Source organism: Roseofilum sp. KMC-1, assembly GCF_057802075.1.
The window spans coordinates 3,451,578-3,566,920 of the sequence record NZ_CM173605.1 but is presented as its reverse complement, the minus strand read 5'-3'; the positions used below and the strand labels follow the sequence as shown (position 1 = coordinate 3,566,920).

The window sequence follows — 115,343 nt, the reverse complement described above, 5'->3', positions numbered from 1 at the left end:
AGCTCTTCCAAGATCCCGTCTTATAGCGCCGGGGATCTGCATGTTCCGTCCCAATCTTATAGCCTTGGGCTAACAGGGCACGGACTTGTTCGATCGCCTCAGCACTCAGCTTTCCAGACACTGACCCCCCATTGCTACTCCTGCGAGCCACTGGAGCTGCCGGACTCGCCACACTCGATGCCCCATTACTGCTCGCCGCCACTCTACCATCAGGTCGTTGAATAATTTCCTCTAAAACCCGCCGTTTAGCATTGGGATCGACCGCAATCAAGCGCACATATTCGCCCTCATAATCTCTCAACACCGTTTCAATACTACTTAAAACGGCTGTCGGGCTAGTTCCACTAATCGGCGTTCCTGTCAGCCAAGAGCTAGTCCGGAAGCGGCGCTGATCCGCATGTTCCGTCGTAATCCGGTATCCTTGATTCACCAATTGTCTAACTTTCGAGGACAAATCAGCCCCTACCCCTGAACCATTGGCAGCGTAACCATTGCCACTTTCCGATCCTCTGGAGGGAGCAGAAGCGCTGGCTCTGGGGGCAGCCGGTTGGTCTCCAGGTTTCTGAATAATGGTTTCTAGGACTCGTCGTTTCGCTTGAGTATCGATGCCAATCAGGCGCACATACTCACCCCCATGGGCAGACATACAAGACTCAACAGCAGCTAAAACCTCTCTAGCATTACTCGAATCAATCACAGAGCAGCTCTTCCAAGAGCCAGTACGGAAACGACGCTGATCGGCATACTCTGCACCGATTTTATAGCCTTGAGCGAGGAGTTGTTGAATTTGGGTTACGGTTTCTGAATTAAGAGTTGTCATATTGCTTTGGATTTGAACATTACTAGAGTTGCCCAATTCACTGCGAATGGGCGTAATACACTCGATATTGTCGGCACACCGATACCCAGCTCTGAGGGCATCATTAATCCCGACCACGTGGCTGGCAAAAGCCGCGTCACTTTTTTGCACATCCGGCAGGCGATCGGCCTGCTGTTGATTGGTAATAATTGATCCAGAAGGAACATATTTTCCTGGGGGAATTTCCACATCTTGAATCAGCGCGTGCATCATCACGATACATCCATTACCCACTCTGGCATTGAACACTGTAGAGCGGAAACCAATAAAACAATTATCTCCCACGTAGGCGGGCCCATGGACTAGCGCCATATGGGTAATCGAAGCATGATTGCCAATCCAAACGGAATATTTCTTGCCATCATCCCCGACCACGCGGCCTTCTTCTAGACCATGGATAACCACACCATCTTGGACATTGGTATGATCTCCAATATGGAAAGGAGCGCCTTCATCAGCTCGGATAGATGTCCCAGGGGCAACTAATACATTGGCTCCTATATGGACATCACCAATTAGATTCGAGAAGGAGTGGACATAGGCACTACTATCAATTCTCGGTTCCGCCAAGTCTTTTGACCAAGGGGTGGGGGGAGCGGCATAACTTGCTGTATGGCTACGCACAACCATAAATAATCTTCCTCCTATAGCGATTTTGTCTCTCGTGTCATGGGTTAACGGGTCGAGTTTCGGATGCGATCTGACCTCAAAAGGGTTTGGATTTCAAGTTGATAAACGTTGATTGGATTGAGATTCAGAAGCTCACTCATACCGTCCTCGACCAACCCTGACCCTTGAGGACTGAATATTAATAGCTATCTTTTTTGCTATAGACGCGAGTATTATTAACCGTTACCGTATCAATAATACCGACAACCATAGCGTCTACAGGGCGGTTTTGGGTTCCCTCAACTTGGCGAGCCGCACTGCCACGACTCACCAGTACCCATTCATCTAATCCAGCTCCCACGCTTGGATCGGCGGCTACCTCATATTCAGTCAGAAGACGGCCTTGCTCGTCTATCAACTGCAACAGCAGAAACTTAGACCCTCTTAGACTCGGATCTTTTTGGGTGCTAACGACTGTGCCACAAACTTTAGCAATTTGCATGGATCTAATCTGTTGATTATTAGACCCTAACGGCTAGAGGGCCGAATGGCGTTCGTACTTTCGGCAAATTGCTGTACATCTTCGGTATAACGGATGGGGAGAACATACTCCAAGTTTTCGTGGGGACGAGCAATAATGTGGGTTGACAGGACTTTTCCACCATTGACTCGCTTAATGTTATCAACCCCAGCAGCTACAGAAGCTTGCACTTCCGATACATCGCCTCTGACTATGACAGTAACCCGACCACTGCCAATTTTTTCGTAGCCTACTAGGGTGACGCGAGCGGCTTTCACCATTGCGTCGGCGGCTTCTACAACGGCAGGAAAACCCAGGGTTTCTACCATTCCAACTGCAATTGACATTGATTTAAGACTCCTAAACGGTTTAACGGAGATGGATGAAGCTTAAGGAGGAAGTTGAGGGATGATTGCTCACTCAACCTACCCCAATCCTAAGCTGTTAATGATGCTAGTAGTTCCGGAACTGATCCACCGCTTCGGTGTAACGGATGGGAAGAACATACTCTAGGTTTTCATGGGGTCTGGCAATGATGTGAGTTGATAGCACTTGACCTCCATCAACCCGTTTGGCGCATTCAACCCCTGCAGCTACTGAGGCTTGGACTTCGGATACATCTCCCCGAATAATGACGGTTACCCGACCACTACCAATTTTTTCATATCCCACCAAAGTCACGCGGGCAGCTTTTACCATTGCGTCAGCAGCCTCGACGACGGCTGGAAAGCCTAGGGTCTCTACCATTCCAACGGCTATGGGCATTGTTAATCTCCTGATCTGAAAAAGCGAAAGATAGCACTAGGACACCCAAATTTCCTAGGAAAGCAAAATAGATTTTTGCTTCTCTATTAAGGATATGGGAAGCATGACTCTCCTGGCAATAGAATTAATCATAATAACCCTTGATTTGATTAATTAACTTTTGTGATGTCTTAACAGAAATTAATTTTTTATTAACAAAGTTAATATATAATAATCGATCAACTCAATAAATGAGATAAGATATGTAAATATACTTAATAAAAGTGGGGGCGATCGCCCTAGGGATAGGTAAGCTTATCACCCGGCAAGATCGTCACTCGATCGAGTCTCTTTTAGGGTAGGCTAAGGGATAGGATCGTCCCGTAGCCAAGAGAGTAGTGGAGATCAAAACCCTAAAAATGTCAAGAAACTAAGATTAAAACTTTAAATCAATTCTTAAAATCCAGTAGATTAGCTCATTATCTTAATTTATGTCTGAATATTTTCTAGAAACGAGTTGGTGCATTCCATTCTATGGTTTAGTCGGAGCCATTCTCACCTTACCTTGGTCAACTCGGATGATCCGGCGTACCGGCCCGAGACCAGCAGCCTACTTTAACCTGCTGATGACAGTTTTAGCCTTAGTGCATGGATTGATCGTCTTTAATCTCGTTTGGGACAGAGAACCCTATCTGATTGTTTTTCACTGGCTCAAGGTAATTGATATTGACTTTGCCTTCACCTTAAGCATTTCTGCGGTTAGCCTAGGGGCAATGTCACTGATTACGGGATTAAGCTTGTTAGCCCAACTCTATGCTCTGGGATATTTAGAAAAAGATTGGGCCCTGGCGCGATTTTTTGCCTTAATGGGCTTTTTTGAGGCAGCGATGAGTGGTATTGCCCTCAGTGAGTCCCTGTTGCTGACCTATGGCTTGCTGGAAATGCTGACCCTATCGACCTATCTGTTAGTCGGTTTTTGGTATGCCCAGCCTTTGGTGGTGACGGCGGCTAGAGATGCCTTTTTGACCAAACGGGTGGGCGATATTCTCTTGCTGATGGGGTTGGTGACTTTGGGAACTACCGCCGGAACCCTGGATTTTGATCGCCTCTATGTGTGGGCAGAAACGGCCCAATTATCCCCCTGGTTTGCTACGGTGCTAGGGTTAGCCTTGATTGCCGGGCCAACGGGAAAATGTGCCCAGTTTCCCCTCCATTTGTGGTTAGATGAGGCCATGGAAGGGCCAAATCCAGCCTCCATTTTGAGAAATTCGGTAGTGGTGGCTTGTGGGGCTTATGTGTTGATTAAGCTGCAACCGATTTTAGCCCTCTCTCCGGTGGCTTCAGCAACATTAGTGGTCATTGGCATTATGACGGCCATCGGAGCGTCTTTAGTAGCTTTAGCCCAAGTGGATATTAAACGGGCCCTCTCCCACAGCACCAGTGCCTATTTAGGCTTAGTGTTTATTGCGGTGGGGACACAGTGGACGGGATTTGCTTTGATGTTATTGTTTGCCCATGCGATCGCCAAAGCTCTATTGTTTATGAGTGTCGGTTCGATTATCCTCACCACCAGTAGCCAAGACTTAACCGAGTTAGGGGGACTACAGGCCAAAATGCCCGTTACCACCACCTCATTTCTGGTTGGTAGTGCCGGTTTAGTGGGACTTTTACCCCTAGGCGGTTTTTGGGCTTTGCGCTTAGGTGCGGATGACTTTTGGTATTACGAACCTTGGTTACTGGTCGTCCTCTTATTGGTGAATGCCCTTAGTGCTGTAAATTTAACACGGGTCTATCGTCTCGTCTTTGCTGGAGAAGTCCAACCCAAAACCCGCCGGGCCCCTGAAGTTCCTTGGCCCATGGCTGTACCGATGGTGAGCTTAATCATTATCACCTTAGTTTGTCCCTGGCTATTACATCAATTATCCCTCATTCCCAGCTTCACTTATGTTCATAAAGCTACGGTGATTCTAGTGATTCTATCGGGTGTGGCTGGATGTGTGATTGGGGTCAAGATTCCCCTACAGCGTAGTTTAGCTCGGTCAATTATCAAGCCGGTTAAGCTGATCCAAGATCTGTTAGCCTATGATTTTTATATCGATCGCCTCTATCGGATGACCGTTGTGTTTGCCGTAGAACAATCTGCTCGACTGACCTCTTGGTTTGACCGCTATATTGTCGATGGTTTGGTTAACCTGGTGGGTATGGTCACCCTGTTTAGTGGCGAAGGCTTAAAGTATAGCTCGGCTGGCCAGTCCCAACTTTATGTCCTCACGATTTTGCTTGGGGTTAGCTTCTTTGTCACCCTAGTAGGTTGGTTGGTTTATGTGCATCCCTAAACTGGGGAAATCGGGAAATGGGAACTCTCAGATACAGGGAGATTAACCCATTACCCACCCAAATGGCGATATTGCCATAGCAGCGAACCGTTTAGTAAAAAACTCCTCAACACCACACTCAGCCTGCAAACCTTTGTCCTTTCTAGTACATCTCCAACTGGCGCTCACCCGGTTAATTTTTCCTAATTTACAATGGATCGGCTCCAGTCAAAAGACCGGTTTCATAAACCAGTAAGTAAGCAGAGCGGGTTAACCGATCATTTTGCCTATGGCTGTCTCTTGAGCCACTTTTTTGCCTTCATCCAAGAGATACTCTAAAAAAGCAGTTGCGACTACAGATAACTGCTTACCATTGGGATAGACGACAAACCAGTTGCGTTCAATGGGGAAATGTTCCACATCTAGGATCGCCAGTTTTCCCGTTGCTCCTTCTAGGGCTAAGGTATGTAAAGATAAAACGGAGAGACCTAACCCGCCGACGATCGCCTGTTTAATGGCTTCATTAGAGCCTAACTCCAGTTTGACTTTAACGGTAATATTCTGCTCATTAAAGAGTTTCTCAACAGCACGACGAGTTCCTGATCCCTCTTCTCGCATAATAAAAGGTTCCCCAGATAGGCGCTCTAGGGGAATCTTTTCTTGTCCGACGAGGGGATGTTCTCGCTGGGCTAAAACCACTAAGGGATTTTCTAGGAACTGATGAGCCGCAACATCTAAATTTTCGGGCACTTGGGAGAGAATATAGAGATCGTCGAGATTTTCAGCCATGCGAGCGAGTAATCCTTCATGGTTGAGTACCTGAAGGGCAAAATCGACACCTGGATAGCGTTGACAAAAGGGCCCCAGTAAACGAGGAACAAAATACTTGGCTGTAGTGATTACGCTCAGTTTAAGCTGTCCTTGTTTCAATCCCTTTAAGTCGGAAATGGTCATTTCTAACTGGGATATGCGCTCAAAAATATCACGACAAGCTGCGAAAAGCGCCTGACCTGCCTCTGTTAGATATAAGCGTTTACCGATTTGTTCAAATAAGGGCATTCCCACCGCTTTCGTTAATTGCTTAACTTGCATAGAGATGGTAGGCTGAGTTAGATATAACTCTTCTGCCGCCCGTGTAAAGCTGCCGTGACGGGCTGCGGCTTCAAAAACTTTTAATTGATGCAGAGTCGCTTGCCTCAAAACCTTTTCCTCAATTAAGACCTGAAATTCATAGATATAAATCTATCATAATTATCATCAATATTGCATTAGCCTTATTGATATTCTTGCGTTATCATCTTGATTAGAAAGAGCGAAAGAAACCCTTCCGAGAGGATGCTACTCGGCGATCGCCAGTTGAAGAGGTTGGCACAGGACACCCAAATTCCTAGCTTTGCAGTTCGCCTCATTGTGGCAACAGTAAAGTATTTTCCTCTTTAGCTGAGACGCTCAATGGTGTAGCATCCTTTTTTTTATTCCCTAGACGAGCCGTCTTTTCGTCTAAAAGCACTCTTGCACTGTAATTGTGCAATCTGGAAAAGCCAGAGGACTTACAGACTGTTGACCGAGCAAAATGAGCTGGCGCTGGTAACCATTGGGTTGAGGGTCTTGAAAAATATGAAGTTGTTGTGAGGTAATGTTGAAAACTCAGTAGTCAGTGATACCTGCTACTGCATAGAGATTGGCTTTAGTGCTGAGATCGCGGTCAATCGTAGTATCAGCAATTTTAACGATCAAATACACTTCATCAGCGCGATCGCCCAAATGATGTTCTAGCCGTTTTTCCATCCGTTTGCACAACGGACTATGGGCAGGGACTTTGGGCATTTTCTGGATAATTTGTCCCGCAATAAGTTCCACCTGTTCATCGGCTCCCAGAATGCCAATTTCTGCCATTCGATGATAATCAGCAGTGGTAATTAGCCGAAGATGAACCGAAGAAAGGGGAGTGGCAATCATACATTGGGTTAGCCAAGAGATGATGGTTTAATTGTAGCAAAGGGAGAGAGGCGATCGCCGTCTCTATCCGTAGGGTGTGTTTCCGCAAGTGGACATGAAAAGCGAAGTGTAACGCACCAAGCTATATATGAAGTCGTTGTGTAAGTCCTAAATTATGATGGGAGAATACCCCTTTCCACAAAGTCTCTAGTGATGAACTCTCTATCTGGCCCCATCAATCGACATATTGATTGGCCCCAAGAGCAAATTAACCGCTTTTGCCAGCACTGGTTGGTAACTGAACTCTCCCTTTTTGGATCTATCCTGCGAGATGACTTTCATAGAGATAGCGATATCGATCTGCTCATTGCCTTTGCTGAGGATGCAGATTGGAGTTTATTTGACCATATCCAAATGCAACAGGAATTAGAAGGAATTTTGCATCGTAAAGTTGATTTAATTAGTAAACGAGCCATTTTACGCAGCCCAAATCCCATCCGTCGCCAAGAAATCCTTTCCACTGCCCAAGTGGTTTATACCGACCAGAGCTATGCCAGATAGAGATCAAGAAACGCTCTTCGACATTCAACGAGCGGCTGAAAAAATTAATCAATTTAAGCAAGGTCTGACTCGACAGGACTTTTTAGGGGATGAAAAGACCCAATCGGCGATCGTTTTTCAACTCCTGATTATCGGCGAGGCAACTAAACGCTTATCCATGTAGGGGCGGGTTATACCCAAATCTAGAACACCCACAAATCAATGTTCTAAACCCGCCCCATCCCCTGGGAGCGAGAAACCGGGTTTCTCACGACCTTGATGCCATGCCCTCATCTCTGCCAGAAACCCGGTTTCTAAACCCCGCCATCCCCGTGCCCTGAGCGAAGTCGAAGGGCTACCTCTCCAAGCGCTCCTCATACTGCTCATACACCGCCTCATCCAAGCGCCGGGCCTGTTCCCATAGCTTCTTCGCACCGTCTGTATCGCCAGCTTCCGCTACGGCTAAACCCTGCTGTATCCGCAACTCGGCGATTGACCTATCGCTCCAGACTAAGCGCTCGCAGGTGCGAACTGCTTCTAAGGTAATCTCCCGTTCCTCTGAGGGTGGCTCCAGGGGGGCGCGAACCCATGAAGAATGGAACCGCATTCTATTGCATCCCACCTCTAACCACCCTTGCCACATTGCCGGCCAAACCCGCAGGGTCTTGTCTGAACTGGCAGAAATGACTTTCGAGCCATTGGGGGTGATGGCGATAGAGTTGACCCTATCCTGATGACCCTTGAGGACGGCTAAAGACTCTCCCGTAGACAGATCCCACACTCGCAGGGTATTATCCTCACTACCAGAAATGACCTTGGAGCCATCGGGGGTGATGGTGATAGATGTGACCCCAACCTGATGACCCTCCAGGACGGCTAAGGACTCTCCCGTAGCTATGTCCCACACTCGCACTGTATTGTCCCAACTGCCAGAAATGACTTTGGAGCCATCGGGGGTGATGGCTATGGAACTGACCATACTCTGATGACCCTCCAGGACGGCTAAGGACTCTCCCGTAGCGATGTCCCACACCCGCAGGGTATTGTCCCGACTGCCAGAAATGACCTTAGAACCATCGGGGGTGATGGCAATGGAGTTGACCGCACCCTGATGACCCTCCAGGACGGCTAAGGACTTTCCTGTAACCACATCCCAAACCCGCAGGGTATTGTCCCCACTACCAGAAATGACCTTAGAGCTATCTGGCGTGAGGGCTATAGAGATTACCCGACTCTGATGACCTTTCAGGACAGCTAGGGACTCGCCTGTAGACAGATCCCACAGTCGCAGGGTATTGGTATTGTCCCAACTCTCAGAAATGACCTCGGAGCCATCAGTGTTAACTCCATTGTTCCCACTGCCAGAAATGACCTTGGAGCCATCGGGGGTGATGGCGATGGACTTGACATAATCCTGATGACCCTCCAGGACGGCTAAGGACTCTCCCGTAGCGATGTCCCACACCCGCACTGTATTGTCCCAACTGCCAGAAATGACTTTGGAGCCATCGGGGGTGATGGCGATGGACTTGACATAATCCTGATGACCCTCCAGGACGGCTAAGGACTCTCCCGTAGCGATGTCCCACACCCGCACTGTATTGTCCCAACTGCCAGAAATGACTTTGGAGCCATCGGGGGTGATGGCGATGGAGCTGACCGAATCCTGATGACCCTCCAGGACGGCTAAGGACTCTCCCGTAGCGATGTCCCACACCCGCAGGGTATTGTCCCAACTGCCAGAAATAAGCTTGGAACCATCGGCACTGAGGACAGCAGAGATAGCTCCGACTTGCAGGACATCTAAGGACTCTCCTGTAGCCAGATCCCATACCCGCACACTATCCCCACTAGTAGAAATTATCTTAGAGCCATCAGGGGTGAGGGCGATAGAGGTGACCCAATTCTGATGACCCTCCAGGACGGCCAAGGACTCTCCCGTAGACAGATCCCACACTCGCAGGGTATTGTCCCGACTGCCAGAAATGACCTTGGAGCCATCAGGGGTGATGGCGATAGAGCTGACCCAACTCTGATGACCCTCCAGGACGGCCAAGGACTCTCCCGTAGCGATGTCCCACACCCGCAGGGTATTGTCTTCACTGCCAGAAATGACCTTAGAGCCATCGGGGGTGATGGCGATGGAGCTGACCCAACTCTGATGACCCTCCAGGACGGCTAAGGACTCTCCCGTAGCGATGTCCCACACCCGCAGGGTATTGTCTTCACTGCCAGAAATGACCTTCGAGCCATCGGGGGTGATGGCGATAGAGCTGACCCAACTCTGATGACCCTCCAGGACGGCTAAGGACTCTCCTGTAGCCATATCCCACACCCGCAGGGTATTGTCTGAACTGCCAGAAATAATCTTAGAGCCATCGGGGGTGATGGCAACAGAGGTGACCGAATCCTGATGACCCTCCAGGACAGCTAAGGACTCTCCCGTAGCGATGTCCCACACCCGCAGGGTATTGTCCCGACTGCCAGAAATCACCTTAGAGCCATCGGGGGAAATAGCAATAGAATATACTCTGTCCTGATGACCTTCTAGGAGAGCTAAAGAATTTCCTGTAGCTATATCCCACACCCGTAGGGTACTGTCCCGACTGCCAGAAATGATCTTCGAGCCATCGGGAGAGAGGGCGATAGAGGTGACATAATCCTGATGACCCTGAAAATGTTGACGTTCGCGGCTGACTTGCACAGTTTCCGCTAAACTCGATTGCACCAACGGCAAGACCTGGCCGAGCTTCTGCTCGCTGCTCCCTGTTGCTGCAATGGCACGAGTCAGAGCAGGCATAGGTCTGACTTCCACCAGCGTCTGTGCAGATAAGGCATCGGCTCGCAGCTCTGCCTCGACTCTCTGTCGCTCTGCCTGCCATCCAAACAACCCTGCGGCTGCTGCCAAAACCGTCATCACTCCTCCCACAGCCACTGCCCCTTGTACCACCCGTCGCCGTTGCTTGTCTCGCTCCTCGATACTCTGCCGAATAAACCCTTGCTGCGCCCCACTCAGTTCTCCTGCCCGTGACTGCAACCAATACTCCCCCTGAGTCAACCGCTTCCCTTGCAGCCAGTCCCCCAATTTCCGCTCCACTTCTAACTGCTCTTGCCAACGGCGAAACTCTCCGTCATCTTTAATCCACCCTTGCAACCGTCCCCATTCCCGAATTAACGCCTCATGGATTAACTCAACCGTTTCTGTCTCCTCATTGCGTTTCGTCACCACCAGCCGATACTCTGCCCGCGCCAACTCCTGAGCCATAGACCACTGCTGCTCCCCCAACTCCGATCGCGTTACAATTTTCCGAGTATGGCGATTTTCCACTCCCGGATACACCAGTTGAATCAACAGTTGCCGCACCGTCTCCTGTTCCCCTGGCTCCAGATGCTGAAACACGGACTCCGCATGTTGGGCAATCGCTCCCTTCACCCCGCCAATCTTCTCATAGGCTTCATGGGTGAGCCATCCCCGCTCGTGTTCTTGCCACAGTTTCTCTAGGGCAAACTCCACCAACGGCAAACATCCCGCCGGTTCCCCTGTCTGCTCCGAGGATGACTCCTTTTCCGTCAACAAATCCCCTAATATCCGCGCCGTTAACCCCTCCTCTATCTGCACCAACCCCTGAGCCGGTTGTTCAATCACTGCCCGCAATTGCTCCGCATTCATGGGCTTCACCTTCACATCGCGATCCAAAACCTCTGCTAATCTAGGTTCAGATAAAGCCTCTTCCATAAAGTCTGCCCGCATCGTAAACAGCAGCGTCACCCGCAGACTCCTCTGGTTCAGCGCTTTCACCCCTGCCAGCACCCGTTGCACAAATAAACCTCGCTCCCCAGTCGGAAACACTTCCTCAAACTGGTCAATCACCAGCAATATCCGCTTCTCCCGTTCCCTCTCCAACAGGGAACCAAGCCACTTTTCTAGAGTCGAGGGGTCATTTCGCAACCGTTGAGCCACGATAGGCGCGTTGATGTTCTCTTCTTGCAGTTCCGTCTCTGGAGCAGTTAACCGCAACAGTGCCCGTGCCAGTTCATACAAGGGATCTTTTTTCGGCCGCAAGGACTCTATCAACCAACCGGACTTTTTCTCTAACTCAGGCATCAACCCGGCAAACACGACGGAAGATTTTCCACTCCCCGACGGCCCAATCACCGGTACAATGGCCTGAGCCTGTACAACTTTTACCAATTCCTCAATCAAGTCATCTCGACCAAAGAATAAATGTTTGTCCTCTTGCCGAAACGCCGATAAACCCAGATAGGGACAAAGTAAGGACAGGGGCGGCTGCATGGGCAAAACATCGAAAGACCGCAAATTGGGCGGTTGCTCCCCTTCCTGCTCGTTCCCCCGTTGATGCAGCAACTCCAGCACTACCACCAACATGGCCTTAATCTCTTGCAATTCCTGATGAATGCCGGACTCCACCCGCTCTAAAGCCTGACAGATATCCTCACGAGTCCCCAGTTTCTGAAACTCTTGCTTAATTTCCTGCTCAAGATTGTCCAGTTTGGCTAATGTCGCGCCATGCAAATCGAGCAACATGCCCGCAAACGCTTCTCCCCCATTCTTGGCATCGTCTTTGAGAACTTCCCGCAGATTCTTATTAAAGTTTTTCTGCAACTCCTGAGCTAAAGAATCAATAATATCTTTATAGTCCGCCAACTCCCCCAACAGCGCCCCCTGCTGGCAACCTTGCTGGAAGAGCCAAGTGGCCAACTCGTGCCATTCAGGAAGCTGCAACACTTCATACTGGCTAAACTCCTCCGGACTCTGGGCAAAAATGTTCACCAGTTGCTCTTCTCGCACGGACTCAAACAGGGTGAGCTTTTGGGCTTGTTCTGTTTGCGCTTGTTCTTCCCACTGGAGCCAATAGGCTTCGGTCTGACTGGCTAAGTGTTGTAATTGACCTTGAATTTCTGGAAACTGATAACTGATTTTCCCCAAAGCTAAGGCGATTGCCCGTGCTGCCGCCTTCGCCAAATCTTGATTGCGTAAAATATCCCGATTGTCGCGTAACTTATCAACCAATGCCCCCAAGTTATTCGCCACCATCCCCGCCGCAAAGTTGGCCACAGCTCCAAAAAACGGCCCCGCCAAAGCACCCGCCGCAATGGAGCCTAACCCCAACAGCGCCGTCCCCCCCAAGAGTGACTTATTTAACTGGAGAATGCCTTTAATCTGCATCCTGTCTGATGCCCTCTAGAAGCTAGAAACCGTGTAAGGGAATAGGAACAACCAGCTTATTCAGATTCCTCAAAGAATTGAGGAAGATTCCGACGACCACTCAAAACTCGCAAGATCTCCACCCCATCCTCCAGAACGCGATAAAAGATAATATAACCCTTAAATGATAAACCTCGGAGTCCAGGACGCAAATCAGCATGGCTTTTACCGGAATAGAGAAAATCAACCAGTTGTTTACATCGCTGATTAAACTCAAGGAAAAACTGCTCTCCTACGTCTACATTGGATTGGGCAAAATACTCAGCAATCTGATTGAGATCTTGGGTGGCTAGAATATTGAGGGTATAGCGGTTCATCGTTGTATCCTAACGCGCTCTACGCAGCCGCTCTAAAATCTCATTGATGAAGGGTTCACCATCAATGGGTGGTGTGTGTTTGGACACAGATACTGCCGCATCAATCTTATCCCCCACATCTTCCACCCATTGGGCTTGGGCTTTTTCCCATTCATCTAACAGACGCAAGGCCGTGGAAATTACTTCTTCAGAGGTTTGATATTTCCCAGAAGCGAGCTTAGTTTGAATCAATTCTTCTTGGTCAGGAGTTAGAGAGATACTCATAGTGCAATACTAAAAATTAATGTCCATCCTGTCTGATGCCATCTCACCGTGATTCCCCTATGATAGTATTCCTCAAAATTACAGTCTCTATGCCACTCGACCGCAGGGAAGCATTCGCGCTTTACGTTTCACGCAAGCTTCGCTAACGCCAAGATTACCCAGATTGTAGAGATTGCTTCGTTCTGCTGGCACTCCACTCGCAATGACATATTGTAACTGTAACTGACGATCTTTACTAGCCTTGATTCACTTCTAGCAAACGAGAAGTCAGAAAGCGATCCATCCAAGATTCAAAATAGGCGCGATTGGCTTGTTTTTGCTCCGAATCGGTTGTGTCCAAGGGATAGGGAGTCAAGCCCTTAATGGCTGCGGTGGTGACGCAGTACATGGACTTTTGGAAACTAATGCAGATTTTCACTAAAAGGTCATCTTCGGCGCGACGACTGCGTTGATAAAATTGGTGTAAATAGTCGGGGAGAAAATGGCGCATATCTTGCATGAGCAAGGTGGGGGGAATGCCTGCGCCTCCGGTGGGGAGGGGATCGGCATAGAGTGCCCCATAGGTGAATTCGGCTTGTTCTGGGGGAATTTGCCGGGCTTGGGCGTTGTAAGATACGGTTCCGAGGAAGGGAGCGCCGCGAAAGAAGATGGTATCGACGTAGGGTACGGCGGTTTCCATTAAGAATTTGAAGTTTTGAGCGGGGGGGATGAGGTCATAGGTTTGCCCTTTGATGTTGACGCTATAGGTGATGGGGGTATTGGCAGCAGCGACTAATCCGGCGAGAATATGTTCGACGACTTGGGGGATGGATTGGATTTCTTGGCAATCGTAGCGGTCGGAGAGGTCGATAAACATATCGCTCATGATGCGCCAAAATTGTCCGAGGGCGCTGGTATAGACCATTTGCCGGACTTGTTCGGGGAGAAAGTCGGGAAAGAGTTTGTGGAGCAGTTGTATTGCGGGGTTGGATTTGATTTTAGCGGCGATCGCCCGTTCGGCATATTCACCAAATTCTGGACTATCGAGATAGGTATCGAGTTCTCCCCCGCCATGCCAGAGCATAATCCGCATGACATATTCGGCATATTCATAGTTAATGCGATCGTGCCACCAATGTTTGAGCAGTTTGTTGAGGGTGACTTCCCCATTGAAGTATTTAAAGAAGGGAAAGAGGACTAAAAACTGTTCCTGAGCCATATAGATCAAGTTGTTGGAGTAGGCATCAAGAACGACTCCGTAGCTTTTGAGGATACCGACGACTTCTAGGAGGTTTTCCGGGGAGTGGGGCAGTAAGTCACCGCCCGCTTCTAGACGTTCGATGTAGGAGGCTAGGGGATGTTTGGAGGGGGTAATGGTTTGGGAGGTCATAGGGTTGGGATGGAGATGGGGGAATGGGGGAATGAGGGAATGGGGGTTAATCGTAGGATTGGGAGACTAGGGTTTTATCCGCCGGGAATAGGGCGATGCTGGTGGCTTCGCTCCATTGAGTGAGGGTGCTGGGGAAGAGGCCGAAGAAGACGATCAGGAGGGTAAGGGCGATCGCCGGAAGGCGGTCTCCCCATTGCACGGGGGGCAGGTTTTGCACGACTTCGGAGAGGCGACCAAAGAAGGTACGGTTGACTAGGAGTAGGTAATAGACGGCGGTCAAGCCCGTGCCTACCATGCAGATCAGGGTGGGGATGGGGAAGGTGGGGAAGCTACTCCAAAAGACGAGAAATTCGGAGACAAAGCCGATCATACCGGGAATTCCGGCGCTGGCCATGACTCCGACGATCATTAGGCTGCCGATGAGGGGTAGGCCGCGCTCTGGGTTGAGGAGGCCTTTTAAGATGTCGAGATCGCGGGTTCCGGTTTTTTTGTAGACGACTCCCACCAGTAGGAAGAGAACGGCGGAGATGAGGCCATGGCTGATCATTTGCAGGATCGCGGCTAGGAAACTGAGGGAGGTGGCGGTTGCACCAGCCAGCAGTATATAGCCCATGTGGGCGATGGAGCTGAAGGCGACCATTTTTTTCATATCGGTCTGGGCGATCGCACTCAAGGCTCCGTAAATGGCGCTAATGGCAGCCCACACTGCCAGGCTGGGGGCGAGGATTTTCCAGGCATCGGGGAGGAGTAAGAGGCCAAATTTAAGCAGTCCATAGGTTCCCAGTTTCAGCAATACCCCTGCGAGGAGGACGGAGATAGGGGTGGAGGCTTCGACATGGGCATCGGGAAGCCAGGTATGGAAGGGGACGAGGGGAATTTTGATGCCGAAAGCGAGGAGAATGCCACCCAGGAGGATCAGTTGGGTTCCAAGGGGTAGGGTTTGGGCGATCGCCGGGTTATAGCTAAAGGTACTCGCTCCGCTTAACCAAGTGATGCCCAGGAATGAGGCCAGCAGGGCAATACCGGAAACGGCGGTATACATTAAAAATTTGGTGGCTGCATATCCCCGGCGCTTTCCTCCCCAGATGGCGATCAGGAGATAGAGGGGGATCAGTTCGAGTTCGTAGAAGAGGAAAAAGAGGAGATAATCTTGGGCTGCAAAGGCTCCAGAGACGCAGGAGTTAAGCAGGAAGAGCAGGGCATAATAAAATCGGGGCCGTTGGAGCTGGCGATCGCTGCTCGTGATGGCGATTAAGGTCAGTAAGCTATTGAGTACAATCAGGGGAAAGGATAGGCCATCGATGCCCAGATTATAGGTCAGTCCTAGGGCTTCTAACCAGGGGAGAATTTCTGTTAGTTGCAATTCTGACAGATGAGGATTAAATTGGAGGGCGATCGCACCTGTCCAACCTAAAAGGAGAAGGCCAAGGGTGATGGCGAGGTTGCGTACTGTTTCCGGTTTGAGTTCAGCCGGCCAGAAGGCGATCGCTGCTGCACCTAAAACCGGGCCCCAGATCAAAACACTGAGCATTGATAATCCTAAGTTGATGTTATTAAGGTTTGAAAGCATTAATTCTCTATATGATTTAGCCTATCAAATGATGGGCGATCGCAACAGACTCCAGTAAGATTGTTTTATTCTCAGGGTTTCTATAGCAGTGGGTGGGGACGTATGGGTGTAATGACCAATTCCCATCACGAGCGCACAGCCACCATAGCGCCCTAGGAAGAATTGCTACGATCGCCATCCATACCCATTTCCAGAGGTCTTCTTTATGCATCCAGTCACCCGCATTGAAATTATTGCCGATCAAGTAGAAATGCACAAAATTACCCAAGTTTTAGATCAAACAGGGGTTTCTAACTACACGGTAATCGAGAATGTGCTGCACAAAAATCTTCAAGGCATGGTGACCAATGATAGTGCCATTACTGGTTTAGGGAATACCTATGTATTTGCCTATTGTTTACCTGATAACGTTAAACCCGTCTTAGAACAAATTCGACCGATCTTAAATAAATTTGGCGGCACTTGTTATATTTCTGAAGTCATGGAAGTGCGTTCCACTCGTTGCGTTAGTTCCTTATAGTTTTGCCTTTTTTATCTCCTTCGGGTCTGTTAACCCATGAACACCAGCTTAGTTTTATCCAATTTACTCAATCCTCCCGTTTTATTTTTCTTTATGGGAATGATTGCCGTTTTTCTCAAATCAGATTTAGAAATTCCCGCTCCCATTCCCAAATTATTATCTCTCTATCTCCTGTTTGCCATTGGCTTTAAAGGAGGTCATGAAATTCACGAAAGTGGGATTAATGGGGAGATTGCCATTACCCTAATGATGGCGATTCTGATGGCAGCGATCGTACCGATTTATTCCTTCTTTATTTTAAAGCTGAAATTAGATATCTACAACTCCGCCGCGATCGCGGCTGCCTATGGCTCCATCAGTGCCGTTACCTTTGTTACTGCCAGCTCTTTTTTAGAACAACAAACTCCCCCCATTGCCTACGGGGGACATATGGTTGCTGCCTTAGCTCTGATGGAATCTCCAGCCATTATTATTGGTTTGCTATTGGTACGTTTTTTCACGAATAAACAACAAGAAGAGCAAGAAGTCTTTCCATGGGGAGAAGTTTTGCGAGAAGCTTTTCTTAATGGCTCAGTATTTCTGTTGCTCAGTAGTTTATTAGTCGGTATGGTTACCAGTACACAGGGATGGGATAGACTTGAACCCTTTACCGGGGAAATTTTCTATGGTTTGCTAACCTTTTTCTTACTGGATATGGGGTTAGTAGCAGCGCGGAAGATCCAAGAATTTCGTAAAGGTGGCTCGTTTTTGGTCGGTTTTTCCGTATTGATGCCTGTGTCTAATGCGATCGTGGGGATTTTCCTCGCTCGATTAATTGGTATGTCCCCAGGAAATGCCCTATTATTTACAGTCCTCTGTGCTTCTGCCTCCTATATTGCAGTTCCGGCAGCGATGCGGATGAGTGTTCCGGAAGCGAATCCGGGGTTATATATTCCTATGGCATTAGCTCTGACGTTTCCGTTTAATATTATTATCGGTATTCCCCTTTATTTAGGGATGATTAATCACTTGTGGCCTTAACTTTTTAAGGTTTAGAGTTGTTTTTGGGCAAAATTCGGGGTAAACCCCATTTCGCCATTGCCCAAAAGCCGATCGCAAAGCTAAAACTGAGCAAGACAGCAATGACAAAGGGATGGGGATAGGCTCCGGGATGTTTGCTTAAGAAGGGAAACGTCAGGGCTTGTTGTTTAAAGATTAACCCAGAACTAGAAGCGGCGATCGCCCCTGCACCAATGCCCACCCCAATCGCCTGAATATGGTCTTGTAAGGCTTGGTTTTGCTGCTGTAGGATGCGATCGCCTTCTGCTTGTTCGATCGCCACTAAAGCGCTAATAGTGGCGATCGCCGTATCCAAGAGTCGCCCACCTTCTCCCAGGTAGGTTAGGTGAGCAGCGATCTGCTTTTGGAACTGGCGAAACTGGCGATCGACTAACTTCAGGGTGGAAGTTAAATTACTGTCGGTAATGTTTTCAATATAAGTAATTTTCTGTTCATAATTCTCCCGATGGAGATCGATGGTATTGTGGAAATTTGACAAACTCCGCAGATTTTGAGAATAGGACAGGGAAATATCCAGCAGCGTCTTTAAGTTTTCTTTAAGTGCGTCAAGTTTATCTGGGAAAAATTGAGAAGGATTACCATCAGAAATATGACGGGGAAATTCGCGAATAATCTGTTCAACCTTGTTGATATTTTCTAATCCTTTCTGATATTCCACCTGACTATCTTCATAGCTTCTATAGATCTTATGATCGTAGAAAAATAATTCTACTAATTCCAGTTGTGCCCGGTCTAATCTCCTAATACTATCTTGGCGAAACGTCAGAAACAACCAGATTTTACCATAATAGCTATCTGCTTCTGAGCTGCAAAACTCATACACATAGCCATTAAAACATCGCCAACGATTTTTTAACGGCGGTGCAGCTTGTAGAGAAGGTAACTCCAAAAAATTCAGTAAACAGACTTGGGCAAACTCCGTTAAATCTTCTAGCTCTTCCATCAGTTGGGCACTGAGAATCAGAGTTTTACCCAAAAATGCGGTTCTTAATGTTTGACACAACTTTTGCTGCTCTAGATTATCCTTTGTACTCACTGTCGTACCACCGAAAAAATGAATCGAAGGTTTTAGAGCCTGTAATTCTGCAACCGTTAATCCATCTTTACCGCTCAACTCCGGTAAATAGAACGTAAACGAACCCATATAAGTATCATCAAACAATTGGGGATAGAAAAAGCCTTTAAAAGGAGGTTGCCATGCCAGAATAAAAGGTTGAATGCGTTGTCCATTATTTTCGGGTAAATCTAACAAACCAGATTGGGATTTAAGCTCATCCATGCGCCACTGAACCTGGAGCGGCGCACCTTGGGAGTCACTGGCGTGATAATCTCTTAACAGCACTTCATAATAGGCTTGAATGTCGGAACGGCTGAGATGAATAGGATTGTAGTTGCTTGAACTTGCAGTTTGCAAGTGATAGGTAAACAAGCGCAGCGTCACTTTATAGAGCTTTGGGCATCCTTTAATCACGGTTTTTAGGCTTCTCTTCTCTGGACTTTGCCTGATTTTCTTCGGAAATCTCATTCTGATGATATCGCAATCTTAAGGCCCAGATACCCTATTTGTTCAAGAAGCCTCGTATCTCACCTACCCTACCACCGGATTGATTCGCCGATCAAGCATTCTTCATCAGATCTTTAACAAAAATTTTCATTGACTCCGGTCTTATGTTCAAGTACCATCTGAGATAGACTGTAATTTGGACAAAAAACATGGAAATTAATGTGGATAGAGTGATCGCTATTTTAAAAGCGAGTTCACGAGATCTTCTAGATTATTTCGACGAAAATAAAGATGGCACTTTGGATCCTTGGGAATTATCTCAACTAATCCAGAGATTCACTAGGATGCCTTTTCATGAATGTGCTTGTGCTGCCTATGAAGTTATCATCAAGCTAGACAAAAATCATGATACCGAACTATCCGTTGAAGAAATCAAAACGTATTTTGAATCTGAATAATCTAAAACCAATAGATTATCCAATAATTCTGGACAACTAATAATCTCTCTTTTACGGTTGATTATATTTCCTTCGTTGTTGCGCTCTAGCGAAGGGAGCGCAACAACGAAGATTGTTCGTTCGCGAGGTTAAGCGTTCTTCATCAGGTGCTTAACAATATTATCCTTGACCATCATTTGCCGCAACACTTCCAGCAAGTAAGTTTGAGCTTCTTCGTGGCTTAAAGACTGAACTTGATCTTCATAGACTTTCATCTTGAATTGTTGCTCAAGCGTTAGTTTTCCAGGCATTTCCATATTCACTCCTCCTGCACGATTTCAGAAGATGGAAGCTCTTTAGGGCTTCCCTTGGGTTGATTTGTGCCTTAATCTAGCACATGGATATTATTTTGTCCATTTTGTCAAGATAAACAGTATTGAAGACAACATAAATTTACATTGATCGGGTTAGCCGCAATCGAGACCAGCAGGTACACCTTAATGGCTGGCTGAACGGGAATCAGGATTTACAGAGATTTATTCGGTAGTAGGCAGAGGAGCGAGTTGCGGTTGCAGGTCTAAGGCCCGACGGTAACATTGGCTGGCTTCAGTGATTTTGCCCATTTCGGCTAGAGCGTCTCCTAAATAGTGGTGCGATCGCCCATCATGGGGATTTACAGCCCTTTGCGCTGTGATGGGGGGATGGGGAGAACAAATAACAGATTGGGTAGCGCTTTGAGCCATTTTAGCTATCGTTAAAAACAGTCATTAATGTACCTCATAGCAGAGGAAACTGCTGTAATGCGATCGCACGGCGGAAGGAGAGGATCGCTTATCCCAAGAAACCGGGTTTTGAGGATGTCCGTGACCAAAACCCAGTTTCTCAAGCCTTAAACCAATTTCAAATTGGGATAAGCGGCTAAAATATCATCACGGGTGAGGGTATCCCCACTCGCTTGCGGAGTCCAGAGAACCTCGATCGCCAAGAGGTTATCTTCTCCCAACGATCCAATTTGACTTAAGGCACGGCGTAAGTCTTGGGAACCGTTAATGCTGGGTAGCTCTAATTTACCTAATGTGGCTGCCACTAACGTCACCACAATATATTCCCCAGAAACTTGGGCTAACTCATCCGTAGCATCACCGGGTAATGCTCCCTTACTTTCCCCTTGCTTAAGTTGGTTATTGTAGTTCGATAGGGTTTCTTCGGTGAACTTACTGCGCTCGGCAATGGAGAACTGGTTAAACTTCGCTTCTGCCGTATCTAACCGTCCTGGAGAACTTTCTGCACTACCATACACCCAATATTCCGGATGACGCAACAGAGAAAGGGTTGCTTCTTGCAGAATTTGGGCCCGTCCAGCACCGGTGCTGGGGTCGCTAGTTTGGGCAATTCGGTCTAGGTCGGTTTGTAAGCTGCGAGCATCGGCTAAGAGTCCCACTTGCACTTGGGCAACGGAGGCTGTGGGATTAGAGCTACCGGTGAGCATTTCTGTGTCCCCATCATTGAGACGGCGTACGGTTTGCATCAGGAAGTTGGCGATCGCTACAAAAATCAGGATCGTAAACAGCCCACCAAACCCCCCTCCAAAGCCGAAGAAGGGCAGCAAAAAGGGAAAACCGAATCCCCCCCCAAACCCATATCCACCGCCCGTATAGGTGCGGCTAGGGGCGCTATAGGTGCGGCTGGGAGCGCGGAATGAGCCGCCCCCAATGCGTCCTCCACTTCTGGCAGCTAGAGCGCTGCTGGCACTGCCCAAGGTGAGGGCAAGTATTAAAACCATGAGTACCAAGGATTTCCATGGGGTTTTTCGATTGAGCCAAGATTGGTTTTTCATCAGTTATGCTCTTGAACATCTCAATTACTACAATTAGAGGAGAAGTGGAATCATACTCTCCTCTCTTTAAAGTATCTTTAGATTAAACCTTTGGGATTGTCGGTTATCCGCCTTGGCACAGGTTGGGTCACTTCTGCTTCAGCCATCCATTGAGGATTATTTGCATCTTTTGACGTTCTACCATTAAAGTTGATTAAACCAAGACTCATTAATTTCAACAACTTCAATCATTTTCGTATTCACTCCTAACTTTAAATCCTTGATGATCGTACACAACTGCTGACCATCAATCAAATCCAGTGCTGGCGCACCATCGCGTGTTGCTTCTGTCTTCGCTGCACTGGTAAAGGTTCCAGTTGTCATAAAAAGTCCCTTATCGGTTCTGCCCACCATTGCCCCTCGAAAATCTCGAATCTCGGAAGCACCCACAGAACCAGAATAACGTTTACATTGAAAGAAGACCTGAAAGCTCAAAAGGGCAATTTTTAAGACTCCAATGCCATCAATTCCTCCATCTCCTTTTTTTCCAGTCACCTCTACCTTAATAAATCCTGACTCTCTCAAAATTCGTTGACATAATCGTTCAAAAGCATCTGGAGGGATATTTTGCAGAATTGAGAGCAGTTTATCAATCCACACTTCAGAATCAACAGGAATGGGAGACAGATCAAAATTTGTTTCAGGATCGTTTTCATCCTCAATTAGGTTGTCTTCTGAATTGACCGATGGAGTGTTGGAGGAACTCTGTTGATTCTGGACAAAACGTTTAATTGTTATGCGATCGATTGTGTCTAGAGATTGACCTTGATGGGTTAAAGTCCAAACTCCTCGACCAATATTTTCAATCGCTCCGTATTTTTTGAGATAGGTTCTTGCCCAACCTAAACGGTAACCTATTTCTGTTTGTGGCCCTTCTTTATGTAAGATAGCTTGCTGCTCTTCCGAAAAAGACTCTAATTGACAAACTTGATCATAAATTTCTTGTACTGTTGCCGATGATCCCAAAGCTTGAAGTACCCTGATAATTGGCTCAAAGAAATAGTCAAAAGTAGGAATAGTGACCTCTGAGTTCATGGTAATTTTAATCTATTCTTAATCTTTGTATTGTAGGGGCAGGTTTCGGCTGTCGTCGCCATGAACACCCAGATTTAGGCATCACACAATTTGATTAGTATGGGTGGGGGCGGGTTTAGGATATCGATCCTTTTTCTCCTAGATCTTGGTAAAACCCGCCCCTACAAAACAATGATCTTTCTGAACAGATAAGGAGGAAAATCCATCTTCCCCCTTACCCAGAACATCAATTAAACCACGGCGGTTTCGTGCTGCGCGTGCAGGCGGTCTTTCTTCAACGCTTCCGACAAACGGTTCAGCGCGTTCACATAAGCGTGAGGCGAAAAGAATTTCCAGCCCTTTTTGTAGAATTTGTGTGTCACTCTTCATTGTAATCATTAGATGATCTCTTAAAAAACACCGATGGAGACACATTAAAGAAATCAGCTAATTTTTCAATATGTTCCACCGTCAACTTCCGTTTACCCTTGAGAACGTCAGAAACAATAGACTCTGTTTTGAAAATTGGGACTAAATCTTTTTGCTTCAAACCCAACTCATCAATCAGTGCCTTCAGTAACTCAGCCCCATTTAAATCAGGAATCAATACATACTTTTCTTCATACTCATGAACCAGGAGACCCAAGAGGTTCAGGTAATCGCGTTTGTCGGGTGTGAGTTCAGCAGAGTCTAGTAAAGTGTCAATCACTTGTTGCACAGCCAGTAGATCCTCCTCTGATTTAATCGGGCGAGGGGGGAATTCTTGCAGAAGGTCAATATAATTGCTAGATTGAGTTTTCAACATATTCTTTGCGCTCATTTTTGACGGCGATCTAACAAAATTTTACTCATACCACTCATCATTTTTCCAATCATCTTTATCATACTCTGCATGAGTGAGAATATAGCGGATAAAGACTTTTCGGTAAGTGTAATCAATCAAAGTTATTAAACGATACTTGTTACCACCTATATTAAACACCGTAAAGCTTCCTACTTGATCGGCAGATGAAAAAACTTCACGTAACTCGACAAAGTTTTTCCATTTTGCAGTAGTAGCAAGCTTGTACCAAAGAAGTAAGCTAGTTTTGGAGTCCGGGTGTTTCTCCCAAAACTCTACAAGCCGAGAGCGGGTGATGATGTGCATAAATATCTAACCCAGAAGAGTCCATGATTAATCTCCATGTAATAAACGATATTTGATCAACTGAACTTTACCAGTTAATATATCTTAGCAAATTGCGAAGATAGTATCAAGGGGGTCAAAGCGATCGAGTTAGTGATTATCCCTTGCTATCTAAGTTTTATTATGTAAAATATAAAATGAACATACTGATTATAACACTCCAGCTCATGACTAAGGGATCTGAAGACGATGCAATCAACTGGTTATCAAAGCAAAAGGGAATTTGGCTTCCCCATATCGGCACAGTTCGTAACATTGAGCCAATTGGGAAAATGTATGATAGTAAGAAAAAAGCGGATGTCAGAATTAACGATAAAAACGTTTCCTTTAAAGATGTTGAAGGTTCTTTTTTGTTCAATAGAATATACAGATCTTCATTGATTGACTTTTTTAAAATTGATCCAAAACCATATGACACCAAAACACTTCAGTGTCATGATGGATTGATTACTCAACGTTTTCCCTGGCAAGATGTTATAGAGACAAAATGCTTTGAATCGATGTTACACACTTTGATGATGTCTATGAATCCTAAAGAAGGTCAATCTTCGCATCCAGCAAAATTAATTTTAACCCATCCGAAAAAAATTGAACATCCACTAGATATTAACGTTTATACATTCGATGAATTTTTCGAGTTATTTGCACCAAAATGGATTTTTATGAGGCTCAAACGCTGCTGGTATGGTCAAGCATCAAAAGATGAACATAGACGAGCCAAAACAATAATGAAAGAAGCTAAAAACCAACGGTGGGTATTTGACACTATTCAAGGGGAACCTAGAAGTGGATGGAATCCTGATATCCCAGAAAATGAACGGAGAACTTGTTATCATTTGAGTGTCGAAATAAAAGCTCCATTTCCTTGGTATAAACTTCGCCAATTTAAGCAGAGTTTAATAAATAGTGGACTCTGTGGCATTGACAGCAAAATGTTTGACAAGGCAGCATTGGAAGTTGATAAGCAGTTAGGTTATTTTTCGTGTTCTACTGATGATCCTAAATGGATTGACGCGGTTGATATTGCTGCTCACACTATGGGGTTATCTTGAGGTGCTAATTTATGCAAAATGGGTTTTCGGATGCACGGATTGAACAATTCATCAAAGATCTGATAAGATCAGATGGAGGGTTTGCCCAAATACATCCTTATATACTTGAACACTTTGCACGCAGACAATTTCGTAAAAGAGGTTTTCCCCTAACTCCAGAACATCCGGATTGGGAGGAAGTATTAAATGACGCATCAGATGAACTTATTGATGGCGAGTAAGAAAATTCTTCGGTCTCCACTACGATATCCTGGCGGCAAACAAAAGGATATTCCTTTTTTGTCGCGAGTGATTCATAGAGTTAAAGAAGTCGAGAACATAAAGGATTTTCGAGAACCTTTTCTGGGTGGTGGCTGTGTCTTACTTTATGCGTTAAGTCATAATTTGGCTGATTCTTACTGGGGTAATGATGCTAATCCTCTGTTGATGGATTTTTGGCATCAAGTTCAAGATGATGTTGAACTTTTGTGTACAAAGGTTGAGGAAATTCGAGAACCTTATGATGGCCCCCGTCGTAAAAGCACAGAATGGGTGAAGTTTCGTCGCAACTTTTTAAAAAAGTTGGATAATCTGCCAAATGATCTAATTCATCGTGCAGCTCGTTTCTTCATTTTAAATCGTAGTAGTGCGAGTGGAGCTACCGAATCTGGAGGTTTAACCCCTTTAGCTTATTGTGAAAGATTTACAGATTCTAGTATTGAACGCTTAAGAAGTTTATCTAATCAACTTAGTAATGTTAAATTGACCTGCGATGATTATTCTAAATCTCTTCGTGAAACCGGTGAAAACGTATTTATTTTTCTAGATCCACCTTATTTATCAGCTAAACAATCTAAACTATATGGTAAACGCGGTAATTTACACAGTGGATTTAATCATGGTCATCTGGCCGCAGAACTCAAAAGCTGTCCTCATTTATGGCTAATGACAATTGATAATTCTGAAGAGATCAGAGATTTATACTCATGGGCTGAAATCTATCCATGGGAAAAAATATATGGAATGACTAACTTTGAAGGACGTAGATCTAGAGAAGGACAAGAGTTATTAGTTGCTAACTTTAAACTATATACAAGTATTGAGGGTGATAAGAATCACCTTCCAGTTTTTCGACAAAGTGAGAGTATTGATCCTAAAAGACTTGTGCCACATCTCCTAAACAAAGAAATATATGGTGACAATGATAATATTTATGATTTACTTGAATCAATACAGAGAAATGGTTTTTTTGAAACCGAGCCAATTTTAGTATGGTCAAATAAGCGCCGTCTTCATATTATATCAGGAACCCGTCGTTGCCGTGCTGCTATTGAAGCTGGATTACAAAAGGTTCCCATTATTTATTTGCCCAAAGATCTTGATCCTTTAGATGTTGAATATCGTATTGTTGATGAAAATCGACATCGAGTTAAAGATGGTTTACAAATTAGTCGCGAGTTTGAACATCGCAAGCGTATTGAACTCGAAAGAAAACAAAAATTAAAATTACAAAAAAATACATTACAAGAAACAGCACTGATTGAAGAAGCAAGTAATTTGGCTGCCAACACACTAGGATATTCAGCAGAAATTCTAGAGGGGTCGATAAAATCCCGTAAACATGCTGAATCTCTCAAAAATCAAGGTTTAGATGATCAAGCGTTGGAGATTTTCAAACTTATTGAAGATAAGAAGTTTGAGAAAGCTTACCAGTTATCTTGTGAATGTATAAATTCTCTTAAAAATATTCCTCAACGACTCAAACAAAAAAGCTTATTCAATTCACAACAAGAAGCTAAATGTTACTTGAGTGGTCAAGTAGATGATGATTTCCAAAGACTCAAAGAAATCTACGGTGATAATCATGCTTATCTTGAAAGTCTAAGGCAACACTTAGACAACTATTTGAAATAGCGTATGGGTGGGGGGCGGGTTTAGGATATCGATCCTTTTTCTCCTAGATCTTGGTAAAACCCGCCCCTACAAAACAATGATCTTTCTGAACAGATAAGGAGGAAAATCCATCTTCCCCCTTACCCAGAACATCAATTAAACCACGGCGGTTTCGTGCTGCGCGTGCAGGCGGTCTTTCTTCAACGCTTCCGACAAACGGTTCAGCGCGTTCACATAAGCGTGAGCAGAGGCAACCACAATATCCGTATTCGCTGCATGACCCGAATATACCCGGTCTTCATGTTGCACGCGGATGGTGACTTCGCCGATCGCATCTATTCCAGCCGTCACCGACTGCACAGAGAACTCGATCAACTTATTGGGCACATTAATCACCCGATTAATCGCCCGATAAATTGCATCCACCGGCCCCGTACCGATCGCCGCATCCGTCAGCTCTTCCCCTTCCGGAGTCCGCAACGTTACCGTTGCCGTTGGTCGCGAATTGTCGCCACAGGACACTTGCACCAGCTCCAAACGGTAAAAGTCCGGCGCTTGTTGAATCTCATCATTCACGATCGCCTCAATATCCCAGTCGCTGATCTCCTTCTTCTTATCCGCCAACTCCTTAAAGCGCACAAACGCCTTATTCAAATCCGTATCTGACAGCTCAAAACCCAACTCTTGCAGCCGGTTACTAAACGCATGACGGCCCGAATGTTTACCCAAAACAATCTGATTCTCACTCCAGCCAATCGACTGGGCATCCATAATTTCATAGGTGAGCTTATTCTTCAGCACCCCATCCTGATGAATACCCGACTCATGGGCAAACGCATTCGCCCCCACGATCGCCTTATTCGGCTGCACCAACATTCCCGTCAAATTCGACACCAACCGCGAAGTCTTATAAATTTGCTTCGTATCGATATTCGTCAGAGGTTCCGGTGACTCCGGAGGGCGGCCAAAGAACGGATTATAATACTGACGGCGCACATGCAGAGCCATCACCAACTCCTCCAGAGCCGCATTCCCCGCCCGCTCACCAATACCATTAATCGTACATTCGAGTTGACGAGCGCCATTTTCCACCGCCGACAAGAAATTGGCCACCGCCAAACCCAAATCATTATGGCCGTGAACCGAAATAATCGCCTGGTGAATATTGGGCACATTCTCCTTAATCCCGCGAATTAACGCCCCAAATTCAGCCGGAGTCGTATACCCCACCGTATCGGGAATATTAACCGTCGTTGCGCCAGCCGCGATCGCCGCCTCCAAAACCTGATACAAAAATTCTGGATCGGAACGTCCCGCATCCTCCGGCGAAAACTCCACATCATTCACAAACGACTTCGCATAAGCCACCATTTCCGGCGCAATTTTCAGCACCTCTTCCCGGCTCTTCTTCAGCTTATACTGCAAATGGATATCCGAAGTCGCAATAAACGTATGAATCCGGGGTTTAGCCGCCGGTTTCACCGCATCCGCCGCCGCCTTAATATCCTGGCGCGTCGCTCTCGCCAACCCACAAATGGTTGGCCCCGTTTCAGTTCCCACCGTTGCGGCAATCTTCTGCACCGCATCAAAATCCCCCGGACTTGCAAACGGAAAACCGGCCTCAATCACATCCACTCCCAGACGAGCCAGTTGTTTAGCAATCACCAGTTTTTCATCACCATTCAGAGTTGCCCCTGGACATTGTTCGCCGTCGCGGAGAGTGGTATCAAAGATAATGATACGGTCGTGTTGAGGTTGCATAGTCATACAAGCTATTCGACAAAAACAGGTTCATATTATTTTAGCCCAGATTCTATGCCTGAGTATCGCCCCAATTATTGAGTTACTTAAAGTCCCCATTCAACGTCAGGAAAAAACCATCATGAACCCCCATAGTTCTCAAATTCAAGAACTGCTTAATCTGCTCAATGCCCAAGATTCAGGCAGTAGCTGTCCTGAAGCCTGGTTTTTAGGCTCAAAAGCCGAAAATGCCCATCAACTCGAACAACTGATTGTAGAAGCCATTCGCGACCAAGCCTTTTGGCGGCGCAACTTTCACCCTGGGGATGCCAGTCACATTACGGAGCAAATTAAACAACAACCTGAGTATATTGAGGCGATCGCCTCCTTAAAAGAAAACTTCCAATTTTTGTTAGCTTTTCTGAAAAAATCCGTACCCTTTTTCAGCAGTCGCTATCAGGGTCATATGAACTGGGACACCACCCTACCAGCCATCCTAGGTTATGTGGGAGCCATGCTTTACAATCCCAACAATGTGGCCTTTGAAGGCTCAACCGCCACCACCCTCCTAGAAATGTGGGTTGGCGATGACCTTTGTCGGATGTTAGGCTACACCATTCCTAGCCCAGAGGAGATCGAAAAGGGAGCCATTCGCCCCTGGGGACACCTCACCTGTGGGGGAACCATCGCCAATATTGAAGCCATTTGGTCAGCCAGAAACCTCAAATTTTATCCCCTTGCCCTGCAAGCAGCCCTGCAACATCAATCCTCCCTTACGGCTGCCCAGGATATCGCTGTTAAGTTACCCACTGGCGAGACTCAACCCTTAATTCATCTGGATACTTGGTCGCTGCTCAACCTCAAAGGAGATGAAATTCTCGCCCTTCCCCATCGTCTCACCCAAGACTACCAAATTTCTCCAGAAGCGATCGCCCAAGCCCTCTCTCCCTACTCCTTACAAAATCTCGGTTTCCAAGAATTTTCCCGTCAATTTCTCCAGCATATCCCCGCCCCCGCTTTCCTCGTGCCCGGAACCAAACACTACTCCTTTCCCAAAGCAGCTGCTCTTTTAGGCATCGGTTCAGCCCAGATGCTCGATGTTCCCATTGACAAAGATGCCCGCATGTCCATTCCTGCACTCGAAAACATCCTTGAAGAATGCCTCGCCCAAAAACGGGCTGTTTATACCGTCGTCTCCGTGATTGGTAGCACCGAAGAAAGCGCCGTTGACCCCATTCACCAGGTTTTAGAGCTGCGAGAGCGCCTGCGTCAAAAGGGACTAGAATTTACCGTCCATGGGGATGCTGCATGGGGAGGCTATTTTGCTGCCCTCCTGCGCGAGGATGAAGGAGAGTATGCCCCCAGTTCCATCCCCAGTGCCGAAGTGAACCTAAGCGCCTATGTTACTCAACAATTTGAAGCCCTCGCTCAGGCTGACTCCATTACCATCGATCCTCATAAATCCGGTTATATTCCCTATCCAGCCGGAGCCATCTGCTATCGTAACTCAGCCCTGCGCGATCTAGTCACCTTTAAAGCACCCTATGTTTCCCATGGGGATGCTGAACCTACTATTGGCATTTATGGGGTAGAAGGCTCTAAACCGGGTGCAGCAGCAGCCGCCGTTTATCTCAGTCATCGGGTGATTCGCCCCACCAAAAGCGGCTATGGCAAAATTCATGGTCAGGCGCTCTTTAGTTGTAAGAAACTCTATGCCCGACTCTTATCTATGGCTACTGCTCAAGACCGGTTTATCATCGTTCCTGTACCTCGGTTACCCGCAGAAGTTTCGGGAGCCGATCTAGAAGCCCAACTTCAGTTTATTCGCGATCGCATCGATCGCCGCAGCAACGAGGACATTTTAGCCGATCCAGAAGCCATGGCCCTCTTATCTGAAATTGGCCCCGATCAAAATATCCTCACCTATGCCTTCAATTTCAAACATCCTGACGGCACGCTCAACACCGACTTAAACCTGACCAATCGTTTAAACCAAGCCATGTACGATTATCTGAGAATTAAACCCGGCCAGGATATCTATAGCTATAACTTGATTGTCAGTACCACCGATTTTGATGCCGAGCATTATGGAGAGGTCTTTCTAGAGGACTATAAACGCCGTTTGGGGGTAGCTGGATCTGCCGGTTCCTCCATTACCGTTTTGCGATCGACGATTATGGACCCTTGGTTAGCCGATACCCACAAAGGCTCATTTATTGATGTCATTGAACAAGCCTTGCGACATGCCGTTTCTCAAGCCCTTTTAAAAGATTCCATGCTCCAAGCCTTTGAATCAATCGATGGCAACAACGATGGGGTATTAGAATTGGCAGAAATTGAAGCCAAACTCAAAGGCTTAGGGTTTAGTTCGGCTCAAATTCAAGACTTCTGGAAGATGAGTGATGAAAATAGCGATGGTCGTTTATCTGAGAGCGAATTCTTTCAGAATTTCACCCAATTTTTGCTCTCCTCATTTTTGTCATCTTCCCAGAAATGATTTCCAGTCGATAATCTAAGATCTATAAATCCGTTTTCTCAATTAACGGTCGAATATCATTAAGGTCAATATAGCGGTCTGTTGCGTTCCGGAGTTCCCTAGCAATCATCCCCTCGGTGGATACCACGGTAATATGGGTACTTTTCGAGCGCAACAGCTCGATCGCCCGTTCAAAGTCCCCATCCCCACTAAATAAGATCACCCGATCATACTGCTCTACCGTATTAAACATATCAATAACAATTTCTATATCTAAATTTGCTTTCTGGGAGTAGCGCCCTGAATGATCATCATAATATTCCTTCAGGATTTTTGTCCGTACTGTATAGCCCAAACTAATCAGAGCATCTCGAAACCCTCTTTGATCTTGGGGGTCTTTAATCCCCGTATACCAAAAGGCATTGGCCAGATCCATCTCTTCCTTGCCCGCAAAGTATTCTAAAACCCGTTTGGGATCAAAAAACCAGCCATTTTTTTGTTGGGCATAGAACATATTGTTTCCATCGACAAAGATTGATACGCGATTTTTATATCCCATAAAATGTTGTCCTAGACGATTTGATGTGCATACAAGATCATTAACGGTCGGCAAAGTTGCTAACCGTTCAAACACAAAACCCACCCCGTCCAGTCGGGTCATTTTGACCCATTCTGGGGGGCACTATTGAGCGTTAGAGTACGAGGTTCAGGAGAGAAATTATCCTGAAAATTAAGTCAATAGAATTGAGGGTAAAAGTTGAGTTGTAAGGGTTTTAATAGAAAAAACAAAGCGATAAGATCGCCTAAAACTTATACAAGAATAACGAGACTTAATTCATTAGAGAAGGATCTCTAATCCGATTTAGGTCTCTAAATTCTGGTTCTATTATGACAGAAAGTCTTAGCTTTTGCTCAAGAGTTTGGTCAAGAGTTGGGAAATTCTGTGACGATGGGGTGTTCGGGATAGGAACACCAATCACTCCAACTGCCCACATAAAGTTTTTCTTGGGGTCTTCCTGCTAGAGCTAGGGAAAATAAGTTCACACAAGCCGTGACCCCAGAACCACAGTATACCCAGAATTCGGAATCCGCAGGATAGTCTTGCCATAGAGTTTGATGATAACTGATCGGTTTGGTCGTTCCCGATTCTGTGGTGATCTCTTGCCACGGATGGTTTATGGCTCCAGGGATATGACCGGCTACGGGATCGATGGGTTCAGTTTTACCGATGTATCGGTCATAGGCTCTAGAATCCACAAGAATCACATCCGATCGCTCTCCTAATCGCTTAATTGCTTCACAATCAACGACCCAATCGGATTGAATCTGAGGCGTAAAGGCTCCGGGTTGTTTGGCCACCCCTGGTTCCTGACGGGTAGGATATCCAGCTTCTTGCCAGCTTTTCCAACCCCCATCTAAAATGGCCACTTGCTCATGGCCGAGATAGCGCAGCAACCACCAACAGCGGGAGGCAAAGGCCATCCGGGAGTCATCATAGGCAATCACTAAAGTTTCCCCAGATTTAACGCCCAGTTCAGAGAGTTTAGCCGCCAATATCTCGATATCGGGTAAGGGATGACGACCGCCATGGAGCTGTACGGGGCTGGATAGATCTTCATTGAGATGAAGATAAAAGGCTCCGGGAATATGTCCGGCTTGGTATTCTTCTCTGCCCTGTTCCGGGTTGGCGAGGGAGAAGCGACAATCAATGACGACGATTTTAGGGTCTTCTAGGTGTTTGGATAACCATTGTGGAGAAACCAGAGGAGAGGGCCATGTCATAATCAATTAAACATCAAATATTAAAGATTAAAAAAGGAGTCTGGGTTGGGGTCAAGTTACCTCGTTATGAGGCCGATGTTTAATGTACCGCGATCGGGGAGTCTCCAGCAAGGGGTATGGAGGCGGATAGTATTATGTTGGCTTATTGGATTAGCTGGAAATATTTTGATTTTTGTATCGTTACAAAATGTTGTAAAAGTTTACTATTTCGGCGGCTCTTTTTTTGCCTAACGGGTTGACAAGGGTTTGAGACCGATTTATGATTTTGAAAATCGAAAGGTTCTTTTTGCCTAAACGCATTAGATTAACTGCAAAGCTGATTAATTCGTTAAGTTAATCTCGAAAATCTCCAACTTTGCCCGCAAACGAGTCACTTTTTTAAGCGCCTAATGTTAAGCAAAATTTGACAAAATACCTAAAATAGGGTAGTGGATCGAGAATGGATCGAATAACCCCTTTTACCCCTCAACCTACGGGTGATGGATCGTGGACATTTTTTTCTGCTGAATTTGGGGAAATGTTTCACTCCCATCATGGAGCAAAGCAGGAAGCCAAAAAGAAGTTTGTAGAACCGACGCGACTGGCCGAGCGATCGCCCAAAGGTGAAGTCGGTTTGCTCGATATTTGTTATGGTCTGGGATATAACAGCGCCAGCGCTCTAGAAACCCTGTGGTCAGAGAATCCCCAGTGTCAGGTGCATTGGGTGGGATTAGAAGTAGATGAGCGAGTGCCCAAAATGGCGATCGCCCACCAATTCCACCAAAATTGGCCCCCTCCCCTTCAAACCATTTTGCCCCAACTGGCCAGCACCGGAAGAGCCACCACACCCCAATTCACCGGCAAACTGCACATCGGGGACGCTCGGCAAACCCTAAAGGCTATCATTGCCCAAGGTTTCCAAGCCGATGCCATCTTCCTCGATCCCTTTTCTCCTCCCACCTGTCCCCAACTTTGGACAGTGGAGTTCTTAAGATTAGTCGCCCAAGTCCTCAAACCAGAGGGTTATCTGGCCACTTACTCCTGTGCAGCTTCAGTTCGCGCTGCTCTGAAATTAGCCGAATTTGAGATCGGAACAACCCTACCAGTAGGCCGAAAATCACCAGGAACCTTAGCCCGATTTTGCTCAGAAGATCTGATCCCCTTATCCAAGCAAGAGCAAGAACACCTGCAAACCCGCGCCGCTATTCCCTATCGAGACCCCAGCTTAACGGATACGGCTGAAGTCATTCACGAGCGCCGAAAACGGGAACAGCAAAACAGCACCCTAGAGCCGAGTTCCCATTGGAAAAAGCGCTGGGCAGAGACAAGGTAGGAAAAAGAACTTTTGCCTAAAAATTTGAAGGAAGTTTTGAGCCACAACCAAGCTATGATCGACAGGATAAGGGAGGGAGAAAACCATAACCTCATTCCCTTCCCCTTGGCCGTAAACTAGATCATTGTTCCCATAAGAGGAAACCCAACCCGTGAGTCAAACGAATCTATCTAACCTAGACTTGTTAAACCAAACTGACCCCACCGTAACCGAATTGCTACAAAAAGAACTGGGACGGCAGAGGGAACACTTGGAACTCATTGCCAGTGAGAACTTCGCTTCACCTGCGGTTATGGCAGCCCAAGGTTCAGTTTTGACCAATAAATATGCAGAAGGACTGCCCCAAAAGCGCTATTACGGAGGCTGTGAATTTATTGACCAAATCGAACAACTAGCCATTGACCGGGCCAAACAACTCTTTGGTGCGGCCCATGTGAACGTTCAACCCCATTCTGGGGCCCAAGCCAATTTTGCCGTCTTTCTGGCTCTGCTAGAGCCGGGAGATACCATTTTAGGTATGGATTTGTCCCATGGCGGCCATTTAACCCATGGCTCCCCCGTGAATGTCTCTGGAAAATGGTTTAAGGTTGTCCAATATGGGGTCAATAAAGAGACGGAACGCCTAGATTTTGACCAAATTCGGGAAATTGCCCTAGAGCATAAACCCAAACTCATCATCTGTGGTTATTCTGCTTATCCGAGAAGGATAGAATTTGAAAAATTCCGGGCGATCGCCGATGAAATTGGAGCTTACCTGCTGGCCGATATTGCCCATATTGCCGGTTTAGTGGCCACCGGCCATCATCCCAACCCCCTCCCCCATTGCCATGTGGTTACCACTACCACCCACAAAACCCTGCGCGGCCCCAGGGGTGGGTTAATCATGACCAATGATGATAAGCTAGGCAAAGCTTTTAATAAAGCCGTGTTTCCTGGAACCCAAGGAGGCCCCCTAGAGCATGTGATCGCAGCTAAAGCCGTAGCCTTTGGGGAAGCCCTACAACCGGCATTTAAAGACTATTCTGAGCAAGTCATCAAAAATGCGGCTGCCCTAGCCAAGCAACTGCAAAACCGAGGTCTGAGAATCGTTTCTGGAGGTACAGATAACCACTTAATGCTGGTAGATCTGCGCTCTGTAAACATGACCGGTAAACAAGCGGATCAATTGGTGAGTACGGTCAATATTACGGCTAATAAAAATACCGTCCCCTTCGATCCTGAATCGCCTTTTGTTACCAGTGGTCTACGCTTAGGCTCTCCTGCCATGACGACACGGGGGATGAGAGAATGGGAATTTACGGAAATTGGTAATATCATTAGCGACTTGCTGCTTAATCCAGAGGATGAAGCCGTCCGCCAAGAGTGTAAAAACCGAGTCGCCACCCTGTGCGATCGCTTCCCCCTCTATCCCCACCTGCAAATTCGCACCCCTGCCCTGGTGTGATGCGGGAGATGGGGACGAGGTGACGCGGTGACGCGGAGATGGGGAAGGGTTAATTCCCCCATGCCCCCACTCCTCCCTTGACATCTGTAATCAATGATGTCTGAAATGTAGTAGAACCCTAGTAGACCCCCTAATTAAAGCCTTGACTCTGCTCTCGGTCTTATCCACAGAATTTCAGATGCCCTTACAGATGTACCATCTGATTGCCTTCGCCGTATCCACTTTAGTTGTCCTTGGGAGTACCCCCATCGTCAAACATATTGGCCTGAAAAGTGGGAAAGTTGACCAACCCAGTGGACGCAAAGTTCACTCCCGACCCATGGTACGCTTGGGGGGAGTTTCCATTTTTCTCGGTACGCTCACCGCTCTCTTAATTGTCTGGTGGGCAGGTGGATTTGGAATTTTACCCCCCCATAAAGAATATGAAGTATGGGGCGTAACCATTGGCGGTTTAGCCTTTTTTGCCATCGGTTTAGCCGACGATCTCTTTAGTCTCTCCCCCTTTTCTCGCTTGTTCATGCAAGTGGTCGTTGCCCTCGGTGCATGGCAGATGGGGGTACAAATTAGCTTTTTAAGTATTCCCTTCATGGGATTGGTAACCCTACCGGATTGGATTAGCATTCCCATTACTATCTTGTGGTTAGTGGGCATGGTGAACGCGATTAACTGGATTGATGGTTTAGATGGTTTGGCAGCCGGAGTTTGTGGCATTGCGGCTGTAGTAATGCTGATTGTGAGCTTGTTTATGGATCAATCAGCAGCCGCTCTGATTGCAGCAGCTTTGGCCGGTGGGGCGCTGGGTTTTCTACGCTACAATTTCAATCCTGCCCAGATTTTTATGGGGGATGGAGGAGCTTATTTTATGGGCTTTACCCTGGCAGGTGTAGGGGTAATCGGATTAGTGAAAACTACGGCAGTGACGGCAGTATTGTTACCCTATCTGATCTTAGCTGTGCCCTTGTTGGATATGTCAGCCGTAATCCTCGATCGCCTCCTCAATGGACGATCTCCCTTTATCGCCGATAAACGCCACCTCCATCACCGTCTCTTACAAGCAGGCTTATCCCATCGCTTAACCGTTCTGTTTATCTATGCCCTCACCCTCTGGGTGGGTAGTCTTGCCCTCGCCTTTTCCGGTATTCCTAGTGGCTATGGTTACGCTGCTGGTGCGACAGTTCTCTTGATTTACACTATTTGGAAAGCCAAACAACAGACGGCAAAATCCTAGGAGTTAACTCAAACGGACGTTAATTAAACGATTCTTTCCCCAATGAATTGACGTAAAGCTTCTTCGGCTGAAATTTCATCGTCTTGGGCTTGCTCTAAAAAGTGATACAAATCGGCTTTTGCGACGAGGGGAAAGGTTGGCGAGTTTGGGCACTCCTGATAATGGGTAGCAATTTCAGAAATCATCTGCACTGGCCTCTGTAATGATGGAAATACCTCCACAACAGCCCATAATAATCATTGAGGCCCCCGATCGCCCCTAAAATAAGGACTGATTGTTAAGTTACCCCTTTTATGTCCCGTTCTAAGGCTCTCCAGTATTATATTCTGACCCGTGTGCTGTTGGCTCCCCTGATGTTGTGGCTGATTGTTACCCTGGTCTTCCTGTTATTAAGGGCGACTCCGGGAGATCCGGTGGATGCTATTTATGGGGCGAGAGCGTCCGCAGAGGCGAAGGAACAGCTACGGCAACAGTTGGGGTTAGATTTGCCTTTGGGGTTACAGTATCTGAATTATTTGGGCCGTTTGTTGCAGTTGGATTTGGGTACATCCTTAACCAGTCGCGGACAAACGGTTTGGGAGATCATTGGCTTGCATTTTCCGGCAACAGTGGAGTTGGCGATCTGTAGTATGGCGGTGGCCCTGGCGATCGGGATTACGATTGGTACATTGGCAGCTTCCCGGCCAAATACGCCTTTGGATGGGGTGGCTCGGTTGTTTAGCATTATTACTTATTCAGTGCCGCCGTTTTGGGCGGGGATGCTCTTGCAGTTGATTTTTGCGGTCGAGCTGCAATGGTTTCCTCTCGGCACTCGCTTTGCCCTGGGAGCAACCCCTCCCCAGGGGTTAACAGGGCTTTATGCGATCGATAGTCTGTTAAGTGGGAATTTGGGACAGTTTTGGATTTCAATTCATCATTTGGCGCTGCCCTCTTTGACGTTGGGGTTGTTGCTCAGTGGGATTTTTGAGCGCATTGTGCGGGTGAATCTGCAACAAACCCTGAAGGCGGATTATGTCGAAGCGGCAAAAGCCAGGGGAATTCCAGAGGTGAGGATTTTGTTAGCCCATGCGCTGAAAAATGCGCTGATTCCGGTGATTACGATTTTGGGGTTGACGTTAGCCTCTCTGTTAGGAGGGGCGGTGTTGACGGAGGTGACCTTTTCTTGGCCGGGTTTGGGGAATCGGTTATATGAGGCGATTAGCGATCGCGACTATACCACCGTTCAAGGGGTCGTCGTCTTCTTCGCCTCCATTGTCGTCATCGCCAGTATTGCGATCGATATTCTCAATGCTTATGTCGATCCGAGAATTCGCTATTAAACCGATAAGCTCAGTTAATGTCAATCATCAGGATCGCTAAATTAAAAAGGCTTTACAAAACTACACAAAATTGTTTATATTAGAAATGTGGACGGAAAAAAACCGCCACAGAACCTAGAAAAATAAATAGCAATCATAAAAACATGACCACAACTCTTCAACAAAGCTCCAACGCGAGCGCTTGGGAGCGGTTCTGCCAGTGGGTAACCTCAACCGAAAACCGCCTCTATGTAGGCTGGTTCGGCGTACTGATGATCCCCACCCTCTTAACCGCAACCATCTGCTACATCATCGCTTTCGTAGCAGCTCCTCCCGTAGACATCGATGGCATCCGCGAACCCGTAGCCGGTTCCTTGCTGTACGGAAACAACATCATCTCTGGTGCAGTTGTTCCTTCTTCAAATGCGATCGGTCTGCACTTCTACCCCATCTGGGAAGCTGCTTCCTTAGATGAGTGGTTGTACAACGGAGGCCCCTACCAGCTCGTTATTTTCCACTTCCTGATCGGTGTATTCGCTTACATGGGTCGTGAGTGGGAACTGAGCTACCGCTTAGGAATGCGTCCTTGGATTTGCGTAGCTTACAGCGCCCCTGTAGCTGCTGCAACTGCTGTATTCTTAATCTACCCCATCGGACAAGGAAGCTTCTCTGATGGAATGCCTTTAGGAATTAGCGGAACCTTCAACTTCATGATTGTATTCCAAGCAGAACACAACATCCTCATGCACCCCTTCCACATGCTGGGAGTAGCTGGTGTATTCGGAGGTTCTCTGTTCTCCGCTATGCATGGTAGTTTGGTAACCTCTTCCTTAGTTCGTGAAACCACCGAAGTTGAATCTCAAAACTACGGTTACAAATTCGGACAAGAAGAAGAAACCTACAACATCGTAGCCGCTCACGGATACTTCGGACGTTTAATCTTCCAATACGCTTCTTTCAACAACAGCCGTAGCCTTCACTTCTTCTTAGGAGCTTGGCCGGTAGTCGGAATCTGGTTTACCGCACTGGGCGTAAGCACCATGGCGTTCAACCTGAATGGATTCAACTTCAACCAATCCATCATGGATTCCCAAGGTCATGTCATCAACACTTGGGCAGATGTAATCAACCGCGCTAACCTGGGTATGGAAGTAATGCACGAGCGCAACGCTCACAACTTCCCCTTAGACTTGGCTGCTGGTGAAGCCGCTCCTGTAGCTTTAACTGCTCCTTCTATCAACGGTTAATTCCAGTTTTAATCAACTGATTTAATCAAAAAACGCTCTCCTTAAGGGGAGCGTTTTTTTTTGGCTTCACTCAATCTTGATTTTTCTCTGCTCTATCCCTAGCGCGAGGCTGGCCAGTAGCGGTATGGTAATAAGGAGTGATCTTCATTGTGATTGTATATTGCCCTCATGACTTCTACTGCTCCTAAGCACCATAAAGCCAAAGCCCTAAAACCCGGTAGTGTGCGTCCGGCGAAAGAACTCTGTAGTGAATGTGGGCTGTGCGATACTTACTATATTCACTACGTTAAGGAAGCCTGCGCCTTTATTAATCAACAGATTCCGGAACTGGAAACGGAAAGTCACGGCAGAGCGCGGGATTTGGAGAATGAAAATGAACTCTATTTTGGCGTTCACCAGGAAATGATGGCCGCTCGGAAAATCGAACCCATCGAGGGGGCGCAATGGACAGGAATTGTCAGTACAATCGCCATCGAAATGTTGACTCAGGGCAAGGTAGAAGGGGTTGTGTGCGTGCAAAACACCCCCGAAGATCGATTTCAACCCATGCCCGTGATTGCCCGCACTCCAGAGGAAATTCTGGCGGCACGAGTCAATAAGCCCACCCTTTCGCCCAATTTGTCGATTTTGGAACAGGTGGAACAGTCGGGGATGAAGCGCTTGCTGGCGATCGGGGTAGGCTGTCAAATTCAAGCCCTGCGAGCGGTTGAGAAGCAATTGGGATTAGAAAAACTCTATGTGTTAGGAACGCCTTGTGTAGATAATGTCACCCGCGCTGGGTTGCAAAAGTTTTTGGAAACCACCAGTCGATCGCCGGAAACCGTGGTTCATTATGAGTTTATGCAGGATTTCCGGGTACATTTCAAACATGAGGATGGCTCTACGGAAACCGTGCCCTTTTTCGGACTGAAGACCAATCAACTCAAGGATGTGTTTGCGCCCTCCTGTATGACTTGCTTTGACTATGTGAACTCCCTCGCTGATTTAGTGGTGGGCTATATGGGCGCACCCTTCGGCTGGCAATGGATTGTCGTTCGTAATGATACGGGTAAAGAAATGCTAGAGATGGCGATGGAGCAACTGGAAACCCAGCCAGTCATGTCCAAAGGCGATCGCCATCGAGCCGTACAACAAAGTATTCCCGCCTACGATCGAGGCGTTACCTTACCCATGTGGGCAGCCCAATTAATGGGGGTAGTCATCGAAAAATTTGGCCCCAAAGGCTTAGAATACGCCCGATTTTCCATCGATTCCCACTTTACCCGCAACTATCTGTATACCAAGCGCAACTATCCGCAAAAATTGCAGCAGCATGTGCCAGAATTTGCCAAAAAAATTGTGAATCAGTATAAGCTACCGGAAGATTAACCGTTTTGTTCCCCTTACAGCGCCCTCTGTGGGGGAATGGGGGAATGGGGGAATGGGGGAATGGGGGAATGGGGAGATATCGTTTCCGCAAGCGGACATGAAAATTTGTTAAGAAGCGGGCAAGATGCCCGCACTCCTCGAATTCGTTGATATGACTGGAGTGGGAGCATCTTGCTCCCTAGATTTTTAATTAGGGTATTTAAGCGAACTTGATATTACTTATTACTTATTACTTAACAGCGCGAAGCGCTGTATCAGCCTAGGGTAACCAAGGATACTGACGAAAATTGGGCGGCCTTTTCTCTAAAAATGCCTGTTTACCTTCCGCTCCTTCCTCCGTCATATAATAAAGTAGAGTCGCATTCCCCGCCAGCTCCTGTAATCCCGCTTGACCATCACAGTCCGCATTAAAGGCAGCTTTTAAGCAGCGAATGGCGATCGGGCTTTTTTGTAAAATTTCTTGCGCCCATTGAATCCCTTCCGCTTCTAATTCTTCTACGGGAACCACATGATTAACCAAGCCCATCTCTAGGGCTTGTTGGGCAGTATACTGGCGACAGAGAAACCAGATTTCCCGCGCTTTTTTTTGACCCACAACACGAGCTAAATAACTCGCTCCAAATCCGCCATCAAAACTGCCCACTTTTGGCCCCGTTTGCCCAAAAATAGCATTATCAGCCGCTAGAGTGAGATCGCAAATCAGGTGTAAGACATGACCTCCCCCGATCGCATATCCAGCCACTAAAGCAATCACCACCTTGGGCATCGACCGAATCAATCGCTGTAAATCGAGAACATTCAGCCGAGGCACTCCCGCATCATCCACATATCCGGCTGTCCCCCGTACACTCTGGTCTCCACCAGAACAAAAGGCATATTTTCCATCCGTATGGGGGCCAGCACCCGTAAATAGAACTACGCCGATAGTAGCATCTTCCCTAGCATCACAAAAAGCATCATAGAGTTCAAATACCGTTTTGGGACGAAAGGCGTTGCGTTTATGGGGGCGATTAATGGTAATTTTCGCTATACCATCAGTTTTGTGATAAAGAATATCTTCGTAAGTTTTAACGCTTTCCCAGTTAACAGTCATAAATGCGATCGCCGGTTGAATTAGACCCCAGAATTTTACCTCAGAACACTCAATAGGGAACAGGCCATCCCCCTATCTCCCCATCTTACCCTTCTGGAGGATTGAGCAACTGCTCATCGCGACGGATACGAATTTGGTCTAAGCGTGGCCCTTCTGCTTTAACAACAGTAAACTCTAGATTGTTATAAATGAGGACTTCCCCTACGTTGGGAATTTTTTGGAGTTGAGCAATCACAAATCCCCCCAAAGTTTGATAATCATCATCTAGGGGTAAATCCAGATTGAGCATATCATTGGCTTCCTCAATATCGAGTTGAGCTTGAACCAGATAGGTTTGTTCATCAAGTTGTTGGATCAGGGGTTCTTGGCCATTATCCGGTTCTTCCGTATCGCCGATAATTTCGGCTACAATATCCTGAATCGTAATTAATCCGGCTGTCCCGCCAAACTCATCAACCACAATCACCATCGCTTGGTGCGATCGCTGCATCAACCGCAATAATTCCAATACAGGAGTATTTTCTTGTACAAATCTCGCTGGACGTACCCAGGCTTGAATCGCCGTTTCTGGCAATAAATCGCCCTTAGCTAAGGGGCCAGCGAGTTGTTTAAAGTTGACAATTCCTCGAATATCATCTAAGGAATCCGCCATAACTGGATAGCGAGAATGGCCTGTTTGTGCCACTTCATCGAGTAAATCTTGAAAAGTCGCATCATAGGCAATACTTTCAATACTGGTGCGAGGAATCATCACATCTTCAGCCACCACTTCCCCAAATTCAAACACATTATTGAGCAGCTCCCGTTCAGAAGCTTGTAGACCCATAGATTCGGTAGAGGTACTAATAATCAGTTGCAATTCTTCTGGAGTCACGCGGGTATGCCAGGTTTGGGCAGAGTAGCGAACCCCCACCGAACCGAGCAAGAACCGAGTCGAGTGATTGAGTATCCAAATAAAAGGATTAAAAAAGCGGGCGATCGCCCAACTCGGAGGGCCTAAAACCCTGGCCAACTCTTCCGAATAGAGGAGCGCCACCGATTTCGGGCATAATTCCCCTAAAACGATCTGTAAATAGGCAATCAGGATAAAAGCCAGGGGAATAGAGAGAGAATGAGTTAAGGTTTGGCGAATCGAAGGGGATAGGGGGGCATTTGAGATCGCCTCTTGTAAAATCGAAGCCATCGTATTTTCCCCAATCCATCCTAGGGCTAAACTCGATAGGGTAATGCCCAATTGGGTAGTCGAGAGCAGGCGCTCTAGATTAGCATGTAGCTTTTGTACCGTTTGTGCCGGAACATCTCCCGTAGAAACCAATTGTTGAATCCGCGATCGCCGAACGGAGACAATGGAAAACTCAGCCGTAACGAAAAAGGCATTAATGGCAATTAACAAGAAAACGGACAAAAGGCGAATAGAACCATCGGCCAGGGTTAATGCAGCCAAATAAGCAGGTATTCCCATAAACGGAGTCAACAGAATCTCTGTGTCCATTTAGCGAACGACTGGAATACCCGAAACTTGAAGATTCAGCTCTTCATTAGGATAATCCGTGAGCTTCATGGACAGGTGTTGGGAATCAGCCAACAGAGCCACCGGTACACTCACCTTACCAGAAAACTCTTCCTGATTAGGGGGAAGTTGGGAGGGCAAACCGGAAGTCATAGCCGTTAGAGAGCGGCCGCGATCGTCCGTAATATTCAACAGACTATAAAGAAAGCGCACCATCTGGGGACTATCGTTGCGAATTTTCACATCCAGTTCTAGATTATCCTGTGCTTGATGGGCCGCCGAGACTTCCAGGGTAATACCCCGATCTTGAGCGGCGATCGGAAAACCCGGTAAGGCGATCGCCGTTTCCTTTGGCTCCCCTTTCGCCTGCTTAGGAGCTTCTGGAGTCGGTTGAAAACTCTGCTGTTGTGGCTCCTTAGCCTCTTCAGCCTCTTCAGCCTCTTCACCCTCAATATAAGTTTCTACCCGTTGTAAGATATCCTCTTCCTTCAAAATCGGGACTGAAGTTTTACCCTTCGTACCCGGTTGACGATTCACCATCGTGCTAGTGGGGCTAGAGTCCGGCTGAGTAATCCCCTTCAGCGCTTCTCGACCAATATTAAACCCTAGCGCAGCACTAATAATCCCTGCACCAAACATCATCGACAGCAAAATCAATGTCAGCGCAACTGTAGAATTTAATCTCATCTTCGTCTACCTAGGTTATTCTCCGTGTTTATGCTCTTCAGTCAAGATCTCAATTATCCGATTAGTGTACGCTAACTTGAGTACAATTGAACCTCCTCATCAGCCCTATAGTGTTCACTGCCACCTTGTGCTAGGATAATCCATAGGATTGAGATCGACCCAAAGAAAATCGTTCACTCCCTAACTTTACTCTGAGTCTATCAATCTCTTGCGCCCTTGGCCGATTGGGGAGGCAGCGAACTCATAATTCGCCTTCAGACTGGTTCGATTCCAGTAGGGCGCAGTGAAACCGGATTTTAACTTAACCCCTAAGTTAAAATCCGGTTTCTGTTTCGATCCCCCTAGGGGCAAGCAACTGCACCTTGAGAATTTAGAAGAGCTGAGATGGCCGTTGTCGAATCGGTTCCGGAGGCGGGGGTAAGGGAGCCACAGGAGGAGGATTGAAAAAGGGCACAAAGGGTGCAGGCGCAGGGGGAATAGGATCGGGTTCTACGGATGCACTCGGAGAAACCACTAGGTTTTGATCGAAGGGGTTATATAAGTCTTGGGTGCGAACAATAGGTGCGCTGGTATTTTGCACTTGGCCAATATTTTTGTAGAGGATATGAACCAGTTGGGTACTCCTGCGAGTATTATGCTCAGAGAATCGGGGCAGACCTAAAAAAGTTTGGATTTGACCGATAAACGATCGCTGATAAAAGTAGTCGCCACCATTACTATAGTAAGCGGCATCAAAGAGTTCAGGAATCGATTTGTAAACCACAGCTTGATCGGGTAATACCGGATAGGGATCGGCACTATACTGGGCATTGGCTCTAGAGCTGAGGCTACATACCCCAACGGAAACGAACAGACAGAGGGAACTGATGGCTCTGAGTCGAGTTAGCATGTTTACTACTCCTCACGATTTCTAGACAATCATAGCTGATTTGGTCAGAGTTCAATGGGTGTGTCTCCAATTCTCCTGTCTGTCTTGGCCTCTGATAAAGTGTTGATCGCACTCACTTTTAGAGGAAACCTGGGAGCAGATGATGGATAATGTGACCCTACGTCAAGAGTTGCTGGATTTATTTTGTCATTTGGCTTATCAAGAGGGAGATTTTTTGCTCTCTTCGGGCCAAAAAAGTTCTTACTATATCAATAGTAAACCGGTTACGCTCCATCCCCAGGGAGCTGTTGCGGTGGGGAAGTTATTACTTAAGCAGTTACCGCCAGAAGTGCAAGCTGTTGCCGGTTTAACCTTGGGAGCCGATCCTATTGTGACAGCCGTTAGTGTCGTTTCTGCTTATGAAGAGTGTCCCATCCCAGCCTTAATTGTGCGTAAGGAAGCCAAAGGTCATGGAACCCAAGCCTATATTGAGGGGCCCAGTTTACCCCAGGGCGCTAAGGTTGTGGTTTTAGAGGATGTGGTGACTACGGGACAGTCTGCCATGAAAGCGGTAGAACGTTTGCGGGCTGTGGGGTATGAGGTTAACCAGGTGATGGCATTGGTCGATCGCCTCCAGGGAGGTGCAAAGTTTTACCAGTCCATGGGGTTAAAATTCGAGAGTTTATTTACGATTAAGGATGTGCAAGAGCGCTATCAAGAGTTACAGCGCGAAGCGCGGTAATAGGGAATGGGAAAACTATTTTTCAATCGATCTACTCCGCGAAGGCGAACATAAGTCCCTCTCCCGTGGGAGAGGGATGTAGGGCGAGGGCATAAATCAGTTAAGATCGAGCAAAATTCTGATTTGATGAGGAGTTTTATTATGCTAGTGACAACCACAGATAGTTTAGAGGGATATCAGATCACCACTTACCATGGTGTGGTCAGTGGTGAGGCTATTTTAGGGGCGAATATCTTCAAAGACTTTTTTGCCGGTATTCGTGATATTGTGGGTGGGCGATCGGGAGCTTATGAGCGATCGCTCCGGGAAGCGAAAGAAACCGCTATGAGAGAAATGATGGCGGACGCTCAGAAAATGGGCGCAAATGCGGTTATCGGTGTCGATCTCGATTATGAAACCATTTCTGTTTCCGGCGGTAGTAGTATGCTGATGGTTGCGGCAAGTGGAACGGCAGTAAGCTATCAATAACCGATGTCTAAATTTCCCAGTGCTACTGTCGCCAGTGTAATTTTAGCCGGGGGGCAAAGTTCCCGTATGGGAGAGGATAAGGCTTCGATCCCCTGGAATGGGGTTCCTTTGCTGCAACGGGTAGCGGAAGCGGCTGCACAATGTACAGAGAAAGTGTATATTGTCACTCCTTGGCCAGAGCGCTATCAGGCGATCGCCCCCCCAGAGTGCCAATGGCTCGGCGAATCTCACCCCGGAAAAGGGCCATTAAGTGCCCTCTCTCAAGTTTGGGAAAGCATTCAAAATCCCTGGATTTTACTCCTAGGCTGCGATTTACCCAACTTAGACCCCAAACTCCTACAGCACTGGATCGCGCAACTGTCCCAGATTCCTCAATCTACCTTAGCGGTTGTGCCTCTTCAGGGAAAGCACTGGGAACCCTTGTGTGGATTTTACAGTTCCGAACTTCAATCTGATTTAAAGTCCTTTCTCCAGAATGGCGGTAACTCCTTTCAACAGTGGTTATCCTCCATTCGAGTCCAACCCTTACCCGTAGATGTCACAGTCGCTCAGATGCTCCACAACTGCAATACACCAGAGGATTTATAGCCCCTGTTGTTTAGGAATTACCAAAAATCTGGGTGGCAGTCAAATTGAGGTTAGGAAAGGCTGGAGATTCAAGGGGAGTATTATCCCGAAATTGACTAACGCTTATTTCTATTGTGGCACAAGTTTTCGATGAAGAAGAGTATACTAAAACTCAATAGTCCATGATTCCAGAGGTGAGCCATGTCTGTTGAACTGACCCCAACTTTAGAAACTGAAACCGAGCAAGAATGGACTCCTCCCTTACCCCCTACTGACTTAATTTTTGATGATGGAGAGACATTGGAAAGTAATCGCCACCGCATCGCCATGAATGTCCTGATTGAAGCCATCCACCAAGTTTATGAAGGACGCGATGACTATTTTACCGGTGGAAATATGTTTATCTATTACAGTAGTCGGCAAGCCCGCGATCGCGATTTTAGAGGGCCAGATTTTTTTGTAGCCTTAAATGTCGATGGCACAAAAGAGCGTCAAGGTTGGGTGGTTTGGGAAGAGGAAGGACGTTATCCAGATGTCATTGTTGAACTGATGTCTCCCTCAACAGCGAGGGAGGATCGAGGTCGAAAAAAAGATATCTATGAGCAAACATTTAAAACAAGAGATTATTTTATTTATAATCCCTTCGATCGCCGGTCTTTGCAAGGATGGCATTTAGACAGTAATGGCCGCTATCAGGAAATTGTTCCTGACGAACGAGGATGGTTATGGTGTGAGAGTTTGGAGTTATGGTTAGGCGTTTGGGACGGAACGCTGACAAAAGAAAAGGCTCCTTGGTTACGGTTCTTTGATGCCGAGGGTAACTTAATTCTGCTCTCTCAAGAGTTAGCTCCACAAGAGCGAGAACGGGCTGAACAAGAACGGGAACGGGCTGAACAAGAACGGGAACGGGCTAATACTGCTGAGGCCAGATTACAAGAACTACAGGAGCGCTTGCAAGCCATGGGCATCGATCCCAATACACTGAACCCTAGTGATTGAGGATTTCCCCATTCCCCCATTCCCCCATTCCCCCATCCCCATTTTCCAGAGAAGGGCGGAAAACCGGACTAAATTCTGTTACTGACCGCACAATAGCCTAACGATTTTCCTATGCTAGAATCAGCTTACCAGAAAGCAGCAGGTGATGGGAAAACGCCATGTTTGAACGCTTCACAGAAAAAGCCATTAAGGTGATCATGTTAGCTCAGGAGGAGGCCCGCCGCCTGGGTCACAATTTCGTGGGTACAGAACAGATCCTTCTCGGTTTAATAGGAGAAGGAACGGGAGTAGCCGCGAAAGTCCTCAAATCCATGGGGGTTAATCTTAAGGATGCCCGCATTGAGGTAGAAAAGATCATCGGTCGGGGTTCGGGGTTTGTCGCCGTCGAGATTCCATTTACCCCCAGAGCCAAGCGGGTTCTAGAGTTATCCTTAGAAGAAGCTCGTCAATTGGGCCATAACTATATTGGCACAGAGCATCTACTTTTGGGGTTGATCCGCGAAGGTGAAGGGGTAGCCGCTCGTGTCCTAGAAAATTTGGGCGTGGATCTGTCTAAGGTTCGTACTCAGGTGATCCGGATGCTCGGTGAAACCGCCGAGGTTTCGGCTGTGGGTGGCAGATCCTCCAATAAGACCCCGACATTAGATGAATTTGGGTCAAATTTAACCCAATTGGCCGCTGAAGGAAAACTCGATCCGGTAGTTGGTCGGCAAACGGAAATTGAACGGGTGATCCAAATCTTGGGTCGGCGGACTAAAAATAACCCGGTACTGATCGGTGAACCAGGGGTGGGTAAAACGGCGATCGCCGAAGGATTGGCCCAACGCATTTCTCATGGTGATATCCCCGATATCCTGGAAGATAAGCGCGTGGTGACCCTCGATATCGGTCTGCTGGTAGCTGGAACCAAGTACCGAGGGGAGTTTGAAGAGCGGCTGAAGAAAATTATGGATGAAATCCGCTCGGCAGCCAATGTAATCCTGGTCATTGATGAAGTCCATACCTTGATCGGTGCAGGAGCAGCAGAAGGAGCCATCGATGCCGCCAATATCCTCAAACCCGCCCTCGCTCGCGGTGAGCTTCAATGCATTGGAGCTACCACCTTAGATGAGTATCGCAAACATATCGAGCGGGATGCGGCCCTAGAGCGGCGTTTTCAACCCGTAATGGTGGGTGAGCCATCCGTAGACGAAACTATCGAGATCTTGCACGGACTGCGCGAGCGCTACGAACAACATCACAAGCTGAAAATTTCCGATCAAGCTTTGGAAGCAGCCGCTAAATTAAGCGATCGCTATATTTCTGACCGCTACCTTCCCGACAAAGCCATCGACTTGATTGATGAAGCGGGTTCGCGGGTACGCTTAATCAACTCCCAACTGCCCCCCGCAGCCAAAGAACTCGATCGCGAATTGCGCGGAGTTCTCAAGCAAAAAGATGACGCAGTACGCTCCCAAGACTTTGACCGAGCTGGGGAATTACGCGATCGCGAAATGGAACTCAAATCCCAAATTCGCACCATTGCCAACAAAGGCAAAGACGCAGGTTCTGTCAACGATGACCCCGTGGTTACCGAGGAAGATATCGCCCATATCGTCGCCTCCTGGACGGGCGTTCCCGTCAACAAACTGACGGAAACCGAATCCGAAAAACTCCTCCATATGGAAGACACCCTCCATACCCGGATCATCGGTCAAGAAGATGCCGTCAAAGCCGTCTCCCGTGCCATCCGACGGGCCCGTGTTGGTCTGAAAAACCCCAACCGACCCATTGCCAGCTTCATCTTCTCCGGGCCCACCGGGGTTGGAAAAACCGAGTTAACCAAAGCTCTGGCTTCCTACTTCTTCGGTTCCGAAGAAGCCATGATTCGCTTGGATATGTCCGAATACATGGAACGGCACACCGTCAGCAAACTGATCGGGTCTCCTCCCGGATATGTAGGATACAACGAAGGGGGGCAACTCACGGAAGCCGTTCGCCGTCGTCCCTATACTGTCGTTCTCTTCGATGAAATCGAAAAAGCACACCCTGACATCTTCAACATGCTACTGCAAATCCTAGAAGATGGTCGCCTCACTGATGCGAAAGGACGCACCGTAGACTTCAAAAATACCCTATTGATCATGACCAGTAACATCGGGTCTAAGGTGATCGAAAAAGGTGGCGGTGGACTTGGGTTCGAGTTCGAGGACAACGCCGAAGATGCCCAATATAACCGCATCCGTTCCTTAGTCAACGAAGAACTTAAAGCCTACTTCCGTCCTGAGTTCCTCAACCGGTTAGATGAAATTATCGTCTTCCGCCAGTTGAACAAACAAGAAGTCAAAGAAATTGCCGAAATCTTGCTCAAGGATGTCTTCAAGCGCTTAACCGAAAAAGACATTACCTTGCAAGTGACCGATAAGTTCAAAGACCGGTTAATTGAAGAAGGATATAATCCCGCCTATGGTGCGCGTCCCCTGCGCCGGGCAATTATGCGCCTGTTGGAGGATACCCTGGCTGAGGAACTGCTCTCTGGCCGCTTGGGTGAAGGGTCTACGGCTACCGTGGATATTGATGAGTCGGGACAAGTCAAGATCATTGCCCAAGATAAACAGACTCCAGTATTAACCAAGGCTACGGATTAAGGAAAGCTAAAATTAATCCTTGCGTTTAACTTAAATTTAGACGGTTGATTGAACTTCAACCGTCTTTCTTTTTTTCGATCTATGACAATTAACAATTTGGGTAATGGGTTATTTCTCCCCATCCCCCCATCTCCCCATCCCCCCATCTCCCTATTCCCCCATTCCCCTATTCCCCCATCCTCCCCCTCCTGGGGTTTCAATAGTAATTTTTTCCCCTGCATCTAACTCTACGGTAGCGGTGCTGTCGAGTTCTTCCCTGTAACCATTTTTGCGCTCAATCCAGTTACGCCCAACGGCTCCTGGTTCTCCACCCGCGAGACCAAACGGCGGAATTTGGCGATGGTTAGAAAGAATACCTGCTGTCATCGGCTCTAAGAATTGGATGCGGCGAATGATGCCATTACCGCCGCAAAATTGCCCTTTGCCGCCACTTTGGGGACGGATGGCAAATTCTTCCAAACGGACGGGAAAGCGGTGTTCTAGGACTTCTGGATCGGTAAGCCTTGAATTGGTCATGTGGGTATGCACCGCATCTGTGCCGTGGAAGGTGGGGCCAGCGCCTGAACCGCCGCCAATGGTTTCGTAGTATTGATAATCGGGGTTGCCGAAGGTAAAGTTATTCATGGTTCCCTGGGAAGCGGCGAGGATGCCTAATGCGCCATAGAGGGTATCAACGATCGCCTGGGAAGTCTCTACATTACCTGCAACGACGGCAGCCGGATATTGGGGGTTGAGCATGGAGCCTTCTGGAATGATGATATTCAGGGGTTTCAAGCAACCAGCATTGAGGGGAATGGGGTCGTTAACGAAGGTGCGGAAGACGTATAATACGGCAGCCTGACAGACAGCAGTGGGGGCATTAAAGTTATTTTGGAGTTGGGCAGATGTGCCGGTAAAATCTAGGGTTGCCGTTCTCCCTTGCTGGTTGACGGTTATAGTAACATGGATAACTGCACCATGATCGAATTCATAAGTGAATTCACCGTTGGATAATTGGGCGATCGCCTCTCGCACGGCCTGTTCTGCATTATCTTGCACATATCCCATATAGGCTTGTACGGTGTCGAGACCATACTGATTGACCATTTTGATCAATTCCTGAACACCCTGATTATTAGCAGCAATTTGTGCTTGCAGATCGGCTAAATTTTGCTGATACTTGCGAGCGGGATAGGGGGGTGCTAATAACCGATCAATGAGCAAATCTCCTTGAAACTTACCCTCGGTAACCAACAGGAAATTATCGAATAAAATCCCCTCTTCCATAATCGTTTGACTATGGGGAGGCATGGAGCCGGGGGTAATGCCTCCGAGGTCGGCATGATGTCCCCTTGAAGCGACATAAAAGGAGGCTTTTCTGGGATTTTGAGGTAAAAAGACGGGCGTAATTACGGTTATATCAGGTAAATGAGTTCCGCCATTATAGGGATTATTAGACAGATAAACATCTCCGGGTTTAATCTCATTTCCTTTATCCTGAATTAAGGCTTTTACGCTTTCGCTCATGGAGCCTAAATGAACGGGGATATGGGGTGCGTTGGCGACTAAGTTTCCTTCGGGATCGAATAGGGCGCAGGAGAAGTCTAAACGCTCCTTAATATTGACAGAAACTGCCGTATTTTGGAGGGTTACGCCCATTTGTTCAGCGATCGCCCCAAATAGGTTATTGAAAATCTCCAACAGCACCGGATCTTGTTTCACAATTCCCGTAGGGGCGGGTTTATGAGGATCTGGGTGGGGAAGCGAAGATATAGGTAAACCCGCCCTTACATCTCCTGCATCGATCGCGTTTAAAACTAAATGTTGACGGGGATGAACTTGGGCTTGCCAACCGCTTTCAATCACATTGGTTCCGGTGGGTTCAATAATCAATGCTGGGCCGATAATGTTATGTCCCGGTTGCAATTTTTGGCGGTCATAAACCGGCACATATTGCCAACCTATTGCTGTAGGGGCGGGTTCAGGGATATCTTGGTGGGGAAGTGAAGATATTGGTGAACCCGCCCCTACGGGATTTTGTCGGGAACAATAAACGGGAACTCGCGCCATTTCTGGAGGAAAACTTTCGGTAGCTGGCTCTTGGATCTCCGGTTCAGGATGGGTCATGGTTTGTACAATTTCCACTGAAACCATATCCACGACTAAGGATTTTTGGGTTAAGGTAAATCCATAGCGCTGCTGATGTTGATGCTCAAAGTCTTGTTTGAGACTTTCTAGGGAAGGAGCGGAAAAATCGACTAATAAGGGGCTATCGCTGCCTTGATATTTTAGATGTAGTTTAGCGATAATTTTTTCCCGATCGCAGAGTTGTTTAGATTGGTCTGCTTGCGCTTCTTTGACTAACTGGGGAATTACCCGGTCTTGCAATTGTACGATTAAATCCTCGGTTAATTCTTCCTCTAGGGTTTTTTCGCGCATGATGCGAATATCGGCCAATCCCATGCCATAGGCTGAGAGTACCCCAGCGTAGGGATGAATGACAATTTGCCGGATGCCTAATGTATCGGCGAGTTGACAGGCATGTTGACCTCCTGCACCGCCAAAGCAGCAGAGGGTATAATGAGAGACATTATAACCCCGTTGTAGGGAGATTTTTTTGATGGCATTGGCCATATTTTCAATGGCGATCGCAATAAAACCGTTGGCTACCTGTTCTGGGCTGCGTATATCTCCGGTCTTTTTCTGTATCTTCTGAGCCAATTTTTGGAACTGGACGCGCACCTGTTCCCCATCTAGGGGCAGGTCTCCCTGGGGGCCAAACACGGCGGGGAAAAAGCGCGGATTGAGTTTACCTAGCAGTACATTACAGTCAGTAATGGTTAAAGGGCCGCCCCGGCGATAGCAGGCGGGGCCGGGGTTTGCACCGGCTGAGTCGGGGCCGACTCGGGTGCGGGAGCCATCGAAGAATACGATGGAACTGCCCCCAGCCGCGACTGTATGAATGGCCATCATGGGCGATCGCACTCTTACTCCGGCAATTTCGGTATCAAATTGTCGCTCATATTCTCCGTTATAATGAGCTACATCGGTAGATGTGCCGCCCATATCAAAGGTAATAATTTTCTCAAACCCGGCTTGAGCGCTGGTTTTCACGGCTCCGACAATGCCTCCGGCTGGCCCCGATAGGATGCTATCCTTACCTTGGAAGCGATCGGCATCCACCAACCCGCCATTGGACTGCATGAACATCAGATTCACGGAATTTTCCGAACTGTAGGGGTGGGTTTGAAACCCACCCCTACATTGATTGACATAGCGTCGGAGGATGGGGGAAAGATAAGCATCTACGACGGTGGTATCCCCGCGACTGACGAGTTTGATCAGGGGGCTGACTTGGTGGGAAACGGAGATCTGAGTAAAGCCAATCTTTTCAGCCAGTTGCGCCACTTGCTGCTCATGGTGGGGATAGCGATAGCCATGCAAAAGGGCGATCGCACAACTGCGAATGCCGAGATCGTAAACAGCTTGCAGTTGGGGCGCAAGAGCATTTAGGTTAACCGGTTGCAATTCTTGCCCCTTAGCACTGACACGCTCTTGGACTTCAATGACTACTTCATAGAGCAATTCTGGCAGTTGAATGTGTTGAGCAAATAGATCGGGGCGGTTTTGATAGCCAATACGCAAAGCATCCCGAAAGCCTTGGGTGATTAACAAAACGGTGCGATCGCCTTTTCGCTCTAGTAAAGCATTTGTCGCTACCGTTGTTCCCATTTTCACCACTGCAATTTCTTGACTGGGAATAGGTTCATCTGCTCCCACCCCTAACAGATCCCGGATGCCTTGAATGGCAGCATCTGTATAGCGTTCTGGATTTTCCGAGAGCAATTTATGTACCACCGTTTGGCCGTCGGGACGCAGGGCAACCAGATCGGTAAAGGTTCCGCCGCGATCGATCCAAATGTGCCAACGGCGATCGGTAGAAGAAGGGGACATAGGCCAATTAACCATTAACCACTAATAGGGGTTAAAACGATTTTATATTGATTTTATATTAACTTTGTGATGATGCCAGGAGGCGGACTTGAACCGCCGACACGAGGATTTTCAGTCCTCTGCTCTACCAACTGAGCTATCCCGGCTTATTTTCAATGCTTAACTAATGTAACACTCAAACTTTTGGGTTGTCAATCCCCTCAAGAGGGAATTTTCAGGGAAAGGCGATCGCCTTTCCCCTCTTAGTTAAATTGGGCGTAAGCGAGTTAACTTCAAATTAAACTCTCCCCCTGCCGTTTCCCCAAAGGCACGCACCCGCACAACATAGTTACCGGGCTTGGTAATCCGGGCAAAAAGCAAGGAGTTGGTACTGCCATCGGGGCCATCATCATTTTCAGCCACTGTAGTCCCATCATTGGCCAGCAGAGTAACAATGGTATCAAACTGATCGGAATAGAGGTCAATGACGACATTATCGCCCTCATTCAACTGAACGATATAATCCCGCGCAAACCCTCCTTGACCCGTAGGAATATCCTTTTGAGAGAGGGTATCAGTAATTTCGTTGCTCGTAGGTAATGGCTTGGGATTATAAATATCTGATTGGGCCTGAGCTGCGGTCTGAAGACCGATCGCCATTAACAAGCTAAATACAAAACGAATACCGCTACCTGAAGTAGCTAAAGAGTTAAGCATGAAACATCAAGTCAACTGATGGAATTTCTCTCCATATCTTAAACCAAGCTTTCCGCTAATCGCCAGTATTCTCTAGGTTTCAATATTAGCACGACGAGCAACTGCACACCGGGGAGCAATCCACCAAGGGCCGCCCCCATTCCCTCGCAGATCGCACTGTTCGATGGGCCCTGCACCATTAGAAGCCACATGAATGCCTTGTTTTTGGTTGCCATATAACCGGCATTGTTTCAAACTTAAATTACTCTCTTTTTTAATTTGCACCCCTCGGCCGCCATTTTGGAAAATCTCACAGAAGGAGGCACTACCGTGACCTTGTTCAGAAACCAGAATTCCCTCCTGACTCATGCCAGAAATCTGACAATGTTCTAAATTCGCTTCCCCGTGGCAATCGATTTTAATACCGATAGTCTGGCCGGAAATCTGACAAAATTCTAGGCTAGAGCGGCTATGTTGGCTGATCCAAACCCCATATTGGGGGTCTCCAGTGATTTCACATCGGCGCAGGGTGACATGGGTGTTTTTGCCTTGAATGTAAATATTGGCTAATCCGGTGGACTGAATGATACATTCTTCCAGGGTAAGGTTACCGTTGGTGATCGAGATAGCGTAGGGACTATGGAGACGTTGACCAATGAAGCGACCGAGGGAGTCGGCCCGGTGAATTTGCGTCCAGTTGCGGTACTGAAAGGTTATACCCCGAATCAGGGTGCGATCGCCTGCCATTCGTAGACAAGGGGCCAGTTGACTCTCAATAATAATATCTTCCTTATTCCCTTCACCGATAATTTGCAACGGTTTATCGATCCGTAGACTTTCCGCATAAAAACCCGCACGGACTTTAATGATGGTATAGGGAAGAGCATTTTTAATCGCCTCATTCAGGGTGCGATAATTCGCCGCCCCCAGTTTAGCCACCACTAGGGGCGGTGCGTCTAGGAATTCGGCATCCTCTTCTGGGGGTTGGGAAAGGGTGGGACGGTTATAGGGACTGCTGTTGAGGTCTTTAAGGGCGGATTGGGCAGATGGATAGCGATCGCCGATCGCCACCTGAGTCAATTTATCCAACACTCCCCCCAAGTTTTCACTGATAGGCTTGCCCTGTAATTGGGCTTCCCGCCATAACCAGCGCCCCTGACTGGGATCGTAGAGGCGATCGGGTTCCATTCCCGTCAATAAACATAAACAGGTGACCCCTAAACTATACAAGTCGCTGGCTGGATAGGTTTTACCAGTCAGCATTTGTTCCAAGGGCGCATAGCCTTGTGTGCCAATGCCTACCGTTCCCGTTTGCGCGATTAGGGTTTGTGCCAGTTGCTTAGAAATGCCAAAATCAATCAAGACAAAGCCTTCTGGAGCTGATTCTAGTCCCTGTCTGAGCATCAAGTTAGCCGGTTTAATATCCCGATGGATAATTTGCTGATTATGAATAAATTGCAGTACGGGTAGGAGTCCTTGGAGTAAGTTGCGAATTTGGGACTCTGTAAATGGCCCCTTTTCCTGCAAACATTGGGCTAAATTTTGTCCAGGGATAAACTCTTGCACTAAGTAGCGTTGGTTCTGTTCTTGGAAAAAGTCCCATAAACTGGGGATTTGCGGATGGGTATCCAGATGGGTGAGTCGTTCGGCTTCCTGTTCAAATAGGGCGATCGCCTTTTGATAAAGCTCAGGATTTCCTTTCACCTCCGGCAGAGGAACCAAGTGTTTAATCGCACATTTGGCATCCCCCCGTTCCCGGTCTAGAGCTAAGTAGGTGCGAGCGCATCCACTGGTATTGGAGATGAGCTGAATTACCTGATAGCGCCCGTTCAGCAACCCCAGAGCTGACCCACAATTGAGACAAAATTGGGTTTGGGGCGGATTTTGGGGTTGGGAACACTCCGGGTTGAGACAGTAGCTCATGGATTCAATTCAAAATTCAAAGGATGTTTTTGTATTGTACCTGTAGGGGCAGGTTCACCCATATCGAGGAATCCTAGAGGTAACTTTTGTAAACCTGCCCCTTTGGTAAGATGGGGGCGATCGGTTAAACTAGGAACAGACGCGAGTTTAAGACAGAGTAAGCTAGGAACGAGTGGGAATTATGGTTGCGCTCTCTAAATCCTATTTTATCAGTCCAGAAGACTATCTGGAGATCGAAGAGAAGAATGCCATCAGACATGAATATATTGATGGTCAAATGTATGCCATGACAGGCGGCACAGATAGCCATAATGTGATTGGCTTAAATTTAGTGTTTTTGATTCGGAATCATTTACGCGGAAAGGATTGTCAGGTCTATTGTGTCGATGTAAAATTGCGTTTAGAGAAACGAAATCGGTTTTATTATCCCGATTTGATGGTGACTTGCGATCCGAGAGATCGAGAAACTCCGGTCTATAAGCGATTTCCTAAGTTAATTGTAGAAGTATTATCTCCCGGTACGGAAGCCTTCGATCGCGGGGATAAATTTAATGATTATCAAACCTTGGAGACGTTGGAAGAATATGTGCTAGTGAACGCGAAACAGCAGCGAGTAGATATTTTCCGGCGTAGTGGCGAACAGCATTGGTCTTTTCAATCCTATACTCCAGATTCGGGAACGTTTGCGCTACAGAGTTTGGGGTTAGAGGTGTCTTTTGAGCAATTGTACGAAGATGCAGGAATTAATTAACAATTAACAATTAACAATGAACATCGCTATTTCTTCCGTTCCGATCTGACAAACCAAGCGACTCCAATGGCGACTAAAGCGCCTATAGATATACTCAATCCGAGAGCGTGCCAAGAAGATAAACCGGGTGGCTCTGGATCTCTGACTTGAGTAGAGGCGATCGCCGCAGTGACGCTGGCGAAAGCGATACCCGTACCGAAGACTTGAATGGTTTCGTTCAGTTGGCGATCGCTCTGGGTTTGCTCTAAGTTAATCATCCCTTCTAGCGATCGCATCAAATTATCCGTCATCGGCAGAACCGGCGCTAAACTCTCATAATCCGCTTTAATTTGTTCCAGATAAGTATCCTCAATCCATTCCCGAATTTGTGGCGATGAATTCAGTTCAAACTGTCGCCAGATTTTCCCATGGTTATGGGCATTCACCGTTATCGTATGTTTTTGGTCTTGAATATCCTTCAACCCTATAGCATAAGTCGAGGAAAATTGCAAGCTCTTTTTCAAATTTTCCCGCATAGCGTTCAGATGTTTAGGATCTTCCCCTTGCACATTTTCCATCAAACTTTTCAGCTTGCCATATTGATCATGCAACCGCTTAATTTGTCGCTGATGTCGCCAATACGAACACATCATTTTATTATGGAAACACAACAACTTTAGAAAAGTTTTATAATTCTGTTGCATCACTTCCTGATGGGCTTCAATTGAGCCAGAATCATCAAATAAAACCAGCACCAGATGATGATAATCTTGCTGGAATTCCCGCCAATTTTGTTGCCAATTTTGCGGAAATCTCAGCACCTCATAAATATCTGCACCCTGCCAATGTCCCAGATAGCGGGGTTTAGCCGTCCAATTAGAATCCGGGCTTAACTTTTCCCAGCAAGCTTCAGCCACCGATTTTGTATCTGTATCTGTCGGCACTTGCGCCCATAATAGCCAAGACTCGCCTATCGTGCCATAGCAGTTTTCCGATTGACGGATATCCTCTCCATGGGCAAGTTGTTTGAGAATTTTATCTCTCAGTTTAGGCAGTTCATCGTAATCTTGGGGCGAATAATCCGGAATCTCCCCTTTTTTATCGACTGAACAATTCACCAACAAGCCATAAGTATCTCGCAATTGCACAGGCTGAGAAAAGCCATCAAGCGGTAACTCAAATGGCAGGGGATTGAACCAAGCAAAATCTTGATTCACCTTCTCCTGGCTTGCCTGTATTTCTACCTCTTTTTCTATCTCTAACTTCGGGTAAACTTTGCGCCAAAAACCCAAGCGATTCTCACGAAGTTGGGCTTCATCGCTTCCTAATCCATGAAGTAAATCATAGAGAAATAAATTTAGCGTCGGGTAAATAAGTTGCGTTTTATCCATGACCATAGATTACCGGGGAAGCCAGTCATCGTCAAGGTTGCTGTGGCAGCAGCAATCATATCCTCAGCTTCAGATATTGTTTTTAAATCCTTCTCTAAATCTGTATTCTCTTTATTCTCGAACTGAGTAATATAATTAACCAGCAGCGAATTACAAGAATCATCCGCCTTTCCTTGAATCGGCAACGCACCTTTTGCCCGTTGGCTGGCTTGACTTTGCAACCATTTACGCGCTTGGGAATAGATATTGTTGAGCGGCTCTTGAGTGCCAAACTTATGCAGAGTGCCAAAATTTAAGGGCTGAACGTCAGTAATCTCTTTCAGTTCAGTTTGCAGCTTTGGGGACAGGGGCGCTTTTTGCTGTGCCAATGCCACAATTACAGCAATAGCCGTGATACGTTCACTATCATTCATAGCGGTTCGGGCGAAACATTGTACTATTGTAGCGCTCTGTGCTAGTCATCGTCTTGATTGGTATTGAGACAGGGTTAGGTACACGCACAACCTGTCTAGAACACCTGTATCTGTAGGGGTGGGTTTCAAACTCGCCCAGAAATGGTAAACGCTGCCCAATAATAGGGATGGGAATAGGGACAATCTTCTGGGGATTTTGCCTCTCGCTGCTGCAACTCTGTCTGTAACATCGGTCTAATCGTGCCCTCATCAGAAGGTAGATCAGCAAGAATACGATCGTACCATTGCCACAACTTATCATAGGTAACCTGTTTAAACCACCGTTGAACCTGATTCAACAGCACAACATCCGATAAATGGGAAAGGCTTTGGCGCTGTTCGTAAAAGCGCATCATGAACAGAGCGCTGGCTTGTGATTCTACCGTCCAGAGGGTAGAGACAACATGGGAAACTCCTTGAGCGAGAAAGGCACTACTGATACCCACATAATCATTTTTAAAGGCTTCTCTACTGGTAATTCCGGTTTCGCAGGCGCAAAGACAGGCGAGTTCATAGGTGCTGAGGTTCAGTTGGCTGAGGGTTTGCACCGTCAGGCGTTCCTTTTGGCTCAGGTAGAGGGCGGAGCGTTGGGGGTTTTGGTCGTTGTAGGAAGCATGACCGGTAAAGTGGAAGAGAGCAGCCTTGCTGGTTTTCAGGCAGTTGGTGACAGCTTCTAACGTAGCGGTATTACCGGCCAACGTCTGAGCCGAGGAGACACAGCGAGTAATGTATGCTGATTCGACATCGGCATGGGCAAGGGGAGGTAAGCGCGTGCCGTCTTCACTGGTGCTGTCGGGATTTTGGATATTGAGGAGGGTGGGGCCCTCTCCCCCAACCCCCTCTCCCACGGGAGAGGGGACTTTTTTGTCCTCTTCCACGGGAGAGGGGGCTTTTTTGTCCTCTCCCACGGGAGAGGGGGCTTGTTGGATGCCGACTTGGGCGCTGGGGAGGGTGGTGAGGGTGAAGGTTTCGGGGAAGAGAGCGTGCAGGGGAAGGCGGTGTAAGTCCAGGTGAGGGATGAGGATGAGGTGGTTTAGGTTGTTGGGCAGATGGGAACAGAGGGTGGAAATATCCAGCCGTTCTTTGAGTTGTTCGAGTTGTTGGGGGAGGGTATTGCGCCAGTCGCTCTCGGTGCTGGTTTTGGCTTTCCGGTGTTCCTCGTAGGTGGTGTCCCAGGTGTGGAGCCAGCGTTTTAGGGATTCGACTTTGCGGGTGAAGGGGATGGGTTCAGGTGCGCCGGGGAGGACGAGGAACGTGGTGAGGTTGAGGTCGCTGAGATGCCAAGAAATGAGGGCAGTGGTGGGGTTGAGGAGGTTTTGTTGGATCTCGTCATAACTGGGACTGAGGATATGTTGCTTTTGCCGGTCTAAGATCCAGGTGAGATAGAGGTTTTTTTGTTCTTCGGCAGCGCGGAAGGCTTCTAGGGGTAGGTTGTCTTCGAGGAGGACATCGACCTGTATCTGGGCGAAGTAGATGAATTTGACAGCGAGTTGGCGTTTTTGTTGGGAAGATTTATGGGGGTCGTTGAGGAGTTGACTCCAAAAGTCTAAGCCTTTACTGCGCCATTGTTTCACTTCGTATTCATTGTGGAGAGCGTTGTAGACTCGGATTAGGTCTTGGATGAGTTCGAGGTAGTAGCCCTCTCCCCCAACCCCCTCTCCCACGGGAGAGGGGGCTTTTTTGTCCTCTCCCACGGGAGAGGGGGCTTTTTTGTCCTCTCCCGTGGGAGAGGGGACTTTTTTGTCCTCTCCCACGGGAGAGGGGACTTTTTTGTTCTCTCCCACGGGAGAGGGGGCTTTTTTGTCCTCTGTCAGGGGAGAGGGGGCTTTTTGTGGGGGACTGAGGGTTTGCAGGGCTTGGTGGTAGTGCTTGAGGGCTTCCTGGAAGTCGGAGCCTCCTGCGTCGTAACTGTAGAGGCTTTTGCGTCCTCGGTAATAGTAGGCGCGACCGATGCAATGGTGCAAGAGTCCCCAACCTTGGGGGTTTTTTTCTTGGGTACAGAAGATTAAGCCTACCTCGTAGCTGGCGAGTGCGCCCTCAAAACCCCGTTGGTTGAGTTGGGGATATTGGAGGGTGAGGGTAGAAAGTTGTAGAGGAGCAGAATAGGAAGCGCTTCCTGCGGCTATTCCTCGGTTTAGCCAAGCTTTATGGTAGTCCGGTTTTATCCCCACTGCCCGGTCGAAGGAGGCGATCGCCTCTTCTGTTCTGCCTAACTCACGCAGCGCATTCCCCCGGTTGATCCAAGCTTCATGCAAGTCCTGTTTAATCTCCAGTGCCCGGTCGTAGGAGGCGATCGCCTCTTCAGTTCTGCCTAAGTCACCCAGCGCCACCCCCCGGTTGCTCCAAGCTTCATGCAAGTCCGGTTTTATCTCCAGTGCCCGGTCGAAGGAGGCGATCGCCTCTTCTGTTCTGCCTAACTCACGCAGCGCCAGCCCTCGGTTGTTCCAAGCTTGATGGAAGTCCGGTTTAATCTCCACTGCCCGGTCGTAGGAGGCGATCGCCTCTTCTGTTCTGCCTAACTTAGACAGTGCCACCCCCCGGTTGTACCAAGCGTAATGGTAGTCCGGTTTAATCTCCACTGCCCGGTCGTAGGAGGCGATCGCCTCTTCTGTTCTGCCTAAGTCACGCAGCGCCAGCCCCCGGTTGAACCAAGCTTCATGCTTGTCCTGTTTAATCTCCACTGCCCGGTCGTAGGAGGCGATCGCCTCTTCTGTTCTGCCTAACTCACCCAGCGCCAGCCCCCGGTTGTTCCAAGCTTGATGGAAGTCCGGTTTAATCTCCACTGCCCGGTCGTAGGAGGCGATCGCACCTAAAAAATCACCTTGCATGTACTGAGCATTACCCCGCTCAAACCATACCTCTGCCTCGCCTTTCTCTTCTTCCTCCACCACCAGCAACTCCCGCGCCAAACGTGCCGCGACTGGCGAGAGATCCCCCCATGCCAAATTCCCCAGTTTCTGCAACCGTCTCCCCAGTTCCCGGTGCTGTTCTGGGTTCTGCCCCACGCGCTGGGCAAACCCCCGCAACCAGGCGATCAGGGTCGCTTCTTTGATATTTTTCCCCATCAAGAAGCTTTTACCGTTGCCCCTTGTCCACCCTTGATCGACTCCCTCCAACAGTTCCATGAATACGGCTTCGCATTGGGCATTATCCGGCGGAGGAGGGGGCGGTGGCGCGGCGGTTGGTGGGGGTTGGCGTTTTTTGCCGAACCACCGGTTAAAGAGTCGTTTTAGCCAGTTCCAGAGACGAAGCATTAGGGGAATGGGGGAGTGGGGGAGTGGGGGAATGGGGTTTATTTTACAGCGTTATTACAAGTTAAGTCATCACCCATCACCGATCGCTCATTGTTACAGCAGTTTTCGCTGCTATGCGGTACATTTCGATCCCCCTAAATCCCCCTTAAAAAGGGGGACTTTTACTGCCCCCCTTTTTAAGGGGGGGTTGGGGGGATCTTTTCCGACTGTACCTCATTACCGCGCGAAGCGCTGTAATTGTTAATTGTTAATTGTTAATTGTTCATTGTTAATTGTTAATTGTTCATTGTTCATTGTTCATTGTTAATTGTTCATTAAAAAAAGGGGGAAAAGTAAGTCGTAAGCCGGATTCTGTTCTCCAAGATCTGCCATGAGATCTTGGGGGGAGTTATCTATCTGGGATAGGGGTTACCCCATACCTCTAGCGGTTTACACTGCTGGAACGGGTAAAAGACCAACCTTAGTTCCATCTGCCTTGCTCCCAACCGGGGTTTACCGAGCCAGTACCTCTCGATACTGCTGGTGCGCTCTTACCACACCTTTGCACCCTTACCTGTGTGCTGAATGCACCATCGGCGGTATGTTTCTGTGGCACTCTCCTCACGATCGCTCGCACTGGGCGTTACCCAGCAGGTTTGGTCTTTCGGGAGTCCGGACTTTCCTCAGATCGAGTTCTCCCGATCTGCAACTCCCTCCCTTACTTTTCCCTACTTATTAGTGTATCTAAATTAGGGGATCTAATCTGATGTCCCTAGTCCTAAATGCCAGGCATGGGCCATCACATGACTTAACCAATTCCGACCACAGGCATCTAATAATCCATCATCGGCTAATATTTCTTGGGTCAGATCTTCTAAGGATTGCCCCTGGGAGCGAGAAATCTTAATCACTCCGGCGATCGCTGCTGCCACTAACTCCTCATCTACAGGCTTGTGGCGCAAGGCTATGATATCTTGAGAATGCTCTGGAATCGGGTAGTTCATTGTTATCTGAATCCGCCTTACGTCTATTGAAGGGATTATGAGAATAATGTAAACTTTTGTAACATTGTTTTAATCATGTAACCGCGATAATAACATACTTTTTGATTTTGTCAAGTCTATTTTTGTATATTTAAGTTATCCTTCAGAATTCATGGAAGAACTCCTCTATTTAGAAATCCCCCAACCCGATACATCTGCTGTGCGGACTTGGTTACAGCAGCATTACGACCCCCCCATCGGCCAGAAGTTCCTCACCCCAGAAGGTCTCAGGCTCCACTTTGAGCAACGAGATCCCCTGTCGCTCTTCGTTTGGTCAGTCCAGCGCACCACCTACCTAAAACTTTTTCGCTGGTCAAACACTCCCATCCCCCAAGAGAAGAGAGTGATTAATCACCTAAAAAGCCAACTTCAGCAACAGTTCCCCCATGAGTACCCAGAACCCCCAGAAATCGACCTTTCCCAAGCGTCTATTTTTGAAGCCTTAGCCCCCTATTATCCGCAAACCGTGCATTATTTCCAAAAAATGCCTCAAGGAGAATATGACCTAAAACGGGTGTATTGGTGGGAAAAACGATGGCGAGAAAATGTGCGAAATCCCCAAATTCCTACCCCAGTTATTCGGCCATTAGAAACCCCTTTATCAGAGCCGAATAGTTATGATTTAATTTATGTAGGCGGTGCATTAGGTGCTATCCATGCCGCAGTGATGGCAGCGCGGGGCTATCGGGTATTATTGATCGAGCGTTTGTCCTATGGTCGGATGAATCGGGAATGGAATATTTCTAGGGATGAATTCGCTCGGTTAATTGAGTTAAACTTGTTTACAGAAGAAGAGTTTGCAGGATTGATTGCTAGAGAATATAGAGATGGATTTAATAAGTTTTTTGATAGCAATAATCCAGAGCATCTCAGAGCCAAAGTTTTGCATACGCCCAAGGTTTTGAATATTGCGATCGCCTCCGATAAGCTCTTGCAAAGTTGCGGAGAAAAACTGCTCAGGGCTGGCGGTGAAATTCGCGATGAAACAGAATTTCAATATGTAGAAGTAGCCGACAATGGCGTGAGGCTAACTTTAAAGCATTTGGGAACCGGGGAAACGTCGCAAGTGCAAGGCCGTCTGCTGATTGATGCCATGGGAACAGCTTCTCCCATTGCCTGGCAATTGAATGGAAATCGGGCATTTGATAGTGTCTGTCCCACCGTAGGTGCGGTGATTGATGGCGGGTTTGAGCCGGGGGTTTGGGATGCAGATTATGGGGATGTTTTGAATAGCCACGGGGATGTTTCGAGGGGAAGACAACTTATTTGGGAATTGTTCCCTGGGGCGGGTCAAGAGTTAACCTTTTATCTGTTCCACTATCATCAAGTGCATCCCGATAATCCCGGATCTTTACTAGAAATGTATGAGGACTTTTTTACGATTTTGCCAGAGTATCGACGGTGCGATCTGGATCAATTGGTCTGGAAAAAGCCGACGTTTGGCTATATTCCAGGACATTTTAGTTTAGGAAATAGCGATCGCATTATAGCCAGCGATCGGATATTGGCCATTGGCGATGCCGCCTCCCTCCAGTCTCCCCTCGTCTTCACCGGGTTTGGCTCTTTGGTGCGAAATCTACCCCGGTTAACGGCTCTGCTCGATGCAGCTCTAAAATACGATCTCCTCACCAGCAAGCATCTAGCCGCCATTCGCGCCTATCAAGATAATACTGCCGTTACCTGGCTCTTTTCTAAGGGAATGATGGTTCCCACCCATCGCCATATTCAACCCCAGCTCATTAACGCCATGCTGAATACCTTTTTCGGCTTATTGGCGGATGAATCCCCAGAAGTGGCCGATACCTTTATCAAAGATCGCACCACTTGGCTATTATTTAATCGATTAGCCTTAAAAGCAGCCGTAAAAAATCCTGCCTTAATCCTCTGGATCTGGGAGTTAGCAGGGCCCAAAGATCTGCTGCGCTGGCTATCGACCTATGGTAGTTTTACGACTAAGGCGTTCATTCATGCCCTATTGCGTCCCTGGTTTCCAGGGTTTAGTCAATGGTGTAGAGGATGGATGGGCGATCGCTATCCGGGATTATGGTTAAAGATCTTAAGCTTAAACTATAGTCTCTCCGGCAATTGGGGACAGGCGATCAATCTTGAGTCCCATTAATGGGAATCGGGAATATCCGTAGGGGTGGGTTTGAAACCCACCCCTATAGAAATGTCTCACTCTCCTACGGCGGCTGGTTCTAGGACATGCTGAAAATGCACCACATCTTCCCTAGGATCGACATAGGTCACTTTAAGCTCGATATAATCTCCCGGAGCCACTGGGTTCGTAAAGCGAATGGCCATTTCTAGACCCAGTTCTTCTAACAGAACGAGGGCTAGATTGTCATTTTCCCGTAACCAGCGCAGCACTAAGCCTTGCCAGACTTGCTCGGAATGGCGACGCAGGAATTCTAGTCCCCAATAGCGGTTGGTTTGGCGCTCGACCCAGTTGGCTTCTTGGGTGGTTGGCATTACAGCAACCATGAGTTCTTGCAGTTTGGCTTCTGAAAAGGGTAGGGGATCTCCGCGTAGATGGGCTTTGAGTTGGAAGTGGGTGAGTAAGTCCATGTAGCGGCGAATGGGGGAAGTGACTTGTGTATAAAAGTCGAGTCCCAGACTGGCATGACGGGCGGGGGTGATGCTCATTTCGCTACGGGGCATACACCGACGGAGAGCGCAGGATAGCACCGGGCCGGGGGGCAGTTGCATCAGTTCTTCGGCGGGGGGAAGTTCCGGCTGGGGCTGGGAACGGAAGGGGAAGGGGAGTTGATGGGTACAGCCATAGCGTCCGGTGACTTCTCCGGCAAGGATCATCATTTCCGCCACCAGTTGCCGGGACATGGCATCTTCGAGGAGGGTGATGGTTACTTCATCGTCTTTAACTTTGATGGAGGCTTCTGGCATGGAGATGTTAATCGCACCTTGGGCGGTGCGCCAGGTTTGCCGGAGTTTGGCGAGTTGGGCGAGGGTGGCGATTTCGGGTTCGGCAGGAACGCCGAGATGGAGCATTTCTTCTACATCATCGTAGGTGAGGCGGTAGGTGGGTTTAATCCGGCTGGCGTGGATGGTGTAGTCGGCGATCGCCCCTTCTGTGTCTAAAATTACGCCAAAGCTAAGGGCGCAGCATTCTTTCCCTTGAATCAGGCTCATGGGCCCGGTGGCCAATTCTGAGGGAAACATGGAGATCATGCCAGTGGGGGTATAGATGGTGGTTCCTCTGCGTCTGGCTTCCAGGTCTAGCTCATCTCCAGGGGTGAGCCAGCGTGTGGGGTCGGCGATGTGTATCCAGACGCGAATTTGCTCGTTGTCGAGGTATTCGATGCTCAGTCCGTCATCAATTTCCTTGGTGCTTTCATCATCAATCGTATAGACCTTGAGATGAGTGAGGTCTAGGCGGTTGGAGTCCGGGTCATCCGGGGGATTGTGAAGACAACCTTGGGCCACTTCGAGTACCTTGATTGAGAATTGAGTTGGAATTTGACTCCGGCGCAGAAATAGGTTTTCATGGGGACTCCATAGCCCCAAGGCCACTAAGAGTTCAAAACAAGCTTGGGGGGTATCGGGACGATTGAGAGCGGTTAGGGTTTCCCCCACGATCGCCAAAGGTTTGAATCCTTCGGTACTATTACCATGGATAGCATATTTTTCGATTGCCTCTAGACGAGTGCGATCGCTATTGCTCCACTCTACCCTTACTCCCGATAAAGCACAATTGATACGATCGAGGAAATCAATCGCTTCTTGTTGCCGTTGTTGTTGTACTTCTTTTTGATGCTGAATTTCCGCGACTAAACTACTAGGACGGGGTTCATAGCGATCGCCTTTCTGCTTAAAGTAAATCTTATCTTCGACCAATAAGCAATGGGCAGCATAGCACAGGGGAGGACTTTGATCGCTATAGATCAATTGGGCCAGGTCTTCGGGGGTTACCGCTTCCCCCGCTTCGACCAACAGTTCCCAGGCCACTTCTAAATTGGATGGGTCAAGATAGGGGTTTACTTCTTTGAGGAACTGGGGAATATCCGACGGGGTATAGGTTTCTCCCACTACTTCATAGGTGATTTGCTGGCGCTTAATCGTATGAGGATGAGCGCCTTCATCTATCACCACCCAATTTTTCTTTCCTTCTGGGCGGTCGGCTACTGCCAGTCGCCGTTCCCCGTTGAGTCTAAATTCGATTAGCCTTCCCTTCTCCACAGCACTATCCTAGGCATTGATTCACAACATCACAGCCTTAATTTACCAGTCTTTGGCTTCTTTGACTTCCCTAAAGGGATTTCGAGCTGTCTGACGGATTCCTCTTGGATGTGCTGACTTTTACCCATCCCCATTGAGGGGTTTAACCTTCTTGGTTCACAAAGGGCAATAGAGCAATAAGACGCGCCCGTTTGATGGCTGCGGTTAGGGCCCGTTGTTGCTTACAAGTGAGACCCGTTATACGGCGGGGGAGAATCTTGCCTCTTTCCGTGATGTATTTACGGAGTAAATCCACATCTTTGTAATCAATTTGTTCTTTGGGTTGAATGGGGGAAACCCGTTTTCTGTAGTAATTTGACATAGTGTTGATCTCAGTTGATGTTTAGGGGACAATTGGATTCATTCCAGGTACTCGGCGAGCAACGGGAGATTATTTAATTTCCTTGTGGACAGTATGGGCATTACAGTGGGGGCAGAACTTTTTCAGTTCTAATCGGGCCGTGGTGTTACGGCGATTCTTTCGGGTTGTATACCGAGAGACCCCTGGCGATCGCTTGGCAGGGTTGCTGCGACACTCTGTACATTCTAGGGTGACAACAATGCGGACACCTTTATTCTTAGCCATAGCTTTACGGGCACTAAAAGTTTTTAGAGTTAATTAAACACAATTTACTATTGTCTCATACGTCTTTGAAATTGTGCAACTATCTGTTTAAGTTTCAAATCCAAGGAATAACCGCGACGACTTTGAATCATGACTGTGCCTGCGATTTGGTCATGAAAGGCTTGTCGCCAGTTAGTTTCGGCAAAGGCCAAGCCACAATCGCCCCCTAGGGGTAGAATCAAAAGCAGTGACCAGGCATTGGCCGGATTAAGGGCGTTGAATCCCGCTAGAGCTAACATCGATCCGAGTCCTAACATGGCTTCCCGTTTCAAGAGGTCAGAAAAGAGGGGAGTGCGTCCAGTGGAGTCTACCACCCGCAGATCGAAGGCGTAGCGTCCGAGACTTTGGCCCTTATTTTTCAGCACAATAAAAATCCGAGCGGTAAACCAAGCGAACACAAAGACGGGCAAAAATAGGCTTGTACCGGCGATCGCACAAAGGAGCCAGATCGTACTTAAATCAATCGCAAAGGCGGCTGTCCGTCGTGATAGAGGCGCTCTGGGGAAATAGTGATCGGGGTTAGCACTGAACATGAGGAATCAATCCAATTAAATCAGTACACCCCATTCTAAAACTCCCCCTCCTCAATCTCAAGTTTTCTGCTCATGTGAACTCATGACTTTGGTAATCCAATAAAGCCTGTTCTAGGATGCTAATTTTCTGTTCTAGATACTGATGCTGCGATCGCCGGATCAGATGCACCTTTAACCGTACCATGACTTCCCTGGTATTAAAGGGTTTGGTAATATAGTCAACTGCTCCGAGTTCAAAGGCTTTTATTTTCTCAGCAACCTGAGCGATTGCCGTAATAAAAATGATGGGAATCCCTTGGGTTTGGGGATTCTTCTGAAGTTTTTCACACACTTCATAGCCATTGAGTCCTGGCATCATCACATCTAAAAGTACCAAATCAGGTAGCATGGCTTGTGCCATTTCCAGAGCCTCAAGACCATTGACTGCTGCTTCTACTTGATAACCATCATCGAGCAAAAGTTCAATCAGCAGGCGCATATTAGTGGCATTATCTTCAACCACAAGAATCGTATACTGGGATGGCTCAAATTGAATTGCTTGCATAGAACTTTTAACTGACAATGCGATGACCCTTTCAATGGAAGAATAACTAGAGGCGATCGCATCAACCCCCCTGGATAACCCTATTCCGAACTCTGGCTTGTGCCCACTAAACAGGCTCCTTGCCAATTCACCCCAGTTAAATTTGCACCCTCTAATTCAGCACAAAGTAAATGGGCCTCTTTTAAGTTCGCACCAAGCAAATTCGCACCGCGTAAATCCGCTTCTTCTAAATTCGCTTGATTTAAACTAGCCCCTTGGAGATCGGCATAACTTAAATCAACACCTTTAAGATTAGCATTATTCAAATTGGCTCCTCGCAAATCGCTACCTCGTAAATCTGCACCTTGTAAATTAACCCCCATCAGATTCGCACCACTGAGAAAAGCTCCTGCTAAGGAAGCTTGAGTTAAAGTAGCACTCATCAGATTAGCCCCTCTGAGGTTACTGCCTCGTAAATCTGCTTGGGTTAAATCCGCTTGCATCAAGTTCGATCCGAGTAAGTTACTCCGCAGATCTGCTCCAATCAGTTGAGCTGCCATTAGATTAGCTCCGTCGAGTCTGGCTCCTTTGAGGGTAGCATAGGAAAGAATCGTTCCCACCAGGTTAGCTCCGGCTAAATTAGCTTGGGAAAGTTCGGCCTCTGTTAAGTCTTCATCTTCTAAATTGACTCCTGGAAGCTGTTTCAGACGACCCGCACGAAGGGCTACAAGATCTAAATCCATGGTATTGCTTAGGGTTATGAGTAGGTTGAGTTTAGGGAAGCCAGGGGGGTGTGATGTTCGTCGAGTAACCAGATCCCTGACGCAATTTTAGGGGGCAGGCTGGAGAGTTGCAAGCCTTGTTGCATTCCCCGCACTAATAAGGTTAGGGTTTCTACTAATTTGGGGTCAAATTGAGTTCCGGCTAGGGATTGGCAATATTCTAGGGCACTCATTGCCTCTGGGGACTTCCGATCCTGGAGTTGCTCTTCAAAGGTGGCGATCAGACTCAGAATTCGGGATTCAATAGGGATTTGATCGTAGGCTAGTCCTTCGGGCTTGCCGGAACCATCCCAATGTTCCTTTTGATGAATAATGATATGGGCGATCGCCTGAAGTTGCGGCATCACCCGCAAAATTGAAGGCTTGGGTAACTCTGACGCTTTCTCCTGAAGTTCTTGTTGCCGTTTAGTTTGGTAAGGATCGAGGGCTTCAGGCATCCCTTGTAAGCTAGGCAGTCGATGTAACAAAGCCGCTAATCGTAAGCGTTTCACTTGCCACACGGGTAAGTCGAGCAGTTGCCCCATCACTTCTGCTAGAGCTGCCACTTCTGTTGTTGAATAGGGACTGCACAAATCTGCTTGATCGGTGACTTGCGCCATTCGCAACAAGGCTTGCACTTTATTCGATCGCAGGTTATCCGTCAGGTCTTGAAACTGATATAAGGGGGAATCCTGGGTATAGGGATTGAGTTGGTTTTGACTATTTTGCAGATAGTCTACAACGGAAGAGACAACGGTATTGAGCAAATTGGCATTTGGGGGTTGAGGGGTGAGGCTATGGAGGCGATCGCCCAGCTTTTGGGCTAACTTCGGATCGTAGCCTTGGAGATGATCCGCCACTAACGCCACCGTTTCCTGGACTAAATTGGGTTCAAATGTCCAAAAACCGTAAAATTTACGTTCGCAGTCATTTTCTGGCCATCCTTTTGCCCCATAATCAGCAGCCGATAATTCCTGGCATAAAACCATGGCTGTATAATGGGTGGATAGAATAATCAGATGCCATTCCTGGCAAACCGGATCGTGACTCTCTAAACCCACTAATTCCACATTGGCAAACTGACTCGCTGGATGTTGAGTAAATCCACTCTCTCCACTGGCTAAAATAACCACCTCTGAGGACTTCTGGGCTAATTCCCGGTAGCGATCCGCTTCTTGCTCATACCATTTCCCCTGCTGAAAGGCTGCAATCAGCAAGGGTCGATCCTCACATTGGAGAATAAAATCTTCTAAGGCATGACAGAGGGCAACCAGAGTATTTTTGTAATAGACCCCAAAGTTCAGGGGTTGGGTCTTTTGGTGCGCCGTATGCAGTTTTTGCAGGATTGAACCAGTTAACATTGTTTTATCTTATCAGTTGCTTATGAAATACTCATCTTTAAGGCTTGCATTACATTGTAAAACCTGGCTTTAAGAAAAACCAGGTTAGGGAATGGGGATATAAAGCTTTTTCAAGAGCCAACCTGGGTTAACTGCTTGCTGCTCTCCACTTTAGGAGTAAGGGGAGCGCTGAGAGCTTCATCCAAACTGGCACAACCGAGCCTTTCTTCTAAAATCTTCATCACTTCCCGGCCAAAATCATTGGAATTGCGCTGCCATGCCGCTAAACAAACTTGGCCAAAAAATGATCCTAATGGTTCTGGATTCCAGAGTAATTTGCGAGCAGTCCAGGGCATCATACTCATGGGATCGTAGCCGGGTTTGAGGATGCCTTGGTCAAAAGCGTATTGTTCGAGGTGGGTATGGGGTTGTAACCCGATAAAGAAGATCGCCGGTTCGACTTTCTCGGCTCCAAAGATCTCTTCTAGGGCGCGATGATAGGCAATGGTTTGGCGAATGGTGTCATAGGTTTCGTCAATTACATTAAAGGAATAATTAACGGAGACGATATCCTTAAAACCGGCTGCTTTTAAGTCCCGGCAGTTTTCTAACACCACGCGCAGATTATAGCCCATCCGCATTTTGCGAACTAATTCTTGGGAGCCACTGGTAATGCCGATTTCAAAGTAGTTCATGCCGGTTTTGACCATCAGATCGCACAGTTGGGGGGTGAGGTTATCGGCACGAATATAGGAGGCCCAATGAATGTCGGTTAACCCAGCATCGAGGATTTTTTGTAGCAGTTCGATCGCATCGGGGATAAATTTACGAGCAGGAATAAATTGGGCATCAGTAAACCAGAAGTTCCGCACTCCTCGGTCATAGAGTTGGCGGATTTCGTTGACGACTTCATCGGCTGGGTTAATGCGGACTTTTTTGCCTTCGACGACGGTATAGATGCAGTAGCAGCAATTATGGGGACAGCCGCGTTTCGTTTGTACGCCTAGATAGAAATCCGGATCTTGTAAGTAGTAGTTGAAGGCGGGCCAAATTTGTTCTATATAACTATAGTTGCAGGCGGTTTTTTCTAGGGGGGTAGGTTGTTCATGAATCAGGCGATCGCGTGGTATAGTTTGACCCACGACATAACAGCGCTCGTCACTGATATCTCGATCCTTTAAGAGTTTTTCGAGCAGGGTTTCTCCTTCGCCAACAGAAATAATGGTTCCTGGGGGAAGGGAGCGGCCGAGTTGTTTATAAAAGACACTGACTGCACCTCCGCCCACCACTAAGCGGATATGGGGGTGATAGCGCCTCGCCCGGTTTAATCCCCGTTTAATCAGGCTGAGATTCTGCCATAATTCCCCATAGTAGGCGGTGGCTAATCGCAAGCCGCCCACAGCCCCCCGCAGTTTAATCAGGGGATTGAGGCTGTAGTAAAATTCAAAGGCGTTTTGTAGGGGGTTACCGCTTCTTCCGCCTACGGGGGCATAGATTTGAATGTCCCGCCAGGAGAAGATGAGGAGGTTGGGGCGAAAGCGATCGATCGCCTCGTCTAGGGCGGGTTTATAGTCTAGGGGGGGAATGGTTCCCAGGTCAAAGATCTGTTGTTCTACTGAGGGGAACTGTTTGTGGATGTGATCGGCGAGGTAGACGACACCGATGGGAAAGATGGGATTGCAGGGCAGGCGGACGTATAGAAGGCGATCGCCAGTAACGGAGGTAGCGTGCATAGAGCGTTTCCTGTTCTCAAGCTGGATTTGTGAGAATGTTTCACATAACTTTACGATAACATTGGTTTTGGCATCTGTTAGGGGGAATTTTTGCCCAGGGAGTCGGGACTCACATTAGATTTGCTAATCATCAGGATTAGAGATGATGATAGAGAAATCCAGAGAAAAACCCTATGAAAGTCTCTAGGACTGTGATTGAGGGATCAAAAATAGAGATTAAAAAAGGATTAATGGTAGTCGCGTTTACAACCACTTGGGATTAGAAGTGTTAGAGTGTCTAGGTAAGCTAATATGCGTTATTTTTGATCTTTGCATAGAATATGGCACAAATTCTTGATCCCCTACCCCCAGAGCAGTCTCATCGTATTCTTTGCTGCTATGTAAATGCGACCAGTAAAGTACAAATTGCTCGAATCTGTAATATTCAAAATTGGTACTTTGAACGGGTGGTGTTTCCCGGACAGCGTTTAGTCTTTGAATCCGTTCCTGAAGCCCTATTGGAAATTCACACCGGTATGATGGCCAGTGCAATTTTATCGGATAAAATCCCTTGCGATCGCTTAAAACTGCAAGAATTAGTTGCAGAAGGGGAAGGACAAATCATCAACGAATCCAAGCCTTTACCCAAAGTTATTAACACCTTAACAACCCGGAAAGCTCCAGCTTTAACAGCCATTGATTAGGGATAGCCCCTAAATCTAATCGTGATTAAAATTTCCGCTTTAGACGGTTGCCTTTAATAAACCCTTTTTGTATTTGTGGATCTACCCTCTTTTTTATGGCTTTGGAAAATAGCGGCTTGGTCAATGGGCTTGGCCGTGTTTTCCTATGGCTTATTAGCCATGAGTGGAACAGGTATCTGGTGGAGCCGACAAAATCGCCAACCCTTGCCTCAAGGATGGCGATGGTTCCACTATACTCTCGGTTCCATTTTAGTATTTCTGGTGCTTTTACTGCTGGCGATCGGGATAGTGGGAACCCTAGGCCATTATGGTAGTCTAGGCCACTCCTCCCACCTCTTTGCCGGCCTGCTGGTGGTGGTCTTAGTGCTGATTTCTGCCACCAGTGCCACCCAAATCAGTCCCCAAAGACCTTGGGCTAGACCTCTACATCTGATCGCTAACACTATCCTGTTTATGGGGTTGAGTTGGGTTTCCATTACTGGGTGGAGTGTGGTACAAAAATATCTACCCTGATTGAATCAACCCGAATTATGGCCGATCGCCCCCAACAACCCTCATCCCAGTTCAGAATTTCCCCTCTGATTCGCATCCCCCTATTCACCCTCTATATCGCCCTGACTGTACCCTTACCCATTTTGGCGAGGGTAACCACCTCATCGGGTATTTCTCCATCGCTTCTGTGGGTGGCAATCGCCCTAGGAGCGGTGATTCTCTGGGGATCTCTGAGCGAACGAGTCACCCTAGATGAAGATCAGATCGCCGTCAGCTATGCCTCCTGGGTTTTTTGGGCTAAACATCGTCATTGGTCTCTCCCTTGGTCAGAGATCCAAGCCTTGAAGCCCAGAACTACGGGACAAGGGGGATTGGTTTATTATTTCTTGGCTCAATCTGGGGATGCCTACTTACTCCCCATGCGAATTGCTGGGTTTGCCCAACTGGTGCGGCAAGTGCAAGAAAAAACCCAAATTGATACCCGTAATGTCAAGCCCTTAGCCCAACCTTGGATGTATGGCCTGTTATTCGGATTTAGTCTGATGCTCCTGGGGGTCGATGGTTGGACGATCGCCACTGCCCTAACTCTGGGGAGCTTTTCTCCTTAATCTGATTGTTTCATCGGTAACCGATGCTGGGCAGAGAGGGAAGGGGAACGGGTAGGAAACGGCGATCGCATTTGCTGGGATAGGGCATCCTGATTAAATCGATAGCCAACTTTACGCACTGTTTGGATCACATGGGGTTGCCGGGGATCGATCTCAATTTTCTTGCGTAAAGAGAGAATATGGGTATCCACAGTCCGAGGATTATCGATCTCATCCGGCCAAGCTCTTTGCAGCAGTTGGGAGCGACTGAGCGGTTGACCTCCCACTTGAGCGAGGGCATAAAGCAGGCTAAACTCTTGGGGGGTTAAATCTATCGATGTCCCCTTCAGAGAAACCCGCCGTTGCACCAAATCAACTTTGAGATCTCCATAGTTGAGATAGGCTGGAGGCGTGAGTTTTTTCTGTCGGCGAATTAGGGCTTGCACTCGTGCCATAAACTCCTGCATTCCAAACGGTTTGGTCAGATAATCATCCGCCCCCGCTTGCAGTCCCGCCACCACATCGGTTTCTGCATCACGAGCTGATAGCATTAAAATCAAAGATTTTTGTTGATTGTAAATCCACTGACAAAGTTCTAACCCTTGTCCTCCAGAAATACTGCTATCTAAAACTACTAGGGTAGGTTCCCGCACCATATAGACATGACGGGCACTGGCACTATCTGCGGATTGGTAAATGCTATAGCCAGCCTGCTGTAAGTGCCAACCGAGAAGCGATCGCAGATGAGGGTTGCTTTCAATAATCTGAATACCGATCGAGATCACTTCGGTTTACTTTCCTTATCACACTATGCAGCATGTAACCCGTCTACCTTAACAAAGTTTGACAAAATTTTCTGTAGTTGTCGATACCGAGTATTCGGTTGACTAATTTTCAAGGATCGAAACACAATTTTGTTTTTTTGGGTATCCTAAGTTTAATAAACTCTACTGGATTTTCTATCTAGCTTCTGGGGGGAGATTCGTTAAAATAAAAATATCAACCCTAGGCCATTCTTCGATTGACCCATCCGGATTTTGGCTCTAGGGAAGTGAACAGACCATAGAACCGACCCTTAAAATACCTACAGTTAGGTTCAAGCTATTCTCAGGAGACAACCCTTATGATGCTTCAAGATACTCAAACCATCCGCTTTTACCAAAAAATTACTGATTCCCTCGTGGACTTGTGGAGTCGAGGATACCGCTATGACGATTTGCGTATGTACCTTGAAGGCTATCTAGCGGCATTAAGACATTCTAACTCTATTGAAACCTATTTAGTCCATCGGCTGGAAGAAGAAGCCTATCGGTATTTACGCGACAGATCCAATTTTGAAATGCCCTTACCCGAACCAGAGACCAAATTTTACTAGCCCATTGAGACAATGGGCGATCGCTGGTTTTTAGGTTGTTTCGATACAAAATGATATCCCTCGGTAGTTTTCAGAGCAACTCGTTCCCTGAATAACCACCGGGGGATTATTGATCGATGGCGGGGTTTTGCTAGGAGGCTAACGCCACTTCCAGCATCTGCTGGAGTTCTCCACTTTGGTATAACCCAATCATGATGTCAGAGCCACCAATAAATTCCCCATTAATATAAACCTGGGGAATGGTGGGCCAGTTAGAATACTCTTTGATCCCCTGACGAATAGCATCATTAGCCAATACATCGATGGTTTCATAGGGGACTCCAAAGGTATTGAGCATTTGCACCACATTATTGGAAAATCCACATTGGGGCATCAGCTTATTGCCCTTCATAAACACAACAATCTTGTGTTCTTTAATCACATTATCAATGGTTTCTTTGAGTTCTGGAGTCATAGTTATTACGAGAGGAAAGTAGAACAGCAACCTTAAACGGGGTAAGGAATATCGATCTTAACTAATTTTTAAGAATTTTACTGAGCAGTTGCAAATTGTTCTGGGGTATAAGTCTTTAAACCCAAGGCATGAATGGCATTACTGGCCATGGCCTCCTGAACGGCCGCATAAACCAACTGATGTTGTTGTACAGGTCTTTTGCCTTCAAACTCACGGGAAATGACGATCGCCTCGTAATGATCGCCCCCTCCGGTCATATCCTTAAGTTGAATTTGGGCATCAGGAAGCTTGGCTTTAATCAGGGCTTCCACCTCTGCCGGATGAATCATACAGGACTCCTTGCGATACTCTATCGTCTTTTATTGTAGCGATCGCCCGTCAGAGACTCAAGGGGATAACCCCGTGAATGGCCTTATGGCTTCTATTGAGGAGCCGCAGAAGTCGATTCACTATCATTGAGTTTGAGATAGGGAGAATCGACAAAACCCAATTCAAACAGTTGTTGGTATGCCTTTTTGCCCATTTCTGTAGTCGGGTTTTGAGAGCGAATCACCTGTACGAGCAGGGGCACTGCAACATCAGCTTCATTCTGAGCGCGATGGACGAGGGCCAACTGGTAGGTAGCTTCATCCCGTTTTTGAGCGGTTTCCACGGCTAAATCCCGTTTACTATTGGCAATCTGGCTATCAATGCCTGAAAAACTAGCAGCCAACTCTTGATAAAGATTAGAGAGTTGGTTAAACACCTGACGGGCATCTTGGAGTTTTTGCTGGGCTAGGGCATAATTTTCATTACCCACCGCTTCAGCCGCTTGACTCATCAGACTCTGGGCCCCAACCCTGCTCATTAAGCTGTTTTCTTGATTCAGGGGGCTAAATTCAGAGTTGTTGGGCCCCGCTTCTTCTGTGGCTAACTGTTCGCTATCATCGGGTTTGGGATAGGGAAGATCGACAAAGCCTAATTCAAACAGTTGCTGGTATGCCTTTTTACCCATTTCTGTAGTCGGGTTTTGAGAGCGAATCACCTGTACAAGCAGGGGAACTGCAAGATCGCCTTCATTTTGAGCGCGATGGACGAGGGCAAGCTGGTAGGTGGCTTCATCGCGTTTTTGAGCGGTTTCCACGGCTAAATCCCGTTGGCTATTGGCAATGCGGTTATCAACCCCTGAAAAACTAGCCGCTAACTCTTGATAAAAATTAGAGAGTTGGTTAAACACCTGACGGGCATCTTGGAGTTTTTGCTGGGCTAGGGCATAATTTTCATTACCCACCGCTTCAGCCGCTTGACTCATCAGACTCTGGGCCCCAACCCTGCTCATTAAGCTGTTTTCTTGATTCAGGGGGCGAAATTGATGGCTGCTGGGCCCCGCTTCTTCTGCGGCTAACTGCTGATTGGCCGATTGCCCAAAGGCAGAACTGCTGAAGGCGATCGCAGAAGTACACAGGGCTAGGGTGGTGGCTTGTAGCAGTCTAGAGGGTTTTAAAGATACCATGAGTTGTCAGAGATAGGGTGAAGACGAACAACATAAAACAAATCTAAACATAATTTAGCAGACAGTTCCCCCTTTGATCTGTTCCAATCAAAAGCAAGAGATAAACGATCGCAAAGCAGTGGTGAAGATGGTTAAATTTTTCGAGCAGTTGAGGCGCTTTCTTGGCTCTCAAGGGAGTTCTTCCCCGGATCAGTCATCCGATCCCATTCAGGCTAAAGCTCCCATACCCGAATCCGAAATTGGGTTAGTGTTGCAACGGGGAGGTGAAGAATGGGTTCTAGAAAAGGCTCCAGATCGGCTGACGGTGGCCCTCAAGTCTAACACTGCTTCAGGTTGGGACAAGGATCTGCCCTCTTTAACCAGTCGCCCCATTGCCACCAACTTCTCCGAATTAACCGTCGATCCCCAAAGCTTAGAAACCGCCATTACTTCGGCTCGTAATTCCCAAGATGTAGCCTTTGCCAGCCATGTCTATCAAATCAAAAATGCGCCGGGAACCTACACCTATTTGTCCAATGAGATTACGATTCAATGGTCAGAAACGAGCGATAAAGCGACCCGCAATGCCCTGATTCAACAGTATGGTCTGCGGGAGGTGAAACCCGTAGAGACTCTGGCCCATACCTGGGTTTATCAACTCACGGAAAAGGCTACCGAAAACCCCATTAAAATTGCCAACCGCCTGATGGCTTCTCCCGCCGTAGTTGTGGCTGAACCCAATTTAATTATTCCCAGCCAACCCATGTATCGCCCCACCGATGGGTTCTATAGTCAGCAATGGTATCTGAACCATAATGGGGGAAATGCCCTGGCTAGTGGATCTCATATTGATGCAGAACGAGCTTGGGATATAACTAGGGGCGATCGCTCCATTGTCGTTGCTGTTGCCGATGATGCCATGGATCTCAACCATCCTGACTTCCAAGGACTCGGCAAAATTGTGGCCCCCAAAGACTTTAAAAGCCAAGACTTTATCCCCCAACCTGAAGGACTGGTCGAAAACCATGGAACCTCCTGTGCCGGAGTCGCCGTTGCCGAAGAAAACGGCTCTGGCATCGTTGGCGTAGCCCCCGGATGCTCCCTGATGCCCGTCCGTACTACCGGCTTCCTCGATGATAATTCCATCGAACAACTCTTTGATTGGTGTGCCAGTCGCGGCGCTGCCGTCATTTCCTGTAGTTGGGGGCCAGCCGCCGTTAATTTTCCCCTCTCCCTGCGCCAAAGTGCCGCCCTCACCAAAGCTGCCACCCAAGGTAGGCAGGGGAAAGGCTGTGTGATTGTCTTTGCTTCCGGCAATGCCAACCGCCCCATTAACGATACGGTTTATGAGCAAGGATGGCCCAATAACGTCATTTCTGGCAATACCCGATGGTTAGCCGGTTTTCCCGTTCATCCTAATGTCATTGCCGTGTCTGCCTGTTCCAGTTTGAGCAAAAAAGCCATTTACAGCAATTGGGGTAAAGAAATCGCCGTTTGTGCCCCCTCCAATAATGCCCCTCCCGGTATTTGGTTACAGCAAACTGGATTTATCCCCACCCCTCCGGCCGTCACCAGTCCTACTCCAGGGTTGGGGGTTTTTACGACTGACCGGGTAGGGGGGGCAGGCTATGGAACTGGGGATTTTACGGGCACATTTGGGGGAACTTCTAGTGCTTGTCCCATTGTTGCAGGAGCTGCGGCCCTGGTTTTGTCGGCTAATCCTGACTTAACGGCTGCCCAGGTGAAGCAAATTCTGATCTCCAATACCGATAAAATTACTGACCCCGATCCCGATCCTCAGTTTGGCTTTCGCAAGGGGACTTATGATAGTCGGGGCCACTCTGAATGGTTTGGCTATGGTAAAGTGAATGCCTATAAGGCAGTTTTGGCGGCTGTGCGATCGCGCCCCACTCCTGCAAGTGTCAGTCGCTGGATTCAACGACAAAACTATGCCAGTGTCCCGATTTCGGATTACGATAGTCGCGGCATTAGTAGCTCGATTTATGTTTCTGAAACCAATGCCTTAAGAGATATCCAAGTCACTGTCGATATCGATCACAGTTTCTTGGGCGATATTCAAGTTAATTTAATTGCGCCTAACAACAAAATGATTTTGCTCCAAAATCGCACATTAGGCAGACAAACTCAATTGCAACATACCTATACTTCTTCGGAACGCCCCTTATTAAAAGACTTCGTAAATCTTTCGATTAAAGGGGTTTGGAAATTACAAGTGATTGATTATGCTTTAGGCAATACGGGCACATTAAGAGGTTGGGTGTTGACATTAGGGATTTAAACTATTCTTGCAAGGGCGATAACTCACTATGTCTCGATTGACCATTATCAAGCCAGACCAATCCTATACTTTTGCGGATTACTTTAAACTCAACTTTGCACCGCAAGATATTCTGGCCTATTTTCAGGTTTCCTTGCAACGGCGATCGCTACAATTTCCCCAGTATACTGGCACTCTCGATCGCCTACTCGACCTCAAAACCCGCATTGAGGAAAGTCTCCCCCGTCTTAGTCTCACCAGTGAAATGGCAAGGCGAGAATTTTTGATTGCCCCGGTTTTAACCGACTTGCTCCACTATACCCAAGCAACCCTCAATGTTGAATATCCTATTGTCGTGAGCCATCAACTTAATGGTTCCCTTGATTATTTGCTCCAAAGTGATGGTGTTTTCCTCGTGATCGAAGCTAAAAATGAAGATCTAGAACGGGGTTTTGTGCAACTGGCGATCGAACTCATCGCCCTCGATCAATGGATCGAATCCGATCAAACCCTGCTCCACGGAGCAATTTCCACCGGCAATATCTGGCAATTTGGTCAATTCGATCGCCACTCTCGTCAAGTGACTCAAGACCTTAATCTTTATCGTGTTCCTGCCGATCTAGAAGACCTACTACGCATTTTAGTTCAAACTCTGAATAATTAAATTAGCGGGTAGGGTGCGTTAGCGACAGCGTAACGCACCCTACTCTATAGACTTAGCCGAAGTATTTAATAATCGCGTCGGCAAACTCCGAACACTTCAGAGGAGGCTTAACCGGAGGCTCCATTAGGCGGGCTAAATCATAGGTCACTTCTCGATTAGAAATGGCCTTTTCTATGCCCATTTTAATTAAATCGGCGGCTTCTTGCCAGCCCATGTATTCTAACATCATCACCCCAGAAAGAATCAAAGATCCCGGATTAACCCGATCCAAACCAGCATGTTTGGGGGCTGTACCATGGGTGGCTTCAAAAACGGCACAACTATCGCCAATATTCGCCCCCGGCCCCATGCCCAAACCCCCGACAATAGCAGCAGCAGCATCAGAAAGATAATCCCCATTTAAGTTCATGGTGGCCAGGATAGAATATTCTCCAGGACGGGTTTGTAGCTGCTGGAAAATACTATCAGCAATCCGGTCATTGACCATGATTTTCTCTTTCCATTTGCCATTGCCATGACTTTCCCAAATCGCATCAAGAACGGCTTTCACTTCGGCGCAAGCTTCTTGTTTTTTCTCGACAGTTAAGGCATCATAACCCGGTTCAAGTTTGCGAGCATTGTCTTCTAAACTAATGTCTGGATTTTCTTCTTTGTTGCTCAAAATCCAGGATTCGCGCTCGGTCACACATTGTTGGCGAAACTCGGTAGTCGCCAATTCATAGCCCCAGTCCCGGAAGGCTCCCTCGGTATATTTCATAATATTACCTTTATGAACCAAGGTAACCATTTGTTTTTCTTTAGGAAGGCGCAGGGCATTCTCAATGGCCCGTCTCACCAGGCGTTGACTGCCGGTTTTACTAATGGGTTTAATCCCAATACCAGAGTCGAGACGGATTTGTTTTTTGCCATGCTCAGGGGTAGAGGGAATCAGGTCAGTATTGAGGTATTCGATCAGCTTTTTAACCGTTTCTGTGCCTTCGCGCCATTCAATGCCCAAATAAATATCTTCAGTATTTTCCCGATAGATAATGACATCCATTTTGTCTGGGGTTTTGTGGGGTGAGGGGGTTCCAGCGTAGTAACGACAGGGACGTACACAGGCATAAAGATCGAAAATTTGCCGCAGAGCGACGTTGAGGGAACGAATACCGCCACCGATGGGGGTGGTTAGGGGGCCTTTAATGGCGACTCCATATTCACCAATCGCCTTTAAGCTATCTTCAGGTAGATATTGGTAGGTTCCATATTGCTCGCAAGCTTCATCACCGACATAAATCTTGAACCAGGAGATTTTGCGTTTTCCGCCATACGCTGCTTCAATAGCAGCATCAAAGACTTTCTGAGAAGCGGGCCAAAGGTCTACCCCCGTACCATCTCCACGAATGAAAGGAATGATGGGATGGTCGGGAACAATGGGTTTACCATCAGCAAAGGTGATTTTTTCGCCGGTTTCGGGAGGGGTGATTTTCTCGTACATAGGGTAATCATTCCTGAGATTAAGGATTTATGCTTGCCCGTGTTCGGTTAAGCACGTACCAGACTACCAGATCCTTTTGGCAAAGGGGTCAAGGATTTATCTTTTTTCCAGGTTTATAGCGCTTTTTTCAAAAAGAAACTTTTAATATATAGCTAGTCTAAATGAGTTGTGCCATAGGAAATGCCCTCTCCCTAAATCCCTCTCCCACGGGAGAGGGACTTTCCCCCTTCTCCTGTGGGAGAAGGGGGTAGGGGGATGAGGGGCAATCGTTACACAACTCATTTAGGTTTACTATATAGGATAAAACCTCCCTATCCCCCCATCCCTCCACCTTGCCATTTACCGCGCACTAAGCGGATTTCATCATAGGTATAGGACTCTCCTAGGGCATCTTTGAGCAAGGTTAAGGAGACTGCGCCGCGCTTTTCTAGGACTTTGAGAATCTTCTCTTGTCTTTCGGGTTCGACTAAGCGATCTAAATCGACCGGTTGCTTTAACTCAATTAATTCGGATAAATGGCGAATAATGGTGGTTGTTCTCAATTCTCGGCGATCGGCTATTTCTTTAATGCTTAAGCCTTCCTGATACAATTCTAAGGTGACTTTTTGGGTTTCTGAGGGTTCATTTTCACTAGGGGGAATGGGTAGAGATTTGGGGGGTTCTGTTAATCCTTGTTCCTGACAATATTGGCAAATTTCCTTAAGAAATTTTTCCCCATATTGCTGTAATTTGTAACTGCCGACTCCGGAAACTTTGGATAAGGCAGTTAGACTTTGGGGACGCTGTTGGGCCATTTGCATCAGGGTAGAATCGGGAAAGATCACGTAGGGAGGAACTCCTTGTTCATCGGCGAGTTGTTTGCGGAGTTTTTTCAGGTTTTGGAATAAGAGTTCTGCTTCTCTGGCTAAAGAATTGACGGTTTGTTGTTGCTTGCGCTGGGGAGGAATAGCGATTAAAACTTGCCGTTGACGACGCATGACGGCCCAGCTTTCAGGATTGAGCTTAAGGATACTGTAGCCATCCGTGGTTTGACTGACAAGACCTTGATTGAGGAGCGATCGCCCCAAGAACCGCCATTCATCCTTACTCCGGTCTTTTCCGATACCATGGGTCGAGAGTTTGTCATGACCATTACGCAACACCTTCTCACCCATGGAACCCCTAAGTATATCTATAATATAAGCCATACCAAAGCGCTCCTTACACCGAGCCACACAAGAGAGAAACTTCATCGCCTCAACTGTCCAATCTTGGGTCGGTTTCGGGTTTACACAATTATCGCACCCCTGGCAATTGCCCTCTAAATGTTCGCCAAAATAGCGTAAAATAATAGACCGCCGACAATCCGTCGCATCGGCATAATCAATCACCTGGCGCAACTGTTGACGGGCGATGCGCTGTTCATTTTCATCACTCTTTTGATCGATAATCCACTCCACCCGCTTCACATCGCTATAGCTCAAAAACATTAAACACCGGGCAGTTTCCCCATCTCGTCCGGCTCGTCCTGCTTCTTGGTAGTAACTTTCTAAACTGCGAGGGATGTCATAATGCACCACAAAGCGCACATCGGGTTTGTTAATTCCCATACCAAATGCAATAGTTGCTACCATAATCTGCACATCATCGCGAATGAAGCGGTTTTGGTTATTTTGACGCACGCTATCCTCTAATCCGGCATGGTAGGGAAGGGCTAAAACCCCATCTTTTTGCAACCGTTGGGCCAACTCATTCACCTGACGACGACTGAGACAATAGACAATTCCCGACCCCCCAGACTGAATCAATTGAAACAGCTCGGCGTAACTTTGGCGGGTTTTCGTCCGCACCTCATAGAAAAGATTAGGACGGTTAAAACTGGCGATATGCACATAGGGATGCTGGAGATGGAGTTGTTGGACAATATCTCGACGCACCCGATCTGTTGCGGTAGCGGTGAGGGCAATAATGGGCACTTGGGGATACCAGCGCCGAAACTGGGCCATTTGCCGATATTCGGGGCGAAAATCATGGCCCCATTCGGAGACACAATGGGCTTCATCGACGCTAAATGCAGAGATGCCAATGGTTTCCTGTATGCTGGCTAGAAAGGGCTGGAACCAGTCAGCCATCAGGCGTTCGGGGGCAATGTAGAGCAGTTTGATTTTACCGTTGAGGATGGCATTTTGGCGCGATCGCACTTCTTCGCCGCTCAAGGTACTATTCAGGAACGTAGCCCCAATCCCATTATCCTGCAAGGCATCCACCTGGTCTTGCATCAGAGCAATGAGGGGAGACACTACCAAGGTTATCCCAGAGTGCAACAGCGCGGGAAGCTGAAAACAGAGGGATTTTCCCCCTCCCGTGGGCATAATCACCAGTACATCCTGGTTCTGTAGCGTGGTTTCAATAATTTCCTTTTGGCCCGGACGAAATCGATCGTAACCAAAATAATGCTTGAGGGTATCCTCTAAGGTGGAGACTGGAGCCATAATCTTCGGGAGGAGGCGATCGATCTGATTCTACCGTAATACAGCGCTTCGCGCCCTCCGTGGGGGAATGGGGGAGTGGGGGAATGGGTTAACCCGGAAAATGCCAGGAATTCAATCTGGCTAATGACCGAAATCCCAATCCAGCAGGGAAATTTGTTGGATTTGTTGGGGAGTAAGTCCAGTGAAATCGACGGTTTGAGTCATATACAGAGGGAATGATTTGACGATATTTTTCTACTCTATCCATTTTCTTCTATCTCTCTAAGGATGTTTTCTAAGCGAATAACTAAGGAGATCAGATCGTTAGTTACTGTATCCCAAACCACATCTTCATCTACATTGAGATAGTCATGAACTACTTTACTTCGCATTCCCACAATCGCTTTCCAGGGAATTTCAGGATAAGCTTCTCTAAAATCAGGGGACACTCGTCTGGCTGCTTCTCCAATAACTTGTAGGAGATGAGTTAACGCTAAACGCAATTGCTCGTTACGATCAAACTCTTCTCGACTCACGCCTGACACAAAACTAAGAGCTTTATTGGCAGTGTCTATCATATGTCCGAGATAGACAAAGTTATCCTTGTGCGACATAACAAACCTCTGCTTCAGCCAGAATGCGATCGCGAATTCGATGGTTCAGAAACTTAGGAGTCACTAAATCGATGGGGCGGCGATCGAATAAATTGGACAGTTCTTCTTCAATTTGGTAAAGTTTGAAGAATCCAGGAGTAAAACCCGGCTCAAATTCTACTAAGATATCAATATCGCTCTCTGGGGTAAAGTCTTCGCGCAAGAAAGACCCGAACAGGGATAGCTTATTAATATGCCAGCTCTGGCACAAGTTGGCAATCTCCTCAAGAGGAATTTCACTTTTTCTAATATTCAGAGAGCGTCCCTGGATTTGTTGTGCGGTAAGTCCAGTGAGATCGACCGTTGGATTCATGGAAGAAGACAATGTGAGAAGGTTTGATCCTATTTTAGCGGAATTTGCTGTTGAGCGATCGCCAGAACTGGTTTTCTAATATCAAATCCTTAAATGTTTGCTACAATGAAAAGCTGTAGGAGCGAGCGGCCGCTTGCCCCTACATATGCCGGTGGTAGATTGATCTGTAGCATTCTCTTTTAGATTTGATATAATTTCAATTAAAAATGGGTATGGGTTGGGGACAATTTGCCTCTAGAGAGGCTAATACAGGCTCTACAGGGCTACCTTCACCCATTTCACCCCCGTTCAATCAGTGCAAACATTTACAGCAGTTTTCGCTGCTATGGGGTACATTTTGATCCCCCTAAATCCCCCTTAAAAAGGGGGACTTTCTGATTCCCCCCTTTTTAAGGGGGGTTGGGGGGATCTTTTTCGGCTGTACCTCATTACCGCGTAAAGTGCTGTAAGAATTGGATATTAATTGTTAATTATTAATTGTTAATTGATTCCAGCCAAGATTGCAGCGCCGAGATCAAGTTCTCCTGCTCTGGGGGGAAGCCGCGCAAGGGAGCATTGAGGGGAGTCGGGGTAATCCAGGCAATGGAGACGGTGGAAGCGAGGAACTGGCACAGATCCAACAGGCACGCTTGCGGCTCGCCCTTGTGCAGAATGAGGGCAATGTGGGGATGGCGAGATTTGGCGTTGGTGAGTGCGGCTTCCAAGTCGAAACAGTCGGTAATTGGGGGGAGGGTTTCCCCAGGGAAGAGTTGCCGAAAGATACGGTTACTCAAGGCTTTGGCGAGTTTATCTTCATCGGTAATTTTGGTTAAATGTTCGATATCCACACAGACGGGAGTGGTGTGGGGGGTGGGGTGCAGTTGGTTGGGGAGATCCCGCAGTTGGGCGTTGAGGGTGTCGGTGAGGGCAGTTTTGCCCACCGGGGTTTGATCGGCGACTTCGGGATGGGGGGTAGTGTCGAGATGATGCCAAGCGCGGTAGAAGTCGGGGTAGGGCAGATCTTGGGCAATCTTCCAGAGGAGTTCGTAGCAGTATTTGAACAGGTCAAAGTTGTTTTTGTGGGTTTCATCGCTCAGGTGAGGTTGGAGAGCAGAGACAACACCTTGGCGTTGTCGGTTGCTGGTGATGATCTCCCCTAAACTCTCTACCAACCATTCGCAGCCATTTTCACTTTCAGTCTGTATCAGCAATTGCAATAGAGCAGTGATTGCCTGGAAATTTCCTGGGTTGATTTCCCCTAAAGTCTTAGCCACAGAAGAATATATACCTTTGTTATCAGTATACTTCAAAAGTTTCTCTAGGGCAGTAATTGCCTGGAGATTCCCTGGGTCGATTTGCCCCAAACGATAAGCTACGAACCAACAAACACTTTCGTGTTCAGTATGCTTCATGACTTGCGTCAAGACGGCGATTGCCTGGGGATTTCCTGGATCGATTTTTCCTAAACTTTCAGCCACACGCCAACGGGTAGATTCATTATCAGTCTCTTCCAAGATTTGCATTAAAGTAGCGATCGCGTCAGAATTTCCTGGGTCTACGATTCCTAAACTCTCAGCTATTCCCCAACAAGTAACTTGGTTGTCAGTCTCCTCTAGGAGTTGTGTCAAGGAAACAATTGCCTGATGATTTCGTAAATCAATTTTTACTAAACTCTCAGCTACTTGCTTACGGAAATTTTCATTTTCAGTCTGCACCAGAAGTTTGACTAGAGCTGCAATTGCATCCGGATTTCCTGAGTCTACCATCTCTAAACTCTCGGCAATCCGCTGACGAGAGGATTCAGACTCTGTTTTCTCCAGAAGTTCCATCAAGACAGTAATTGCCCAAGCATTTCTTGGGTCTATTGCTCGTAAACTCTTAGCAGCTAGAAAACGAATAGATTCTTTCTCAATAGATTCTTTCTCTGTTGGCTTCAGAAGTTGTACTAATACAGCAATCACATCAGGATTTCCTGGATCAATTTCTCCTAAAATTTCAGCTATACTCCAACGAATAGATTCATCATCAGTCTGCTCCAAGACTTGCGTCAAGAAGGCAATTGCCCAAGAATTTCTCGGCTCGATTTTTCCTAAAGTCTCAGCCGCCCAGATACAGATAGATTCAGGAAATTGAGGATGTTTGAGGAGATCGCAGAGTTCTTTAATTGCCAGTTGTCGGTCAGTTTGGGGTAGAATGTCCCTAGCTCCGTATTGAATCGGATCGAGAAAGGTTTGCCATTTCTGTTTCTCAATATTGAAATCACCAAACCCCCACTTGACTACCTGTCGGACAATTTCCTCCGCAAGAGAACAAGCCTTAAACTCACTAATGCCAGCCGCAGCTAAAAAATAAGCACGATACCAATAAAACTGGTTACACCCATCATCAAAATTCACCAACGCCTGAATCAACTGCTCCTTCTTCCCATCCTCCACATCCCCACGCCCCAACCACAATAAAATTACCTCGCGCCAACGAGGTTCAAAAATGCGATAGGGTTGGCTCGAAGGCTGTTCTGGTGAATGATCCGACGGCAGAAAAAAGTGCCCATCTGCCACTGCACAAGCGGCAAAATACTCCTGAAACGTCAAATGGAAAAAGGCATAAACCGGCTCATCGGTGCGAATATCCCGATAAACCACATTCAACCAGCCCAGACTTTCCGCTAACTCAAACCCTTCCCCCAACACCTCATGCACCAACGATTCCCGCAACGGCACATTCTCCCTCATCCCCCGCAGCGCCAACTCTGCCAACTTTTGATTTAACTGCTGTTGCTGCCCAAAGGTTGTCGGAAATTTATCCTGTTTCCAGCCATAAACATCCCGGCGAAACTGCTGATATAAATCCGCCTTGGTTACCGGAATCTCCCCCGGATTATTCACCCAACTTTTACATAACAGAGACAAGCGCAAGGGATTTCTCACCAAATCCAAAATCCGGGCACTTTCCGCTTCCTGCAACTTCTGCGCCAACTGTTGCCCTAACTCCGGTTTCTGCTCCCGCGCAAACCAAGCACCAATAAACTGCTCCACCTGCTCCGGCTCAAAACACAATGTCCGATAGGTTTCAAAACCTTCTAACGTCGTCGGGTTACTCTCCCACACATTCAACCGGCAACTCAACACCACCCGCGCTTGCTTCACCCATTCCCGCTGCAACGAGTCGCGAATCTCCACCACGGGAAGAGCAGCCGACATTTCATCGACTCCATCCAACAATAACCAGACTTTCCCCGTCTTAAACCACTCCATGAACTCCTGTTTCTGTTCCCCTGTCGGCTGCAAAACCTGCAATTTTTCCTTTAACCATTCCTCTCGTAAATAATTCTCCAGCGTCATCCCCTGCAACCGCGCCAAGGGTATCCAAATCGGATAAGCTTCGCTCTTTTTTTGATCAATTAAATATTGCCCAATCTGGTCTAACCAGGTCGTTTTTCCGGCTCCCGGCTCCCCAATAATGGCCAAATTTTTTCCCGCATTGCCAATCACTTGGTTTAAAAATTCTTGGTGTTCGTAGCTTTTTTGAATCTCTTCTTCCCTGAGTGCATACTGCTGCATCCCCGCTTCCGCTCCCGGCATCTCTTCCCCCGTCCGTCGTGGTTGCTGCTGGCGCTGCACCAATCCCAAGGGCACATAAACCTCCACCTCATGCCCCATTTCTGTGGCACGCTTGCGCCGTTCTCGCTCCTGCTTGAATGCGTCGGTACAGAGTTTTCGCCATTTGTCAAGAGTTCCGTCCTGACTTTCTTCTTGTTCAACTTTTTCTTGTTGCTTCGATTTCTGCGATCGCTTTTCTTCCCAAACTCGTTCAAACTCGTCTAAATTTTTTTGCTTGTCTTTACTCCACAGTTTGAGCGTAAAATTCCAATCTTCGTTACCTTGAGTTTGCGCTCGATTATCCTCCAGAATTTGCAAGAATTCCTTCAAATGATCGTTAAGTGCTTGGCGAATCTGATCTTTGGTTAATTGTCCCTCATAGCTATCTTTTTCGGTCAGATAAACCAGTTTTCTCAGTTGCGTCTCAACAACTAACTGGGGTGGCTCTCCTATTTTCTCATTCCACCGATAACTCAGATTGAGACCGTCAACATTGTCGAACTCATAATCAACATAAGCCAACAGCGCCTCTAGTAAGCGTTTAGCTCGTTTCTTCGGTTCTCTCCCATAACTAGATTTTGGCATCGCTGTACTCAATCAAAATTCAACAAAAAGTTTGGGGGGTTTCCCAAGTTTAGCAGCTACCCCAAACCAGCTTAACTCCGATTATATCCAGGTTTTAGCCAATGTAACCTACCGTTTGCTTCGCCCTCCTACCCCAAACCGATGATGCGCTCAACACAGCTTAAAGGTAGGTTGATCATGGAAGAACAACTCGCTAAATTTCGACAACGGGAAGCTCTGGAAAACCTGGGAACCAACTTTGTTGACCCCCATATTCAGACAATGACGAGTTTTCCCACTCACACCCCCACTATTCCTGCTCATCCCGTTGTTGGGTTTGGGTGTGCTTCGGGTTGGTTGCTGGTGACGTTTCTCTACTGCTGGATGACGCGGAAAATGCGGGGGGTGTAACCTCTCCCCATTCCCCCACGGAGAGCGCTTTGCGCTGTATGTGGGAGCGCACGACTTTTGAGGGCCGCTGGTGAAGCTCAAATTCTAGTATTGTCTTTTTTCATCAATCGGAGCGGCGGGATTTGAACCCACGACCCCCACTACCCCAAAGTGGTGCGCTACCAAGCTGCGCTACGCCCCGGTCACAGATTTCTATAATAACACAGGATTTTGAAAATTAAAACCCCTCTAAGGTATTTAAAGCTTGAATCACTTCTGAAGTGACGGTTGCCGGCCAAGCTCCTTCAGCTCTACGACCGGTGTTGAGGATGAAACGGAGGCTAAAGCTATGGGGATAACCTTGAACTTCCATCCACAGAAGGCTACCTTCAGTTTCACAGGTGATTTTTTCTTCGTCCATGAGTTCGGGGGCGATTTGCTCTAGACTGTGGATCAGTTGTTGCAAGAGTTTCTGAAATTCTTGTAGTTCTAGGGCAGTCAGTTCGATCGCCCAATCTGCACCACCGAGTAAAGCGGGATATGCTGAGGCTTGGGGTTTCCAGCCAACGCGCCATTGGGGCCCTTGCTTAATCACTGTTGATTTTGAGGCTGATAAATGCTGACCAGGACATCAATTAAAGCGTCTCGTTGCGATCGCGTCAAATTTTCCAGGGCTTGACGGTCTCTATTTAAGGGATTTTCCGTCAGTACATCGACACTGGGATAACTGTTTTCGTACATAATCTCATTAGCTCCCAAATAATCGGCTAGGGTTAACTTCCAATCCAATCGATAGATGGGCGTGCGTTTTTTCACATAGAGATGATAACGAATCAGTCTCCCGACTAGGGTATTATCTGGGTTAACTTCCCCAGTCAACTGGCTGACGTAATCATTTTCTAGGGGCAAGTCTGGCAGTTGTTCATACACCAACCGCCAAAGATCCCTAGATCTGATCCGAGTCTGGGCTAGGGCGGCTGAGGAATTGAACGGCTGTAAGGGCATGAAGGATAACCCCATCAGCCCTAGTACAGCTAAACCAATGACCAAAAATTGTCCTTGTTTCATTCACCAATGATTTCGGGTTGGGTTAACTCATCTGACATTTCGATTACGGCTCGAATGACGGGTTTCATTTTCGGATCATCGAGGCTATCAAATTCTTCGTAGCGGCGACGTTGGGCGCGATGGGCTACTTGTACTGTAATTCGATAGCGGTTGGATGCAGCACTAATGAGTTCCTCGGCACGACGCATTAATTCTTTGTTGTCTATGGAAGGGCGCTTAAGCATAGGGAAGTGTTTAGGAGTTAACTCAATCTTTTTCTAGTTTACCGGTTCTGGCTAAAAGTCGAGCAGCACGGAGGAATTGGCGGCCACAATTTGGTTATGGCCGTTGCGTTTGGCCTGGTCAAGAACATAGCGGGCAAGTTCTAGGAGAAATTGGGGTTGGGCATCAATACGGGGAATGAGGGCAGCTACCCCCATACTGAGGGTAACCTGGGGGGCAACGGGGGAGGTTTTGTGTTCTAGATCGAGGCTGATGATGTTGTTTTGAATCATATGGGCGACATGGGCACTGCCGGAAATGTCGGTATGGGGGAGGAGGACGGCAAATTCTTCTGCCCCATACCGAGCAACTAGGTCAGCAGGGCGTTTGAGGGCTTCGCGCACGGCATCGGCGATCAGTTGTAGGCAAAAGTCACCGCTCAGGTAACCGTAGGCTTCGTTGTAGAGTCGGAAGTAATCAATATCACAGAGGATGAGACCGAGGGGCGATCGCTCTCTGGCTAGTCTTCGCCATTCTTTTTGCAGCACCTGCTCAAAACGGCGGCGGTTAAACAGTTGAGTCAGGCTATCGGAATCTGCCAGTTGTTTGAGTTCTTGATTGGCTTCTTTGAGTTGTTCGTAGAGCTGGGACTGTTGAATGGCAATGCTGAGATGATGGCTGATGTCTTTGAGCAGTTGGGTTGCCCAGGGTTCCCAGGTTCGGGGTTGATGACATTGATGGGCAATTAGCAGTCCCCAGAGATAGGCATCACAGAGATGATAGTGATGGGAGGTGATGGGTAAATTGGACTGACCCAATTTAAAGGTGTTTTGGGGGGGTTGGGTTAAGGGAATTCCCAGTTGAATTGGAAAGACCAATTGCGATCGCACGTCCAGCTTACTCAGAAATTGGCGGTCAGTTTCTGGTAGTTCCGCCGTTTCTAGATTGTTGATTTGGCTCCATTGTCCTTGTTGATAGAGGGTAACTTGGTCTTTGGTGTAAAACTGTTCCATGGGCTGATCGAGAATAGAAGTACAGGTTGAATTGAGCGCTTCAACAACGACTGTACCGCTCCAATCCGGATTAAAATAGTAGATAAAGGCTCGGTCTAAGTCCAAGAGGGTTTGCACTCGATCGACCGTTGATTGCAAGATTTCTTCCAGCCCTAGGGATTGGCGAATCTTTTCAATCATCTCTCGTAAGAGGCGATCGGCTTTGTTCTGTTGGTTCAGTTGCTCTTGCCTGCGATCGGATTGAGTTTGATCTTCAATGATTACCAAGTATTCCGATTCTCCCTTAGTTTCTTGCTGATTGGGAATTGCCATCAAGGCGATCTTGAAGTGAGTCTCACCTAAATATCCTTCTTTCTCTACTGATTGGTTGGGGATCAACTTCTCTAAATTTACAGCGCTCAAAAAGGGCAATTTTTCCCTAAGATCGCAACCATAACTAATCCTAATTTCAGGGAGAACACAGTCAAAATTATTGTCAACATCTGCGATCAGAAATTCTTGATTAACGATCAAATAAGTTACTTTATATTTAAGGCTTAAAGTTTGATTAAATAGACGATTCATCGCTGGTTCTCTCCTTCGATCTTCAACTTCTGAAAGTTCTGTTTTCCCAGAACTGGGTAAACGTCAGAACTTGTTAACCGAATCTGAATAATTAAGTTGTCAGGAACTCATAGTTGAGTAAGTATCATTTCTGATGTTATAATATTACGTTCACAGGAAGAGGGTCTAAGGTGTAGATTTTTTCTCCTCTTATCTTACCACTTCTCTCAGGGATTGACAATCTAAGAGGATCAAGCCCCATCTCTTGGGTTAAGATTCTAGCTCAGTTAACCTTACATGAAAGGATTAACCATCTGAAAAATTACTGAATTTGTGGAGTTAAATTCCACCGGTCTAAGGCGATTCCCACACTCTGTTCCAGGAGAGTTAATGCATTAAGATACTCAATTAAAACCCGCAATTCATTTTGTCGAGCCTGGGCTAATTCATTTTGAAAACGAATAATATCAGTTAGGGATGTCCCTTGAATGCCCAAACGCAGTTTAATTTCTTCTGCTTCCAGTTGCTCTTGCACCAACTGAGTCCTAGCTTGAGATTGCTCGACCTGCTCCCAAGTGAGTTGAATATCGCGGATCAGATTATTCAGATCAATATTCAAACTAGAATAGATTTGATCGAGGGTATTTTGAGTTTTACTTACATTAACTTGGCTTTGTTGAAAGCGCTGTTCCGGCTGCAAATCTCCCCAGGTTTTACTCAAGGTCAATGCTAGACTCAGATCGGATCGCGTGTCAACCAAATTACTGGGCAACCAATTATAATCCGCCTCTAAATCTAAATTCCAGCGCCGCTCATCTGCTGCTTCAATGAAATCATAATGGGCAATTTCTTGGTCGAGTTGTGCTGCCAAGTAGGTTGGGCTATTTTCCAGGGCTAAAGCTAACAATTCTTGGATATCTAATATCGGTCGATTTTCTAAATTGGGAGGTTGAGCAACGATGGGCAAGTTTTGCTCAAGCTCTAATAAGTTTAATAATTGCAATCTAGCTCGATCTAAAGCATTTTGAGCATTTAAAACATTGAGTTCTTGATTGGCGACATCTGCTGCTCCTTGAATACGCTCTACTGGGGCCCGTTTTCCTGCTTCAATTAAAGCTTCAGTAACTTCTAAAAGGCGGCGAGAGTTGTCTAGGGTTAATTGGGCAATTTTCAGTTCTTCTTGACGTTGGAAGAGTTGACGGTATAGTAAAATAGATTCAGTAACTTTATTGATCAATGTGGATTTCACTTGTAAAATCTGGACTTGATTTCTCAATCGGGCACGCTCAATAGAGGCTTGATTAACTTCGACTCCTGAACCTCGCAATAAGGGCTGTTTGAATTGCAGTTGAATTTCATGGTTTAATGCCCTTTGATCAAAGGGATCAGTGGCACTATATCGTCGTTCTAAACGGCGTAAAGTTCTCCAGTTTAGAGTGATTTCACTGCCGATGGGGAGTTGGGTATTGAGGGATGCACCAATGTCTAAGCCTTCACTTTGGGTAATAATGGGGCCAATCGATTCTCGACGAGCATTAAGTAATAGTCTAGGGGTAATATTTGGGTTAAATTTATCTTCTGCAACTCCGAGATCTTGGCGTTGAGAAATGCGATCGAGATAGGCATTTTTGATCTCTGTATTATTTTCTATCACTAATTGTACTACATCGGCGATCGCCAAAGATAAGGGTTCTTTTTCGGCAATCTGTTCAGAGTGAACATTTTGCTTGGGTAGGGGAGTTCCTTGGGCAGGAAGGAATCGACTAAAACCTAGAGTAGATAGGGTAAATAGCCCTCCAGAGGCAATGAAGAGAATGATTCCTTTTCTGATTGTTAACAAGTGTTGATAACGGCTCATAGTGGATTCTTTGGCAAACTTTTAACGTGAATTTAATCTAAAATTAAAGTTGAGGAAGACAGGAGATTGCTGGCCAGTAAAAGAAAAATAATGATGCTACAATTAAAATTAGAAAGAAAATGTACAGATTGATGGAGCAACCAGTCAGGTACACCAGCACTCAGATCGCGATATGCAGATATGGTTAACCCAACCCATACAACTCAGTCTGGACTCATTTTGATTGTTGATGATAATACCAACAATCTGAGGGTACTATTTAACTTACTGAAAAAAGCAGGGTTTAGGGTATTAGTGGCTACAGATGGCAAAAACGCCCTAGATAAAGTATATCAAACCCATCCAGATTTAATCCTTTTGGATGTGATGATGCCAGAAATCAGTGGTTTTGAGGTTTGCCGTCAACTACAAGGGAATCCCCAGACTCAGGATATCCCGATCATTTTTATGACCGCCTTATCCGAGAACGAAGATAAGGTAAAGGGATTGAAACTCGGTGCGGTGGACTATATTACTAAACCGTTCTATCAAGAAGAAGTTTTAAGTCGAATTAAACTCCATCTTAAGCTACGCTCCTTAACTCAAAGTTTACGAGAGAAGAATGAGCAACTGCACAAAGAGATTCAAGCAAGACTATTAGCAGAAACTCAATTAAAACATCTCAATGAAGATTTAGAAAGTCGTGTAATAGAGCGTACAGAGGCTCTCTCATCTGCCTTAGAGGAACTGCAAGCCAGGGAAGAGCAGCTTAGTTATGAAGCCTCTCACGATCATTTAACAGGATTATATAATCGGCTATGGGTAACTCAATATTTATCGACATTGCTAGATAGTTGTTCGGGTTTTTATCAGACTAATTATGGAATTTTTTTCTTAGATTTAGGACATTTTAAGCGCGTCAATGATCATTTAGGCCATCGCATTGGAGATCAGGTGCTGAAAGTGGTAGCAGAGCGGCTATTAGGATGTTGGCGGGGACAAGGACAGGTGGCCCGTTTAGGGGGAGATAAGTTTTTATTGATACTAGAAAAACACAAAAATACGGATTTAGAGGCGATCGCCAACCGTATTCTAGACCATTTGCGATCGCCCATTACCATCGGTCACTACCCCGTTGCCCTCCATGCTCGCATCGGCATCATCCCATCCATCCTTGGCTATCAGCAAATGACCGACATTCTCCGCGATGCAGATATCGTCATGTCAGAAGCCAAACGCGCAGTCAAAACCGGGTATTGCATCCTCAATCCCCATCTCCAATCTCGCGCCCTAGAGCGCATCCAACTCGAAGCCGAATTACCCCTTGCCATTTACAACCATCAATTCGAGCTACACTATCAACCCATTGTTGCCCTCGACAACCCTCGACTGGTTGGTTTTGAAGCCTTAATTCGCTGGCAGCATCCTCAACGGGGACTCATTCCCCCCGGATACTTTATTGACCTAGCCGAAGAAACCGGATGTATTGAAGAACTAGGATTTATTGCCATTACCTTAGCCTGTCAACAACTCCAACAGTGGCACAAACAATTTTCTCATACCCAAAATTTAGTCATTAATGTCAATCTCTCCCCCTTACAACTACAAAACTTTCAGATCCTTAAAACCATCACGAACATCTGTAACCAATATGATATTTCACCCCATCAAATCAAACTCGAAGTTACCGAAAGTGCCTTTTTAGAAAATGAAGGAATACCCAATACAATTCTAGAAGAAATTCATCATCAAGGCATCAAAATTTGCATTGATGATTTTGGCACAGGCTATTCTTCCTTAAGCCGTCTACATTCCTTTCCTGTAGATACGCTAAAAATCGACCGATGCTTTGTTTCTCGTCTCGATAGTGCCGAAGGTTTGGCAATTATTCAAACCATCATTTCCTTAGCTCATCATCTGGATATGGATCTGGTGGCTGAAGGCATAGAAACTGAACAACAACTGAAAGTTGTCAAAGAAATAGGGTGCGAATTTGGCCAAGGATTTTTATTTTCCAAACCCCTAAATCCTGAATCAGCCAGTCATTTTATCCAAACATTACCCCATGAATTGACCTATGAACACTTTTTATCTGGATCAAAAAACCCTACTGGTGGTTGACGATAATCCCACCAACATTAAAGTTCTATTTAACTTCCTCAAAGAAGAAGGATTTAAAGTCTTAGTCGCCAAAGATGGCTTAAATGCCTTAGAAAAACTCACTTCTATCCAGCCCGATTTAATTTTACTCGATATCATGATGCCGGGAATCGATGGCTTTGAAACCTGCCGTCGCATCAAAGAAACTCCCAAAATTAATACGATTCCCATTATTTTTATGACCGCTTTAGCCGATGCTAACAATAAAGTTAAAGGACTTAGCTCTGGGGCAGTTGATTATATCACAAAACCCTTTCAACAAGAAGAAGTTTTAGCCCGAATTAATCTGCATCTAAAATTACAATCTCTCAGCCAAGAATTGGCCCATGTCAACGCATCCTTAGAACAAAAAGTTGAGGCACGAACCAAGGAACTGAAAAAAGCCCAATCTCAATTAGTGCTAACCGAAAAAATGTCCTCTTTAGGGCAATTGGTAGCCGGAATTGTCCATGAAATCAATAATCCAGTCGGCTTTATTGCGGGCAATATTGCCGAAGCCAAAAATTATGCCAAAGACTTAATTAACCTGATTCAACTCTATCAAGAAAAATACCCTGAACCCGATGATGAAATTCTCGATGAATTAGAAGCCATTGACTTTGACTATTTGCAGCAAGACTTTCCCAAACTCCTTAAATCTATGGAAGAAGGAACCAATCGCATTACTGACATTAGTCAATCCATGCGTACCTTTTCCCGTGCTGATAGCGATCAAAAAGTGGACTTTAACTGTCATGATGGCATAGACAGTACAATCATGATTCTCAGGCATCGCCTAAAAGCGAAAGACTATCGACCCGAAATTCAAATTACTAAAAACTATGGCGATTTACCCCCCATCCCCTGCTATCCGGGACAATTGAATCAGGTTTTTATGAATCTGTTAGCTAATGCCATTGATGCCCTAGAAGATTCTAATCAAGGAAAAACCTATGAAGAAATCCAAAATCAGCCCAATAAAATTGTGATTACTACCAGTTATGATGCCAATCAAGATCGAGTGAAAATTGATATCCAAGATAATGGTATAGGCATGAAACCAGAAATTCAAGAGAAAATCTTTGATTATCTATTTACAACTAAAGGAGTGAATAAAGGGACAGGATTAGGATTGGCCATTTCCCGTGAAATTATTGAAGACAAACATCAAGGAAGCCTGCACTTTACCTCGCAACTTGGAGAAGGAACCACCTTTACGGTAACGTTGCCAGTCAAGGAATAACCCATTTTAGGCCGATTTTTATCTGAGTTGGGAACTTTCTGCCTAACTCAATCGTCACCAGTCTATGGTTTCTCCTTGGTGACCAGGTGGCGGGACAGCTTTAGGCAAGACCCGCCCTTTTTATCGCTTCAAAATGGGGATGAGAATTTGATACTCTTGACTTACCCTCTGGAAGCTTCATCCTATGCATCACTCATCCCTCCTGTTTCTCAGTAATGGCCATGGGGAAGACCTTAATGGCAGTTTAATCGTTAAGGCCTTGCAAGAATCTTACCCCCAGATGAAGGTTGCGGCGATGCCTTTAGTGGGAGCAGGGGGAGCCTATCGCCGGTTGGATGTGCCGATTATTGGCCCCACGCGCACTTTACCCTCTGGCGGGATATGGTATATGAATCCCCTTTATCTGCTCAAAGACCTATTTTCGGGTTTGATTGGGTTAACCTGGCAACAGATGCGGGCAGTGCAGCGCTATAGTCAGAAATGTGACTTGCTGGTGGCCGTTGGGGATATTGTGCCTATTGGGTTAGCTCAGTTAACGGGTCGCCCTTATGTGGCGTTTGTGGTGTCTACATCCAGCTACTATGAGGGTCAGGTTAAGTTACCCTGGTTGACAGCCCAATGTTTGCGCTCGCCCCAATGCCAAAAAATCTATACCCGCGATGCCTTGACTGCCAGGCACTTACAGCAACAGCGATACACCAACACCACATTTATCGGTTGTCCCTTTATGGATACCCTCACGCCAACCGGAAAATCCTTAAATCTACAACCGAATCAACCCATGATTGCCCTTTTACCCGGTAGTCGTCTTCCCGAAGCCTTAGAAAACTTTACCCTACAATTGCGCCTGTGTGAACGGCTCTCATGCCAGAAAACCCTACAATTTCAAGCGGCCTTAGTTCCCAATATTAAAGAGAGTCAATTACAAGCCTTAGCCACTCAAGAAAGTTGGCACTATACCCCCGGAACACTGACCAAAAATAACACCATTATTCACTATCATTTTGATGCCTTTCCCGACATTCTCCATCAGAGTAATCTAGTGATTGGTATGGCAGGAACCGCCGTAGAACAAGCTGTTGGACTAGGAAAACCCATTGTGCAAATTGCTGGTAAAGGCCCCCAATTTACCTATCGATTTGCCGAAGCTCAAATGCGACTTTTAGGGCCATCTATTACTACCATAGGCACAGGGCCGGCGACTGGGGCTATTTTAGCAGAAGCGGCCGCCAAAATTTTGCACATTCTCGGCGATAAGCAGTATCTAGAAACTTGTGTTAAAAATGGCCAAGAACGGATTGGCCCCATAGGAGCTTCCCAGAGATTTGCCCAAGAAATTATAGCCCTTTGTGGGGCAGAAGGGGAATGAGCTATACGTCGTTCCCCCCAATCCTCTAACGGTCTAACAATTCTTCGGCTCGCTTGGCCAAGTTTTCGGCACTTAAACCGTTATAAGCCATAATTTCGCCCGCACTAGCAGCCGTTTCTCCCCGTTTCCAGGCAAAGACATCGCGCTTACAGGTACTGCGTAAAATAACGGGTTCGAGCAGCGCACTCGCTCCTCCACTGATACCAATCAAAGCATCACCGGCAAACAACCGTTCAAATCCAGCATCATCTAAGAAATGGCTATCTTTTTCCGTGCAAGTTTCCCAAGCCACATCAGTCGGACGATATAACCGTCGGGGATTAATCACAGAAACAATACGCACGCCAATTCCCTCATCTTCCAACTCTAGAGCAGCTTCAAACGCAGGAATTAAGGGCATATCGCCAATAACCGCAAACACCACCTTCTGCTTGCCTTCCGTTTCATGGAGAATAATTCCCCCATCTTGCAAACCTTGGCGAGTTTCGTCGAGGGTAGTGCGAACGGGTAAAGGGGATTTACTAGCAGTAATCGTAATTCCCTTATTTCTTGTGCCTAATGCCCATTCATAGCAGGCTTGAATACTATTGGCATCGCAGGGGAAGAGGGGGAAGACATTACCATTTCGCATCATCGCCGCAAAATAGTTTTCGATTTCTGGCCGTTGGTGCGTCCAACCGTTGCGTCCTTGCTCTAATGCTCCGGCAGTAAACAGAGTGATGGTGGAGGGGGTGGGACGGCGCAATTCTGCCATCGCTTGGGTGACGGTTTGCCAAATGGGCAGGCCATTGATGGCAAAGGATTCATAGGAACACCAGAGGGTACGCGCTCCAAAGAGAGCAAGTGCTGCGGCTAAACCCGCACAGGCATCTTCACTTAAGGGTTCATAGACTTGACCTTGGGGCCCTTGGAAATAGTCTTCATCGGGGGTGGGGTGGAGGATTTTTAGGCCGATGTTGACGTTGTTAATCCCGGATGCAGCGTTACCATCGGCGTTGGTGAGTAGGAAGTTGGGGTCTGTTTTGCCCACATGAACGATTAATTCACCCATGGCAGTGGTAGCTACTTGTTTGTTGCCTTTGACGGGATATTCGGTGAGGGGGAGTTGGCCAAGTTCGGGTAGGGGGAGTTCTTTTTCGGTGACGACATGGTGGGAAGCGGGGCCTCCGGCGGAGCGCTCGAAGTTGGTGCGGACGAGTTGCCAGGCTTCGGGGGTGAGGGCCCGTTGTTGGAGGGCGTTGACGATGTAGTCTTTTTCGGTGCTGTCTCCGGGATAGAGGTTGTGAGATTTTGCGCCCCGTTTGTGGACTCCTGCGCCTTTGAGTTGTTTGACGATGAGGACGGTGAGTTTACCCCCTAGGGCAGATTGGGCGGCTTGGTGGGTGGCTTCGAGGATTTCTTGGACGAATTGGAGGCGGTTTTTGAAGGAGAATTCGGTGCTGTCTACATAGTCTCCGGGTTGGTTGGTGTCGTCGAAGTCTTTGGCGTTGACGAGGATGACTTCTTTAAAGCCGTTGCCTTCCCAGTATTGGATCATTTCTTCGTTGGTTTTGGTGGAGACCATGCTGTGGTGTTCCTGGGAGTAGCCGTTCCAGACGAGGATGGGGAGGAAGTTGGTGATGTCGGGGAAGGCGGTGTGGAAGTGGGCGAGGCTGCTCATGATGTAGGGTTCGCCGAGGCCTCCGTCACCGATGGTGACGGGGAAGAGGAGGCCGGGGTGGAGTTTGGCTCCGGCCATGGCGAAGTGTTGTCCTTGGCCGAGGGGGCCGGCTGGGTTGAGGAGTCCGGGGATTTGGCCGGAGAGGTGGCCGAGGAGTCCATGCATTTCCCGGAAGCGTTCGCGCATTTGTTGGACGGTTTGGATGCCCATGTCTTCGAGGGAGCGGTCGAGGAACATATTGCTGTAGAAGCCGGGGGCGTGGTGACCGACTTCGGTGAGGATGTTTTTGTGACCGAGCATGACGAGGGCGGCGATCGCCTCAGCAATGCTGGCAAATCCTCCCGGATGTCCCGATTCTTTTGATGCGGTGATTTGTAGGGTGAGATATCGCAGGGCATCGGCGGCTAATAGGGTTTGGTAGGCGGCTTGCTCGTCGCTGGGGGAGGCGATCGCTGTTTGTCCGGCTGCAATGGCGGGTTGACTTCCGTAGGTGTCAAATTCTGGGAGGGTGTCCGCAAAACATTGAATACCTTGACAAAAAGATGGAATTGTGCTAATGACGGTCATCGGTAAAAAAATCCTCTGGTGTGGTTGGAGATCGTTAAATAAATCTTACAATGTTGCCGGACAGTCTATTGAGGAGAGTCTATTGGTTAATTACTGGGAAAACTATTAATAAAAGTTTATAGATAAAGCTTGTTCCATAGAAAAATACTGAAAAAAGAAGATTTCCTCTGCCATGGAGTCAGAGTAAGAACCCTTGCTAAAATTGTATTTCACAAGGCGGGTCACTCTCTGATTGACCTGGTTGCCCCCCTAGAACTGAGAACCCCTGTTCATGAAAGCCTTTAGTTTTGCCAAGGTTCCCCCGATTTATTTTGGTGCTGGCCAAGTTCGAGAATTGCCCAATTTAATGACCCAATTGGAGGGTAAGAGGGTGTTGCTGGTGACGGGGGTTAAGTCTTTGCAAGAGTCGGGGAAGTTAGACGAGATTCAGAGGAGTTTAAGTGGTTCGGGTCAGCAGGTGTATCATCGGATTTGCGATCGCGAGCCGACGGATGTTCTAATTGATGACATCAGTGCGGAACTTCGCGACCTGTCCATTGATGCGATCGTCAGCATTGGTGGGGGGAGTGTGATTGATGTGGGCAAGGCGATCGCCTGTAATATTCCTCCAGAGTCTGGGGCGATCGATTATATCCAAAGCCTAACCAGGAACCCACGGCTCACTCACCCCAAAATTCCCTTAATTGCCATACCCACCACCTCTGGAGCAGGAAATGAAGTCACCCCCAGAATGGCGATCGACCGAGTAGGAGTCCCAGGAACCAAAGCCTTTTTCAGCCATCCTCAATTTACCCCAGATGCCATTATCCTAGACCCAGAACTGCACATTTCTTGCCCTCCCGAACTCACTGCCGCCTGTGGGTTGGTCACCTTATCCCATTTAATGGAAGCCGAATTTGCCCTACATACCTCGGTCTTAACCGAAGCCATTATTTGGAGCGGCTTAGAAGCGCTCAAAGATAATTTACTCCTAGCCTGTGCAGTGGGAGCCACTAGCAAGGCAGTACGGGGAAAAATGGCCTATGCCTCCTGTGCCTCTGGTATTAGTCAAGCCAATAGCTCCATTGGACTATTGCAAGGACTCGCCCTCACCCTGAGTAGTTTTTGCCCCATTCCCTATCGGGTTGCTTGTAGCACCTTAGCCGGTTCCGCTCTACGAGTGAGCCTCCGAGCCTTGCGTACCCGTTATGCCCAAAATCCGATACTGCTCAAAATCTCTAAGGTTGGCGAACTCTTTGATGGCCGGACTCAGCAGAGCCACAATTATTATTGTGATGCCTTGGTCAATATTGTGGAAGCATGGGTGCAAATCTTGCCGATTCCTCGGCTTGGGCAATATGGTATTACAGCCCAAGATCTACCTCCTGTTGTGGAAAAAACCCTTGATTACTGTCCCGATCTGGATCTGCATCGAGATGAGATCTACACCATCTTAGATGACCGATTGTAGGGTTGGAAGCGGATCGTGGACAATGGGTCATCTGGGGTAAGCTTACCTTATTAAAGATAAAAAAAAGTTATATTTAAAAAGGCTTGCAATCCAATTGGCTTATGTATACCCTAAAAATATGAAAGTAATAGGAGCAAGGATGATGTTCAATTTTCTCTTCACTCAACGTCCCACTAACCCTGATATCCAAGGAAAAGATAACCCCATCAAGGGTTACTTATATCCATTAATGAATTCAAGTTTAACATGGGGATAGAGCAGAGTTTGGTATAATTTGACGAGTTCTTGCTAAACTCCAACCCATGAGTACCCAACCGAAAATCATTGTTCTTGACGACGATCCCACCGGATCGCAAACGGTGCATAGTTGTTTGTTGCTGATGCAGTGGGATGTGGAAACCCTGCGGTTTGGCTTAACGGATGATTCGCCGATCGTGTTTATTTTGACGAATACGAGGGCACTGACTCCGGAGGAAGCGCGGCAGGTGACGGTGGAGGTGTGCCAAAATCTGAAACAAGCGATCGCCTCCGAACAGATCGAAAATTTCTTAGTCGTCAGTCGCTCAGACTCCACCCTCCGGGGCCATTATCCCATTGAAACCGATGCGATCGCCTCCGAACTCGGCCCCTTTGATGCCCATTTCCTCATTCCCGCCTTCTTTGAAGGGGGACGGATCACCCGCGATAGCATCCATTATCTGATCGTTGACGGCACGCCTACCCCCGTCCATGAAACCGAATTCGCTAAAGATTCCGTATTTGGCTATTCCCACTCCTATCTTCCCGATTATGTCGCCCAAAAAACCCAAGGTCAAATTCTCCGCGATCGCGTCCAACGGTTTCTCCTCGAAGACATTCGCGAAGGCAGCTTTGACCGTCTCATGGCCTTAACCGATAATCAATGTGGAGTCGTAGACGCAGAACACCAAGTTGACCTAGACTGGTTTGCCGGTGACCTATTGCGAGCCAGTTCCCATGGTAAACGCTTCCTGCTCCGCAGTGCCGCCAGCATCCTCACCTCCCTAGCCCAACTGCCTCCCCAACCCGTAATTGCCGAACATATGAATCAATATGTGCGCGAAGGCAAACCCGGCGTAATTTTGGTTGGTTCCCATGTGAAAAAAACCACCGAACAACTCGCCCAACTCCTAGAAGAGCCAGAAATTACGGGTATAGAGGTCGATGTAAGCCATTTACTTAAAAATGACCCTAACAGCCAAGAAAGCCTCATCCAGAGCATTTTAAGCCAGATTCAGGACATCCACAGCCAAGGGCGAACCCCCGTTATTTACACCTCGCGCCAAGAACTCACCTTTCCCACCATTCAAGCGCGACTTGACTTTGGGAAACAGGTATCCCAAGTGCTAATGACCGTGGTCGAGAACCTCCCGGAAGACATCGGCTATTTAATTAGTAAAGGCGGCATTACCTCCAATGATGTTCTCAGTCAGGGGTTAAGATTGCGATCGGCTCGTCTGCTCGGCCAAATTCTTCCCGGATGCTCCCTCGTGCGTACCCCCATCGATCATCCCCGGTTCCCCAACTTACCCGTGGTTCTCTTTCCCGGAAATGTGGGCGATCGCCACGGGTTAGCCACCGTCTATCAACGATTAAACCAGCCATCTGCTCACTGAACCCCCTGAACGGGATCTTAGCCGTACCATTTTATGAAATTATGGTTAAAAGAGTTTGGCTCTTCTGACGACAACCCAGTTCGTAGAGCAAAAAACATATAACTGCCTTTTGAGGCTATCTCAAGAGCATTGGTTGATACGCCTTGGTTGAGAGAACATCTCAACTGATGTATTTGTTAACGTTTGTTAACAAAAAAAGTATCGGAAAGCACATTTGGTCAACCCTAACAACCCAACTATGAAATACCGCGCTTTTATTTCTGTCATCCTAGCCCTGTGTTTGAGTCTAATTACAGCCTGTAGTGAAGGCCCAGCCGTAGGCAGCGACTATACCTACGATGACATTAGAAACACAGGTTTAGCTAACAACTGTCCCCAATTGGAAGAAACCGCGAGAGGTTCTATCCCCCTAGATTCGAGCAAGAGCTACATCTTGACCGATCTATGCTTGCAACCTAACGACTATTTTGTTAAAGAAGAAGCTGCCAGCAAGCGCAAAGAAGCTGAGTTTGTACCCGGTAAAGTCCTTACCCGTAAAACATCCAGCCTCACTCAAGTCTATGGAGACCTCACCTTTACCTCAGATAAAGCTCTGACTTTTGCTGAAAAAGGCGGAATTGATTTCCAAAATATTACTGTACTCTTACCTGGAGGCGAAGAAGTTCCCTTCTTCTTCACTATCAAAAGTCTACTTGCCCAAACTGAACCGGGTGCAGACAGCATCAATACTTCCACTGATTTTGAAGGTAAATTCCGCGTTCCTTCCTATCGGGGAGCCACCTTCCTCGATCCTAAAGGTAGAGGCGTAGCGACGGGTTACGATAATGCCGTTGCCTTACCTTCTAGTGCAGATGATGAAGATTTGACCCTGGCTAATGTGAAACGGGTTCAAGTCGGTGAAGGAAAAATTTCTTTACAAGTCACGAAAGTTGACCCCAGTACGGGAGAATTTGGGGGAATTTTTATCAGTGTCCAACCTTCAGATAATGATTTAGGAGCCAAAGAGCCTGTAGATGTGAAAATTAAAGGAGTTTTCTACGGTCGCGTGGAAGAAAACTTGAGCTAATTGGCTTAGAATTAGATCGCAAGTAGGGGCGAACAGTGGTTTGTCCCTATTTTTTTGTCAGGCAGTAATGAGTAAATAGGATAAAAACCCCCTATCTCCCTATCCCCCCATCCCCCCACCTTGCCATTGTATCAATTCACCCTTAACGATCGCCAAGGGCATCAAGTAACTTTTGATTCTCACTTTCGGAACGAACAGCAATACGGAAGTAGCGATCGCCCAATTCAGGAAAACTCAAGCAGTCTCGGATCAAGATCTGGTATTCTGTTAATAACCACTCCTGTAGCTCAGTAACCGACCGATCCGTTTTCACCAATAAGAAATTAGCGGCTCCTGGGTAAGGATCGAACCCCGGCAGCGATCGCAACCCTTGCCAAAGATGGTCGCGGGTGGGGGGTAACCACTGCCAAGTTTGCTCTTGAAACACCCGATCGCCGATCGCCGCTATGCCCGCCACTTCCGCCAGGGCATTCACCGGCCAAGGATCGCGCCAGTTTTGCCACTGCTCAATTAAGGTGGGAGCGGCGATCGCATAACCCAGACGCAGACCCGGCAAACTATAAAACTTAGTGAGCGATCGCACCACCACCAGATGGGGATAATTTGGGATCAGGGAGGTTAAACTTTGGTCTTCTGACGGGTCTAGAAAGTCCATGAAGGCTTCATCAATGACCACAAACTCAAATCGATCCAAAATCCGGATAATCTCCTCCTGTCGCCATAATTTGCCCGTCGGATTATGGGGATTATTCAGCAATAAGCCCGATCCAGGATTACAGGAATCGGGAAAGGGAGAGGCTAACTTAGACAGATCTAGGGGATAGGCTTGAATTGGAACCCCAAAGGCTTGTAGCGCTCGTTGATAGTCTCGAAATGCTGGAGTCATCAGATATACACAGCTACAGCCTCGAAACTGACGAGCCATCCAAGTCAGTAATTCTGCGGCCCCATTCCCCGGCCAGACGAACTCTGGGGGAAGTTGATGAAACCACCCCAGATGTTTCCGTAACTCGGCGTACCGGGGATCTGGGTACAGAGTAATCCGATTCAAATGGGTATTAATCGCGGTGATCGCCGATTGTGGAGGGCCTAACGGATTGATACTAGCCGAAAAATCCAGCAGGCGATCGGGTGAACAGCCTGCAATTGAGGCTGCCCAAACCAAATTTCCACCATGAACCGGACGCTTTAAAGACATTGGCTTGATGATATCAACCGGTAGCTCTCTTAGTCTTTCGGAGGAGCCACTTTTTCCTTAAACAGCTTACCTGCCGAAAAGGCAGGAACCTTAGTCGCCGGAATTTCCATCTTATCTCCCGTTTTCGGATTCCGTCCTTCCCGCGCTTTCCGCTCCCGCGACTCAAACGAGCCAAAGCCAACCAAGGTCACTTTATCGCCCTCAGAAACCGCTTCCATAATCGCCTCCAGAGCCGCACTTAAAACCGCATCTGCCTGTTTTTTAGTCACCGCAGCCTTTTCAGCCACCGCATCAACCAACTCACCTTTATTCATGTTGAATCTCCTTCAAAGGTTAAACTGCTGAAACTCCCATTAATTCAGAGTTTCACTGGATTATTCTAATCTCTGTCATCCCAATATGGATCGGCCAAACCTTTAATTTCTATGGATTTGAGGATTTTTTTCAGAAATTAACCCGAAACTGTATCACAGGATACTATTTTTAGGGAATGGGGGAATGGGGGAATAGGCTCCAAGCAAGATTCCCCATTACCCGACCCATTACCTATGACCCAATTGAGTTAATAAACAAAAATATTGGCATTCGTAAAGCTACTCACCGAAGGACGACCGGGAGCGGTCAGCACCGCTAGAGGTTGATTATTCAAGATACCGCCCGCAGCAGAGCCATTATTATCAAAGAACAATTGACCTTGGGAATCATAAACAAAGCGGAAATCTGCGCCATTTTCGGCATTCTCATAGGCAGCCGGAGGATTAGCCGGATTAAAGGCAGAAGTCGATAAGAACAAACGTCCTACCGGTAATTGTCCCGCCGTCAGGCCTGCACCAAATGTCTGTGCATTCACCAAAATGACACTGCTAGTGCCGAAGCCTTGGATAATATCCGTGCCCTCATCCAGGAAGGTATACAGATAATAATCTTGTCCAGACACCCCATTGAGCGTATCCGGCCCTTGTCCGCCAAAGAACAAATCACTAGAAGAGCTATTGCCTCGGAAATTCTCCGGTAGCGTTGTACCCGCAACCAAACTTCCCGTAATTGGAGTCGGAACTGCTGGTGAAGTCAATCGAGCAACACCCCGTCCCGTACTATCAGGAGAAGTAAAGCGCAGGGTGGTATCCTGGGTAATGCTCAAACTGGTTTCATTGTATTTACCCGGTGACACAATAATCGTATCTTGACCCGATACACCGGCTGTCGGGAAGCTATCATCTTGACTATTCCGGAGAACTTGATCGCTGCTGGCTGCGCCGACAGTGCTATAAACATTAATCGTAGCGTTCTCAGAAGTTCTGCCGCCGGTATTGGTAGAACGCATCACCAACCCAAAGGGCCCCGTACCACCAGGAGCGCTATTGAGGATAATATTGCCATTGGCATCCACCCTAAAGTTAGAGCTAGTCGCCCCCCCAGTAACGCTGAGTATTTCATAGGATTGAATTCCGGAATTATCCGACGATTGGATTTTCCCAATTACCGTTCCTGGTTGGGTGGCATCAATGCCAGTAGCATTACTAACCGTTAGCACTTCTCCCCCGACTAACTGCGGTGGGGTAGGGCGATCGCTGGGAGTTGGGGTTGGGGTTGGGGTTGGGGTTGGCGTTGGGGTTGGGGTTGGGGTTGGCGTTGGCGTTGGGGTTGGCAGTTCGACGGTGACAAAATCCGTTTCGTCAATCAGGGCCACATTGACGTTTTGCAAGATCATTAAATAATCACCCAGTACGGGCCCGGTTGTCGTACCCGTGCCAATAATCTGGCGAATGACGACATCATTGGCATTGGCTCCCGTTCCTTGGGTAATAAACAGGTTGGCAAAGGTGAGTCCGCCTCCTAAGCCAATTTTGTCTTCTTTGTTGACATCCGCATCCACGAAGAAGTCTGTGACAATATCTGCACCAGAAATCTGGAAGCTTCCGGAGTCGGGAGCAATGGCAAAGGTGTCTCTGCCCGCACCACCGAGCATAATATCCGCACCCGTACCGCCATAGAGAAAATCATCCCCGGCGATCGTATTATCTGAATCTCCAGCTAGGGCATCATTCCCGGCGTTGCCTTGTAGGGTATCATTACCGCGATCGCCAGAAAGGAAATCATTCCCATCTCCCCCTTCCATCTGATCCTCATTTTGTCCCCCAAACAGAGAGTCATCCCCCGGATTACCCAGCAGAGTATCATTTTCCGTACCCCCAGAAATAAAATCTGCCCCATTACCACCGAGGAGACTATCAAAGCCCGCTTCTCCGGAAATCACATCACTATCATTATCGCCAAAAATCACATCCCCATCATTCCCTCCAAAGAGGAAATCAATCCCTTGACCCCCTCGAATACTTTCAAAGCCATCTCCACCTTCAATGGTATCGTTGCCTAAATCTCCTAAGAGGTCATCATCTCCTTCACTACCGACCAGATAATCATCATCTTGACCGCCATAAATGAGATCGTTTCCGCCATTGCCATCAATGGCATCTGCACCGGTTCCCCCAAAGAGCAAGTCATTAAATGTCCCTCCAGAAATCTGATCGTTACCCGGCCCTCCCAGGATTAAATCAATGCCATCTCCTCCAGCTAGGAAATCATCTCCAAAATCTCCTGAGATTTCATCCGCTTCTGTGCGACCAAAAATAGTATCGCTTCCTTGGCCCCCAAATAGGCTATCCTTACCTGGCCCACCATCGATCAGATCGTTGTCCTGATTACCCAAAATGACATCATTAAACCCCAGTCCATTCAGGTTATCATTGCCTTGAAAACCTGAGATAATATCTCCCTGCTCCGTTCCGTTGAGTAAATCTGGGCTGGGAGTTCCGTTAATTGTTGGCATGGTTAAGCCTCCTCACGACTGCATTAAGAGATGTAGACCTTCATCCCATTAAAGCTTACCTTAGCTAACTTGAGATTGATCCCAGGTGAAGAGAGACCCATCTGTGGAGGTGAGGAGTTAGTTAATAGAGTTCCTCTTCTTGACCCGTAATAATTGTACAGTCAGCTTTAGCATAGGCTACGCAGGTGAGGACATAACCGGCTTCTATTTGCTCATCGGTTAAAAAGGACTGGTCAGTTTGATCGATAAAATCTTCGGGATACTTTTTCTCCGGTAATACCAATTTACCGGCACAGGTTGAACAAGCTCCGGCTTGACATGAATAAGGAAGATCGACCCCTTGATCCTCTGCTGCGACTAGAATGTATTCATCTTCGGGAACTTCAATTGTTTCATCAAGTTCTTCTTCTTCGTTGATCAATCGAACGCTGTAGGTTTTCTTCGCCATTTTCCTGCTTCCACGGTTAAGGGGCAAATGAAATTTTGGGGATTTAGCTCATGATGTACAGATTAGCCTATGAGTTAAAGATTTATCTCGGACTAAGACACTATATAGATCGGGTCTAGATTAGGTTTTATCGACCCCCAAAATTATACTTCAGAAAACAACCAAATTCCCTTTAATGCAAAAGGGAATTTGGTATAAATTAGAGCCAGTTTTCGATCTTTATCCGACTTGGCTCTTGAGAGCAAAGAACTAATTTGGATCGTCTTCTTTATGGGTTTTAATCCTGCAAATCGTCTTCTTTATGGGTTTCAATCGTGCAATCGGATGTAGGTTTGGCAATACAAGTGAGAACCCAACCGGCTGCGATTTGATCGTCATCGAGGAAGGACTGATCTTCTTGGTCAACCGTACCAGAAACAATTTTACCTGCACAGGTGGAACAAGCACCGGCACGGCAGGAGTAAGGCAGGTCTAACCCTTGTTCTTCAGCAAAGTCTAGAATAATTTCATCTTCAGGACAGTCTATTACTTTTTCGCCATCGGGGGTTATTAATTTAACTTTGTATGTAGCCATGGTGTTACTCCTCAGAGATTGGTTGAATGAGTATAAGCTTGATTAATACAAACGATAGACACTTTATTAGCTCAATCGTTTGTAATATTGCTTGTCTTCCTTCTTGATATTACGTGATTTTGGACAAATTGCAACCCTAATTTAATCAACAATTTGAATCAGATCGGTGATTTGATTTTCTAATTGCTTATACTTCACGGTTGGAATCCGTAGCTAAGATAACTGTTGTTGGGGTTGAGATTATGGGGAAAGCTTAGGGATCTAAGCATTGAATGGCTTGTAATAATCCTTTGGCTTTATTCAGGGTTTCTTGGTATTCATTTTCGGGAATGGAATCGGCAACTAGACCGGCTCCAGCTTGAACAGATACAGTTTTATCTTGTACTACCATGGTTCTAATGGTAATGGCGCTGTTGAGTTGTCCTTCAAAGTCGTAGTATCCGTATACACCGGAGTACGGGCCGCGGCGATCGCCTTCGAGTTCGTGAATAATCTCCATGGCGCGAATTTTCGGTGCGCCACTGACGGTTCCGGCCGGAAAACAGGCTTTGAGTAAGTCCCAGGCTGTATGGTCGCTCCCTAATTCCCCAACAACATTACTAACAATGTGCATGACATGGGAATAGCGCTCAATCACCATCAGCTCATCGACGTTAACTGTGCCACTTTTACAGACTCGCCCTAGATCATTGCGCCCTAAATCGACTAACATCACATGCTCGGCGATTTCTTTGGGGTCTTGTAAGAGTTCGGTGGCTAAGGCTTGGTCTTCCTCTGGGGTTGCACCACGGGGACGGGTTCCGGCAATGGGTCTGACGGTGGCTAGGGTTTTGCCACTGGGGTCTTTTTCGGCTTTAACCATGACTTCTGGGGAGGAACCGATGAGTTGCCAGGAGCCAAAGTTAAAGTAGGCCATGTAGGGTGAGGGGTTAATGAGTCTTAGGGAGCGATAGAGGTGAAAGGGTTTACCGTTATAGGGGGTACTCAGACGCTGGGAGAGGACGACTTGAAAGATATCGCCCGCTAGAATATAATCCTGAGCTGCTTTGACGTTGGCACAAAAGGCTTCTGGGGTAATGTTGCTGGCGTAGAGTAGGGTGGAGTCTGAGTTAACCCGGTTCGGGGGTGTCCATTCAAGGGAGAGATGTTGGCGCGAGAGGGGTTTGTTGAGTTTTTTGAGGAGGGATTTGATCTGATCGCACCCTTTCTTATAAGCTTTCTTGAGTTTGGTTTTCGGATCGCTCACATCTACATAGGCGATCGCCCAAATCTTACGCTTCACCTGATCGAAAATCAACAGGTGATCGACCTGCATCCAAATCCCATCGGGCAGATCGTTCTTTTTACCTTCATGGACGGGAACGGTTGGTTCAATCCAACGAATCAACTCATAGCCCCAAAAGCCAAATAATCCCCCAATTCCGGGGGGCAGTTGGGGCAGTTTGACGGGATGATAGGGTTCTAAACAGTCGGCTAAGTGCTTGAAGGGGTCGCCTTGAAATTCTTTTTGAGTCCCATCTCGGAAGGTTTGGGTGCTGCGATCTGCTCTTGCTTCTAAGATCCATAGAGGATCGCACCCTAATAAACTGTAGCGACCGATTTTTTCGCCTCCTTCGACCGACTCTAACAAAAAGCTGTAGGGGCGATCGGCACAAACCTTATACCAAGCGGAAACCGGAGTTTCTAAGTCAGCTACCCATTCCTGACACACGGGGATAAAGTTACCCTGTTGGGCAAGCTGTTTAAATTGGGAAAAATCGGGGTAAATCATGGATCGGGGGTTTGCAGGCAGTGCTTCTAAAATTGTACACTATTGGATAAATTTGACATATAGAGCGATATAAAGATAATAGGTTTAAGTTATGCCCGAATATCGGAAGCAGCAGAACACGAAGGCGTGTCAAGGCCAGACTACATGCCGTAGAATAAATAGATAGTACAACAACCAAAGGAAGTCGCCAACAATTTTTGTGGTGAAATCATTCAAAACAGAACTTAACCTCAACAACAAGCAACGCACCCTAATGGCGAAACATGCAGGAACGAGCCGTCACGCCTATAATTGGGGACTAGCCATCTGTATAGAAGCTAAAGAAAAAGGTGAAAAGCGCCCCAGCGCGAACACCTTACACAAGCGCTTGGTAGCTGAGGTAAAATCTGAATACAAATGGTACTACGAAGTGTCTAAATGCGCTCCTCAACAAGCATTAAGGGATGTAGAACCAGAAAAAATTGACCATCCTCAAGGCATTGTGGGTGTAGATTTAGGAGTAAAGACTCTAGCCACCTTATCTGATGGAGTAATCTTCCCGGCGGTTCATGCTTATCGGAGTGCTAAGAGAAAAATAGCCTCACTCAATAGAAGCATCAGCCGTAAAATAAAAGGTTCCAACAACCGCAAAAAAGCAATCAAGCGTTTAGCTAAAGCTCACTATCGAGTCGGTTGCATTCGCAAAGATGCAACTCATAAGTTAACGTCCTACTTAGCTAAAAACCACAGCGAAGTAGTGATAGAAGACTTAAACGTGAGCGGAATGCTCAAAAACCATCGGTTAGCCCAAGCGATAGCCGATGGTGGGTTTTATGAGTTTAGGCGGCAACTGGAGTACAAGTGTCAATGGTATGGCAGCAAGTTAACAGTCGTAGATAGATTTTTTCCTTCTTCTAAAACTTGTTCAGAGTGTGGAGAAATCAAGAAAGACTTAAAACTAAAAGAGAGGACGTTTGTTTGTCCATCTTGTGGCTTCTTTTTAGACCGAGATTTAAATGCTGCCATAAACTTGTCGAAGGCTTGCCCTGAGCGAAGCCGAAGGGCGGGAAGTTCTCCCGTGTCAGCCTGTGGAGTGTCAAAACAACGTAATGCTTAGGCATGGCGGGCACAGCGAAGCAGGAAGGAAACATCAGATTATGTACAGCTTAGTTTAGGTTTGGCTTAGTTTGTCTAAGTTTTTCCGAACGGGAGATAGAACAGGGGTAGCCATGCAAATATAGTCCTGTTTATGCACAAGATCAATGATATCGCGCTTTCCTCTGGTAATGGGTAATGGGCGTTGGATTCAGATGTTTCTATTCTCCCTCTATGGCTGAGAGTTCATCTGTGAGCCGTAAACGTCCCCGATGATAAAGATAGAAAAGGCGATTGATGGCATGTTGTTCTTCTTCGCTCAGGTTTTGCTCTAGAATAGCTGCCATTAGCCCATATCGGTCTGCTTGGGTTAGTTGGCCTTTAGTATAGGCTTGCACAATCACATCGCTGAGGGCACAGGGGAGAAGATTTAAGGAGAATTCCATGGCTCGATGGCAAGATTGCACTGGTAAGGGACTTTAAGGTTATTTTCCTTGGTTTTCTCTGTTGATTCCGTGATGAAGAGGGAATTTGATTGTGATTTTGGTCACGATAACGACCAAACGACCCTTTTTACAGCAGTTTCCTCTGCTATACGGTACATAAATGGCGGTTTTTAACGATAGCCAGAATAGCTCACTCGCTAGATTGAGTCTGTTGTTCACTCCCCCCATTCCCCCATTCCCCCATTCCCCCACAGAGGCTGTAATTGATATTAGGCGCAAACCGCAGCAACCCAGAATAATCCATCGACGATTAGGGTGCTGAGGACTGCACCGCTAAAGGCCCACCAGTGGATGGGTTGGGAGCGTAGGGGAATCAAACCGAGCAGGAGCAGGAGTATGACTAG

101 protein-coding genes, 3 tRNA genes, 1 other RNA gene and 2 pseudogenes (2 of these 107 cut by a window edge) are annotated in these 115,343 nt (G+C 47.2%); 37 read left to right on the top strand and 70 right to left on the bottom strand.

Annotated features, from left to right (window positions below; translation table 11 throughout):
* The 4 genes from ccmM to AC3FZD_RS16410 form a co-directional block, all read right to left on the bottom strand.
* Positions 1 to 1,489, bottom strand: the 5' portion of a protein-coding gene (gene ccmM / locus AC3FZD_RS16425; protein WP_488737064.1) for a beta-carboxysome scaffolding protein CcmM. 149 nt of this gene lie to the left of the window's left edge; the window shows 1,489 of its 1,638 coding nt (coding positions 1-1,489); its start codon is at positions 1,487 to 1,489; its stop codon lies beyond the left edge, outside the window.
* A gap of 178 nt (positions 1,490 to 1,667) precedes the next feature.
* A complete protein-coding gene (ccmL, locus tag AC3FZD_RS16420) occupies positions 1,668 to 1,970 on the bottom strand; it encodes a beta-carboxysome shell vertex protein CcmL (RefSeq protein ID WP_488737063.1) in 303 nt (100 codons plus the stop codon).
* Positions 1,971 to 1,996: 26 nt separating this feature from the next.
* Positions 1,997 to 2,335, bottom strand: a complete 339-nt coding sequence (locus AC3FZD_RS16415) for a carbon dioxide-concentrating mechanism protein CcmK (protein WP_283751592.1) — start codon at positions 2,333 to 2,335, stop codon at positions 1,997 to 1,999.
* A gap of 106 nt (positions 2,336 to 2,441) precedes the next feature.
* On the bottom strand, positions 2,442 to 2,753 hold the full coding sequence (locus AC3FZD_RS16410) for a carbon dioxide-concentrating mechanism protein CcmK (RefSeq protein ID WP_488737062.1): 312 nt from the start codon (positions 2,751 to 2,753) through the stop codon (positions 2,442 to 2,444).
* 470 nt (positions 2,754 to 3,223) lie between these two features.
* On the opposite strand from AC3FZD_RS16410, the gene AC3FZD_RS16405 reads away from it, so the two are divergent.
* Positions 3,224 to 5,068 carry an NAD(P)H-quinone oxidoreductase subunit F gene (locus AC3FZD_RS16405; protein WP_488737061.1) on the top strand — a complete coding sequence of 615 codons (1,845 nt, stop codon included), beginning with the start codon at positions 3,224 to 3,226 and terminating at the stop codon, positions 5,066 to 5,068.
* 249 nt (positions 5,069 to 5,317) lie between these two features.
* Here AC3FZD_RS16405 and AC3FZD_RS16400 read toward each other — a convergent pair whose 3' ends face one another.
* Positions 5,318 to 6,247 (bottom strand): LysR family transcriptional regulator, encoded by a 930-nt coding sequence (locus AC3FZD_RS16400; protein WP_488737060.1) that lies wholly within the window; start codon positions 6,245 to 6,247, stop codon positions 5,318 to 5,320.
* Positions 6,248 to 6,694: 447 nt separating this feature from the next.
* Positions 6,695 to 7,006 (bottom strand): hypothetical protein, encoded by a 312-nt coding sequence (locus tag AC3FZD_RS16395; protein ID WP_488737059.1) that lies wholly within the window; start codon positions 7,004 to 7,006, stop codon positions 6,695 to 6,697.
* Positions 7,007 to 7,198: 192 nt separating this feature from the next.
* Here AC3FZD_RS16395 and AC3FZD_RS16390 point away from each other — a divergent pair, with 192 nt between their 5' ends.
* Both AC3FZD_RS16390 and AC3FZD_RS16385 read left to right on the top strand, forming a co-directional pair.
* Positions 7,199 to 7,546 carry a nucleotidyltransferase family protein gene (locus tag AC3FZD_RS16390; protein ID WP_488737058.1) on the top strand — a complete coding sequence of 116 codons (348 nt, stop codon included), beginning with the start codon at positions 7,199 to 7,201 and terminating at the stop codon, positions 7,544 to 7,546.
* Positions 7,536 to 7,709 (top strand): HepT-like ribonuclease domain-containing protein, encoded by a 174-nt coding sequence (locus tag AC3FZD_RS16385; protein WP_488737057.1) that lies wholly within the window; start codon positions 7,536 to 7,538, stop codon positions 7,707 to 7,709. The genes AC3FZD_RS16390 and AC3FZD_RS16385 overlap by 11 nt, the downstream gene beginning before the upstream one ends.
* Positions 7,710 to 7,880: 171 nt before the next feature.
* Here AC3FZD_RS16385 and AC3FZD_RS16380 read toward each other — a convergent pair whose 3' ends face one another.
* The 5 genes from AC3FZD_RS16380 to AC3FZD_RS16360 form a co-directional block, all read right to left on the bottom strand.
* Positions 7,881 to 12,713 (bottom strand): NACHT and WD repeat domain-containing protein, encoded by a 4,833-nt coding sequence (locus AC3FZD_RS16380; RefSeq protein ID WP_488737056.1) that lies wholly within the window; start codon positions 12,711 to 12,713, stop codon positions 7,881 to 7,883.
* Positions 12,714 to 12,769: 56 nt separating this feature from the next.
* On the bottom strand, positions 12,770 to 13,069 hold the full coding sequence (locus AC3FZD_RS16375; protein WP_488737055.1) for a type II toxin-antitoxin system RelE/ParE family toxin: 300 nt from the start codon (positions 13,067 to 13,069) through the stop codon (positions 12,770 to 12,772).
* A 9-nt stretch (positions 13,070 to 13,078) separates the two neighbouring features.
* Positions 13,079 to 13,333 (bottom strand): ribbon-helix-helix domain-containing protein, encoded by a 255-nt coding sequence (locus AC3FZD_RS16370; protein ID WP_488737054.1) that lies wholly within the window; start codon positions 13,331 to 13,333, stop codon positions 13,079 to 13,081.
* A 235-nt stretch (positions 13,334 to 13,568) separates the two neighbouring features.
* Positions 13,569 to 14,702 (bottom strand): CO2 hydration protein, encoded by a 1,134-nt coding sequence (locus AC3FZD_RS16365; RefSeq protein WP_488737053.1) that lies wholly within the window; start codon positions 14,700 to 14,702, stop codon positions 13,569 to 13,571.
* A gap of 46 nt (positions 14,703 to 14,748) precedes the next feature.
* Positions 14,749 to 16,233 carry an NADH-quinone oxidoreductase subunit M gene (locus AC3FZD_RS16360; RefSeq protein ID WP_488737052.1) on the bottom strand — a complete coding sequence of 495 codons (1,485 nt, stop codon included), beginning with the start codon at positions 16,231 to 16,233 and terminating at the stop codon, positions 14,749 to 14,751.
* 244 nt (positions 16,234 to 16,477) lie between these two features.
* Between AC3FZD_RS16360 and AC3FZD_RS16355 the strand changes: the two genes are divergently transcribed.
* Entirely contained in the window at positions 16,478 to 16,792 is a 315-nt protein-coding gene (locus tag AC3FZD_RS16355; protein ID WP_488737051.1) for a P-II family nitrogen regulator, read from the top strand.
* 36 nt (positions 16,793 to 16,828) lie between these two features.
* The gene (locus tag AC3FZD_RS16350) at positions 16,829 to 17,812 is read left to right on the top strand and encodes a sodium-dependent bicarbonate transport family permease (protein WP_488737050.1); all 984 of its coding nucleotides are present in this window, start codon (positions 16,829 to 16,831) and stop codon (positions 17,810 to 17,812) included.
* Positions 17,813 to 17,816: 4 nt separating this feature from the next.
* Here the strand turns inward: AC3FZD_RS16350 and AC3FZD_RS16345 are convergent, their stop codons facing one another.
* Positions 17,817 to 19,376: a hypothetical protein gene (locus tag AC3FZD_RS16345; RefSeq protein ID WP_488737049.1), complete on the bottom strand. Its 1,560-nt coding sequence runs from the start codon at positions 19,374 to 19,376 to the stop codon at positions 17,817 to 17,819.
* Between the two features lie 188 nt (positions 19,377 to 19,564).
* Here AC3FZD_RS16345 and AC3FZD_RS16340 point away from each other — a divergent pair, with 188 nt between their 5' ends.
* Complete coding sequence (locus tag AC3FZD_RS16340; protein ID WP_488737048.1) at positions 19,565 to 19,813, top strand: EF-hand domain-containing protein; 249 nt, start codon at positions 19,565 to 19,567, stop codon at positions 19,811 to 19,813.
* A 128-nt stretch (positions 19,814 to 19,941) separates the two neighbouring features.
* Here the strand turns inward: AC3FZD_RS16340 and AC3FZD_RS16335 are convergent, their stop codons facing one another.
* The 7 genes from AC3FZD_RS16335 to AC3FZD_RS16305 form a co-directional block, all read right to left on the bottom strand.
* Positions 19,942 to 20,109 (bottom strand): NblA/ycf18 family protein, encoded by a 168-nt coding sequence (locus tag AC3FZD_RS16335; RefSeq protein ID WP_488737047.1) that lies wholly within the window; start codon positions 20,107 to 20,109, stop codon positions 19,942 to 19,944.
* A gap of 219 nt (positions 20,110 to 20,328) precedes the next feature.
* Complete coding sequence (locus AC3FZD_RS16330) at positions 20,329 to 20,535, bottom strand: tetratricopeptide repeat protein (RefSeq protein ID WP_488737046.1); 207 nt, start codon at positions 20,533 to 20,535, stop codon at positions 20,329 to 20,331.
* A gap of 146 nt (positions 20,536 to 20,681) precedes the next feature.
* The gene (locus AC3FZD_RS16325) at positions 20,682 to 21,629 is read right to left on the bottom strand and encodes a DUF1517 domain-containing protein (protein WP_488737045.1); all 948 of its coding nucleotides are present in this window, start codon (positions 21,627 to 21,629) and stop codon (positions 20,682 to 20,684) included.
* A gap of 183 nt (positions 21,630 to 21,812) precedes the next feature.
* Positions 21,813 to 22,703 carry a restriction endonuclease gene (locus AC3FZD_RS16320; protein ID WP_488737044.1) on the bottom strand — a complete coding sequence of 297 codons (891 nt, stop codon included), beginning with the start codon at positions 22,701 to 22,703 and terminating at the stop codon, positions 21,813 to 21,815.
* A gap of 138 nt (positions 22,704 to 22,841) precedes the next feature.
* Positions 22,842 to 23,081, bottom strand: a complete 240-nt coding sequence (locus AC3FZD_RS16315) for a hypothetical protein (protein WP_488737043.1) — start codon at positions 23,079 to 23,081, stop codon at positions 22,842 to 22,844.
* Entirely contained in the window at positions 23,062 to 23,487 is a 426-nt protein-coding gene (locus AC3FZD_RS16310; RefSeq protein WP_488737042.1) for a helix-turn-helix domain-containing protein, read from the bottom strand. The genes AC3FZD_RS16315 and AC3FZD_RS16310 overlap by 20 nt, the downstream gene beginning before the upstream one ends.
* A 39-nt stretch (positions 23,488 to 23,526) precedes the next feature.
* Positions 23,527 to 23,829 carry a type II toxin-antitoxin system HigB family toxin gene (locus AC3FZD_RS16305; RefSeq protein ID WP_488737041.1) on the bottom strand — a complete coding sequence of 101 codons (303 nt, stop codon included), beginning with the start codon at positions 23,827 to 23,829 and terminating at the stop codon, positions 23,527 to 23,529.
* 206 nt (positions 23,830 to 24,035) lie between these two features.
* Between AC3FZD_RS16305 and AC3FZD_RS16300 the strand changes: the two genes are divergently transcribed.
* Positions 24,036 to 24,920 carry a hypothetical protein gene (locus AC3FZD_RS16300; RefSeq protein ID WP_488737040.1) on the top strand — a complete coding sequence of 295 codons (885 nt, stop codon included), beginning with the start codon at positions 24,036 to 24,038 and terminating at the stop codon, positions 24,918 to 24,920.
* A 51-nt stretch (positions 24,921 to 24,971) separates the two neighbouring features.
* Here the strand turns inward: AC3FZD_RS16300 and AC3FZD_RS16295 are convergent, their stop codons facing one another.
* Positions 24,972 to 25,115, bottom strand: a complete 144-nt coding sequence (locus tag AC3FZD_RS16295; RefSeq protein ID WP_488737039.1) for a hypothetical protein — start codon at positions 25,113 to 25,115, stop codon at positions 24,972 to 24,974.
* A gap of 3 nt (positions 25,116 to 25,118) precedes the next feature.
* On the opposite strand from AC3FZD_RS16295, the gene AC3FZD_RS16290 reads away from it, so the two are divergent.
* Entirely contained in the window at positions 25,119 to 26,813 is a 1,695-nt protein-coding gene (locus AC3FZD_RS16290) for a DNA adenine methylase (protein ID WP_488737038.1), read from the top strand.
* A gap of 135 nt (positions 26,814 to 26,948) precedes the next feature.
* Here the strand turns inward: AC3FZD_RS16290 and AC3FZD_RS16285 are convergent, their stop codons facing one another.
* Positions 26,949 to 28,553 carry a 2-isopropylmalate synthase gene (locus AC3FZD_RS16285; protein WP_488740364.1) on the bottom strand — a complete coding sequence of 535 codons (1,605 nt, stop codon included), beginning with the start codon at positions 28,551 to 28,553 and terminating at the stop codon, positions 26,949 to 26,951.
* Between the two features lie 121 nt (positions 28,554 to 28,674).
* On the opposite strand from AC3FZD_RS16285, the gene AC3FZD_RS16280 reads away from it, so the two are divergent.
* Positions 28,675 to 31,029, top strand: a complete 2,355-nt coding sequence (locus AC3FZD_RS16280; RefSeq protein WP_488737037.1) for a pyridoxal-dependent decarboxylase — start codon at positions 28,675 to 28,677, stop codon at positions 31,027 to 31,029.
* Between the two features lie 22 nt (positions 31,030 to 31,051).
* Here AC3FZD_RS16280 and AC3FZD_RS16275 read toward each other — a convergent pair whose 3' ends face one another.
* Together AC3FZD_RS16275 and AC3FZD_RS16270 are read right to left on the bottom strand one after the other, a co-directional pair.
* Entirely contained in the window at positions 31,052 to 31,567 is a 516-nt protein-coding gene (locus AC3FZD_RS16275) for a LabA-like NYN domain-containing protein (RefSeq protein WP_271939944.1), read from the bottom strand.
* Positions 31,568 to 31,932: 365 nt separating this feature from the next.
* Entirely contained in the window at positions 31,933 to 32,790 is an 858-nt protein-coding gene (locus tag AC3FZD_RS16270; RefSeq protein ID WP_488737036.1) for a sulfurtransferase, read from the bottom strand.
* 439 nt (positions 32,791 to 33,229) lie between these two features.
* Between AC3FZD_RS16270 and AC3FZD_RS16265 the strand changes: the two genes are divergently transcribed.
* The 3 genes from AC3FZD_RS16265 (at position 33,230) to AC3FZD_RS16255 (ending at position 36,774) form a co-directional block, all read left to right on the top strand.
* Complete coding sequence (locus AC3FZD_RS16265) at positions 33,230 to 34,102, top strand: tRNA (5-methylaminomethyl-2-thiouridine)(34)-methyltransferase MnmD (RefSeq protein WP_488737035.1); 873 nt, start codon at positions 33,230 to 33,232, stop codon at positions 34,100 to 34,102.
* A 151-nt stretch (positions 34,103 to 34,253) separates the two neighbouring features.
* The gene (gene glyA, locus AC3FZD_RS16260; RefSeq protein ID WP_488737034.1) at positions 34,254 to 35,546 is read left to right on the top strand and encodes a serine hydroxymethyltransferase; all 1,293 of its coding nucleotides are present in this window, start codon (positions 34,254 to 34,256) and stop codon (positions 35,544 to 35,546) included.
* A 178-nt stretch (positions 35,547 to 35,724) separates the two neighbouring features.
* Positions 35,725 to 36,774 (top strand): MraY family glycosyltransferase, encoded by a 1,050-nt coding sequence (locus AC3FZD_RS16255; RefSeq protein ID WP_488740363.1) that lies wholly within the window; start codon positions 35,725 to 35,727, stop codon positions 36,772 to 36,774.
* A 23-nt stretch (positions 36,775 to 36,797) separates the two neighbouring features.
* On the opposite strand, the gene AC3FZD_RS16250 is transcribed toward AC3FZD_RS16255, so the two are convergent.
* Positions 36,798 to 36,959, bottom strand: coding sequence for a hypothetical protein (locus AC3FZD_RS16250; RefSeq protein WP_488737033.1), 162 nt, complete (start codon positions 36,957 to 36,959; stop codon positions 36,798 to 36,800).
* 108 nt (positions 36,960 to 37,067) lie between these two features.
* On the opposite strand from AC3FZD_RS16250, the gene AC3FZD_RS16245 reads away from it, so the two are divergent.
* The 3 genes from AC3FZD_RS16245 (at position 37,068) to AC3FZD_RS16235 (ending at position 40,687) form a co-directional block, all read left to right on the top strand.
* The gene (locus tag AC3FZD_RS16245) at positions 37,068 to 38,093 is read left to right on the top strand and encodes an ABC transporter permease (RefSeq protein ID WP_488737032.1); all 1,026 of its coding nucleotides are present in this window, start codon (positions 37,068 to 37,070) and stop codon (positions 38,091 to 38,093) included.
* 143 nt (positions 38,094 to 38,236) lie between these two features.
* Positions 38,237 to 39,319 (top strand): photosystem II q(b) protein, encoded by a 1,083-nt coding sequence (psbA, locus tag AC3FZD_RS16240; protein ID WP_488737031.1) that lies wholly within the window; start codon positions 38,237 to 38,239, stop codon positions 39,317 to 39,319.
* A 168-nt stretch (positions 39,320 to 39,487) separates the two neighbouring features.
* Entirely contained in the window at positions 39,488 to 40,687 is a 1,200-nt protein-coding gene (locus AC3FZD_RS16235) for a Coenzyme F420 hydrogenase/dehydrogenase, beta subunit C-terminal domain (RefSeq protein WP_488737030.1), read from the top strand.
* Between the two features lie 259 nt (positions 40,688 to 40,946).
* Here AC3FZD_RS16235 and menB read toward each other — a convergent pair whose 3' ends face one another.
* The 3 genes from menB to AC3FZD_RS16220 all read right to left on the bottom strand — a co-directional run bounded on the left by menB (position 40,947) and on the right by AC3FZD_RS16220 (position 43,977).
* A complete protein-coding gene (menB, locus tag AC3FZD_RS16230; protein ID WP_488737029.1) occupies positions 40,947 to 41,780 on the bottom strand; it encodes a 1,4-dihydroxy-2-naphthoyl-CoA synthase in 834 nt (277 codons plus the stop codon).
* Between the two features lie 85 nt (positions 41,781 to 41,865).
* Entirely contained in the window at positions 41,866 to 43,272 is a 1,407-nt protein-coding gene (locus tag AC3FZD_RS16225; protein WP_488737028.1) for a hemolysin family protein, read from the bottom strand.
* Positions 43,273 to 43,977: a hypothetical protein gene (locus AC3FZD_RS16220; protein WP_488737027.1), complete on the bottom strand. Its 705-nt coding sequence runs from the start codon at positions 43,975 to 43,977 to the stop codon at positions 43,273 to 43,275.
* Positions 43,978 to 44,187: 210 nt separating this feature from the next.
* On the opposite strand from AC3FZD_RS16220, the gene AC3FZD_RS16215 reads away from it, so the two are divergent.
* Positions 44,188 to 44,260, top strand: a tRNA-Met gene (locus tag AC3FZD_RS16215).
* An 87-nt stretch (positions 44,261 to 44,347) separates the two neighbouring features.
* Here the strand turns inward: AC3FZD_RS16215 and AC3FZD_RS16210 are convergent.
* Positions 44,348 to 44,866, bottom strand: a complete 519-nt coding sequence (locus AC3FZD_RS16210) for a hypothetical protein (RefSeq protein WP_488737026.1) — start codon at positions 44,864 to 44,866, stop codon at positions 44,348 to 44,350.
* A 139-nt stretch (positions 44,867 to 45,005) separates the two neighbouring features.
* Here AC3FZD_RS16210 and pyrE point away from each other — a divergent pair, with 139 nt between their 5' ends.
* The 5 genes from pyrE to AC3FZD_RS16185 all read left to right on the top strand — a co-directional run bounded on the left by pyrE (position 45,006) and on the right by AC3FZD_RS16185 (position 50,248).
* A complete protein-coding gene (gene pyrE / locus AC3FZD_RS16205) occupies positions 45,006 to 45,587 on the top strand; it encodes an orotate phosphoribosyltransferase (protein WP_488737025.1) in 582 nt (193 codons plus the stop codon).
* A 141-nt stretch (positions 45,588 to 45,728) separates the two neighbouring features.
* Entirely contained in the window at positions 45,729 to 46,055 is a 327-nt protein-coding gene (locus AC3FZD_RS16200) for a heavy metal-binding domain-containing protein (protein ID WP_488737024.1), read from the top strand.
* 3 nt (positions 46,056 to 46,058) lie between these two features.
* Positions 46,059 to 46,643 carry a molybdenum cofactor guanylyltransferase gene (locus AC3FZD_RS16195; protein WP_488737023.1) on the top strand — a complete coding sequence of 195 codons (585 nt, stop codon included), beginning with the start codon at positions 46,059 to 46,061 and terminating at the stop codon, positions 46,641 to 46,643.
* A gap of 180 nt (positions 46,644 to 46,823) precedes the next feature.
* Complete coding sequence (locus AC3FZD_RS16190; RefSeq protein ID WP_488737022.1) at positions 46,824 to 47,621, top strand: Uma2 family endonuclease; 798 nt, start codon at positions 46,824 to 46,826, stop codon at positions 47,619 to 47,621.
* 158 nt (positions 47,622 to 47,779) lie between these two features.
* Positions 47,780 to 50,248, top strand: a complete 2,469-nt coding sequence (locus AC3FZD_RS16185) for an ATP-dependent Clp protease ATP-binding subunit (protein ID WP_488737021.1) — start codon at positions 47,780 to 47,782, stop codon at positions 50,246 to 50,248.
* 150 nt (positions 50,249 to 50,398) lie between these two features.
* On the opposite strand, the gene AC3FZD_RS16180 is transcribed toward AC3FZD_RS16185, so the two are convergent.
* From AC3FZD_RS16180 to AC3FZD_RS16165, 4 genes are all read right to left on the bottom strand, one after another.
* Complete coding sequence (locus AC3FZD_RS16180; protein WP_488737020.1) at positions 50,399 to 54,181, bottom strand: hydantoinase B/oxoprolinase family protein; 3,783 nt, start codon at positions 54,179 to 54,181, stop codon at positions 50,399 to 50,401.
* A 73-nt stretch (positions 54,182 to 54,254) separates the two neighbouring features.
* A tRNA-Phe gene (locus AC3FZD_RS16175) sits at positions 54,255 to 54,327 on the bottom strand.
* 100 nt (positions 54,328 to 54,427) lie between these two features.
* A complete protein-coding gene (locus AC3FZD_RS16170) occupies positions 54,428 to 54,820 on the bottom strand; it encodes a PPC domain-containing protein (protein ID WP_488740362.1) in 393 nt (130 codons plus the stop codon).
* A gap of 129 nt (positions 54,821 to 54,949) precedes the next feature.
* On the bottom strand, positions 54,950 to 56,779 hold the full coding sequence (locus AC3FZD_RS16165; protein ID WP_488737019.1) for a protein kinase domain-containing protein: 1,830 nt from the start codon (positions 56,777 to 56,779) through the stop codon (positions 54,950 to 54,952).
* Positions 56,780 to 56,960: 181 nt separating this feature from the next.
* Between AC3FZD_RS16165 and AC3FZD_RS16160 the strand changes: the two genes are divergently transcribed.
* Positions 56,961 to 57,530, top strand: a complete 570-nt coding sequence (locus AC3FZD_RS16160; protein ID WP_488737018.1) for a Uma2 family endonuclease — start codon at positions 56,961 to 56,963, stop codon at positions 57,528 to 57,530.
* A gap of 26 nt (positions 57,531 to 57,556) precedes the next feature.
* Here the strand turns inward: AC3FZD_RS16160 and AC3FZD_RS16155 are convergent, their stop codons facing one another.
* The 5 genes from AC3FZD_RS16155 to AC3FZD_RS16135 all read right to left on the bottom strand — a co-directional run bounded on the left by AC3FZD_RS16155 (position 57,557) and on the right by AC3FZD_RS16135 (position 63,589).
* On the bottom strand, positions 57,557 to 58,900 hold the full coding sequence (locus AC3FZD_RS16155) for a hypothetical protein (RefSeq protein ID WP_488737017.1): 1,344 nt from the start codon (positions 58,898 to 58,900) through the stop codon (positions 57,557 to 57,559).
* Positions 58,867 to 59,313, bottom strand: a complete 447-nt coding sequence (locus AC3FZD_RS16150; protein ID WP_488737016.1) for a hypothetical protein — start codon at positions 59,311 to 59,313, stop codon at positions 58,867 to 58,869. Before AC3FZD_RS16150 ends, AC3FZD_RS16155 begins: the two co-directional genes overlap by 34 nt.
* 125 nt (positions 59,314 to 59,438) lie before the next feature.
* Entirely contained in the window at positions 59,439 to 62,606 is a 3,168-nt protein-coding gene (locus AC3FZD_RS16145; RefSeq protein WP_488737015.1) for a CHAT domain-containing protein, read from the bottom strand.
* A 324-nt stretch (positions 62,607 to 62,930) separates the two neighbouring features.
* Positions 62,931 to 63,311, bottom strand: an RNA gene (gene rnpB, locus AC3FZD_RS16140) — RNase P RNA component class A.
* Between the two features lie 32 nt (positions 63,312 to 63,343).
* Positions 63,344 to 63,589 (bottom strand): hypothetical protein, encoded by a 246-nt coding sequence (locus tag AC3FZD_RS16135; RefSeq protein ID WP_488737014.1) that lies wholly within the window; start codon positions 63,587 to 63,589, stop codon positions 63,344 to 63,346.
* A 151-nt stretch (positions 63,590 to 63,740) separates the two neighbouring features.
* On the opposite strand from AC3FZD_RS16135, the gene AC3FZD_RS16130 reads away from it, so the two are divergent.
* Complete coding sequence (locus AC3FZD_RS16130) at positions 63,741 to 65,747, top strand: FAD-dependent monooxygenase family protein (protein ID WP_488737013.1); 2,007 nt, start codon at positions 63,741 to 63,743, stop codon at positions 65,745 to 65,747.
* A gap of 56 nt (positions 65,748 to 65,803) precedes the next feature.
* Here the strand turns inward: AC3FZD_RS16130 and AC3FZD_RS16125 are convergent, their stop codons facing one another.
* The 8 genes from AC3FZD_RS16125 to AC3FZD_RS16090 form a co-directional block, all read right to left on the bottom strand.
* Positions 65,804 to 67,825 carry a ribonuclease catalytic domain-containing protein gene (locus AC3FZD_RS16125; protein ID WP_488737012.1) on the bottom strand — a complete coding sequence of 674 codons (2,022 nt, stop codon included), beginning with the start codon at positions 67,823 to 67,825 and terminating at the stop codon, positions 65,804 to 65,806.
* A gap of 142 nt (positions 67,826 to 67,967) precedes the next feature.
* Positions 67,968 to 68,186 carry a 30S ribosomal protein S18 gene (gene rpsR, locus AC3FZD_RS16120; RefSeq protein ID WP_283756022.1) on the bottom strand — a complete coding sequence of 73 codons (219 nt, stop codon included), beginning with the start codon at positions 68,184 to 68,186 and terminating at the stop codon, positions 67,968 to 67,970.
* A gap of 69 nt (positions 68,187 to 68,255) precedes the next feature.
* Positions 68,256 to 68,450 (bottom strand): 50S ribosomal protein L33, encoded by a 195-nt coding sequence (rpmG, locus tag AC3FZD_RS16115; RefSeq protein ID WP_488737011.1) that lies wholly within the window; start codon positions 68,448 to 68,450, stop codon positions 68,256 to 68,258.
* 47 nt (positions 68,451 to 68,497) lie between these two features.
* On the bottom strand, positions 68,498 to 69,022 hold the full coding sequence (locus AC3FZD_RS16110) for an RDD family protein (RefSeq protein ID WP_488737010.1): 525 nt from the start codon (positions 69,020 to 69,022) through the stop codon (positions 68,498 to 68,500).
* A 70-nt stretch (positions 69,023 to 69,092) separates the two neighbouring features.
* Complete coding sequence (locus AC3FZD_RS16105) at positions 69,093 to 69,566, bottom strand: response regulator (protein ID WP_488737009.1); 474 nt, start codon at positions 69,564 to 69,566, stop codon at positions 69,093 to 69,095.
* 80 nt (positions 69,567 to 69,646) lie between these two features.
* Positions 69,647 to 70,288: a pentapeptide repeat-containing protein gene (locus tag AC3FZD_RS16100; protein WP_488737008.1), complete on the bottom strand. Its 642-nt coding sequence runs from the start codon at positions 70,286 to 70,288 to the stop codon at positions 69,647 to 69,649.
* Between the two features lie 14 nt (positions 70,289 to 70,302).
* Positions 70,303 to 71,667: a DICT sensory domain-containing protein gene (locus tag AC3FZD_RS16095; protein WP_488737007.1), complete on the bottom strand. Its 1,365-nt coding sequence runs from the start codon at positions 71,665 to 71,667 to the stop codon at positions 70,303 to 70,305.
* A 110-nt stretch (positions 71,668 to 71,777) separates the two neighbouring features.
* On the bottom strand, positions 71,778 to 73,379 hold the full coding sequence (locus tag AC3FZD_RS16090) for a photosystem II high light acclimation radical SAM protein (protein ID WP_488737006.1): 1,602 nt from the start codon (positions 73,377 to 73,379) through the stop codon (positions 71,778 to 71,780).
* Positions 73,380 to 73,699: 320 nt separating this feature from the next.
* Between AC3FZD_RS16090 and AC3FZD_RS16085 the strand changes: the two genes are divergently transcribed.
* The 3 genes from AC3FZD_RS16085 to AC3FZD_RS16075 all read left to right on the top strand — a co-directional run bounded on the left by AC3FZD_RS16085 (position 73,700) and on the right by AC3FZD_RS16075 (position 75,162).
* Positions 73,700 to 74,062, top strand: coding sequence for a DUF1830 domain-containing protein (locus tag AC3FZD_RS16085; protein WP_488737005.1), 363 nt, complete (start codon positions 73,700 to 73,702; stop codon positions 74,060 to 74,062).
* A 75-nt stretch (positions 74,063 to 74,137) separates the two neighbouring features.
* A complete protein-coding gene (locus AC3FZD_RS16080; RefSeq protein WP_488737004.1) occupies positions 74,138 to 74,575 on the top strand; it encodes a DUF4079 domain-containing protein in 438 nt (145 codons plus the stop codon).
* Positions 74,576 to 74,592: 17 nt separating this feature from the next.
* Positions 74,593 to 75,162 carry a hypothetical protein gene (locus AC3FZD_RS16075; protein WP_488737003.1) on the top strand — a complete coding sequence of 190 codons (570 nt, stop codon included), beginning with the start codon at positions 74,593 to 74,595 and terminating at the stop codon, positions 75,160 to 75,162.
* Here the strand turns inward: AC3FZD_RS16075 and AC3FZD_RS16070 are convergent.
* Complete coding sequence (locus AC3FZD_RS16070; protein WP_488737002.1) at positions 75,159 to 75,926, bottom strand: response regulator transcription factor; 768 nt, start codon at positions 75,924 to 75,926, stop codon at positions 75,159 to 75,161. The genes AC3FZD_RS16075 and AC3FZD_RS16070 overlap by 4 nt on opposite strands.
* Positions 75,927 to 76,267: 341 nt before the next feature.
* Between AC3FZD_RS16070 and AC3FZD_RS16065 the strand changes: the two genes are divergently transcribed.
* On the top strand, positions 76,268 to 76,516 hold the full coding sequence (locus tag AC3FZD_RS16065) for a DUF6761 family protein (RefSeq protein WP_488740361.1): 249 nt from the start codon (positions 76,268 to 76,270) through the stop codon (positions 76,514 to 76,516).
* Between the two features lie 130 nt (positions 76,517 to 76,646).
* Here the strand turns inward: AC3FZD_RS16065 and grxD are convergent, their stop codons facing one another.
* The 4 genes and pseudogenes from grxD to AC3FZD_RS16045 all read right to left on the bottom strand — a co-directional run.
* Positions 76,647 to 76,970 (bottom strand): Grx4 family monothiol glutaredoxin, encoded by a 324-nt coding sequence (gene grxD, locus AC3FZD_RS16060; RefSeq protein ID WP_488737001.1) that lies wholly within the window; start codon positions 76,968 to 76,970, stop codon positions 76,647 to 76,649.
* Between the two features lie 77 nt (positions 76,971 to 77,047).
* Positions 77,048 to 77,299, bottom strand: a complete 252-nt coding sequence (locus tag AC3FZD_RS16055; RefSeq protein WP_488737000.1) for a BolA family protein — start codon at positions 77,297 to 77,299, stop codon at positions 77,048 to 77,050.
* 92 nt (positions 77,300 to 77,391) lie between these two features.
* Positions 77,392 to 77,862 (bottom strand): annotated as a pseudogene (locus tag AC3FZD_RS16050) (hypothetical protein); the annotation flags it as partial.
* A 27-nt stretch (positions 77,863 to 77,889) separates the two neighbouring features.
* A pseudogene (locus AC3FZD_RS16045) lies at positions 77,890 to 78,462 on the bottom strand (hypothetical protein); the annotation flags it as partial.
* 127 nt (positions 78,463 to 78,589) lie between these two features.
* Between AC3FZD_RS16045 and AC3FZD_RS16040 the strand changes: the two are divergent.
* Positions 78,590 to 80,740: a S8 family serine peptidase gene (locus AC3FZD_RS16040; protein WP_488736999.1), complete on the top strand. Its 2,151-nt coding sequence runs from the start codon at positions 78,590 to 78,592 to the stop codon at positions 80,738 to 80,740.
* Positions 80,741 to 80,768: 28 nt separating this feature from the next.
* Positions 80,769 to 81,383: a hypothetical protein gene (locus tag AC3FZD_RS16035; protein WP_488736998.1), complete on the top strand. Its 615-nt coding sequence runs from the start codon at positions 80,769 to 80,771 to the stop codon at positions 81,381 to 81,383.
* Between the two features lie 52 nt (positions 81,384 to 81,435).
* On the opposite strand, the gene AC3FZD_RS16030 is transcribed toward AC3FZD_RS16035, so the two are convergent.
* The 5 genes from AC3FZD_RS16030 to AC3FZD_RS16010 form a co-directional block, all read right to left on the bottom strand.
* Positions 81,436 to 82,860, bottom strand: coding sequence for an NADP-dependent isocitrate dehydrogenase (locus AC3FZD_RS16030; RefSeq protein ID WP_488736997.1), 1,425 nt, complete (start codon positions 82,858 to 82,860; stop codon positions 81,436 to 81,438).
* Positions 82,861 to 83,171: 311 nt separating this feature from the next.
* Entirely contained in the window at positions 83,172 to 85,331 is a 2,160-nt protein-coding gene (gene recQ / locus AC3FZD_RS16025) for a DNA helicase RecQ (protein ID WP_488736996.1), read from the bottom strand.
* Between the two features lie 239 nt (positions 85,332 to 85,570).
* Positions 85,571 to 85,924, bottom strand: coding sequence for a HepT-like ribonuclease domain-containing protein (locus AC3FZD_RS16020; RefSeq protein WP_488736995.1), 354 nt, complete (start codon positions 85,922 to 85,924; stop codon positions 85,571 to 85,573).
* Complete coding sequence (locus AC3FZD_RS16015; protein WP_488736994.1) at positions 85,908 to 86,276, bottom strand: nucleotidyltransferase family protein; 369 nt, start codon at positions 86,274 to 86,276, stop codon at positions 85,908 to 85,910. Before AC3FZD_RS16015 ends, AC3FZD_RS16020 begins: the two co-directional genes overlap by 17 nt.
* 473 nt (positions 86,277 to 86,749) lie before the next feature.
* Complete coding sequence (locus tag AC3FZD_RS16010) at positions 86,750 to 90,439, bottom strand: HEAT repeat domain-containing protein (RefSeq protein WP_488736993.1); 3,690 nt, start codon at positions 90,437 to 90,439, stop codon at positions 86,750 to 86,752.
* 177 nt (positions 90,440 to 90,616) lie between these two features.
* Here AC3FZD_RS16010 and AC3FZD_RS16005 point away from each other — a divergent pair, with 177 nt between their 5' ends.
* Positions 90,617 to 90,829 (top strand): hypothetical protein, encoded by a 213-nt coding sequence (locus AC3FZD_RS16005; RefSeq protein WP_488736992.1) that lies wholly within the window; start codon positions 90,617 to 90,619, stop codon positions 90,827 to 90,829.
* 107 nt (positions 90,830 to 90,936) lie between these two features.
* Here AC3FZD_RS16005 and AC3FZD_RS16000 read toward each other — a convergent pair.
* From AC3FZD_RS16000 to AC3FZD_RS15975, 6 genes are all read right to left on the bottom strand, one after another.
* Positions 90,937 to 91,010, bottom strand: a tRNA-Pro gene (locus tag AC3FZD_RS16000).
* A 36-nt stretch (positions 91,011 to 91,046) separates the two neighbouring features.
* Entirely contained in the window at positions 91,047 to 91,403 is a 357-nt protein-coding gene (locus AC3FZD_RS15995) for a DUF1818 family protein (protein ID WP_488736991.1), read from the bottom strand.
* Complete coding sequence (locus AC3FZD_RS15990) at positions 91,400 to 91,876, bottom strand: hypothetical protein (RefSeq protein WP_488736990.1); 477 nt, start codon at positions 91,874 to 91,876, stop codon at positions 91,400 to 91,402. Before AC3FZD_RS15990 ends, AC3FZD_RS15995 begins: the two co-directional genes overlap by 4 nt.
* The gene (locus tag AC3FZD_RS15985; protein ID WP_488736989.1) at positions 91,873 to 92,100 is read right to left on the bottom strand and encodes a DNA-directed RNA polymerase subunit omega; all 228 of its coding nucleotides are present in this window, start codon (positions 92,098 to 92,100) and stop codon (positions 91,873 to 91,875) included. The genes AC3FZD_RS15990 and AC3FZD_RS15985 overlap by 4 nt, the downstream gene beginning before the upstream one ends.
* A 51-nt stretch (positions 92,101 to 92,151) precedes the next feature.
* Entirely contained in the window at positions 92,152 to 93,654 is a 1,503-nt protein-coding gene (locus tag AC3FZD_RS15980; RefSeq protein WP_488736988.1) for a sensor domain-containing diguanylate cyclase, read from the bottom strand.
* 301 nt (positions 93,655 to 93,955) lie between these two features.
* Complete coding sequence (locus tag AC3FZD_RS15975) at positions 93,956 to 95,491, bottom strand: TolC family protein (protein WP_488736987.1); 1,536 nt, start codon at positions 95,489 to 95,491, stop codon at positions 93,956 to 93,958.
* A gap of 180 nt (positions 95,492 to 95,671) precedes the next feature.
* Between AC3FZD_RS15975 and AC3FZD_RS15970 the strand changes: the two genes are divergently transcribed.
* The 3 genes from AC3FZD_RS15970 (at position 95,672) to AC3FZD_RS15960 (ending at position 100,221) form a co-directional block, all read left to right on the top strand.
* Positions 95,672 to 97,591 (top strand): two-component system response regulator, encoded by a 1,920-nt coding sequence (locus AC3FZD_RS15970; protein ID WP_488736986.1) that lies wholly within the window; start codon positions 95,672 to 95,674, stop codon positions 97,589 to 97,591.
* The gene (locus AC3FZD_RS15965) at positions 97,548 to 98,852 is read left to right on the top strand and encodes a hybrid sensor histidine kinase/response regulator (protein WP_488736985.1); all 1,305 of its coding nucleotides are present in this window, start codon (positions 97,548 to 97,550) and stop codon (positions 98,850 to 98,852) included. Before AC3FZD_RS15970 ends, AC3FZD_RS15965 begins: the two co-directional genes overlap by 44 nt.
* 184 nt (positions 98,853 to 99,036) lie before the next feature.
* The gene (locus tag AC3FZD_RS15960; protein WP_488736984.1) at positions 99,037 to 100,221 is read left to right on the top strand and encodes a lipid-A-disaccharide synthase-related protein; all 1,185 of its coding nucleotides are present in this window, start codon (positions 99,037 to 99,039) and stop codon (positions 100,219 to 100,221) included.
* A 25-nt stretch (positions 100,222 to 100,246) separates the two neighbouring features.
* Here AC3FZD_RS15960 and AC3FZD_RS15955 read toward each other — a convergent pair whose 3' ends face one another.
* A complete protein-coding gene (locus AC3FZD_RS15955) occupies positions 100,247 to 102,448 on the bottom strand; it encodes a phosphoketolase family protein (RefSeq protein ID WP_488736983.1) in 2,202 nt (733 codons plus the stop codon).
* 271 nt (positions 102,449 to 102,719) lie between these two features.
* Between AC3FZD_RS15955 and AC3FZD_RS15950 the strand changes: the two genes are divergently transcribed.
* From AC3FZD_RS15950 to AC3FZD_RS15940, 3 genes are all read left to right on the top strand, one after another.
* A complete protein-coding gene (locus tag AC3FZD_RS15950) occupies positions 102,720 to 103,898 on the top strand; it encodes an iron-containing alcohol dehydrogenase (protein WP_488736982.1) in 1,179 nt (392 codons plus the stop codon).
* Between the two features lie 302 nt (positions 103,899 to 104,200).
* Positions 104,201 to 105,532 carry a four-carbon acid sugar kinase family protein gene (locus tag AC3FZD_RS15945; RefSeq protein WP_488736981.1) on the top strand — a complete coding sequence of 444 codons (1,332 nt, stop codon included), beginning with the start codon at positions 104,201 to 104,203 and terminating at the stop codon, positions 105,530 to 105,532.
* Positions 105,533 to 105,770: 238 nt separating this feature from the next.
* Complete coding sequence (locus AC3FZD_RS15940; RefSeq protein WP_488736980.1) at positions 105,771 to 106,598, top strand: photosystem II manganese-stabilizing polypeptide; 828 nt, start codon at positions 105,771 to 105,773, stop codon at positions 106,596 to 106,598.
* A gap of 142 nt (positions 106,599 to 106,740) precedes the next feature.
* Here AC3FZD_RS15940 and cobD read toward each other — a convergent pair whose 3' ends face one another.
* The 6 genes from cobD to trpE form a co-directional block, all read right to left on the bottom strand.
* Positions 106,741 to 107,796, bottom strand: coding sequence for a threonine-phosphate decarboxylase CobD (cobD, locus tag AC3FZD_RS15935; RefSeq protein ID WP_488736979.1), 1,056 nt, complete (start codon positions 107,794 to 107,796; stop codon positions 106,741 to 106,743).
* Between the two features lie 29 nt (positions 107,797 to 107,825).
* A complete protein-coding gene (locus tag AC3FZD_RS15930; RefSeq protein WP_283754803.1) occupies positions 107,826 to 108,110 on the bottom strand; it encodes an HU family DNA-binding protein in 285 nt (94 codons plus the stop codon).
* Between the two features lie 248 nt (positions 108,111 to 108,358).
* Positions 108,359 to 110,626 carry a hypothetical protein gene (locus AC3FZD_RS15925; protein ID WP_488736978.1) on the bottom strand — a complete coding sequence of 756 codons (2,268 nt, stop codon included), beginning with the start codon at positions 110,624 to 110,626 and terminating at the stop codon, positions 108,359 to 108,361.
* A 121-nt stretch (positions 110,627 to 110,747) separates the two neighbouring features.
* On the bottom strand, positions 110,748 to 111,074 hold the full coding sequence (locus tag AC3FZD_RS15920) for a 2Fe-2S iron-sulfur cluster-binding protein (protein WP_283754805.1): 327 nt from the start codon (positions 111,072 to 111,074) through the stop codon (positions 110,748 to 110,750).
* Positions 111,075 to 111,351: 277 nt separating this feature from the next.
* Complete coding sequence (locus AC3FZD_RS15915) at positions 111,352 to 111,648, bottom strand: 2Fe-2S iron-sulfur cluster-binding protein (protein WP_488736977.1); 297 nt, start codon at positions 111,646 to 111,648, stop codon at positions 111,352 to 111,354.
* 253 nt (positions 111,649 to 111,901) lie between these two features.
* On the bottom strand, positions 111,902 to 113,419 hold the full coding sequence (trpE, locus tag AC3FZD_RS15910) for an anthranilate synthase component I (protein WP_488736976.1): 1,518 nt from the start codon (positions 113,417 to 113,419) through the stop codon (positions 111,902 to 111,904).
* Positions 113,420 to 113,618: 199 nt separating this feature from the next.
* On the opposite strand from trpE, the gene AC3FZD_RS15905 reads away from it, so the two are divergent.
* Complete coding sequence (locus AC3FZD_RS15905) at positions 113,619 to 114,515, top strand: RNA-guided endonuclease InsQ/TnpB family protein (protein ID WP_488736975.1); 897 nt, start codon at positions 113,619 to 113,621, stop codon at positions 114,513 to 114,515.
* Between the two features lie 199 nt (positions 114,516 to 114,714).
* Here AC3FZD_RS15905 and AC3FZD_RS15900 read toward each other — a convergent pair whose 3' ends face one another.
* Positions 114,715 to 114,939, bottom strand: a complete 225-nt coding sequence (locus tag AC3FZD_RS15900) for a hypothetical protein (RefSeq protein ID WP_488736974.1) — start codon at positions 114,937 to 114,939, stop codon at positions 114,715 to 114,717.
* A gap of 269 nt (positions 114,940 to 115,208) precedes the next feature.
* Positions 115,209 to 115,343, bottom strand: partial view of a DUF3120 domain-containing protein gene (locus tag AC3FZD_RS15895; protein WP_488736973.1) — the end only. It continues 609 nt past the right edge of the window; 135 of the gene's 744 nt are visible here — the last part of the coding sequence; the start codon falls outside the window, past its right edge — the gene reads right to left on this strand; its stop codon occupies positions 115,209 to 115,211.

Bases quoted from the DNA above. Each gene is read 5' to 3' on its own strand.
- AC3FZD_RS16340 (WP_488737048.1), top strand. From the start codon at position 19,565: ATGGAAATTAATGTGGATAGAGTGATCGCTATTTTAAAAGCGAGTTCA.
- AC3FZD_RS16190 (WP_488737022.1), top strand. From the start codon at position 46,824: ATGTCTGTTGAACTGACCCCAACTTTAGAAACTGAAACCGAGCAAGAA.
- AC3FZD_RS15945 (WP_488736981.1), top strand. From the start codon at position 104,201: ATGAGTACCCAACCGAAAATCATTGTTCTTGACGACGATCCCACCGGA.
- AC3FZD_RS16370 (WP_488737054.1), bottom strand. From the start codon at position 13,333: ATGAGTATCTCTCTAACTCCTGACCAAGAAGAATTGATTCAAACTAAG.
- AC3FZD_RS16225 (WP_488737028.1), bottom strand. From the start codon at position 43,272: ATGGACACAGAGATTCTGTTGACTCCGTTTATGGGAATACCTGCTTAT.
- AC3FZD_RS15990 (WP_488736990.1), bottom strand. From the start codon at position 91,876: ATGAAACAAGGACAATTTTTGGTCATTGGTTTAGCTGTACTAGGGCTG.
- AC3FZD_RS16200 (WP_488737024.1), top strand. From the start codon at position 45,729: ATGCTAGTGACAACCACAGATAGTTTAGAGGGATATCAGATCACCACT.
- AC3FZD_RS16310 (WP_488737042.1), bottom strand. From the start codon at position 23,487: ATGTTGAAAACTCAATCTAGCAATTATATTGACCTTCTGCAAGAATTC.
- AC3FZD_RS16265 (WP_488737035.1), top strand. From the start codon at position 33,230: ATGGATCGAATAACCCCTTTTACCCCTCAACCTACGGGTGATGGATCG.
- AC3FZD_RS16365 (WP_488737053.1), bottom strand. From the start codon at position 14,702: ATGACCTCCCAAACCATTACCCCCTCCAAACATCCCCTAGCCTCCTAC.
- AC3FZD_RS16245 (WP_488737032.1), top strand. From the start codon at position 37,068: ATGTCCCGTTCTAAGGCTCTCCAGTATTATATTCTGACCCGTGTGCTG.
- AC3FZD_RS16095 (WP_488737007.1), bottom strand. From the start codon at position 71,667: ATGTTAACTGGTTCAATCCTGCAAAAACTGCATACGGCGCACCAAAAG.
- AC3FZD_RS15965 (WP_488736985.1), top strand. From the start codon at position 97,548: ATGAACACTTTTTATCTGGATCAAAAAACCCTACTGGTGGTTGACGAT.
- AC3FZD_RS16220 (WP_488737027.1), bottom strand. From the start codon at position 43,977: ATGAGATTAAATTCTACAGTTGCGCTGACATTGATTTTGCTGTCGATG.
- rpmG (WP_488737011.1), bottom strand. From the start codon at position 68,450: ATGGCTAAGAATAAAGGTGTCCGCATTGTTGTCACCCTAGAATGTACA.
- AC3FZD_RS15955 (WP_488736983.1), bottom strand. From the start codon at position 102,448: ATGACCGTCATTAGCACAATTCCATCTTTTTGTCAAGGTATTCAATGT.
- AC3FZD_RS16090 (WP_488737006.1), bottom strand. From the start codon at position 73,379: ATGCACGCTACCTCCGTTACTGGCGATCGCCTTCTATACGTCCGCCTG.
- AC3FZD_RS16155 (WP_488737017.1), bottom strand. From the start codon at position 58,900: ATGGATAAAACGCAACTTATTTACCCGACGCTAAATTTATTTCTCTAT.
- AC3FZD_RS16315 (WP_488737043.1), bottom strand. From the start codon at position 23,081: ATGATTACAATGAAGAGTGACACACAAATTCTACAAAAAGGGCTGGAA.
- grxD (WP_488737001.1), bottom strand. From the start codon at position 76,970: ATGACTCCAGAACTCAAAGAAACCATTGATAATGTGATTAAAGAACAC.
- AC3FZD_RS16300 (WP_488737040.1), top strand. From the start codon at position 24,036: ATGACTAAGGGATCTGAAGACGATGCAATCAACTGGTTATCAAAGCAA.
- psbA (WP_488737031.1), top strand. From the start codon at position 38,237: ATGACCACAACTCTTCAACAAAGCTCCAACGCGAGCGCTTGGGAGCGG.
- cobD (WP_488736979.1), bottom strand. From the start codon at position 107,796: ATGTCTTTAAAGCGTCCGGTTCATGGTGGAAATTTGGTTTGGGCAGCC.
- AC3FZD_RS16180 (WP_488737020.1), bottom strand. From the start codon at position 54,181: ATGTCCCCTTCTTCTACCGATCGCCGTTGGCACATTTGGATCGATCGC.
- AC3FZD_RS16100 (WP_488737008.1), bottom strand. From the start codon at position 70,288: ATGGATTTAGATCTTGTAGCCCTTCGTGCGGGTCGTCTGAAACAGCTT.
- AC3FZD_RS16255 (WP_488740363.1), top strand. From the start codon at position 35,725: ATGCCCTTACAGATGTACCATCTGATTGCCTTCGCCGTATCCACTTTA.
- recQ (WP_488736996.1), bottom strand. From the start codon at position 85,331: ATGGCTCCAGTCTCCACCTTAGAGGATACCCTCAAGCATTATTTTGGT.
- AC3FZD_RS16305 (WP_488737041.1), bottom strand. From the start codon at position 23,829: ATGCACATCATCACCCGCTCTCGGCTTGTAGAGTTTTGGGAGAAACAC.
- ccmL (WP_488737063.1), bottom strand. From the start codon at position 1,970: ATGCAAATTGCTAAAGTTTGTGGCACAGTCGTTAGCACCCAAAAAGAT.
- AC3FZD_RS16185 (WP_488737021.1), top strand. From the start codon at position 47,780: ATGTTTGAACGCTTCACAGAAAAAGCCATTAAGGTGATCATGTTAGCT.
- AC3FZD_RS16015 (WP_488736994.1), bottom strand. From the start codon at position 86,276: ATGAATCCAACGGTCGATCTCACTGGACTTACCGCACAACAAATCCAG.
- AC3FZD_RS16035 (WP_488736998.1), top strand. From the start codon at position 80,769: ATGTCTCGATTGACCATTATCAAGCCAGACCAATCCTATACTTTTGCG.
- AC3FZD_RS15960 (WP_488736984.1), top strand. From the start codon at position 99,037: ATGCATCACTCATCCCTCCTGTTTCTCAGTAATGGCCATGGGGAAGAC.
- AC3FZD_RS16030 (WP_488736997.1), bottom strand. From the start codon at position 82,860: ATGTACGAGAAAATCACCCCTCCCGAAACCGGCGAAAAAATCACCTTT.
- pyrE (WP_488737025.1), top strand. From the start codon at position 45,006: ATGATGGATAATGTGACCCTACGTCAAGAGTTGCTGGATTTATTTTGT.
- AC3FZD_RS16415 (WP_283751592.1), bottom strand. From the start codon at position 2,335: ATGTCAATTGCAGTTGGAATGGTAGAAACCCTGGGTTTTCCTGCCGTT.
- AC3FZD_RS16235 (WP_488737030.1), top strand. From the start codon at position 39,488: ATGACTTCTACTGCTCCTAAGCACCATAAAGCCAAAGCCCTAAAACCC.
- AC3FZD_RS16110 (WP_488737010.1), bottom strand. From the start codon at position 69,022: ATGTTCAGTGCTAACCCCGATCACTATTTCCCCAGAGCGCCTCTATCA.
- AC3FZD_RS15985 (WP_488736989.1), bottom strand. From the start codon at position 92,100: ATGCTTAAGCGCCCTTCCATAGACAACAAAGAATTAATGCGTCGTGCC.
- AC3FZD_RS16135 (WP_488737014.1), bottom strand. From the start codon at position 63,589: ATGAACTACCCGATTCCAGAGCATTCTCAAGATATCATAGCCTTGCGC.
- AC3FZD_RS16085 (WP_488737005.1), top strand. From the start codon at position 73,700: ATGGCACAAATTCTTGATCCCCTACCCCCAGAGCAGTCTCATCGTATT.
- AC3FZD_RS16325 (WP_488737045.1), bottom strand. From the start codon at position 21,629: ATGAAAAACCAATCTTGGCTCAATCGAAAAACCCCATGGAAATCCTTG.
- AC3FZD_RS16105 (WP_488737009.1), bottom strand. From the start codon at position 69,566: ATGCAAGCAATTCAATTTGAGCCATCCCAGTATACGATTCTTGTGGTT.
- AC3FZD_RS16040 (WP_488736999.1), top strand. From the start codon at position 78,590: ATGGTTAAATTTTTCGAGCAGTTGAGGCGCTTTCTTGGCTCTCAAGGG.
- trpE (WP_488736976.1), bottom strand. From the start codon at position 113,419: ATGATTTACCCCGATTTTTCCCAATTTAAACAGCTTGCCCAACAGGGT.
- AC3FZD_RS15975 (WP_488736987.1), bottom strand. From the start codon at position 95,491: ATGAGCCGTTATCAACACTTGTTAACAATCAGAAAAGGAATCATTCTC.
- AC3FZD_RS16010 (WP_488736993.1), bottom strand. From the start codon at position 90,439: ATGCCAAAATCTAGTTATGGGAGAGAACCGAAGAAACGAGCTAAACGC.
- AC3FZD_RS16360 (WP_488737052.1), bottom strand. From the start codon at position 16,233: ATGCTCAGTGTTTTGATCTGGGGCCCGGTTTTAGGTGCAGCAGCGATC.
- AC3FZD_RS16250 (WP_488737033.1), bottom strand. From the start codon at position 36,959: ATGATTTCTGAAATTGCTACCCATTATCAGGAGTGCCCAAACTCGCCA.
- AC3FZD_RS15980 (WP_488736988.1), bottom strand. From the start codon at position 93,654: ATGAATCGTCTATTTAATCAAACTTTAAGCCTTAAATATAAAGTAACT.
- AC3FZD_RS16350 (WP_488737050.1), top strand. From the start codon at position 16,829: ATGAACACCAGCTTAGTTTTATCCAATTTACTCAATCCTCCCGTTTTA.
- AC3FZD_RS15920 (WP_283754805.1), bottom strand. From the start codon at position 111,074: ATGGCGAAGAAAACCTACAGCGTTCGATTGATCAACGAAGAAGAAGAA.
- AC3FZD_RS16285 (WP_488740364.1), bottom strand. From the start codon at position 28,553: ATGCAACCTCAACACGACCGTATCATTATCTTTGATACCACTCTCCGC.
- AC3FZD_RS16195 (WP_488737023.1), top strand. From the start codon at position 46,059: ATGTCTAAATTTCCCAGTGCTACTGTCGCCAGTGTAATTTTAGCCGGG.
- AC3FZD_RS16320 (WP_488737044.1), bottom strand. From the start codon at position 22,703: ATGAACTCAGAGGTCACTATTCCTACTTTTGACTATTTCTTTGAGCCA.
- rpsR (WP_283756022.1), bottom strand. From the start codon at position 68,186: ATGTCAAATTACTACAGAAAACGGGTTTCCCCCATTCAACCCAAAGAA.
- AC3FZD_RS16065 (WP_488740361.1), top strand. From the start codon at position 76,268: ATGCTTCAAGATACTCAAACCATCCGCTTTTACCAAAAAATTACTGAT.
- AC3FZD_RS16055 (WP_488737000.1), bottom strand. From the start codon at position 77,299: ATGATTCATCCGGCAGAGGTGGAAGCCCTGATTAAAGCCAAGCTTCCT.
- AC3FZD_RS15925 (WP_488736978.1), bottom strand. From the start codon at position 110,626: ATGCCAACAATTAACGGAACTCCCAGCCCAGATTTACTCAACGGAACG.
- AC3FZD_RS16380 (WP_488737056.1), bottom strand. From the start codon at position 12,713: ATGCAGATTAAAGGCATTCTCCAGTTAAATAAGTCACTCTTGGGGGGG.
- AC3FZD_RS16405 (WP_488737061.1), top strand. From the start codon at position 3,224: ATGTCTGAATATTTTCTAGAAACGAGTTGGTGCATTCCATTCTATGGT.
- AC3FZD_RS16210 (WP_488737026.1), bottom strand. From the start codon at position 44,866: ATGCTAACTCGACTCAGAGCCATCAGTTCCCTCTGTCTGTTCGTTTCC.
- AC3FZD_RS16345 (WP_488737049.1), bottom strand. From the start codon at position 19,376: ATGAGATTTCCGAAGAAAATCAGGCAAAGTCCAGAGAAGAGAAGCCTA.
- AC3FZD_RS15915 (WP_488736977.1), bottom strand. From the start codon at position 111,648: ATGGCTACATACAAAGTTAAATTAATAACCCCCGATGGCGAAAAAGTA.
- AC3FZD_RS16395 (WP_488737059.1), bottom strand. From the start codon at position 7,006: ATGATTGCCACTCCCCTTTCTTCGGTTCATCTTCGGCTAATTACCACT.
- AC3FZD_RS15930 (WP_283754803.1), bottom strand. From the start codon at position 108,110: ATGAATAAAGGTGAGTTGGTTGATGCGGTGGCTGAAAAGGCTGCGGTG.
- AC3FZD_RS15900 (WP_488736974.1), bottom strand. From the start codon at position 114,939: ATGGAATTCTCCTTAAATCTTCTCCCCTGTGCCCTCAGCGATGTGATT.
- AC3FZD_RS16165 (WP_488737019.1), bottom strand. From the start codon at position 56,779: ATGAGCTACTGTCTCAACCCGGAGTGTTCCCAACCCCAAAATCCGCCC.
- AC3FZD_RS16270 (WP_488737036.1), bottom strand. From the start codon at position 32,790: ATGACATGGCCCTCTCCTCTGGTTTCTCCACAATGGTTATCCAAACAC.
- AC3FZD_RS16005 (WP_488736992.1), top strand. From the start codon at position 90,617: ATGGAAGAACAACTCGCTAAATTTCGACAACGGGAAGCTCTGGAAAAC.
- AC3FZD_RS16410 (WP_488737062.1), bottom strand. From the start codon at position 2,753: ATGCCCATAGCCGTTGGAATGGTAGAGACCCTAGGCTTTCCAGCCGTC.
- AC3FZD_RS16375 (WP_488737055.1), bottom strand. From the start codon at position 13,069: ATGAACCGCTATACCCTCAATATTCTAGCCACCCAAGATCTCAATCAG.
- AC3FZD_RS16280 (WP_488737037.1), top strand. From the start codon at position 28,675: ATGAACCCCCATAGTTCTCAAATTCAAGAACTGCTTAATCTGCTCAAT.
- AC3FZD_RS15950 (WP_488736982.1), top strand. From the start codon at position 102,720: ATGAAAGCCTTTAGTTTTGCCAAGGTTCCCCCGATTTATTTTGGTGCT.
- AC3FZD_RS16385 (WP_488737057.1), top strand. From the start codon at position 7,536: ATGCCAGATAGAGATCAAGAAACGCTCTTCGACATTCAACGAGCGGCT.
- AC3FZD_RS16150 (WP_488737016.1), bottom strand. From the start codon at position 59,313: ATGAATGATAGTGAACGTATCACGGCTATTGCTGTAATTGTGGCATTG.
- AC3FZD_RS16330 (WP_488737046.1), bottom strand. From the start codon at position 20,535: ATGGCTCAAAGCGCTACCCAATCTGTTATTTGTTCTCCCCATCCCCCC.
- AC3FZD_RS16075 (WP_488737003.1), top strand. From the start codon at position 74,593: ATGGCCGATCGCCCCCAACAACCCTCATCCCAGTTCAGAATTTCCCCT.
- AC3FZD_RS16295 (WP_488737039.1), bottom strand. From the start codon at position 25,115: ATGCGTCATTTAATACTTCCTCCCAATCCGGATGTTCTGGAGTTAGGG.
- AC3FZD_RS16020 (WP_488736995.1), bottom strand. From the start codon at position 85,924: ATGTCGCACAAGGATAACTTTGTCTATCTCGGACATATGATAGACACT.
- AC3FZD_RS16355 (WP_488737051.1), top strand. From the start codon at position 16,478: ATGCATCCAGTCACCCGCATTGAAATTATTGCCGATCAAGTAGAAATG.
- AC3FZD_RS16130 (WP_488737013.1), top strand. From the start codon at position 63,741: ATGGAAGAACTCCTCTATTTAGAAATCCCCCAACCCGATACATCTGCT.
- AC3FZD_RS15940 (WP_488736980.1), top strand. From the start codon at position 105,771: ATGAAATACCGCGCTTTTATTTCTGTCATCCTAGCCCTGTGTTTGAGT.
- AC3FZD_RS15970 (WP_488736986.1), top strand. From the start codon at position 95,672: ATGGTTAACCCAACCCATACAACTCAGTCTGGACTCATTTTGATTGTT.
- menB (WP_488737029.1), bottom strand. From the start codon at position 41,780: ATGACTGTTAACTGGGAAAGCGTTAAAACTTACGAAGATATTCTTTAT.
- AC3FZD_RS16290 (WP_488737038.1), top strand. From the start codon at position 25,119: ATGAACTTATTGATGGCGAGTAAGAAAATTCTTCGGTCTCCACTACGA.
- AC3FZD_RS16145 (WP_488737015.1), bottom strand. From the start codon at position 62,606: ATGCTTCGTCTCTGGAACTGGCTAAAACGACTCTTTAACCGGTGGTTC.
- AC3FZD_RS16335 (WP_488737047.1), bottom strand. From the start codon at position 20,109: ATGGAAATGCCTGGAAAACTAACGCTTGAGCAACAATTCAAGATGAAA.
- AC3FZD_RS16390 (WP_488737058.1), top strand. From the start codon at position 7,199: ATGAACTCTCTATCTGGCCCCATCAATCGACATATTGATTGGCCCCAA.
- AC3FZD_RS16170 (WP_488740362.1), bottom strand. From the start codon at position 54,820: ATGGCGATCGGTCTTCAGACCGCAGCTCAGGCCCAATCAGATATTTAT.
- AC3FZD_RS16160 (WP_488737018.1), top strand. From the start codon at position 56,961: ATGGTTGCGCTCTCTAAATCCTATTTTATCAGTCCAGAAGACTATCTG.
- AC3FZD_RS16275 (WP_271939944.1), bottom strand. From the start codon at position 31,567: ATGGGATATAAAAATCGCGTATCAATCTTTGTCGATGGAAACAATATG.